This is a genomic window from Rhizobium sp. C1 (genome assembly GCF_021026335.1).
Taxonomy (GTDB): domain Bacteria; phylum Pseudomonadota; class Alphaproteobacteria; order Rhizobiales; family Rhizobiaceae; genus Ensifer_A.
Genome location: NZ_JAJNCY010000005.1, coordinates 227,061 through 328,638, shown reverse-complemented (window position 1 = coordinate 328,638; position 101,578 = coordinate 227,061). Strand labels below are relative to the sequence as shown.

The 101,578-nt window shown below is 62.8% G+C and carries 92 protein-coding genes and 3 pseudogenes (1 of these 95 running past the window's edge); 61 read left to right on the top strand and 34 right to left on the bottom strand.

Going from position 1 to position 101,578, the window contains the following annotated elements:
* The first annotated feature begins 421 nt into the window (after positions 1–421).
* From LQK83_RS13530 to LQK83_RS13440, 19 genes are all read left to right on the top strand, one after another.
* Positions 422–2,737 carry a bifunctional salicylyl-CoA 5-hydroxylase/oxidoreductase gene (locus LQK83_RS13530; protein ID WP_230837922.1) on the top strand — a complete coding sequence of 772 codons (2,316 nt, stop codon included), beginning with the start codon at positions 422–424 and terminating at the stop codon, positions 2,735–2,737.
* Positions 2,738–2,744: 7 nt separating this feature from the next.
* A complete protein-coding gene (locus LQK83_RS13525) occupies positions 2,745–3,530 on the top strand; it encodes an SDR family NAD(P)-dependent oxidoreductase (RefSeq protein ID WP_230837921.1) in 786 nt (261 codons plus the stop codon).
* An 81-nt stretch (positions 3,531–3,611) separates the two neighbouring features.
* Positions 3,612–4,031 (top strand): acyl-CoA thioesterase, encoded by a 420-nt coding sequence (locus LQK83_RS13520; RefSeq protein WP_109855025.1) that lies wholly within the window; start codon positions 3,612–3,614, stop codon positions 4,029–4,031.
* A complete protein-coding gene (locus tag LQK83_RS13515; protein WP_230837920.1) occupies positions 4,021–4,419 on the top strand; it encodes a RidA family protein in 399 nt (132 codons plus the stop codon). The genes LQK83_RS13520 and LQK83_RS13515 overlap by 11 nt, the downstream gene beginning before the upstream one ends.
* A gap of 191 nt (positions 4,420–4,610) precedes the next feature.
* Positions 4,611–5,036, top strand: coding sequence for a cupin domain-containing protein (locus tag LQK83_RS13510; RefSeq protein ID WP_230837919.1), 426 nt, complete (start codon positions 4,611–4,613; stop codon positions 5,034–5,036).
* On the top strand, positions 5,036–5,884 hold the full coding sequence (locus tag LQK83_RS13505) for a fumarylacetoacetate hydrolase family protein (protein ID WP_230837918.1): 849 nt from the start codon (positions 5,036–5,038) through the stop codon (positions 5,882–5,884). The genes LQK83_RS13510 and LQK83_RS13505 overlap by 1 nt, the downstream gene beginning before the upstream one ends.
* 4 nt (positions 5,885–5,888) lie before the next feature.
* Complete coding sequence (locus LQK83_RS13500; protein WP_230837917.1) at positions 5,889–6,671, top strand: SDR family NAD(P)-dependent oxidoreductase; 783 nt, start codon at positions 5,889–5,891, stop codon at positions 6,669–6,671.
* Between the two features lie 182 nt (positions 6,672–6,853).
* Entirely contained in the window at positions 6,854–7,891 is a 1,038-nt protein-coding gene (locus tag LQK83_RS13495; RefSeq protein WP_230837916.1) for a phosphatase PAP2 family protein, read from the top strand.
* Positions 7,892–8,005: 114 nt separating this feature from the next.
* The gene (locus LQK83_RS13490) at positions 8,006–8,353 is read left to right on the top strand and encodes a DUF3088 domain-containing protein (RefSeq protein ID WP_230837915.1); all 348 of its coding nucleotides are present in this window, start codon (positions 8,006–8,008) and stop codon (positions 8,351–8,353) included.
* A gap of 153 nt (positions 8,354–8,506) precedes the next feature.
* Complete coding sequence (locus LQK83_RS13485) at positions 8,507–8,809, top strand: hypothetical protein (RefSeq protein WP_230837914.1); 303 nt, start codon at positions 8,507–8,509, stop codon at positions 8,807–8,809.
* Positions 8,806–9,405 carry an ANTAR domain-containing response regulator gene (locus tag LQK83_RS13480; protein ID WP_230837913.1) on the top strand — a complete coding sequence of 200 codons (600 nt, stop codon included), beginning with the start codon at positions 8,806–8,808 and terminating at the stop codon, positions 9,403–9,405. Before LQK83_RS13485 ends, LQK83_RS13480 begins: the two co-directional genes overlap by 4 nt.
* 27 nt (positions 9,406–9,432) lie before the next feature.
* Positions 9,433–10,698: a CmpA/NrtA family ABC transporter substrate-binding protein gene (locus LQK83_RS13475; protein ID WP_442966753.1), complete on the top strand. Its 1,266-nt coding sequence runs from the start codon at positions 9,433–9,435 to the stop codon at positions 10,696–10,698.
* A gap of 340 nt (positions 10,699–11,038) precedes the next feature.
* Positions 11,039–12,337, top strand: coding sequence for a CmpA/NrtA family ABC transporter substrate-binding protein (locus LQK83_RS13470; RefSeq protein WP_230837912.1), 1,299 nt, complete (start codon positions 11,039–11,041; stop codon positions 12,335–12,337).
* A 96-nt stretch (positions 12,338–12,433) separates the two neighbouring features.
* Positions 12,434–13,333, top strand: a complete 900-nt coding sequence (gene ntrB / locus LQK83_RS13465) for a nitrate ABC transporter permease (RefSeq protein ID WP_230837911.1) — start codon at positions 12,434–12,436, stop codon at positions 13,331–13,333.
* An 11-nt stretch (positions 13,334–13,344) separates the two neighbouring features.
* The gene (locus LQK83_RS13460; RefSeq protein ID WP_230837910.1) at positions 13,345–14,142 is read left to right on the top strand and encodes an ABC transporter ATP-binding protein; all 798 of its coding nucleotides are present in this window, start codon (positions 13,345–13,347) and stop codon (positions 14,140–14,142) included.
* Between the two features lie 5 nt (positions 14,143–14,147).
* Positions 14,148–16,610, top strand: a complete 2,463-nt coding sequence (nirB, locus tag LQK83_RS13455; protein ID WP_230837909.1) for a nitrite reductase large subunit NirB — start codon at positions 14,148–14,150, stop codon at positions 16,608–16,610.
* 4 nt (positions 16,611–16,614) lie between these two features.
* On the top strand, positions 16,615–16,953 hold the full coding sequence (nirD, locus tag LQK83_RS13450; RefSeq protein ID WP_230837908.1) for a nitrite reductase small subunit NirD: 339 nt from the start codon (positions 16,615–16,617) through the stop codon (positions 16,951–16,953).
* Positions 16,954–17,253: 300 nt separating this feature from the next.
* Complete coding sequence (locus LQK83_RS13445; RefSeq protein ID WP_230837907.1) at positions 17,254–19,911, top strand: nitrate reductase; 2,658 nt, start codon at positions 17,254–17,256, stop codon at positions 19,909–19,911.
* Positions 19,883–21,022 carry a siroheme synthase family protein gene (locus LQK83_RS13440; RefSeq protein WP_269065552.1) on the top strand — a complete coding sequence of 380 codons (1,140 nt, stop codon included), beginning with the start codon at positions 19,883–19,885 and terminating at the stop codon, positions 21,020–21,022. Before LQK83_RS13445 ends, LQK83_RS13440 begins: the two co-directional genes overlap by 29 nt.
* A 51-nt stretch (positions 21,023–21,073) precedes the next feature.
* Here the strand turns inward: LQK83_RS13440 and LQK83_RS13435 are convergent.
* Positions 21,074–23,348 (bottom strand): annotated as a pseudogene (locus tag LQK83_RS13435) (FdhF/YdeP family oxidoreductase).
* 243 nt (positions 23,349–23,591) lie between these two features.
* Between LQK83_RS13435 and LQK83_RS13430 the strand changes: the two are divergent.
* On the top strand, positions 23,592–24,977 hold the full coding sequence (locus LQK83_RS13430) for a glycoside hydrolase family 28 protein (RefSeq protein ID WP_230837906.1): 1,386 nt from the start codon (positions 23,592–23,594) through the stop codon (positions 24,975–24,977).
* A 24-nt stretch (positions 24,978–25,001) separates the two neighbouring features.
* Here the strand turns inward: LQK83_RS13430 and LQK83_RS13425 are convergent, their stop codons facing one another.
* The gene (locus LQK83_RS13425) at positions 25,002–25,496 is read right to left on the bottom strand and encodes an RES family NAD+ phosphorylase (protein ID WP_230837905.1); all 495 of its coding nucleotides are present in this window, start codon (positions 25,494–25,496) and stop codon (positions 25,002–25,004) included.
* Between the two features lie 8 nt (positions 25,497–25,504).
* Positions 25,505–25,855: an antitoxin Xre/MbcA/ParS toxin-binding domain-containing protein gene (locus tag LQK83_RS13420; RefSeq protein WP_230837904.1), complete on the bottom strand. Its 351-nt coding sequence runs from the start codon at positions 25,853–25,855 to the stop codon at positions 25,505–25,507.
* Between the two features lie 326 nt (positions 25,856–26,181).
* Here LQK83_RS13420 and LQK83_RS13415 point away from each other — a divergent pair, with 326 nt between their 5' ends.
* Positions 26,182–27,633: an FAD/NAD(P)-binding protein gene (locus LQK83_RS13415; RefSeq protein WP_230837940.1), complete on the top strand. Its 1,452-nt coding sequence runs from the start codon at positions 26,182–26,184 to the stop codon at positions 27,631–27,633.
* 123 nt (positions 27,634–27,756) lie between these two features.
* Complete coding sequence (gene ssuD, locus LQK83_RS13410) at positions 27,757–28,932, top strand: FMNH2-dependent alkanesulfonate monooxygenase (RefSeq protein ID WP_230837903.1); 1,176 nt, start codon at positions 27,757–27,759, stop codon at positions 28,930–28,932.
* A 103-nt stretch (positions 28,933–29,035) separates the two neighbouring features.
* Here ssuD and LQK83_RS13405 read toward each other — a convergent pair whose 3' ends face one another.
* From LQK83_RS13405 to LQK83_RS13385, 5 genes are all read right to left on the bottom strand, one after another.
* On the bottom strand, positions 29,036–29,860 hold the full coding sequence (locus tag LQK83_RS13405) for an ATP-binding cassette domain-containing protein (RefSeq protein ID WP_230837902.1): 825 nt from the start codon (positions 29,858–29,860) through the stop codon (positions 29,036–29,038).
* A 25-nt stretch (positions 29,861–29,885) separates the two neighbouring features.
* A complete protein-coding gene (locus tag LQK83_RS13400) occupies positions 29,886–30,665 on the bottom strand; it encodes an ABC transporter permease subunit (protein WP_230837901.1) in 780 nt (259 codons plus the stop codon).
* Between the two features lie 75 nt (positions 30,666–30,740).
* A complete protein-coding gene (locus LQK83_RS13395; RefSeq protein WP_230837900.1) occupies positions 30,741–31,691 on the bottom strand; it encodes an aliphatic sulfonate ABC transporter substrate-binding protein in 951 nt (316 codons plus the stop codon).
* 123 nt (positions 31,692–31,814) lie between these two features.
* Positions 31,815–32,471: a response regulator transcription factor gene (locus LQK83_RS13390; protein WP_230837899.1), complete on the bottom strand. Its 657-nt coding sequence runs from the start codon at positions 32,469–32,471 to the stop codon at positions 31,815–31,817.
* Positions 32,468–33,550: a sensor histidine kinase gene (locus LQK83_RS13385; RefSeq protein WP_230837898.1), complete on the bottom strand. Its 1,083-nt coding sequence runs from the start codon at positions 33,548–33,550 to the stop codon at positions 32,468–32,470. Before LQK83_RS13385 ends, LQK83_RS13390 begins: the two co-directional genes overlap by 4 nt.
* A 257-nt stretch (positions 33,551–33,807) precedes the next feature.
* Here LQK83_RS13385 and LQK83_RS13380 point away from each other — a divergent pair, with 257 nt between their 5' ends.
* The 6 genes from LQK83_RS13380 (at position 33,808) to LQK83_RS13355 (ending at position 40,800) form a co-directional block, all read left to right on the top strand.
* Positions 33,808–35,541: an ABC transporter permease gene (locus tag LQK83_RS13380; protein ID WP_230837897.1), complete on the top strand. Its 1,734-nt coding sequence runs from the start codon at positions 33,808–33,810 to the stop codon at positions 35,539–35,541.
* Positions 35,542–35,572: 31 nt separating this feature from the next.
* Positions 35,573–36,883: an ABC transporter ATP-binding protein gene (locus LQK83_RS13375; protein WP_230837896.1), complete on the top strand. Its 1,311-nt coding sequence runs from the start codon at positions 35,573–35,575 to the stop codon at positions 36,881–36,883.
* Positions 36,884–36,989: 106 nt separating this feature from the next.
* The gene (gene hflK / locus LQK83_RS13370) at positions 36,990–38,093 is read left to right on the top strand and encodes an FtsH protease activity modulator HflK (protein WP_230837895.1); all 1,104 of its coding nucleotides are present in this window, start codon (positions 36,990–36,992) and stop codon (positions 38,091–38,093) included.
* A complete protein-coding gene (hflC, locus tag LQK83_RS13365; RefSeq protein WP_230837894.1) occupies positions 38,090–39,022 on the top strand; it encodes a protease modulator HflC in 933 nt (310 codons plus the stop codon). Before hflK ends, hflC begins: the two co-directional genes overlap by 4 nt.
* A gap of 45 nt (positions 39,023–39,067) precedes the next feature.
* Positions 39,068–40,123 (top strand): YjbE family putative metal transport protein, encoded by a 1,056-nt coding sequence (locus LQK83_RS13360; RefSeq protein ID WP_230837893.1) that lies wholly within the window; start codon positions 39,068–39,070, stop codon positions 40,121–40,123.
* Between the two features lie 50 nt (positions 40,124–40,173).
* Complete coding sequence (locus LQK83_RS13355) at positions 40,174–40,800, top strand: hypothetical protein (protein ID WP_230837892.1); 627 nt, start codon at positions 40,174–40,176, stop codon at positions 40,798–40,800.
* 23 nt (positions 40,801–40,823) lie between these two features.
* Here LQK83_RS13355 and LQK83_RS13350 read toward each other — a convergent pair whose 3' ends face one another.
* Both LQK83_RS13350 and LQK83_RS13345 read right to left on the bottom strand, forming a co-directional pair.
* Positions 40,824–41,549, bottom strand: a complete 726-nt coding sequence (locus tag LQK83_RS13350) for a hypothetical protein (RefSeq protein WP_230837891.1) — start codon at positions 41,547–41,549, stop codon at positions 40,824–40,826.
* 374 nt (positions 41,550–41,923) lie between these two features.
* Positions 41,924–42,235, bottom strand: coding sequence for a transglutaminase-like cysteine peptidase (locus tag LQK83_RS13345; RefSeq protein WP_230837890.1), 312 nt, complete (start codon positions 42,233–42,235; stop codon positions 41,924–41,926).
* A 281-nt stretch (positions 42,236–42,516) separates the two neighbouring features.
* Here LQK83_RS13345 and LQK83_RS13340 point away from each other — a divergent pair, with 281 nt between their 5' ends.
* Genes LQK83_RS13340 through LQK83_RS13330 form a run of 3 tightly spaced genes read left to right on the top strand, consistent with a single transcriptional unit; the run spans position 42,517 to position 45,136 of the window.
* Entirely contained in the window at positions 42,517–43,182 is a 666-nt protein-coding gene (locus LQK83_RS13340; RefSeq protein WP_230837889.1) for a response regulator, read from the top strand.
* Between the two features lie 2 nt (positions 43,183–43,184).
* The gene (locus tag LQK83_RS13335; protein ID WP_230837888.1) at positions 43,185–44,582 is read left to right on the top strand and encodes a sensor histidine kinase; all 1,398 of its coding nucleotides are present in this window, start codon (positions 43,185–43,187) and stop codon (positions 44,580–44,582) included.
* 11 nt (positions 44,583–44,593) lie between these two features.
* On the top strand, positions 44,594–45,136 hold the full coding sequence (locus LQK83_RS13330) for an AAA family ATPase (RefSeq protein WP_230837887.1): 543 nt from the start codon (positions 44,594–44,596) through the stop codon (positions 45,134–45,136).
* A 48-nt stretch (positions 45,137–45,184) separates the two neighbouring features.
* Here LQK83_RS13330 and LQK83_RS13325 read toward each other — a convergent pair whose 3' ends face one another.
* The 4 genes from LQK83_RS13325 to LQK83_RS13310 form a co-directional block, all read right to left on the bottom strand.
* A complete protein-coding gene (locus LQK83_RS13325; protein WP_230837886.1) occupies positions 45,185–45,934 on the bottom strand; it encodes an SDR family oxidoreductase in 750 nt (249 codons plus the stop codon).
* Between the two features lie 171 nt (positions 45,935–46,105).
* The gene (locus LQK83_RS13320; RefSeq protein ID WP_230837885.1) at positions 46,106–46,984 is read right to left on the bottom strand and encodes an ABC transporter permease; all 879 of its coding nucleotides are present in this window, start codon (positions 46,982–46,984) and stop codon (positions 46,106–46,108) included.
* Positions 46,985–47,001: 17 nt separating this feature from the next.
* The gene (locus tag LQK83_RS13315; RefSeq protein WP_230837884.1) at positions 47,002–47,823 is read right to left on the bottom strand and encodes an ABC transporter ATP-binding protein; all 822 of its coding nucleotides are present in this window, start codon (positions 47,821–47,823) and stop codon (positions 47,002–47,004) included.
* Positions 47,824–47,912: 89 nt separating this feature from the next.
* Positions 47,913–48,926, bottom strand: a complete 1,014-nt coding sequence (locus LQK83_RS13310; protein ID WP_230837883.1) for an ABC transporter substrate-binding protein — start codon at positions 48,924–48,926, stop codon at positions 47,913–47,915.
* 272 nt (positions 48,927–49,198) lie between these two features.
* On the opposite strand from LQK83_RS13310, the gene LQK83_RS13305 reads away from it, so the two are divergent.
* A complete protein-coding gene (locus LQK83_RS13305; protein ID WP_230837882.1) occupies positions 49,199–49,438 on the top strand; it encodes a hypothetical protein in 240 nt (79 codons plus the stop codon).
* 79 nt (positions 49,439–49,517) lie between these two features.
* Here LQK83_RS13305 and LQK83_RS13300 read toward each other — a convergent pair whose 3' ends face one another.
* The 3 genes from LQK83_RS13300 to LQK83_RS13290 all read right to left on the bottom strand — a co-directional run bounded on the left by LQK83_RS13300 (position 49,518) and on the right by LQK83_RS13290 (position 53,280).
* A complete protein-coding gene (locus LQK83_RS13300) occupies positions 49,518–50,822 on the bottom strand; it encodes a pilus assembly protein TadG-related protein (protein WP_230837881.1) in 1,305 nt (434 codons plus the stop codon).
* A 515-nt stretch (positions 50,823–51,337) separates the two neighbouring features.
* The gene (gene mmsB / locus LQK83_RS13295; RefSeq protein ID WP_230837939.1) at positions 51,338–52,216 is read right to left on the bottom strand and encodes a 3-hydroxyisobutyrate dehydrogenase; all 879 of its coding nucleotides are present in this window, start codon (positions 52,214–52,216) and stop codon (positions 51,338–51,340) included.
* Positions 52,217–52,227: 11 nt separating this feature from the next.
* Positions 52,228–53,280: an enoyl-CoA hydratase/isomerase family protein gene (locus LQK83_RS13290; protein WP_230837880.1), complete on the bottom strand. Its 1,053-nt coding sequence runs from the start codon at positions 53,278–53,280 to the stop codon at positions 52,228–52,230.
* Positions 53,281–53,529: 249 nt separating this feature from the next.
* Between LQK83_RS13290 and LQK83_RS13285 the strand changes: the two genes are divergently transcribed.
* Both LQK83_RS13285 and aroQ read left to right on the top strand, forming a co-directional pair.
* Positions 53,530–54,615: an MBL fold metallo-hydrolase gene (locus tag LQK83_RS13285; protein WP_230837879.1), complete on the top strand. Its 1,086-nt coding sequence runs from the start codon at positions 53,530–53,532 to the stop codon at positions 54,613–54,615.
* 99 nt (positions 54,616–54,714) lie between these two features.
* On the top strand, positions 54,715–55,176 hold the full coding sequence (aroQ, locus tag LQK83_RS13280) for a type II 3-dehydroquinate dehydratase (RefSeq protein WP_230837878.1): 462 nt from the start codon (positions 54,715–54,717) through the stop codon (positions 55,174–55,176).
* Positions 55,177–55,231: 55 nt separating this feature from the next.
* On the opposite strand, the gene LQK83_RS13275 is transcribed toward aroQ, so the two are convergent.
* Positions 55,232–56,656, bottom strand: coding sequence for a phosphomannomutase (locus tag LQK83_RS13275; protein ID WP_230837877.1), 1,425 nt, complete (start codon positions 56,654–56,656; stop codon positions 55,232–55,234).
* A gap of 171 nt (positions 56,657–56,827) precedes the next feature.
* Here LQK83_RS13275 and LQK83_RS13270 point away from each other — a divergent pair, with 171 nt between their 5' ends.
* The 6 genes from LQK83_RS13270 (at position 56,828) to LQK83_RS13245 (ending at position 63,200) form a co-directional block, all read left to right on the top strand.
* Positions 56,828–57,241: an MbcA/ParS/Xre antitoxin family protein gene (locus tag LQK83_RS13270; RefSeq protein WP_230837876.1), complete on the top strand. Its 414-nt coding sequence runs from the start codon at positions 56,828–56,830 to the stop codon at positions 57,239–57,241.
* The gene (locus LQK83_RS13265; RefSeq protein ID WP_230837875.1) at positions 57,238–57,939 is read left to right on the top strand and encodes an RES family NAD+ phosphorylase; all 702 of its coding nucleotides are present in this window, start codon (positions 57,238–57,240) and stop codon (positions 57,937–57,939) included. Before LQK83_RS13270 ends, LQK83_RS13265 begins: the two co-directional genes overlap by 4 nt.
* 267 nt (positions 57,940–58,206) lie before the next feature.
* Positions 58,207–59,451, top strand: coding sequence for a plasmid partitioning protein RepA (gene repA / locus LQK83_RS13260; RefSeq protein WP_230837874.1), 1,245 nt, complete (start codon positions 58,207–58,209; stop codon positions 59,449–59,451).
* Between the two features lie 26 nt (positions 59,452–59,477).
* Entirely contained in the window at positions 59,478–60,548 is a 1,071-nt protein-coding gene (gene repB, locus LQK83_RS13255; RefSeq protein WP_230837873.1) for a plasmid partitioning protein RepB, read from the top strand.
* A gap of 324 nt (positions 60,549–60,872) precedes the next feature.
* Entirely contained in the window at positions 60,873–62,159 is a 1,287-nt protein-coding gene (repC, locus tag LQK83_RS13250; RefSeq protein WP_230837872.1) for a plasmid replication protein RepC, read from the top strand.
* 87 nt (positions 62,160–62,246) lie between these two features.
* A complete protein-coding gene (locus LQK83_RS13245; protein WP_230837938.1) occupies positions 62,247–63,200 on the top strand; it encodes a sugar-binding transcriptional regulator in 954 nt (317 codons plus the stop codon).
* Positions 63,201–63,335: 135 nt separating this feature from the next.
* Here LQK83_RS13245 and LQK83_RS13240 read toward each other — a convergent pair.
* The 3 genes and pseudogenes from LQK83_RS13240 to LQK83_RS13230 all read right to left on the bottom strand — a co-directional run bounded on the left by LQK83_RS13240 (position 63,336) and on the right by LQK83_RS13230 (position 64,264).
* Positions 63,336–63,537 (bottom strand): annotated as a pseudogene (locus tag LQK83_RS13240) (type II toxin-antitoxin system VapB family antitoxin).
* 41 nt (positions 63,538–63,578) lie between these two features.
* On the bottom strand, positions 63,579–64,001 hold the full coding sequence (locus tag LQK83_RS13235) for a type II toxin-antitoxin system VapC family toxin (protein ID WP_230837871.1): 423 nt from the start codon (positions 63,999–64,001) through the stop codon (positions 63,579–63,581).
* The gene (locus tag LQK83_RS13230) at positions 63,998–64,264 is read right to left on the bottom strand and encodes a type II toxin-antitoxin system Phd/YefM family antitoxin (RefSeq protein ID WP_230837870.1); all 267 of its coding nucleotides are present in this window, start codon (positions 64,262–64,264) and stop codon (positions 63,998–64,000) included. Before LQK83_RS13230 ends, LQK83_RS13235 begins: the two co-directional genes overlap by 4 nt.
* Before the next feature lie 254 nt (positions 64,265–64,518).
* Here LQK83_RS13230 and LQK83_RS13225 point away from each other — a divergent pair, with 254 nt between their 5' ends.
* From LQK83_RS13225 to LQK83_RS13175, 11 genes are all read left to right on the top strand, one after another.
* Positions 64,519–65,832, top strand: coding sequence for an ABC transporter substrate-binding protein (locus LQK83_RS13225; protein ID WP_230837869.1), 1,314 nt, complete (start codon positions 64,519–64,521; stop codon positions 65,830–65,832).
* 308 nt (positions 65,833–66,140) lie between these two features.
* The gene (locus LQK83_RS13220) at positions 66,141–67,010 is read left to right on the top strand and encodes a carbohydrate ABC transporter permease (protein WP_230837868.1); all 870 of its coding nucleotides are present in this window, start codon (positions 66,141–66,143) and stop codon (positions 67,008–67,010) included.
* Positions 67,011–67,013: 3 nt separating this feature from the next.
* A complete protein-coding gene (locus tag LQK83_RS13215; RefSeq protein WP_230837867.1) occupies positions 67,014–67,844 on the top strand; it encodes a carbohydrate ABC transporter permease in 831 nt (276 codons plus the stop codon).
* 10 nt (positions 67,845–67,854) lie between these two features.
* Positions 67,855–68,853, top strand: a complete 999-nt coding sequence (locus tag LQK83_RS13210) for an ABC transporter ATP-binding protein (RefSeq protein WP_230837866.1) — start codon at positions 67,855–67,857, stop codon at positions 68,851–68,853.
* A complete protein-coding gene (locus tag LQK83_RS13205) occupies positions 68,850–69,626 on the top strand; it encodes an L-iditol 2-dehydrogenase (RefSeq protein WP_230837865.1) in 777 nt (258 codons plus the stop codon). The genes LQK83_RS13210 and LQK83_RS13205 overlap by 4 nt, the downstream gene beginning before the upstream one ends.
* Positions 69,627–69,663: 37 nt before the next feature.
* Entirely contained in the window at positions 69,664–71,139 is a 1,476-nt protein-coding gene (locus LQK83_RS13200; RefSeq protein WP_230837864.1) for a mannitol dehydrogenase family protein, read from the top strand.
* Between the two features lie 12 nt (positions 71,140–71,151).
* Positions 71,152–71,859, top strand: a complete 708-nt coding sequence (locus LQK83_RS13195; RefSeq protein ID WP_230837863.1) for an HAD family hydrolase — start codon at positions 71,152–71,154, stop codon at positions 71,857–71,859.
* The gene (locus tag LQK83_RS13190; protein WP_230837862.1) at positions 71,852–73,438 is read left to right on the top strand and encodes an FGGY family pentulose kinase; all 1,587 of its coding nucleotides are present in this window, start codon (positions 71,852–71,854) and stop codon (positions 73,436–73,438) included. Before LQK83_RS13195 ends, LQK83_RS13190 begins: the two co-directional genes overlap by 8 nt.
* Positions 73,439–73,525: 87 nt before the next feature.
* Positions 73,526–75,130 carry a tetratricopeptide repeat protein gene (locus LQK83_RS13185; RefSeq protein WP_230837861.1) on the top strand — a complete coding sequence of 535 codons (1,605 nt, stop codon included), beginning with the start codon at positions 73,526–73,528 and terminating at the stop codon, positions 75,128–75,130.
* Positions 75,130–75,507 (top strand): DUF6165 family protein, encoded by a 378-nt coding sequence (locus LQK83_RS13180; RefSeq protein ID WP_230837860.1) that lies wholly within the window; start codon positions 75,130–75,132, stop codon positions 75,505–75,507. The genes LQK83_RS13185 and LQK83_RS13180 overlap by 1 nt, the downstream gene beginning before the upstream one ends.
* Positions 75,508–75,724: 217 nt before the next feature.
* Positions 75,725–77,080, top strand: coding sequence for an alpha-glucosidase/alpha-galactosidase (locus LQK83_RS13175; RefSeq protein ID WP_230837859.1), 1,356 nt, complete (start codon positions 75,725–75,727; stop codon positions 77,078–77,080).
* A 13-nt stretch (positions 77,081–77,093) separates the two neighbouring features.
* Here the strand turns inward: LQK83_RS13175 and LQK83_RS13170 are convergent, their stop codons facing one another.
* From LQK83_RS13170 to LQK83_RS13155, 4 genes are read right to left on the bottom strand one after another with little or no spacing between them, the layout of a single operon-like run.
* Positions 77,094–78,545 (bottom strand): mannitol dehydrogenase family protein, encoded by a 1,452-nt coding sequence (locus LQK83_RS13170; RefSeq protein ID WP_230837858.1) that lies wholly within the window; start codon positions 78,543–78,545, stop codon positions 77,094–77,096.
* A complete protein-coding gene (gene uxaC, locus LQK83_RS13165) occupies positions 78,542–79,957 on the bottom strand; it encodes a glucuronate isomerase (RefSeq protein ID WP_230837857.1) in 1,416 nt (471 codons plus the stop codon). Before uxaC ends, LQK83_RS13170 begins: the two co-directional genes overlap by 4 nt.
* A gap of 9 nt (positions 79,958–79,966) precedes the next feature.
* Complete coding sequence (gene uxuA / locus LQK83_RS13160; RefSeq protein WP_230837856.1) at positions 79,967–81,154, bottom strand: mannonate dehydratase; 1,188 nt, start codon at positions 81,152–81,154, stop codon at positions 79,967–79,969.
* Between the two features lie 51 nt (positions 81,155–81,205).
* Positions 81,206–81,928, bottom strand: a complete 723-nt coding sequence (locus LQK83_RS13155) for a GntR family transcriptional regulator (RefSeq protein WP_230837855.1) — start codon at positions 81,926–81,928, stop codon at positions 81,206–81,208.
* Positions 81,929–82,097: 169 nt separating this feature from the next.
* On the opposite strand from LQK83_RS13155, the gene LQK83_RS13150 reads away from it, so the two are divergent.
* From LQK83_RS13150 to LQK83_RS13135, 4 genes are all read left to right on the top strand, one after another.
* Positions 82,098–83,273: an extracellular solute-binding protein gene (locus LQK83_RS13150; protein ID WP_230837854.1), complete on the top strand. Its 1,176-nt coding sequence runs from the start codon at positions 82,098–82,100 to the stop codon at positions 83,271–83,273.
* Positions 83,274–83,401: 128 nt separating this feature from the next.
* Entirely contained in the window at positions 83,402–84,511 is a 1,110-nt protein-coding gene (locus tag LQK83_RS13145) for an ABC transporter ATP-binding protein (protein WP_442966759.1), read from the top strand.
* Positions 84,508–85,386, top strand: coding sequence for an ABC transporter permease (locus tag LQK83_RS13140; protein WP_230837853.1), 879 nt, complete (start codon positions 84,508–84,510; stop codon positions 85,384–85,386). The genes LQK83_RS13145 and LQK83_RS13140 overlap by 4 nt, the downstream gene beginning before the upstream one ends.
* A 5-nt stretch (positions 85,387–85,391) precedes the next feature.
* Positions 85,392–86,234 (top strand): ABC transporter permease, encoded by an 843-nt coding sequence (locus LQK83_RS13135; RefSeq protein ID WP_230837852.1) that lies wholly within the window; start codon positions 85,392–85,394, stop codon positions 86,232–86,234.
* A 90-nt stretch (positions 86,235–86,324) separates the two neighbouring features.
* On the opposite strand, the gene LQK83_RS13130 is transcribed toward LQK83_RS13135, so the two are convergent.
* Complete coding sequence (locus tag LQK83_RS13130) at positions 86,325–87,272, bottom strand: LysR substrate-binding domain-containing protein (protein ID WP_230837851.1); 948 nt, start codon at positions 87,270–87,272, stop codon at positions 86,325–86,327.
* A gap of 22 nt (positions 87,273–87,294) precedes the next feature.
* On the opposite strand from LQK83_RS13130, the pseudogene LQK83_RS13125 reads away from it, so the two are divergent.
* A pseudogene (locus LQK83_RS13125) lies at positions 87,295–87,578 on the top strand (AMP-binding protein); the annotation flags it as partial.
* A complete protein-coding gene (locus LQK83_RS21865; RefSeq protein WP_442966758.1) occupies positions 87,573–87,923 on the top strand; it encodes an AMP-binding enzyme in 351 nt (116 codons plus the stop codon). The pseudogene LQK83_RS13125 and the gene LQK83_RS21865, both read left to right, overlap by 6 nt.
* Here the strand turns inward: LQK83_RS21865 and LQK83_RS13120 are convergent.
* Complete coding sequence (locus LQK83_RS13120; protein WP_230837850.1) at positions 87,850–88,641, bottom strand: SDR family NAD(P)-dependent oxidoreductase; 792 nt, start codon at positions 88,639–88,641, stop codon at positions 87,850–87,852. The two genes, LQK83_RS21865 and LQK83_RS13120, sit on opposite strands and share 74 nt — an antisense overlap.
* 62 nt (positions 88,642–88,703) lie before the next feature.
* Positions 88,704–90,125: a coniferyl aldehyde dehydrogenase gene (locus LQK83_RS13115; RefSeq protein ID WP_269065561.1), complete on the bottom strand. Its 1,422-nt coding sequence runs from the start codon at positions 90,123–90,125 to the stop codon at positions 88,704–88,706.
* A gap of 87 nt (positions 90,126–90,212) precedes the next feature.
* On the opposite strand from LQK83_RS13115, the gene LQK83_RS13110 reads away from it, so the two are divergent.
* The gene (locus LQK83_RS13110; protein WP_230837848.1) at positions 90,213–91,298 is read left to right on the top strand and encodes an AraC family transcriptional regulator; all 1,086 of its coding nucleotides are present in this window, start codon (positions 90,213–90,215) and stop codon (positions 91,296–91,298) included.
* On the opposite strand, the gene LQK83_RS13105 is transcribed toward LQK83_RS13110, so the two are convergent.
* Together LQK83_RS13105 and LQK83_RS13100 are read right to left on the bottom strand one after the other, a co-directional pair.
* Positions 91,287–91,394, bottom strand: coding sequence for a hypothetical protein (locus tag LQK83_RS13105; RefSeq protein WP_442966752.1), 108 nt, complete (start codon positions 91,392–91,394; stop codon positions 91,287–91,289). The two genes, LQK83_RS13110 and LQK83_RS13105, sit on opposite strands and share 12 nt — an antisense overlap.
* 29 nt (positions 91,395–91,423) lie before the next feature.
* Complete coding sequence (locus LQK83_RS13100; RefSeq protein WP_230837847.1) at positions 91,424–91,789, bottom strand: LysR family transcriptional regulator; 366 nt, start codon at positions 91,787–91,789, stop codon at positions 91,424–91,426.
* A gap of 120 nt (positions 91,790–91,909) precedes the next feature.
* Between LQK83_RS13100 and LQK83_RS13095 the strand changes: the two genes are divergently transcribed.
* From LQK83_RS13095 to LQK83_RS13085, 3 genes are all read left to right on the top strand, one after another.
* Positions 91,910–93,391 carry a carboxylesterase/lipase family protein gene (locus LQK83_RS13095; RefSeq protein WP_230837846.1) on the top strand — a complete coding sequence of 494 codons (1,482 nt, stop codon included), beginning with the start codon at positions 91,910–91,912 and terminating at the stop codon, positions 93,389–93,391.
* Positions 93,392–93,423: 32 nt separating this feature from the next.
* Positions 93,424–94,638, top strand: a complete 1,215-nt coding sequence (locus tag LQK83_RS13090) for an MFS transporter (protein WP_230837845.1) — start codon at positions 93,424–93,426, stop codon at positions 94,636–94,638.
* A 226-nt stretch (positions 94,639–94,864) separates the two neighbouring features.
* Positions 94,865–96,493: an AMP-binding protein gene (locus tag LQK83_RS13085; protein WP_230837844.1), complete on the top strand. Its 1,629-nt coding sequence runs from the start codon at positions 94,865–94,867 to the stop codon at positions 96,491–96,493.
* A gap of 2 nt (positions 96,494–96,495) precedes the next feature.
* On the opposite strand, the gene kduD is transcribed toward LQK83_RS13085, so the two are convergent.
* From kduD to LQK83_RS13065, 4 genes are all read right to left on the bottom strand, one after another.
* Positions 96,496–97,278 (bottom strand): 2-dehydro-3-deoxy-D-gluconate 5-dehydrogenase KduD, encoded by a 783-nt coding sequence (gene kduD / locus LQK83_RS13080; RefSeq protein ID WP_230837843.1) that lies wholly within the window; start codon positions 97,276–97,278, stop codon positions 96,496–96,498.
* Between the two features lie 296 nt (positions 97,279–97,574).
* A complete protein-coding gene (locus LQK83_RS13075; RefSeq protein WP_230837842.1) occupies positions 97,575–98,654 on the bottom strand; it encodes an ABC transporter ATP-binding protein in 1,080 nt (359 codons plus the stop codon).
* 10 nt (positions 98,655–98,664) lie between these two features.
* On the bottom strand, positions 98,665–100,911 hold the full coding sequence (locus LQK83_RS13070) for a glycoside hydrolase family 2 protein (RefSeq protein WP_230837841.1): 2,247 nt from the start codon (positions 100,909–100,911) through the stop codon (positions 98,665–98,667).
* 8 nt (positions 100,912–100,919) lie between these two features.
* Positions 100,920–101,578 carry the 3' portion of a carbohydrate ABC transporter permease gene (locus tag LQK83_RS13065; protein ID WP_230837840.1) on the bottom strand. The gene runs 160 nt beyond the window's last position, so 659 of the gene's 819 nt are visible here — the last part of the coding sequence; its start codon lies beyond the right edge, outside the window; it ends in the stop codon at positions 100,920–100,922.

Genomic DNA, 101,578 nt, shown 5'->3' with positions numbered 1-101,578 from the left:
CACTTCACCAGACCCGAAAGCCGCTCCAGACGACCTCCACCGCCCTGCGGCATCAGCGCATCCACAAAACTGAACTGCCCAGACCCTCGAACCGACATCGCATCCTCTCCAAACCGCTGCAAAACAAGTGAATCACATCACCCGAATTTTGCAACGGTCCCCTTGTGGGGGAGATGGCCGGCAGGCCAGAGGGGGCCTTTCCGCAGACTTGCATGAGAAAAAACCCTCATCAGTCCTTCGGACATCTTCTCCCCAGGGGGAGATGAAGGAGCCCCGCCCTGTGGACGCGAAAACAGCTGTTTTTCAACGGCTTGAAGAAATCGTTGCGACACGCTGTCAGTGGCCCATTTTTTCCTTGACGCTTAAAGCATCTCTCGATATTTTAAACTTAAAATAATTTCTGGAATGAAGGGAACGACACATGCGCATCGTTTGCATCGGCGGAGGCCCGGCCGGCCTCTATTTCGGACTTCTGATGAAGAAGCTTCATCCCGCCCACGACATCACCGTGGTCGAGCGCAACCGGCCCTATGACACGTTCGGCTGGGGCGTCGTCTTCTCCGACCAGACCATGCAGTCCATGCGCATCTGGGACCCGGAGAGTGCTGCCGAGATCGAGGACTCGTTCAACCATTGGGACGATATCGAACTCCTCTTCAAGGGCACGCGCCAGCGCACCTCGGGCCACGGCTTCGTCGGCATCGGCCGCAAGAAGCTCTTGAACATCCTGCAGGCCCGCTGCGAGGCGCTGGGCGTCGAGCTGAAGTTCGAGACGGATGTCGACAGCGACCTCGATTTCCCGGACGCGGACCTCGTCATCGCCTCCGATGGTCTCAATTCCAAGATCCGCAACAAATATGCGGAGATCTTCCAGCCCGACATGGTGGTGCGCCCGAACCGCTATATCTGGCTCGGCACCAACAAGCTCTATGATGCCTTCACCTTCGATTTCCGCAAGACGGATCACGGCTGGTTCCAGGCGCATATCTACAAGTTCGACGACAAGACCTCGACCTTCATCGTCGAGACGACCGAAGAGGCCTATCAGGCCCACAAGCTCGGCGAGATGTCGCAGGACGAGTCGATCAAGTTCTGCGAAAACCTCTTTGCCGAAACGCTGGAAGGTTCGCCGCTGATGACGAATGCCCGCCACATGCGCGGCTCGGCCTGGCTGAATTTCAGCCGCCTGATCTGCGGCAAGTGGAGCCATTTCAACGGCAATTCGCATGTCGTGCTGATGGGCGACGCCGCCCATACCGCGCATTTCGCCATCGGCTCGGGCACCAAGCTCGCCATCGACGACGCGATCGAACTCGCCAACCAGTTCAACATCGCCGGCCACGGCAAGGATGCAATCCCCGGCGTTCTTGAGACCTACGAGGAAATCCGCCGCGTCGACGTTGCCCGCATCCAGAATGCGGCACGCAACGCCATGGAATGGTTCGAGGTCGTCGGCCATCGCTATGCCGACACGCTGGAGCCGGAACAGTTCATGTATTCCATGCTGACCCGCTCGCAGCGCATCAGCCACGAGAACCTGCGCCTGCGCGACAAGACGTGGCTGGAAGGTTACGAGCGCTGGTTTGCGGCCAAGCAGGGCCTCAATGTCAAGGAAGGCGAACGCTGCCTGCCGCCGATGTTCACGCCCTACAAGGTGCGCGGCCTGACGCTGCCGAACCGCATCGTCGTCTCGCCCATGGCCATGTATTCGGCCAAGGACGGTCTGATCGATGACTTCCACATGGTGCATCTGGGCAGCCGTGCGCTCGGCGGCGCGGGTCTCGTCTTCGCCGAAATGACCTGCGTGTCGCCCGATGCCCGCATCACCCCCGGCTGCCTTGGCATCTGGAACGATGAGCAGATGGAAGGCTGGAAGCGGCTTGTCGCCTTCGTCCATGGCAATTCGAATGCCAAGGTCGCCATGCAGCTCGGCCATGCCGGCCGCAAGGGCGCGACCAAGGTGGCCTGGGAAGGTATCGACCAGCCGCTGGAGAGCGGCGACTGGCCGCTCATCTCGGCCTCGGCCCTGCCTTACCTCAAGCACAGCAAGGTGCCGAAGGCGATGGACCGGGCCGACATGGACCGCGTCAAGGCCGATTTCGTCGCCGCCACGAAGCGTGCGGCGGAAGCCGGCGTCGACTGGCTCGAATTCCACGCCGCCCACGGCTATCTCTTCTCCAGCTTCCTCTCGCCGCTGACCAACCAGCGCGAGGATGAATATGGCGGCAGCCACGAGAACCGGGCGCGCTACCCGCTGGAAGTGTTCCGCGCCGTGCGCGAAGTCTGGCCTGCCGACAAGCCGATCTCGGTGCGCCTCTCCTGCCACGACTGGTTCGAAGGCGGCAATACGCCGGAGGATGCGGCGATCTTCGCGCAGATGTTCAAGGATGCGGGTGCTGACCTCATCGACTGCTCGTCGGGCCAGGTGTGGAAGGAAGAACAGCCGGTCTATGGCCGACTCTTCCAGACGCCGTTCTCCGACAAGATTCGCAACGAGATCCATGTTCCGACCATTGCGGTGGGCGCGATCTCCGAGGCCGACCATGCCAACTCCGTCATCGCCGCCGGCCGCGCCGACCTTTGCGCTGTGGCCCGTCCGCATCTCGCAGACCCCGCCTGGGCGCTGCACGAGGCGGCCAAGATCGGCCTGAAGAACGTCGCGTGGCCGAAGCAGTACATGTCGGGCAAGTATCAGTACGAGGCGAACCTCGCCCGTGCGGCAACACCGGCAAAGTGAGGCTGACGTGGCCGGATCGCTTGAAAACAGGCACGTTCTCGTCACCGGTGCCGGCAGCGGCATCGGGGCGGCCATTGCCCGCAGGCTTTCGGGCGAAGGCGCGCTGCTGACGCTGGCCGGACGGCGGGCCGAGCCGCTGGAGGCGCTGGCGCAGGAACTGGGTGCTGATAACGCGTTCGCCCTTTCCGGTTTCGATGTGACGAATATCGGGGCGATTGCGGTCGGTCTCGAAAAAGCCCGCGCGAAATTCGGCCCGGTCTCGATCCTCGTCAACAATGCCGGGGAGGCCCCGAGCGCGCCGTTCGAAAAGACCGAACTCGATCTCTGGGAAAAGGTGATCGGCGTCGATCTGACGGGCGTGTTCCATGTGACGAAAGCGGCGCTGGCGGACCTGAAAGCCTTTGGCAAGGGCGCGCGCATCGTCAACATTGCCTCGACTGCCGGACTGACGGGCTACGCTTATGTCTCGGCCTATTGCGCCGCCAAGCATGGCGTTGTCGGACTGACCCGCGCGCTGGCGCTGGAACTGGCGAAGAGCGGCGTGACGGTGAATGCCGTCTGCCCCGGCTTTACCGACACGCCGATCATCGCCCGTTCGGTCGAGGCCATTGTCGCCAAGACCGGCCGCACGGCGGAGGCCGCTTTGGGCGAATTCACGAAACATAATCCGCAGGGACGGCTGGTTCAGCCGGACGAGGTGGCCGACACGGTCGCCTGGCTTTGCGGGCCGGCAGCGCAATCAATCAACGGCCAGGCCATCGCGGTCGCCGGTGGCGAAGTGCTGGCGGGCTGACGAGAAGATGAAAGCAATTCCAGAAAAAGTGTCGAGCGGTTTTTCGTCCGGAATTGCGAAGGAATAAGAAGAGGGAATGAGATGCCATTCAAGATATCCAAGCCGATGCGCTTCGGCGATTGCGATCTGACCGGGATCGCCTATCACCCGGCCTATCTGTCCTATCTGGTGGACGTCAACGAGGCGATGTTTGCCTCCTTCGGCATCACCTGGAAGGAGATCATGTTCGAGCGGCGTCTCGGCCTGCCGACCGTGACCATGAACCTGCAATTCATCAAGCCGGCCGTCTACGGCGACGTCCTGGACTTCTCGGTCCATGTCCGCGCCATCGGCCGTTCGTCGCTCGACCTCGAGACCGATGTCCGCGTCGGCGAGGACATGATCTGGACAGTGCGCCAGCGCATCGTTCTGACCTCCACCGAAGATCACAAATCCCGCGCCTGGCCGGACGATATCCGCGCTGGCCTCACTCGCTATCTGGAGCAAAAAGATGCGGCATGAAATCATTCAACCCGATGGCTGGGCAAAGCCGGTCGGCTATTCCAACGGCATTTCCGCGCGCGGCCGCATCGTGCAGGTCGGCGGCCAGGTCGGCTGGGACGAGAATTGCCTGTTCCATTCCGACGATTTCGTCGATCAGGTCCGCCAGACGCTAATCAATATCGTCAGCGTTCTGGAAAAGGCTGACGCCAAGCCGGAACATCTGATCCAGATGACCTGGTATTTCACGGATCGTCACGCCTACAAGTCGCGCATGAAGGAGCTCGGCGCGGTCTATCGCGAGATCATCGGTCGCCACTTCCCGCCGATGGCCGCAGTGCAGGTCGTCGCGCTGATGGAAGACCGAGCCAAGATCGAAATCCAGGCGCTCGCTGTCGTTCCGGATTGAGGAATGGAGGGAGAGGTTCCCCCTCCGGCTGCCGCCACCTCCCCCACAAGGGGGGAGGCGGAAAAAGGCACCGCGGTCACTCTCCCTCCCCCTTGTGGGGAGGGTTGGGGAGGGGCCTTTCTTGAATGCCAGAAACAAACAATTCCATCCCCGTGGAAGTGCCTGAACCACTCAAATCCCAGGAGGAAACCATGTCCAATAAAGTCATGCCCGTCATCACCCGCAAGGGTCAGGAAGACCAGAATACCGGCCAGTCCGGCGGTTGCGTTCGCATTTCGGGCGTCGGCCCGCAGCACACGCCCGCCACCAAGATCTGGTTCGGCAAGGTGTCCAACGATCCGGGCTATCGCTCCTATCCGCATCACCATGGCGAAGCCGAGACCGGCGGCTATGTGCTGAAGGGCAAGGCGCGCATCTATTTCGGCGAGAACTGGCAGGAATATCTCGACATGGAAGAGGGCGACTTCATCTTCGTGCCGCCCTACTGGCCGCATATCGAAGTCAACATGTCGACGACGGAAGAGCTGGTCTGGATGACCACGCGCACGCCGGACAATATCGTCATCAACCTGCCGGACGTGGACGATTCCATTCTCGTCGGCTTCCGGCGCGCCTGATGAAACTCCTGCGCCATGGCCCGGCGGGTGCCGAGAAGCCCGCCCTTCTGGATAGCGACGGCAAGATCCGCGACTTGTCTAGCCTTGTCGCCGATATCGGCGGCGACGTGCTTTCAGATAGCGGCCTCGCCCGCATCGCAGCCGCCGACCTGAAAAGCCTGCCGGAGGTTTCCCCCGGCAGAATCGGTCCCTGCGTTGCCGGCACGCGCAAGTTCATCTGCGTGGGCCTCAACTACAGCGACCATGCGAAGGAAACCGGCAAGGCCCCGCCGGAAGAGCCGATCCTCTTCATGAAGGCAACCAGCGCCATCATCGGCCCGAATGACGACGTGGAAATTCCGCGCAACTCCGTCAAGGCCGACTGGGAAGTCGAACTCGGCATCGTCATCGGGACCCGGGCGAAATATGTCAGCGAGGACAAGGCGCTCGACCATGTCGCCGGCTATTGCGTCGTCAACGATGTGTCCGAGCGCGCCTTCCAGTCGGAGCGCGGCGGCCAGTGGACGAAGGGTAAGAGCCACGACACATTCGGCCCGATCGGACCTTATCTGGTGACGCGCGACGAGGTGCCGGACCCGCAGAACCTTTCGCTCTGGCTCGATGTCGACGGCGTCCGCCGCCAGACCGGGACCACCGCCAACATGATCTTCGGCGTGCGCCATCTGGTGAGCTATATCAGCCAGTTCATGACGCTGGAGCCGGGCGACATCATCGCCACCGGCACGCCGCCCGGCGTCGGTCTCGGCATCAAGCCGGAGCCGGTCTTCCTGAAGGTGGGCCAGGTCATGACGCTCGGCATCCAGGGTCTGGGCGACCAGACGCAACGCACGATCGCAGCGAGGGACTAAAGCCATGAGCGATTTTCAAGGAAAGCTGGCCATCGTCACCGGCGGAGCGCGGGGCCAAGGCGAGGCGGAAGTCCGCCTTTTCGCCTCGAAGGGTGCGGCCGTCATTATCGCCGACGTGCTCGTGGACGAGGGCGAGGCGCTGGCGGCGGAGCTGACGAAGGCGGGCCGTGACGCCCGCTTCATTCGTCTCGACGTGACGGATCCGGCCAGCTGGGCCGCCGTCATCGATCTGGCGAAATCGTGGAAGGGCCGTCTCGACGTGCTCGTCAACAATGCCGGCATCATCAACCGGACGCTGGTCGAGACCACATCGCTGGAAGCCTGGGAACGCGTGCTGCGCGTCAACCTCACCGGCTCATTCCTCGGCATCCAGGCGGCAAACCCGCTGATGGCGGAAACCGGTGGCGGCGCGATCGTCAACATCTCGTCCAACAGCGGCTATTCCGGCCACTATGACCCGGCCTATACGGCCAGCAAGTGGGGGCTTCGCGGCCTGACCAAGAGTGCTGCCATGGAGCTGGCGCCGAAGAATATCCGCGTCAACGCCGTCTGCCCAGGCCTCGTCGTCACGGGCTTGAATGCATCGAGCCCGCACCTCAAGCCGATGATCGGTATCACGCCGCTGAAGCGCCCCGGCAAGCCGGAAGAGATCGCCGATCTCGTCTTCTTCCTCTCCTCCGATGCGTCGAGCTTCATCACGGGTGAAGACTTCGTCATCGACGGCGGCTTTACGGCCGGCGCGGCTTACAGGCGCGTTGCGACAGAGACGGGGATATTCTCCGAATAAGCCGACGCATACGCGCTTCCATCATCGCTCAGGCCGGCGTGAAGAAACATGCCGGCCTTTTTTCGTAACGCCGCCGCAGCGCGGAAAAATTGCCGAATTTTAGTGGGTTGCCTTCAGCAAATCGTAACCGTCATTCGGCAAAAGATAGCCTGCGCTATTTCATGGCTTTACGCGAGGCGGGCATGCTCTCGACAGGATTTTTCAGGGCGGATATTGCGAGCGCCGCGAAGCAGGGGCGCAGCGAGGCCGTTTCGGAACCCTCGTGGGCAGCCTTTTTCTCCATCGCCAGCATCTACACGCTCATGGCGGGAATGATCTGGCCGGCATTGTTCTGGCGCATGGTGCTGCTGACAAGCCAGGAAATGCTCGTCTTTTCGCTGGCCTGCCTCCTGCTCGCGCTCTGCGTGGAAGCGGTGGTGAAATCCCCACGCCGGCCGCTCGATTTCATCCTGGAAAAGCTGCGGCGGAAAGGAAGTCTGATCATCTGCGGATTGACGCTGCTCGTTCTCGGTATCAGCGCCTACTCGACCTATAAGGTCAATATTCCGAATATCGTCCCCTATTACGCGGATCCCTATTTCGCCGCCATCGACAAGGCGGTCTACGGCCGCAACGCTTGGCGCGCCTTTCATGAACTACCGCCACAGGCAGGTCTGCTGATCGACTTCTTCTACACCCGCGTGTGGCCGGGCCTGCTTCTTTTCGGCGTGCTCGGCGGGCTTCTGTTTGTTGAGGGGCGGACGCTGCATCGCTATGCGTGGGGCCTGTTTTTCGTCTATGCGGTGATGGGAACCCTCGTTGCGACGCTCTTTGCCTCGGTCGGTCCGATCTTCTACATGGACTTCTATCCCCATGCGCCGGAATTCACGCGTCTGAAACCCGCCCTTCTCGAAAATCCCTATATCAGCGATATTCTCACCTATTCGAACTATCTTCTCGATTCCTACCAGAGCAAGCAGCTTGGCTTTGCGACGGGAATTTCGGCGTTTCCGAGTGTCCATGTCGCCGTCGCCACACTCTCGGCCTGGTACATGACCGGCTTCGGTCGCCGCTGGGCCGTCCTTGGCTGGACCAACGCGGTCATCATTCAATATGGCTCGGTTTACAGCGGCTGGCATTACGCCATCGATGGCGATGTCTCGCTTGTCGCCGTGAGCATTTTCTGGATCGTGACCAGCCGCATCCTCGGCCTGCCGCTGCTGCCGCCAGCCCGCACCTGACCGTGCCCGGAGCCGAGGCGGCCTGCAGGCCCACGCACCCCTTGCATTTATCCGGCAGCACTTCATAAGACGCCCAGCTTTGGCGCTCGCTTCACATCTGGAAAGGCATGACTGATGGCCCGCGATCTTCTCATTCTCATTACGCCCGGTTTTCCGGATACCAAGCTCTCGCCGGACAGGCTCTATTACTGCCCGCAATGCAACATCGTGGAAGGTCTGCTGGCCACCTTTCCCGAACTGACTGAAAAGGTCGATGTGATGCGCGTCCCCTTCGCCCGGCCGCGCCCGGCGGTGATCGAGCGGATCGGCGAGGAAAATCAGGGGCTTCCGGTTCTGATTTTCGCTGATCCGGCCACCGCGCCCGCCGATGCGCTGGCCCATGGCGAAACATGCTTTGTCAGCAATATCGACCGGCTTTGCGAATTGCTGGCCGAGCGCTACGGCATTCCCTATTCGCATTGAATGCCCGGCAAGCAGGCGGATATGCATATTGCCTAAATATTAGGCAATATGCATGCTTTGTTTAGCCTGACCACTGCGTCAGCCCTTGCGGCAAGGGCACTTCTGCTGGCACGGTGTTTGCTTGCCTCTTTCCAGATGACTGGAGAGACCACAGTGCCCATCTATCTGCCGTTTTTATGCGTCGCGGTTGCGCTGAGCTGGTCGAGCTTCGCCTCCGCCTATCAGGCGCAATGCGCCCTCTCGCGAGCGGAAATGGCCAGGATCGCCATGGGATCGACCATCTTTCTCGGCGCCATCGCCCTGCTGTTCACCGATGGAACGCCGCTGACCGGCGCGGCGCTTTTCATCTGCGGCCTGGCGGTCGCACTGCTTGCGGATCGCTGGATCGCCTCGCGCTGGTCGCTGCTGGCGGCGGCAACCAGTTTCGGTTCCTATGTCGTCGGGACGATGCATTGAGCGGCTCGCGAATATCCGCCGATCTGACGATCCTGGTGATCGACGAGAACGCGATCCGCGCCTCGATCATTGAGGAAGGACTGGCCGAGGCCGGCCATCGCAAGGTCACGGTGATCCATGAGGTGCAGGGCGTCGCCCGCCTGATCGAGACGCTACAACCCGATGTCATCATCATCGATATCGAAAGCCCGAACCGCGACATGATGGAGCATATGTTCCAGCTGACCCGAAGCGTTTCGCGGCCGATCGCCATGTTCGTTGACAGTTCCGACACGGCTTCCATCGAAGCGGCCGTCGATGCGGGCGTCTCGGCCTATATTGTCGACGGGCTGAAGAAGGAGCGGGTGAAGCCGATCCTCGACATGGCGGTCAGCCGCTTCAACGCCTTCAGCCGCCTGCAGCGCGAACTCGCGGAAGCCCGCAACGCGCTGGAAGAGCGCAAGGTCATTGAGCGGGCCAAGGGCATTCTGATGAAAATGCGGGGCCTGAGCGAAGAGGAAGCCTTCGCGCTCCTGCGCCAGAGCGCCATGAATGAGAAGAAGAAGATCGCCGATATCGCCCAGAGCGTGGTCACCGCAGCGGGGCTGCTGTTGTGATGGGCGACGCGATCCGGAGAAACCGCGATGAGTGAGATGTTTTCCATGAGCGCGCTCGGTTCCGCCGCCCCGCCACGCGTGACGCGTGAGCAGAAAACGCTCCGCGCCGGCTTCATCCCGCTAATGGATGCCTCGATCCTCATCGTGGCCGCCGAACTCGGCTTTGCGGAGAAGGAAGGCCTGAAGCTCGATCTCGTGCGCGATGTGTCCTGGGCGAATGTACGCGACCGCCTCGCCTTCCGCCAGTTCGATATCGCCCATATGTTGTCGCCCATGCCGGTCGCCTCCATGCTGGGGCTGGGTTCCAATCCGTCGCCCACCATCACGCCGTTCTCGCTCGGGCGCGGCGGCAATGCGATCACGCTGTCGGCCCGCATCTTCGAGCGGATGCAGATCCTCACCGGCCTGCCCGACGACGCGAGCGCGCTTGCCAATGCGCAGGCGCTGGCCGCAGTTCTTCTCGATATGCGCGCCCGCGGCGAAGCCGCGCCGACGCTCGGCATGACCTATCCCTTCTCCTCGCATAATTACGAATTCCGCTACTGGCTTGCCGCCGGCGGCATCGATCCGGACCGGGATGTGAAGCTTGTCGTCGTGCCGCCGCCGCTGACCTCGGATGCACTGGCCGCTGGCGCCATCGACGGCTTCTGTGTCGGCGCGCCCTGGAACATGGTCGCGTCCGAGCGCGGAACCGGCCGGATCGTGGCGGCGAAACAGGATATCTGGCCGCTGGCGCCGGAAAAGGTGCTCGGCTTGCGCCCCGAATGGGCCGAGGCGAATGCCGATACGGTCTCGCGCCTCATCGTCGCGCTCGACCGCGCCGCGCGCTGGTGCGACGAGCCCGGCAATCACGACCATCTGGCGGAAATCCTCAGTTCCGCGCCCTACATCCAGGCACCGCGTGACATCATCCGCCGCGTGCTCAACGGCGAATTCCACCTCGACGCCCGTGGCAATAAACGGATCATTCCGGATTACTTCCTCTTCCATCGCGGCGCGGCAAACTACCCGCGCCCGCACCAGGCACTCTGGATCTACAGCCAGATGATGCGCTGGGGGCAGGCAGAATTTTCGGGAGACAATCGGGCCAAGGCAGAGAGCGCCTATCGGCCGGACCTTTATCGCAATGCGCTGGGAGCGGAAGCCTCGACTCCGGATGCCACGGAGGAGGCCGAAATGCTCTCCGCCTTCATGGACGGCAAGCCCTTCGACACGGCAGACATGGCGGCATATGTGGCTCGCTTTCCGGTGCGAACGGACGCCGCTCCGCCGCTTGCCGCGCACGATGCCTGATTGCGCTGCGCTGCACAAAAAATACGCAAACAGACAAGACTGCCGAAATATTGGTCGCTATCCGGCGTGTGTCGCCGGGAGGCAAGGCAGCGGGCCGGACTGAAAATCGGCCGCGATTCCAGCGTGATAAGGCCATCACTGCGAAACTGGCACGCGGTTTGCTTTTCTATTCACATCCGGTCAACGGCGACCGGAGACAAGAGCGCCTGAAGCGCGCTCACCAGAGACATAGACGTCGCTTGGTTCTGCACACCGGATCCTCCCATCCGGCCGTTGCACCAACCAGCGGCGTTTTTTGTTTTTCCGCATCTCCGTCACATCACCAGAGGGACCGAAAACAATGACGAAGACGACAGGAACAGGTATCGGCCGCCGCGATCTCTTGAAGGTCACATCCGCCGCAGCGCTGATCAGCGCAGTCAAAATGGCATTCCCCTCCGGCGCCTTCGCGCAATCGGCAGGCCCCGAAGTCAAAGGCGTGAAGCTCGGCTATATCGCGCTGACTGACGCAGCGCCGCTGCTGATCGCCAAGGAAAAGGGCATTTTCGACAAATACGGTCTCACGGAAGTCGAGGTCATCAAGCAGGCCTCCTGGGGCGCGACGCGCGACAATCTCGTACTTGGCGGTGCGGCCAACGGCATCGACGGCGCGCATATCCTGACCCCGATGCCCTATCTCATTTCCACCGGCAAGGTGACGCAGAACAACGTGCCGGTGCCGATGTCGATCCTCGCCCGCCTCAATCTCGACAGCCAGGGCATTTCGGTCGCGCAGGAATATGCGCAGACCGGCGTGCAGCTCGACGCCTCCAAGTTGAAAGAGGCCTTCGCGGCCAAGAAGGCGAAGGGCGGCGAGGTCAAGGTCGCCATGACCTTCCCCGGCGGCACGCATGATCTCTGGCTTCGCTACTGGCTCGCCGCAGGCGGCATCGACCCGGACAAGGACGTCTCCACCATCGTCGTGCCGCCGCCGCAGATGGTCGCCAACATGAAGGTCGGCAACATGGACGCCTTCTGTGTGGGCGAGCCGTGGAACGAGCAGCTTGTCAACCAGGGCATCGGCTTCACCGCCTGCACCACCGGCGAAATCTGGAAGAAGCATCCGGAAAAGGCGCTGGGCCTGCGCACCGACTGGGTCGAGAAGAACCCGAACGCGGCCAAGGCTCTGCTGATGGCCGTGATGGAGGCCCAGATCTGGGCCGACGGCATGGACCACAAGGACGAAATGTCGACGATCCTCGGCAAACGGCAATGGTTCAACGTGCCGCCGAAGGACGTCGCAGGCCGCCTCAAGGGGAATATCAATTACGGCAACGGCCGCGTTGTCGAGAATACCGGGCTCGAAATGAAGTTCTGGAAGGACCAAGCCTCCTATCCGTTCAAGAGCCACGACGCCTGGTTCATCACCGAGAATATCCGCTGGGGCAAGTTCGCACCCGACACGGACATCAAGTCGCTGGTCGACAAGGTGAACCGCGAAGATCTGTGGCGCGCCGCCGCCAAGGATCTGGGCGTGGCCGCCGCCGACATTCCGACCTCCACGTCGCGAGGGAAAGAGACCTTCTTCGACGGCAAGGTCTTCGATCCGGAAAACCCCAAGGCCTATCTCGACAGCCTGAAGATCAAAGCCGTGGCCTGACGGCCATGCGGCCCCCGCCCGCTGCTTTCCCCTCGCAGCGGGCGGGTCCTTCATCCGAACGAACCACGCGACTGACACCGAAACAGGAAGAAACCCATGACCGCCACTGCCCGCAAGGCCCAACCCGCGTCTGAGGCCAAGCCCCTGACAGAGCCTGTGATGACGACGGCGACGGTTGTCGCGCTGCCGAAACCCATGCGCAGCACGTTCCGTCCGCAAGCCATCCTGGCCGCAGCCGCGCGTAACATCGTGCCGCCGCTTGTCGTGGTTCTGATCATCCTCGGCGTCTGGCAGATTGCCTGTTCGCATCCGGGCGCCAGCCTGCCGGCGCCCTCGCAGATCTGGACCGACAGCGCCGATCTGATCACCTCGCCCTTCTTCAACAACGGGCCGCAGGATATCGGTCTTGCCTGGCGCGTGCTGATCTCGCTGGAGCGCGTCGCCATCGGCTTCGGGCTTGCCGCCTTTGTCGGCGTCATTCTTGGTGCCGTCGTCGGCCAGTCCGTCTGGGCGATGCGCGGGCTCGATCCGATCTTCCAGGTGTTGCGCACCGTACCGCCGCTTGCCTGGCTGCCGCTGTCGCTCGCCGCGTTCCGCGACAGCAACCCCTCGGCCATTTTCGTGATCTTCATCACCTCGATCTGGCCGGTCATCATCAACACCGCCGTCGGCGTGCGCAACATTCCGGACGATTACCGCAACATCGCCCGCGTACTGCGCCTCAACCAGCTCGAATTCTTCTTCCGCATCATGGTTCCGGCCGCAGCGCCCTACATCTTCACCGGCCTGCGCATCGGCGTCGGCCTCTCGTGGCTGGCGATCGTGGCGGCCGAAATGCTGACCGGCGGCGTCGGCATCGGCTTCTTCATCTGGGATGCGTGGAACTCCTCGCGCCTCTCCGACATCATCGTGGCGCTCGTCTATATCGGCGTCACCGGCTTCATCCTCGACAAGCTCGTTGCCTTTGTCGGGACCATCGTCACGCGCAGCAATTGAGGGAGGCCATCATGACGAGCTATCTGAAGATCGACCATATCGACAAGAGCTTCGAGCGTGGCGGTGTCCGCACCGACGTCCTGAAGGACGTGTCGCTCACCATCGAGAAGGGCGAATTCGTTTCCATCATCGGCCATTCCGGCTGCGGAAAATCGACGTTGCTGAACCTGATCGCCGGTCTCACCCGCGTCACCTCCGGCGCAATCCTGCTGGGCAACACCGAAGTCAATGCGCCAGGTCCGGAACGCGCCGTCGTGTTCCAGAACCATTCGCTCCTGCCCTGGCTCACCGTCTACGAAAACGTCAATCTCGCCGTCTCCAAGGTCTTTGCCGGCAAGAAGAGCAAGACCGAGAAGCATGACTGGGTGATGAACAATCTCGATCTCGTGCAGATGGCCCATGCCAAGGACAAGCGCCCCGCCGAAATCTCCGGCGGCATGAAGCAGCGTGTCGGCATTGCCCGGGCGCTCGCCATGGAGCCGAAGATCCTTCTGCTGGATGAGCCCTTCGGCGCACTCGATGCGCTCACCCGCGCCCATCTGCAAGACGCGGTGATGGAAATCCATGCGCGTCTGGGCAACACGATGATCATGATCACCCATGACGTGGACGAGGCAGTTCTCCTCTCCGACCGCATCGTCATGATGACCAACGGACCGGCCGCACGCATCGGCGAGGTTCTGGACGTCCCGATCCCGCGACCGCGCGACCGCATCGCGCTCTCCGCCGACCGCACCTATCTCAAATCCCGCGAAGCCGTGCTGAAGTTCCTCTACGAACGCCACCGCTTCGTCGAAGCCGCGGAGTAAGCTTCATGACCAATCTTGGGGCCCAAAAACTCGTCATCATCGGCAACGGCATGGCCCCCGGCCGCATGCTGGAGCATCTCTTCGAACAGGCCCCCGGCCTCTACGACGTCACGATCTTCAACGCCGAGCCGCGCGTCAACTATGACCGCATCATGCTCTCGCCGGTTCTCTCAGGCGAGAAGACCTTCGAGGATATCATCATCCATGGCGACGGCTGGTATATCGAAAACAACGTGACCCTCTACAAGGGCCATCGCATCGTCGAAATCAACCGGCAGGCCCGTACCGTCACCTCCGACCATGGCGTGACGGAAAGCTATGACAAGCTGGTGATCGCCACCGGCTCGGTTCCCTTCATCATCCCGGTTCCCGGCAAGGACCTGCCGGGTGTCATCACCTATCGCGATCTCGACGATGTGGACGCCATGCTGCTCGCCGCGCAATCGCGCGAAAAGGCGATCGTCATCGGTGGCGGCCTGCTGGGTCTGGAAGCCGCCGCCGGCCTTGCGCTTCGCGGCATGGACGTGACCGTGCTGCATGTCATGCCCACGCTGATGGAGCGCCAGCTCGATCCAGCCGCCGGTTATCTCCTGCAAAAGGCGGTCGAGGAACGCGGCATCAAGGTCATCACCAAGGCCAATACCAAGCGCATCATCGGCACGGATCGCGTCGAGGGCATCGAGCTCGATAACGGCACGATCATCCCGGCGACACTGGTCGTCATGGCCGTCGGCATCCGGCCGAATGCCGGTCTCGCCAAGGACGCCGGCCTTGCGGTCAATCGCGGCATCGTGGTCGATGCCGGCATGCAGAGCTCGGATGGTGACATCCTCGCGGTCGGCGAATGCGCCGAAGTCGACGGCATGGTCTATGGCCTCGTCGCGCCGCTCTACGAAATGGCCCGCGTGGCCGCCGCGCATCTCGCCGGCGATACAAAGCCCGCCTTCGTCCATTCCGACACGCCGACCAAATTGAAGGTGACCGGCATCAACCTCTTCTCGCTGGGGGATTTCGCCGATGGCGACGATCGCGAAGAGATCGTGCTGCGCGATGCCACTGCCGGCATCTACAAGCGCGTCGTCATCAAGGACAACCGCATCATCGGCACGGTTCTCTATGGCGAAACCTCGGATGGCGCATGGTTCAACGACCTGAAGAAGAAGGGCACCGACATTTCCGCCATGCGCGACACGCTGATCTTCGGCCAGTCGTTCCAGGGGGGTGCTCCGCTGGACCCTATGGCGGCCGTTGCAGCCTTGCCGGATGATGCGGAAATCTGCGGCTGCAACGGCATTTGCAAGGGCAAGATCACCTCAACGATCACGGCCAAGGGCCTGACGACGCTGGACGGCGTGCGGGCCCATACCAAGGCGTCCGCCTCCTGCGGCAGCTGCACCGGCTTGGTCGAGCAGCTGATGTCACTGACGCTCGGCGATGCCTATAATCCGGCAGCCGTCACGCCCATGTGCACCTGCACCGAACTTGGTCATGACGATGTGCGCCGGCTGATCAAGGCCAAGGGCCTGAAGTCCATCCCCGCCGTCATGCAGGAGCTGGAATGGAAGACCTCCTGCGGCTGCGCCAAGTGCCGCCCGGCACTGAACTATTACCTCGTCTGCGACTGGCCGGACGAATATGCCGACGACTACCAGTCGCGTTTCATCAACGAGCGCGTCCACGCCAATATCCAGAAGGACGGCACCTATTCGGTCGTGCCGCGCATGTGGGGCGGCGTGACGAGCGCGGCTGAGCTGCGCGCCATTGCCGATGTGGTCGACAAGTTTGAAATCCCGATGGTGAAGGTCACCGGCGGCCAGCGCATCGACCTGCTCGGCGTCGAAAAGGAAGACCTGCCCGCCGTCTGGGCCGATCTGGGCAAGGCCGGTTTCGTGTCGGGTCAGGCCTATGCCAAGGGGCTGCGGACCGTGAAGACCTGCGTCGGCTCCGACTGGTGCCGCTTCGGCACACAGGATTCGACCGGGCTCGGCATCCGCATCGAGAAATTCATGTGGGGTTCGTGGACGCCGGCGAAGCTCAAGCTTGCCGTCTCCGGGTGTCCGCGCAACTGCGCGGAGGCGACCTGCAAGGACATCGGCGTCATCTGCGTGGATTCCGGCTTCGAGATCCACTTCGCGGGCGCTGCCGGTCTCGACATCAAGGGGACCGATGTTCTGGGGCTCGTCAAGACCGAGGACGAGGCGCTGGAGCATATCGTGGCGCTCACCCAGATGTATCGCGAGCAGGCCCGCTATCTGGAGCGCATCTACAAATGGGCGAAGCGCATCGGCCATGACGAGATCCGCCGTCAGATCATGGAGGATCACGACAAACGCCGCGCCTATTACGAGCGCTTCGTCTTCAGCCAGAAATTCGCGCAGGTCGACCCCTGGTCGGAGCGCGTCTCCGGCAAGGACAAGCACGAGTTCAAGCCGATGGCCGCCGTCGGCTTCCATCAGGCAGCGGAGTGAGATCATGACGACAAACTGGATCGCCATCGGCCATATCGACGACATTCCGCTGCGCGGGGCGCGTTGCGTGAAGACGCCGGACGGCAAGATCGCCGTCTTCCGCACCGCCGAAAACGAGGTCTTCGCCATCGAGGACCAATGCCCGCACAAGGGCGGGCCGCTCAGCCAGGGCATTGTCCACGGCAGGGCCGTGACCTGCCCGCTGCACAACTTCGTCATCTCGCTGGAAAGCGGCAGGGCGCTGGGCGCGGATGAGGGCGAGGTGCGGACGATCCCGGTGAGGAATATCGATGGGCAGCTTTCGATTGCGTTCGAGGCTGCGGCGCTCGTGGCGGCGGAGTGATGAGGATGCAGATGGCGGCTAGCCTACCCCTCTCTGTTCTGCCGGAAATCTCTCCCTCAAGGGGGGAGATTGCATGGTGCGCGCGCCGCATGCCGTCTCCCCCCTTGTGGGGGAGATGGCGGCAGCCAGAGGGGGTCTTTATCACAAGCGCTGAGCCGGCGGAAAGAAAGGCCCCTCCCCAACCCTCCCCACAAGGGGGAGGGAGAGCGACCGTCGTGCCCTCCCCCATCTCCCCCCTTGAGGGGGAGATGTCAGCGAAGCTGACAGAGGGGGGTGCCTCACCCCGGATTGGAAGAGACAATGCCCACTGAAACCCGCACCACCTGCCCCTATTGCGGCGTCGGCTGCGGGGTGATTGCCCGCATCGAGGATGACGGCAAGGTCAGCGTGAAGGGCGACCCGGAGCATCCGGCGAATTTCGGCCGCCTCTGTTCCAAGGGCTCGGCGCTGGCCGAAACGCTCGATCTGGAGGGGAGGGTGCTTGCGCCGCAGGTTCACGGCGAAACAACAAGCTGGGAAGACGCCCTTGATCTCGTCGCGCGGCGTTTCAAGGATACGATCGCCGAGCACGGCCCGGACTCAGTCGCTTTCTATGTCTCGGGTCAATTGCTGACGGAAGACTACTACGTCGCCAACAAGCTGATGAAGGGCTTCATCGGCTCGGCCAATATCGACACGAATTCAAGGCTGTGCATGGCCTCCTCCGTGGCCGGTCACAGGCGCGCCTTCGGCTCCGACACCGTGCCGGGCTGCTATGAAGATCTGGAGCTTGCCGATCTCGTGGTTCTCACGGGCTCCAACACCGCCTGGTGCCATCCCGTCCTCTATCAGCGTCTCGTCGCAGCCAAGGTGGCCCGCCCGGCGATGAAGATCGTTGTGATCGATCCGCGCCGAACCGCGACCTGCGACATCGCCGATCTGCATCTTTCGGTCCGCGCCGATGGCGACGTGGCGTTGTTCAACGGGCTATTCCATCATCTCGTTGATAACGGCCACGTGGATGAGGCTTTCATCGGCGAGCACACCAGCGGTTTCAGCGAAGCGCTGATGGCGGCCACCCGGCTGAGCATGGCGCAGTTGTCCGAAGCAACCGGCGTTTCGGGCATGCTCCTGCGGCAATTCTTCAAGCTCTTCGCCGAGACCGAAAAGACGGTCACCTGCTACAGCCAGGGCGTCAACCAGTCGGCCCTGGGCACGGACAAGGTCAATGCCATCATCAATTGCCACCTTGCGACCGGCCGCATCGGCCGGCCCGACATGGGGCCGTTTTCGCTGACCGGCCAGCCCAATGCCATGGGCGGCCGCGAGGTCGGCGGCCTTGCCAACATGCTGGCCGCCCACATGGAGATCGGCAATGCCGCGCATCGCGACATCGTGCAGCGCTTCTGGAACGCGCCCGTGATCGCCGACAAGCCGGGCCTCAAGGCCGTCGACATGTTCGAGGCGGTCGCGGATGGGCGGATCAAGGCGATCTGGATCATGTCGACCAACCCGGTCGTCTCGATGCCGGATGCCGATGCCGTGCGCGCGGCGCTGAAGGCCTGCCCCTTCGTCGTCGTTTCCGACATTCTGGCCAACACGGACACCGCCCGCCTTGCCCATGTTCTCCTGCCCGCCACCGGCTGGGGCGAGAAGTCGGGCACGGTCACCAATTCCGAACGCCGCATCTCCCGCCAGCGGCCGTTCCTGCCCGCACCCGGCGAAGCGCGGCCCGACTGGTGGCAAATGGCCGAAGTCGGCAAGCGCATGGGCTTTGTGCAGGGTTTCGACTTCGCTTCGCCGGCGGAGATCTTCGCCGAGCACGCAGCCCTCTCCGCCTATGAGAACGACGGCATCCGGGATTTCGATATCGGCGCCTACGCGGAGATCGACACGGCGGGATATGACGCCTTGATTCCGTTCCAATGGCCGCAGCCGGCGGGCGCGCCGTCCCGCAAGCGCTTCTTCGCGGATGGACGGTTCTATCACGCGGACCGCAAGGCGCGTTTCGTGCCTGTCACCCCGCCGGCTCCCGTGGCACGAAACGAAGCCTTCCCCTTCACGCTCAACACCGGCCGCGTCCGCGATCATTGGCACACGATGACCCGAACCGCGAAGAGCGCGCGGCTCTCCGCCCACATCGCCGAACCGTTCTGCGAAATCCATCCACTCGACGCACAGGCACTCGGGATTGCCGATGCAGATCTCGTCACGGTCACGTCGCCCGCCGGCCACACGGTCATCGTCCGCGCGCTGCTGACCGAGCGGCAGGCGCAAGGCGCGGTCTTCGTGCCGATGCACTGGACCGGCGAGACCGCCGCCGCCGCGCGGGTCGATACGCTGGTGCCCGGCCGCGTCGATCCCGTTTCCGGCCAGCCGGCTCTGAAACAGGCCGCTGTTTCAGTCGCCCGTTATGCTCCCGCGGCGCATGGCTTTCTCGTTTCGTCGGTCAGGCCGGCCGACCTATCCTTCGATTACTGGGCCATCGCAAAAACCGAGGGTGGCTATCGGCTGGAGCTTGCAGGCGGCGCGCCGGAAGCGGGCTGGGAGGCATGGCTGCGGGAAAGTCTGGCGCTTCCTGCTTCGGTTGAGGTCTCGGGCTATGCCGATGCAGCAAGCGGCGACCATCGCCTGCTCGTCTTTGAAGGCGACCGGCTTCTGGCGGCACTTTTCGTCTCGCGCGGCCCGGTCGCAGTCTCGCGGCAATGGGCGGTGGAACAACTGAACGTTAGCCACGCCGACATGTCCGCCCGTTTCCTGCTCACCGCCGGGCGACCGGCTCCGGGGCGACCGGACAAGGGCGCCATCGTCTGTTCGTGCTTCTCGGTCGGGATCAACGAGATTGCCTGCGCTGTGCGCGAGGGCTGCTGGTCGGTCGAGAAGGTCGGCGAAAGCCTCAATGCAGGCACCAATTGCGGCTCCTGCCGCCCGGAAATCAGGAGGATCATCGATGCGACGCAAGTCCTTGCCGCCGAGTGACAGTGCCGAGCGCATCGCGCCGCTCGCCAAGCTGCCGGTCTTCTGGTCGCTGACCGACAGGCGCGTCGTGGTGGCCGGCGGATCGGATGCCGCCGCCTGGAAGGCCGAGCTGCTCGCCGCCTGCGGTGCGAGGGTCGAGGTCTTTTGCGAGCCACACGATGTGAGCGAAACCATGCAGGCGTTGATTGCCGAAGGGAAGGTTTCGCTGAAACCGCAGCCCTGGTCGATCAGCGTCTTTGAAGGCGCGAGCCTTGCCCTCGGCGATTGCGAGGGGGAGGACGAGGCTCGCGCCTTCTTCTGCGCGGCACGCGCGGCGGGCGTTCCGGTCAATGTCATCGACAAGCCGGGCTTCTGCCAGTTCCAGTTCGGCTCCATCGTCAACCGCTCGCCGGTCATCGTCTCGATCTCCACCGATGGCGCGGCACCGATCCTGGCGCAGGCGATCCGCCAGCGCATCGAAACGCTGCTGCCGCCGGCTTTGAAGGACTGGGCCGCACTTGCCCGCCAGCTCCGCGAGGCGGTCAATCTGCGCCTTGCGCCCGGCCAGCCACGCCGCAAATTCTGGGAGAGCTTCGTCGATCGCTGCATGGGCGCAAACCGGCTTCCGGCGGATAACGAGGCGGAAGACCTGCTTGCCGTGGCAGAGCGGATCGCCGCTTCGCCGCCCGCCGGTCGCGTCACGCTGGTCGGTGCCGGCCCGGGCGATGCCGAACTTCTGACGCTGAAGGCGATGCGTGCGCTTCAGGCTGCCGATGTCATCCTTTTCGATGAGGGCGTTTCCCGCGATGTGCTGGAACTGGCGCGACGGGAAGCCAAGCGCTTCCTCGTGGGAGACACGGGCGGCCGACAGAATGGCCGGGATGAGGCGATCGAGACCGTTGCGCGCTTTGCGCGCGAAGGAAAGCGGGTCGTGCGGCTGATGCCGGGCGATCCGCTGCAGGCGCGCGGCACGGGCACAGACATCGCGCGTCTGGAGCGCCAGGGCCTCAGCGTGGTTGTCATTGCAGGGATCAGCGCCCACGGCCCCGCCACCGCGTCGCTCGGTCAGCCGGATGCAGCAGTTTTCGCCTCTGCGGCCGCCTTGCCGGCTGTCAGGCCGGCCGGCCGCTAGGGTTTGTCAGGGAAACGCGACCCCCGCTGTACCGAAAAGAAACGCCGCCGCTTAGTCCACCACGATCCGCACCGGAACGGCCTTGCTGGCCGGCGTTTTCGACTGCTTGTCGTGATGGGAAAGCGGCACTAGCGGGTTGAGCTCGGGATAATAGCCGGCTACGCAGTCGCGCGGGAGTGAGAAGGGAAGCACCTTCAGCCCCGTGACCTTCCGCGCGACACCATCCTCGGCATCGCTGACCAGGGATACGATCTGGTCCGCCTCGAGGCCTCGGTGCCGCATCTCCTCCGGGCTGATCAGCAACACGTCACGCGAGCCGTTGACCCCGCGAAGCCGGTCCTCGAAACCGTAAATCGTGGTGTTGAACTGGTCGTTGCTGCGCAGGGTGATCAGCCTATAGCGGCCGGGACGATCCTCGAAACCGGTCGCGGAGAGCATGGCGGGGGTGGTGAACTCAGCCTTGCCGCTTTTCGTTTTCCAGATCCGTTCGCGCGCGCTGTTGCCGCGATAGAAGCCGCCGGGCGTGAAAAGGCGCTTGTTGAAATCGTGGAACTGCTCGGGGTAGGTCTCTTCGATGAGGTCCCGCACACGCGCGTAGTCGCCTGTCCATCCGTCCCAATCCACCCTGGGATTGGGCGACAGCGTGGCCTTCGCCATGCCGGCAACGATGGCCATCTCCGAGAGCAGGTGTTCGCTCGCCGGGGTCCGGTGCCCAACCGAGCCATGAATGCAGCTAAGGCTGTCCTCCATCGTCACCGTCTGCGGCCCGCCTGCCTGTTCGTCGCGCTCGGAGCGGCCAAGGCAGGGCAGCAGATAGGCCGCCTCGCCATTGATCAGGTGGCTGCGGTTGAGCTTCGTGGCGATCTGGACGGTGAGACGAAGGCCGCGCCAGGTGGTTTCCATCGCTTCACGTTCCGGAATGGCGCGGACGAAATTGCCGCCGAGGCCGATAAAGGCCCGGACCTTGCCCTGCAGGATACCCTCGCAGGCCTCCACGGTGTTCATGCCCTTCTTGCGCGGCGGTTCGAAACCATACATCGCGGAGAGCTTGTCCAGCGGTACAAGTTCCGGCTTCTCCGAGATGCCGACGGTGCGCTGGCCCTGCACGTTGGAATGGCCGCGCACGGGCGAAATGCCGGCACCTTCGCGGCCGATATTGCCCTTCAGCAGCAGGAGATTGACGAACATCGCGACATTCTCGAAGCCGTTGACCTGCTGGGTGAGGCCCATGCCGTAGATGCCGATGGTGCGTTCGGCCTCGACATAGATCCGGGCTGCCGCTTCGATATCGGCGCGGGCGAGACCGGATTCGGCCTCGATCTCGCCCCACGATGTGGCGCGAACCTTCGCCTCCAGGGTCTCGAAGCCGGCGGTGTGCTGCTTGATGAAATCGCGGTCGAGGACGGAGCGGCCCGCCGCCTTCGCATCGTCATCGCAGGCGAGAACATGCTTGATCAGGCCCATGAGCGCGGCAATATCGCCACCGGCGCGGACCTGCAGATAGAGTGAGGAGATGCGCAGCTCGTGGCCGGTCAACATATCGACCGGGTTCTGCGGGTTGATGAAGGCTTCCAGACCCTTCTCGCGCACCGGATTGAAGGTGACGATGCGGCAGCCGCGTTTCACCGCGTCTTCCAGGTCATGCAGGAAGCGCGGGCTGTTGGTGCCCGTGTTCTGGCCGAAGAAGAAGATCGCATCGCATTTGGAGAAATCCTCGTGGATGCAGGTGCCGACCGGCGCGCCGATCACCGATTTCAGCGCAACGGAGGTCGTTTCGTGGCACATGTTGGAACTGTCGGGGAGATTGTTCGAGCCATAGAGCCGGGCGAAGAGAGCGTAGCAATAGGCGGTTTCCAGGCTGGCGCGACCGGAGGCATAGAAGATCACGCTTTCCGGATCGAGCGCCCGCAATTCCAGCCCGATCCCTTCAAAAGCCTCCTGCCAGGAGCAGGGGAGATAGCGGTCGCTGACCGGATCGTAGCGCAGCGGATGGGTGAGGCGCCCCTGTTGCTCCAGATCGTAATCGCTCCAGCCCTGCAGTTCGGTCACGGTATGCTCGGCAAAGAAGTCGGGCGTGCAACGGCGCGTCGTCAGTTCCCAGAGCGTGGCCTTGGCGCCGTTTTCACAGAACTCGAAGGCGTGATGGTTGGCGGGTTTCGTCCACGCACAGGAAACGCACATGAACCCGCCCGGCTTGTTCTGCCGGGCCAGCGTTTCCATGACCGCAGGTGTATTCCATTCCTTGCCGAAAATCCGTGCGATGCCCCTCAGCGAGCCCCCAGCCCCCGGCGGGGCCGTCATAGCGAACCGTCCTGTCGTCAGGCATCTGTCTCTCCCTGTTCGGTTTCCGGCTGATCTGCCCCGCAGGGGCACGAAATCTCGAACACGTACCCGAAGGGAAAGTTCCCTTCGGAAGTTCCCGCCGACTCACGGCGCTTGAGAATTCCGCAGCGGCTGTCACGGCGCCCCGACGGGGCGGCGGCCCGAAAATTGCCTTGATCCTGCGTGTGAGACTGAAGGCGAAACCGTCCTTCATTCCCGTCTATCCAGCTTCTGGGGAACATCCCGTATGCATCTTGTCCTTCGCTCCGCTCTCTTCTCCGCGGCCCTTGGCCGCCCGACCTCATCTCTGCTGGTTGCGGGCCTGCTGCTGGCCGGCGCATTTCCGGTCGCGCCGCTTCATGCCGAGGATCGCCGCCCTGTCGCCGAACCCGCCATGCCCGCCCGCGTCTGCGCCAGCCTGTCGCCATCTCAAGCCTCGGCAGACGGCCGCTGGAGCGAGGAGACGCGGCGCTTGCAGGCGGCGATCGATCAATGCGGCGCGGGCGGCGCGGTGCGGTTGGTGTCTGACAGTGGAAAGGGCGGGCGGTTTCTCAGCGGGCCGCTCGACATGAAATCCGGCGTGACCCTGTGGATCGATCGCGGGCTGACACTGACAGCCGTGGCCGATCCACGCGCCTATGACAAGGGATCGAACACCTGCGGTACGATCGGCCGAAAGGGCAATGGCTGCGCGGCCTTCATCACCTTCGACGGCACGCGGGGCGGCGGCATCGTCGGCGAGGGCGCGATCGACGGGCAGGGCGGCGCGGCAATGGCCGGGACGCACGAAACCTGGTGGCAGCTTGCCCGCCGGGCCCAGCAGGAGGACGGCAAGCAGAACAATCCCCGGCTGATCGAGGCCGATCATGCCCGCGACCTCACCTTCTACCGGATCACCCTGCGCAACGCGGCCAATTTTCATGTTGCGCTCAACGATGTCAAAGGCGCAACCTTCTGGGGCATCAGGATCGACACGCCGGCCGATGCGCGCAACACCGACGGCATCGATCCCGGCGCGTCTGAGGACATCACCATCGCGCACAGCTTTATCCGCACCGGCGACGACAATATCGCCATCAAGGCCGGCAAGGGCCCGACGCGGCATGTTTCGATCCTCAACGATCACTTCTATTGGGGCCACGGCCTGTCGATCGGCAGCGAGACCAATGCAGGCGTCAGTGACATTCTGGTCCGCAACGTCACGTTGGACGGCACCACCTCGGGCCTGCGCATCAAGAGCGACGCCAGCCGCGGCGGGCTGGTGAGCGACGTGCGCTACGAAGACGTCTGCCTGCGCGGCAACAGGAAGCCGGTGGATTTCGACACGCGCTATGACGACAAGGCGAGCGGCGGCGACATCCCGGTGTTCGAGAATATCAGCCTGCGCAATGTCACCGGCGCGGGGGGCACGCTCGTGCTGCGCGGCCTGGATGCGGCGCATCCGCTGAAGGTCGCCTTCGACGGGGTCCGCTTCGGGCCGGACGCGAAATGGCAGATCGAGAACGCCCAGCTTTCCGCCGGCGCCGGCGGCGTGTCGCCGACCCCGCCCGGATTTGTTCTGAAGCAGGCCGGGGGCGCACCGATGGATTGCGCCGCACACTGGGCAGCCTTTCCGAAAACCGGCGGCGAATGACCTGTGTGAATGCGGGCGACGCCGTCAACCCAGACGGTTTTCGTCGTCGATGAGGATCAGGCGGGCGGGCAGATCCGGCCCCCAGCGCCAGAGCACGAGGTTAAGATCGCCGAGACCTGCGCCCGCTGCGAAACTGCGCACCAGAAGGCCATGATAGCCGGCCTCCAACAGCCTGCGGGCGAAGCATTGCGTGTCGGCCTCGCCGCGCTTGTTCATCTGGTCGCGCCAGGTTGGATCGGTCAGGCCCGCGGCATCCATACCCTGGGCGCGGAGCGCAGCATCATCGCGGCTGTCGAAGACGGGCTCGATGTCCGCATCATAGGACACGAGTGTTGTCGGTTGCAGGCTGCCGACCTGATTGGCCTCCCTCAGTGCCGTCATGATGGACAGCGACGTATAGAGCGCCGGCGTTCCTTTCCTATTGAAACGCCCGCCATAGAGTGCGGCGCCGCGGCCGGACAGGGGCTCGCGGGCATAGACCGGGTTCAGCGCCCGATAGATGGTGCCCTGAAATCGCATCGCGCGGATCAGGCGTAAACGCCGGCATCGACGGCGTCGATGTAATCCAGCACCTCGCCGGCACGGCCATCCCGCACCAGCTGCATCGCCGTCAGGCCGGAAAAGCCGGGCAGGGGCTCGGAGCGATACCAGGCATAGGCCATCAGCGCCGAGCCGAAGCGCGGCTCCAGCTTGTTGATGATTTCGGCGACCTCGCGCAGGCGGCGCTGTGTGCGGTCGGAGCGAATGCGCTCCTTGCGTTGCACGGCGTCCTTGCCGAGCCCGGCACTGCGCGCGATTTCCTCGCTCGTCGTGCGCAGCGTCTCGGCGAACTTGCGCGGCGAGAACAAGCCGTCATCGGCATATTGAGCCAGTCCCATTCCCTCACCTCGCTCCTTCACAATCACATTGACGCAATATAGCGTCAGAAATGATGTGCTTCAACCTGCTGGCGGCATGGGAGAGAGCAGATGCGGGCAGGGCTGATTTCAACGGGTGGCGCAGAGATAAGCCTTTACCGCCCCCTGCTGCTGCAGACGATTTCGCGGAAAAGCCCGCGCAAGGGAAAAATTGCTCCGGGTCGCCGAGGGCTTCGAAACAATGATCTACTATTTGAGTAGATTTTATGTATCATGTGGCCATCATGGCCCATGAACGCGCCCGGCGGGCGAGTGTTCTGGCCGGGAGTGAGGAGAAGGGGCAAGTGATGCATCCCAGCAAGCCTGCGCGACTGACGGTCGCCATCGTTGGCGGCGGCTTTACCGGCGGCGCCATTGCCCTGCACCTCGCCACAAGCCGCAGGCAGGGCCTCGCTATCGATATCGTCGTGTTCGAGCCGCGCGAAAGGCTGGGCGCGGGGCTCGCCTATGACACGGAGGAAAGCGTTCATCGGATCAATGTGCCGGCAGGCCGCATGAGCCTTTATCCGGATGCTCCGGGCCATTTCCAGGACTGGATCGAGCGCACCGATGCACTGAAGGACGATGGCGAGGCCCTTGCGGAGGATGGATTGCACTATCCGCGCCGGGGGCTTTTCGGGCGCTATGTCGCCGACCATCTGGCGCCGTGGCTGGCGAGTGGCGCCGTATGGCATCACCGCGCGAGGGTCGAAAATATTCAAAGACAGGGCCCGCGCTGGATGGTTTCGGCGGCGGATGGCCTGTCCATCGAGGCCGATATCGTCATTCTGGCGGCGACCCATCCCGCCCCCGGGCTGCCGGGTGTGCTCGCCGGATTGCGCAACGATCCGAACCTCATTGCCGACGCCACACGTCCCGACGCGCTCGCCTCGGTCGGCGATACGGATCGTATCCTGATTGTCGGCAACGGTCTTACCGCGGCCGACGTGATCGCCGCACTCGAGGCGCGTGGACATACCGGTGACATCCTCTCGATCTCACGGCGCGGCCTGCGCTCGCGCGGGCATGCGCCGCAAGTGCAGGAACCCTTTGGCGATTTCCTCAGCCAACCCGCTGCGACGGCATCCGACCTGTTGCGCCGTGTGCGCGTGACGCTGCGCGCAGCGGAGGCGGAAGGGCGGACATGGCATAGTGTGCTCGATGCCGTCCGTGCCCAGGGACAGGAGATCTGGCAGCGCTTGCCTGTGGCGGAGCGGCGGCGGATCGCGCGCCATGTGCGCCCCTTCTGGGACGTGCATCGCTTTCGCATCGCGCCGCAGGTCGAGGCGGCCGTCGAGCGGGCGATTTCGGCCGGCCGGCTGACGGTTCTCGCCGCCTCGGTCGCCGCCGCCGGCGCCGATGCGCAAGGGATATGGGTGACGCTGAAGCCGCGGCGGTCGCGGCAGACGGTCCGCCGGCATGTCGACAAGGTGATCGTCACCACCGGGCCCGATCATGGCGGTGTGCTGGCCTCGCAGCCGTTTCTGGCAAGCCTCGCCCGGCAGGGCAAAGTGACCGCCTGCCCCACGGGGCTTGGCATTCTCTGCGCCCGCGATGGCCGCGCGATCGATGCCGGGGGACGCGTCGTTGACGGACTTTACGTGGCGGGACCACTGGCGCGCGGCACGTTCGGCGAGCTGATGGGCCTGCCGCAGGTCAGCGACTATGCCGTTTTCATTGCCGCGCGCGTCGGTGAGGATCTCGCCGCCTGGGCCGCGCCGGACGAGACAGCTGCCGCGCCATCGCGCGCGTCCGCATGATGAGAAAATTATTCCGCATTATTGTCTATAATTATTATAGATAAACTGTACAGGTTTTACCCGTATGCGACATTGCTCCTGACGCCTGACAACGGTAGCGGCCTGCAAGGGAGACTCTAAATCATGACAGCCACCGACAAACCTCTCGATTTCCTCTGGTTCATTCCGAGTTCCGGCGATGGGTCCTATCTCGGCTCAGACGATCTCGTGCGCCCGGCCGATCCGGCTTATCTCCGCGAGATCGCCATTGCCTCGGACCGCCTCGGCTATTCCGGCGTGCTGATCCCGGTGGGTGCGGCCTGCGAAGAATCCTTCGTTCTGGCTGCGAACCTCGCCGCTGTGACGGAGAAGCTGAAATTCCTCGTCGCCATCCGCCCCGGCACGGCAACGCCGGCCTATTATGCCCGTCTCGCCTCGACGCTCGATCGCGTGTCGAACGGCCGCCTGCTGCTCAATATCGTTGTCGGCGGCAGCGCGCAGGAACTCGCCGGCGACGGCATCTTCCTGCCGCATGACGAGCGTTACGATCACGCGGCCGAATTCTTCAAGGTCTTCAACGATCTGATCGAAACCGGCCATGCCCATCTCGACGGCAGGTATATCCAGGCGCACAACGCCAAGCTCGTCCTGCCGCCGGTGCAGGCTCCCAAGCCGCCGGTCTATTTCGGCGGGTCATCGGATGCCGCCATCGACTTCTCCGTCGGTCTCGTCGACAAGTATCTGACCTGGGGCGAGCCGCCGGCACAGGTTGCCGAAAAGATCGCCGCCGTGCGCAAGGCCGCCGCAAAGGCCGGCCGCGAGGTGACCTTCGGCATTCGTCTGCATTTCATCGTTCGCGAGACGGACGAAGAGGCCTGGGAAGCAGCAGACCGCCTGATCTCCAAGCTCTCCGACGAGACGATTGCCGCAGCACAGGAAGTGCTGACCAAGAATTCCGACTCCGTCGGTCAGGCCCGCATGGTGGCGCTGCATGGCGGTCGCCGCGACAAGCTGGAAGTCTCCCCCAATCTCTGGGCAGGCATTGGCCTCGTCCGTTCCGGTGCAGGCACTGCGCTCGTCGGTTCGCCGAAGACGATTGCCGAACGGCTGCGCGAATATCAGGCGCTCGGCATCGATACGGTGATTGCCTCGGGCTATCCGCATCTCGAAGAGGCCTACCGCGTGTCGGAACTTCTCTTCCCGGAAATCGGTCTCGGCAAGCCCCACAAGCGCCTGCGCTCCTCCTTCGGCGACGAACAGATCTTCGGCGGCGGCGGCCATGGCGGTAATGTCAAGGCGAAGATCGCGGCGGCCTCCTGAGGCAGCCCGGCGATCATGACCGTGCAAATGAGAAGGGCGGGGAATTCAATTCCCCGCCCTTCTCATTTCTGCGTGCTTGGCGAATGACGGGAGCGGCGCCCGTTCAGCCGCCCTTGCCGAGCAGCCGCTCCAGAATAAGGCCTTCCAGCCTCGCCAGTTCCGCCGAGCCGTGGCGGCGTGGGCGGGGCAGGGGGATGTCGAGATCGAGCGCGATACGGCCTTCCTCGATGACGATCACCCGGTCTGCCAGCGTCACGGCTTCGGACACGTCGTGGGTGACCAGAACGGCGGTGAAGCGCTGTTGCTGCCAGATGCGCTCCAGAAGGGCCTGCATCTCCAGGCGGGTCAGCGCGTCGAGCGCGCCGAGCGGTTCGTCGAGCGCCAGAATGAAGGGATGCGCCACAAGCGCGCGGGCCAGCGCCACGCGCTGGCGCTGGCCGCCGGAGAGAACGGACGGCCATTCGTTGGCCCGGTCGGCAAGGCCGACCTCCTCCAGCATGCCGAGCGACTTGGCGCGCGCCTCTTCGCCCTTTGCGATCCCGGTGAGGCCGACTTCGACATTGCGACCGACCCTGTTCCATGGCAACAGCCGCGGCTCCTGGAACATGATGCGGGTTCGGTTGCCATGCTCCCCGTCGCTGTTGACGATGAGGTCGCCGGAACTCGGCTGGTCAAGACCGGTCAACAGGCGAAGCAGCGTGCTCTTGCCGCAGCCGCTCTTGCCGATGACGGCGAGGAACTGCCCCGCTGGCACATCAAGATCGATGCCCTTCAGCACGGTCTTGTCGCCGAAACTGCGCGTCACGCCGCGAAACGAAAAGGCGATGGGGGCTGCCGGCACCTGCGAGGTCCGGGCCTGCGGGGCTTGGGTCTGCGCCCCATCAGAACTCTGGATTTTGATAGTCTTGTCGAAAGCAAGGACGGTCATGTCTTCTGTTCCTTCATCTTTCCGGTCAGGCGGTGCGGAAGGCCGGGTGCCATTGCAGGCACTGGCGTTCGAGGAAGCGGGCAAGGCTGTCGGCGAGCTTGCCCAGCAGTGCGTAGATCAGAATGGACAGCACTACCACGTCGAGCAGCATGAACTCGCGCGCCTGCATGGCCATGTAGCCAAGGCCGGAGGAGGCTGCGATGGTTTCGGCGACGATCAGCGTCAGCCACATGATGCCGAGCGCATAGCGCAACCCGGTGAACATCGAGGGCAGGGCGCCGGGCAGGATGACGCGCAGGAAAAGCGCCGTGCGCGACATGCCGTAGACGCGGCCCATTTCGATGAGCTGCGGATCGCAATTCTGGATGCCGAGCAGCGTGTTGACATAGATCGGGAAGAAGACGCCGAGCGCGACGAGGAAAAGCTTCGCCTCCTCGTCAATGCCGAACCACAGGATGACCAGCGGGATGAGCGCCAGATGCGGGATGTTGCGCACCATCTGCAGCGTCGTGTCGGTGACGTTGCGGGCCATGCCCGAAAGCCCGTTCAGGAGGCCGAAGAAGAGGCCGATCGCGCCGCCGATGGCGAAGCCGGCCAGCGCGCGGACCGTGCTGATGGCGATGTTGTGCGGGAGTTCGCCGGAGAGCAGCAGTCGCCAGAAGGCCGAAAGCACGGCAGAGGGTGCCGGCAGGACATCGGCCGAGATGAGGCCCGTCCGCGCCGCCAGCTCCCAGAGCAGCAGAATGGCGGCCGGCAGAAGCCAGCCGATGACGTCGTGTCCGACGGATTGCAGAGACTTGCGCATCGCAGCTCCTTTCGGGGGATGGCCTTTGCAGGCGGGCCGGTTCGGGCCTGCCTGCAACCGTTCACAGATGGATGATCAGAGCCCGGCTTGCGACCAGACGGCGTCCTTGACGACGATCTGCCTGGGCAGGAGACCGAGCTTGAAGAAGCGGTCGGCCGTCTGCTGCTGGGTGGCAATGATCTGGGGCGTAATCGGCTCGATGCCGAATTGCGAGCGGTTGGCGGCGAGCGTCTGCGCCTCCAGCGGCACGCCCGTGACGTCGTGCAGCGCCTGGGCAACCTGATCGCGATGCGTGTCCGCCCATTTGGCCGCTTCGCCCAGAGCGGCGATGGTCAGCTTGACCGTATCGGGATGAGCGGCGACGAAGTCGCGATTGCCGAGGAAGTAGGTCTTCACGTCGAGCGTCTTGTCGGTCGTGGCGAGAACACGCGGCTTGTAACGCGTTTCCGCGACAGCAAAGAAAGGATCCCAGACCGCCCAGGCGTCGATCTTGTCGCTGGCAAAGGCCGCTGCCGCATCCGGCGGCGCAAGATAGACGGGCGTGATGTCGGAGAGCGTCAGGCCCGCCTTTTCGAGCGCGGCGACAAGCAGGTTATGCGCGCTTGTGCCCTTGCCGACGCCGACCTTCTTGCCCTTCAGCTCGGCCACCGATTTGACGCTCGATTCCGGTTTGACGAAGATGGCCTCGCCCGCGCCATTGGAGGGAAGCGCCGCGACATAGACGATGGCCGCACCCGCAGCCTGCCCGAAGATCGGCGGCGCATCGCCCGTCCAGCCGAGATCGACAGAGCCGGCATTCAGCGCCTCAACGAGCGGCGGACCGGCGCTGAATTCGACCCACTTGACCGTCACGCCCTTCGGCAGAGCCTTTTCGATCACCTGCTGCTGGCGCGCGATGACCGGAAGATTGGTCTTCTGATAGCCGATCTTGAGTTCGGTAAGTTCGGCCGCCGACAAGCCGGTGGCGGCCAGAAGGCCTGCGCCGGCAATCAAGCCTGCCAGAGTGCGTCGCGTCAGTTTCAACATGGGATCCTCTCGTTGAGCATGGGATATGCCGATGAGAAGAGCCTATATATGTCTACTAGGTTTATAGAGATAAAGTATTCTAATTTGCGAGCGGAGGCGAGCCGAACTTTTCGTTTTGTGCGCTCAACCCGACAAAGGCGGCTTTGTATCCCCCTCCAGCCGATCGGCGATGCGGATCAGGTCGGCGAGCGTTTTCGCCTGCATCTTTCGCATGACCTGGCCGCGCCGGACCTTGACCGTGATCTCGCTGACGCCAAGTTCTGCAGCGATCTGCTTGTTGAGCAGGCCCTGCACGACAAGCCGCATGACATCCTGCTCGCCGGGCGACAGATCGGACCAGAGCCTGCGAAGCTGGGCGGCGGCACCTGTCTCGGCGCGACGCTGCATGTCGATCCGGATACCGCGATGGATGGCATCGAGCAGGTCCTGATCACGGAACGGCTTGGTCAGGAACTCGATTGCGCCTTCCTTCATGGCACGCACCGACATCTCGATATCGCCATGGCCGGTGATGAAGATGACCGGCACCTCAATCCCCAGCCTCGCCATCTCGCGCTGGAAATCGAGCCCGCTCTGGCCGGGCATGCGGATGTCGAGGACCAGACAGGCCGGGGCCTCAACGAGCCCGTGCTCGAGAAAGGCCTGGGTCGAGCCGAAGGCCTTCACGTTCAGATCCACCGAGGCGAGGAGGTCTTCCAGCGCGTCGCGCACAGACTGGTCGTCGTCGATGATATAGACGATGGCCTTCTTGTTGTCGCAGGCGGGGTTGGCGGCCGTCATGCACCAGCTCCCGTCCTGATGGGCAGGCTGATGCGGAAGGTCGCGCCCATGCGCGGGGCCGAACTTACCGCGATCTGGCCGCCATGGGCCTCGACGATGGAGCGGCTGATCGAAAGGCCAATGCCCATTCCGTCTTCCTTGGTTGTCCAGAAGGCCTCGAAGAGATGGTCGAGTGCGGCCGGCTTCATGCCGATGCCCGCATCCGTCACCGTGATGGCGATCCGGTCTTGATCGTCGCGCATGGTTGCAATCTCCAGTTCCCTCTTGAAGCTCGGCTGATCGCGCATCGCATCAATGGCGTTGCCGATCAGGTTTCCGAGCACCTGCAGGATCTGCACCTTATCGCCGGAGATGGCGGGCAGATCTTCCGTCAGGCGCAGATGCAGGCTGACGCTGTTCTTGTCCAGCTCGTCCTGTGCGATCATCACGGCTTCGCCGATCGTCGCGTTGATATCCAGCACCTGCATACGCGGCGGCCCACTTCGGGCAAGGCTTCTCACGCGCTTGATCACGTCGCTGGCGCGGTTGGCGTCGTAGACGATCCGTTCGACCGCCTGTCGCGCCTTGTCGATATTGGGCGGATCGCGGTCGAGCCAGCGCCGGCAGGCATCGCCGCTTGTCGCGATGGCGGCGAGCGGCTGGTTGACCTCATGGGCGATGGAGGCCGTCAGTGCGCCCAGGCTGGTGAGGCGCGCCATCCGCACCATCTGCGCCTGCGCCTCGAAGGCTGCCGCTTGCGCCGCCACCGTCTTCAGAACGAGGAAGGTCGTGGTGGCGATGGCAGCGATGCTGATGGTGCAATTCATCAAGCCTGTCTGGAAGGAGCCGTGCTGCGACATCAGCAGACTGAGCACGGTCAGGAAGACGCACACGCCCGCCAGCGCGATGACCACGCGGGTGGACACGTAGCCGACCGCCAGAACGATGACGACGATATAGAAGACCGCCATGGCGATTTCGAAACTGGTGATCGTGTCGGCAACGAACACGCTCACCAGCAGGAACAGAATGGCGGCGGCCCTCAGTCTTGGCCGGTTGCGTTGGCGGAGGGGCGGTCTGCCTGCGTCGCTGCGGCTCATCGAAACGTCTTTTCACCTTTTGCGGATGCCGATTGGCGGATCGTAAAGCTATTTTCCTTTCGGGGCCAACCGGCAACCGGTTTCTCCCCATCTATACCAACGTATATTCCAGATAGCCGAAAAGCCTGCGTCCCTGACCTCTTGCATCATGGCCCGGCTGAAACTGCCGAACTATAGGTGTGGCATGCGCGAAGGACTGGAAACAGGTCTTTCGCTCCATCCTTCCATTCATGACTCACGCGAACAGGGTTTTCACCATGACGCATCAGAGATCCGCACCCCTCGCCGTCCGGCGCACCCTGCTGCCAAGTCTGTGGGACCTGCTTGCCCTTCTGCTCGTTGTCGGGCTGATCGTGCTCGTCATCTATGGCGGCGAGGCGGCGACCGCGCCGCTGTCGACGCTTGACACGACGCCGCTGTCGCTCGATCCGTCGCATCTGCCGATCTATGCCCTGCGCACCATGCTGCGCATGCTGACGGCCATCGTCTTTTCGCTGATCTTCACGCTGATCTACGCGTCGCTTGCCGCCAAAAGCCGGCGCGCGGAAATGGTTCTGATCCCGATCCTCGACATTCTGCAGTCGGTGCCGATCCTGGGCTTCCTGACCTTCACCGTCACCTTCTTCCTCAATCTCTTCCCCGGCAGCGTCATGGGGGCGGAGTTGGCCTCGGTCTTCGCCATCTTCACCAGCCAGGCCTGGAACATGACCTTCAGCATGTATCAGTCGATGCGCAACCAGCCGAAGGATCTGGAGGAAGTGGCGAAAAGCTTTCAGCTTTCCGGCTGGCAGCGTTTCTGGCGCCTCGATGTGCCCTTCGCCATGCCGGGCCTCGTCTGGAACACGATGATGTCCATGTCAGGCGGCTGGTTCTTCGTGGTGGCGTCCGAAGCGATCACTGTGGGCGACACGACCATCACCCTGCCGGGCGTCGGCTCCTATGTGGCGCTCGCCATCAAGGAGCAGAACCTCTTGGCGATCGCCTATGCCGTCGTAACCATGCTGGTCGTCATCATCATCTACGACCAGTTCCTGTTCCGTCCGCTGGTTGCCTGGGCCGACAAGTTCCGCTTCGAAACCACATCCTCGGGCGTCGAGCCGACATCCTGGGTGCTCGATCTTTTCCGCCGCGCCCGCATGACCCGCCTTATCGTCGCGCCGTTCCAGTGGCTGTTCCGGCTCGTCTGGACCTTCCGTCTGCCGACCCTGCCGAAACTCGGCTCGCGCCGGACGACGCAGGCGGCCTCGCGCGCCATCGACTGGATCTGGTTGACGCTGGTCATCGCCCTGGCCGCCTGGGCAAGCTATCTGAGCTTCAACTATCTCAAGGTGAGCATCGGCTGGAGCGATGTGGGTACGGCTGTCGTTGACGGCTTCATCACGCTGCTGCGCGTCGTCGTGCTGATGGCCATCGCCACGCTGATCTGGGTGCCGGTCGGCGTATGGATCGGCCTGCGGCCGTCGCTGTCGGAAAAGGTGCAGCCGCTCGCCCAGTTCCTGGCGGCCTTCCCGGCCAATATCGCCTTTCCGGCCTTTGTCGTGCTGATCGTGCATTTCGGGCTGAACGCCGATATCTGGCTGAGCCCGCTGATGATCCTCGGCACACAGTGGTATATCCTGTTCAACGTGATTGCCGGCACCGCAGCCTTCCCGAGCGACCTCAAGGAAGCGGCCCGCAGCTTCCACATCCAGGGCTGGCGCTGGTGGGTCAAGGTGATCCTGCCCGGCATCTTCCCCTATTACGTCACCGGCGCCATCACGGCTTCGGGCGGCTCGTGGAATGCCAGCATCGTGGCCGAAGTCGCCAGCTGGGGGAACACGCAGCTCGTCACGCCCGGCCTCGGCTCCTACATCGCACAGGCGACCACGGCGGGCGATTACCCCCGCGTCGTCCTCGGCATCGTCGTCATGTGCGTCTTCGTCACCCTGTTCAACCGCCTGCTCTGGCGGCCGCTCTACGCCTTTGGCGAACGGCGGCTGCGCCTGGGCTGACCACCAAGCGAATTCCTGAGGAGTAGTTTCCATGCTCGATCAAATGTCCAAGGCCCCGCTTATCGATATCCAGGAGGTCTGCCGGTCCTTTCCCAAGCCGAGCGGCAAGGATGTCGTCGTGCTTGAAAATGTCGATCTGACCATCAAAGAAGGCGAGATCGTCGGTCTGCTCGGCCGCTCCGGCTCCGGCAAGTCGACGCTGCTGCGCATCATCGCCGGGCTGATTTCGCCCTCGTCCGGCATTGCGCTGTGCCGGGGCGATGCCATCGACGGTCCGCCGAGCGGCATTTCCATGGTGTTCCAGTCCTTCGCCCTGTTCCCCTGGCTGACGGTGCTGCAGAATGTGGAACTGGGCCTTGAGGCCAAGGGCGTCGATCGCGCCGAACGTCGCAAGCTGGCGCTCGACGCCATCGACCTCATCGGTCTCGACGGTTTCGAAAACGCCTTCCCCAAGGAACTGTCCGGCGGCATGCGCCAGCGCGTCGGCTTCGCCCGCGCCCTCGTCGTCCATCCCGATCTTCTCCTGATGGACGAGCCCTTCTCGGCGCTCGACGTACTGACGGCCGAAACGCTGCGCACCGACATGATCGATCTCTGGATCGAAGGGCGCATGCCCATCAAGTCCGTGCTGATCGTGACGCATAACATCGAGGAGGCGGTGCTGATGTGCGACCGGATCCTGGTGTTTTCATCCAATCCCGGCCGCGTGGCGCGCGAGATCAAGGTCGATCTGCCGCATCCGCGCAACCGCCTCGATCCGGCCTTCCGCCAGCTGGTCGACAATATCTATGCGCTGATGACGCAGCGCGCCGAGCCGAAGACGGTGGCCATGGAAGGGATTCCCGGCACCGGCATGGGCATGGTTCTGGAGCCGGTCTCGACCAACATCCTCTCCGGTCTCATCGAGGCGCTGGCCGGCGAGCCCTATCACGGCAAGGCCGACCTGCCGGTGATTGCCGGCCTGCTGCACATGGAGGCCGATGAGCTCTTCCATATCGGCGAGGCCTTGCAGCTGTTGCGTTTCGCCCATCTCAGCGAAGGCGACATCGTGCTGACGGAGGCCGGCAAGACCTTCGCGCATATGGCGACGGACGCCCGCAAGAAGCTGTTTGCCGAGCATCTCCTGACCTATGTCCCGGCCGTCGGCCTCATTCGTCGCGTGCTCGACGAACGCCCGAGCCATACGGCGCCGGCCGAACGCTTCCGCAGCGAGCTGGAAGACTACATGACGGAATCCTATGCCGACGACACGCTGAAGGCGATCGTCTCCTGGTCACGCTATGCCGAGCTTTTTGCCTATGACGAAAACTCGGAACTGTTCAGCCTGGAAAACCCACAATAACCGGCTGCGGTGATGTGTCCAATTGCCTGCGATACGGCGCCCGCTATGTCTTGTGACAGGCGGGCGTCGGCATAAGAAAAACAAGACGCTGCATTCATGGGGAACGATGGTGGAAGACAGCATCGCGACGTCCGGCGAGAGCCGGCAGGCTCAGCCAAACGAAGCGGAAGCGGGCAGTCTCACGCCCCTTGCGCGGGGGCAGTTTCTGGAAATGATGCGGCTGCCACATCTCGGCTGGCGCAGCGCCCTTCTGTCGCTCGGAGTGCTTGCGCTCGTCTGGGCGGGAAGCGGCTTCTACCGGGTCCAGCCGGATCAGCAGGGCGTCGTCCTGCAATTCGGCAAATGGGTGCGCACGGACAATCCCGGCATTCACTATCATTGGCCCTATCCGATCGAAGCGGTGGCGCTGCCGAAGACGACGCAGATCAACGAACTGGTTCTGTCCGGCCGCTCGCGGGAATCGCGCGAACTGGCGCAGATGCTGACCGGTGACGAAAACATCGTCGAAGCGGACTGCGTCGTCTTCTGGAGAATCCGGGACGCTGGCGACTATCTGTTCAATGTCGTCGATCCCGAAGGCACGTTGAAGGTGGCAGCCGAAAGCGCATTGCGCGAAGTGATCGGCGAAAATCCCATTCAGTCGGCCTTGTCCGACAAGCGCCAGCAGATCGCCGACGACACGACCCTCGTTCTGCAACGTCTTCTCGATCGCTATCGGGTCGGCATCGAGGTGACGCAGGTGCAGCTGCTTCGTATCGATCCGCCCTCTGCCGTGATCGACGCGTTCAACGATGTCCAGCGGGCCCGCGCCGACCAGGAGCGCGCCCGCAACGAAGCCGACGCCTATGCCAATGACGTGATCCCGCGGGCGCGGGGCGAAGCCTCCCACATCATCCAGCAGGCCGAGGCCTATCGCGACCAGACCATCGATCTGGCCAAGGGCGAGGCCGAGAGTTTCAAGGCGATTGCCGCCGCCTACGAGCAGCACAAGGATGTGACCGCCCGCCGGCTTTACATGGAAAGCGTCGATCAGATGCTCCGGCGCTCCAGCCGCGTGATCGTCGATCTGTCGGAAAAGGGCGGCGGCATCGTCCCCTATCTGCCGGTGCTCGATGCGGCAAACACCAAGACGCCGCCGGGTACGCCATCGGCATTCGTGAACGGACAGACCGTTCCCGCCAACGACGCGGCTGCGGGAGCACGCAAATGAGATACGCGAAAATCCTTCCCGTCGTCGTCGCGGGGATCGGCCTCTGGGGGCTTGCCGCATCCGCCTATACGGTTCAGCAAAGCGAGACCGCGCTGGTCGTGCGGCTCGGCAAGCCGCTGGTGCGGCGCGACGATCCGGGGCTCTATTTCAAGATCCCGCTGGTCGACACGCTGATATTTTTCGACAAGCGTCTGATTTCGCTCGAGCCACCCTCCGAAGAGGTCATTCTGGGCGATCAGAAGCGCATCGAGGCCGGCACCTATACACGCTTCAGGATCAGCGACCCGCTGGCCTTCTATCAGGCGGTCGGCACGGTCGATCAGGGCCGGATGCGCCTGGGCGAAATCGTGAGCTCGGCCGTGCGCCGCGAGCTGGGCCGCGTCAAGCTGATCGACCTGCTGACGCAGAAGCGCGACGCGGTGATCGACGCCGTGCGCAACGAAGTGATCGACCAGAGCAAGTCGCTCGGCATCGAAGTCGCCGACGTGCGCATTCTGCGCGCCGATCTGCCCAAGGAAACCAGCGCCGCCATCTATGACCGCATGAAATCCGAGCGCCAGCGCGAGGCGATGGAACTGCGCGCGCAAGGCTTCGAATGGGCGCAGGAAATCCAGGCGAAGGCGGACAGGCAAAGCACCGTCATCATGGCCGAGGCGCAGGAGCGGGCCAAGGTCATTCGCGGCGATGCCGATGCGACCGCATCGACGCTGATGGGCGACGCACATGACAGCGACAGCGCCTTCTACGCCTATTACCGCGCGCTGCAGACCTATGGGCAGACGCTCTCGGAAGCCTCGCCGATCCTGCTTCTGTCGGCTACACCGGACTTTCTGAAAACGCTGAAAAACGGTCCGCCGGCGGTGGCAACGCAGAGCCCGCCCGCGACCGTACCCGGCGCCGGCCCGCTGAACCAGACACCCAAAGGATAACGTCCGCCGGCGGTGGCGAACGCTATTTCGAGAAGGACAATCGACGTGGAATTCAGCAGTGACCTGTCCTGGCTCGGCATCAGCCTGCAGATTTTCTTCACCGATATCCTGCTGGCGGGCGACAATGCGGTCATCATCGCCGCGGCCTGCTGCCTGTTGCCGCGCCGGCTGGTGCCCCGCGCCATCGCGGTCGGGGCCATCGGCGCCGTCATCCTGCGCGTGCTGCTCGCCGTGGTCGCCAATGTGCTGATGGCCGTGCCGCTGCTGAAGGCGCTGGGGGGCATCATGCTGGCGCTGTTTGCGATCAACCTGAAGGCGAATGCCCAGGCGCTCGGCGCGGCCGGCGCATCGGAAAATCTCGAGGGCGAGCCGGATCTCGAAAGCGACGTGGATTTCATGGGCGCCGCCCTGTTCATCCTGCTGGCCGACACGATCATGAGCCTCGACAATGTCGTCGCCATCTCGGCGATCTCGGACGGCAATTTCGTCTATCTCGTTCTCGGTCTCGTGCTTTCCGTGCCCTTCGTCTTCTTCGGCAGTTTTCTGCTCACGGAGGCTATCGCGCAATATCCGGAAGTCGTCACTATCGGTTCGGCCCTTCTCGGATGGGTTTCGGGAAGCCTGATTGTCAACGATGCGCTCTGGTCGGACTGGGTTCATGCCCATGTCGAGGCGCTGGGCCTCTTCGCGCCGCTGGGCATGGCGATCTTTGTCGTCGCAGAAGGCGCGATCACCGGGCGATACCGCGCGCCGCCATTCCCACAGCTGAACCTCAGCATGCCGAGGTTGATGCGCGAGGCACACCCCATTCCCGCCATTCCCGCCGCGCCTGTCGCTGTGCCGATATCGGTCCCGGCCCCGATCGCGCCGCAGGCCGCCGTTCCGGAGCCGGCTGTTGTCGGACATGTCCGGCCAGAGACGCCGCCGGTTGACGCCATCGCAGCCGAACCTCAGGAACCCGTCGTCATTTTCGAGCCGCCAGCCAGCTCGTCGGCGGGACCGTCGGACAAGGTCGTGCTGATCGGTCTTCTGGCTCTTTTCGCGATGGTCGGCGCAGTTCTGGTGATCGCGATTGCCATGGCCCCGGCCAATCAGGGTTAGGGCATGATCCGGCCGGGCGTAGCAATCCGCGAAGATTTGAAACAAGAACAATGACGATATTTACCGCCATCAACCTGAAAATGCTGTCCATGGCCTCGGCTGTCTCGCTGTCGAGCAATCTGGACAATATCGCCATCGGAACCTCGATGGGGTTTCGCCGGATCGGCTTGCGACCGCGCGACAATCTTGTGGTGGCGACAGTGACGACCGCCGGCACGATCGCCTCGGCCGCCGCCGGCAAGGCGCTCACCCAGATTATCCCCGACAATATAGAAAGCATGATCGGCGGGGCGATCATGCTTCTCGTCGGCCTGTGGATCATCTACCAGGAAAAGACGAAGCCAGAGCCGGTCTATGAAGACGCGGATGCCGGTTCGACATCCGCCGCAGCCATGCCGGCAGACACGGCAGTATCCTCGGGCAGCCGCATGACGCTCTCGGAACTGCTCACGCTGTCGCTGGGGCTTACCTTGAACAACATTCCCAATGGTGTCGGCGCCGGCATGCTCCACATCGATATCGTTCTGCTCGGCCTGCTGAACTTCATTGCCAGCCTCGCGACGCTGAGCCTCGGCGTGCATGTGGGCCGGCGGGGCGTCCGTTGGCTGGGCACCTATTCCGGCTATGTCGCCGGTGTACTTCTGGCGGCGCTCGGCGCCACCGAAATGGTGTTCTGACGCCGCGGTTCAGGCGCAGCGCGTCACGCCAGAATATTCACCGCCCGCGCCGCCACCAGCGCCAGCGTCAGCAGCGAGACGGCAGCTTCGGCCATGGTCAGGAGCTTGGCCCGCGGCGACAGCGGCATCGTGTCGGTCGGGGAAAAGGCCGTCGCATTGGTGAAGGCGACGAAGAGATAATCCACGAAACCCGGCGACCAGCTCCGATAAAGCGGATCCGTCATCGACATTTGCGGAAACAGGAAGTCGGGATGCTGCTTCGTCGTCACGCCGCGGCTGGCTGGGCCGCCACGATCGATGCTCCAGAACCAGAGCGCAAACGCGATGATATTCGTGCACCAGATGTTCACCGCGTCAACCAGCAGGGTCTGCGCCGAGCCGGCATGGCCGGTCATGAGCGCCTTGATCAGGAAATAGAGCGCGACGAAATTCATGAGGGTGACCAGAATGGTCAAACCGAGCGCCGCGCGCCGGATGAGCCGCCGTCCATGCGCAATCAGATGAAAATGCGCCTCGGTGGAGGCATGTTTGGCCTTGTTCTGGGCCCATGCCGTGGCAACCGAGAGCGGAACCAGCAGGAGAAGTTCCACCGCAGGAGCCAGCCATCGCGACCACAGGGCGAAATCGTTGACCAGCAGTAATTGCAGCATGGCGATGACGAAGATGGCGCAACGCGCCAGCCAGAAGTCGAGGGCCTGTGTATGGGGAAGTCGGTGATGGTCCTGGTTTGTCGTATCTGTCGCGGGCATGAAGGAGCCTGTCGTGGCGATGCTGGGATAATTCAGCCAAAGCGGGAACCGGTTGCGGTTCAGGATTGCGCTGACACAAGGAGACATCGCGCCGAACGCGATCTCGCACCTGCGTTCGAATGCATAGCCCTTCGAAGGCCCCGGGGAAAGCCGTAAGCGGATCAGGATACAGGCAAAAAGCAGGCGCCCGCCAGTCACAAAGCCAGCGCAAGAGCCAGCAAGGGGAAAACCACTTTCAACTGCAGATCACTAAAAAACAGCAGCCAGCCTTTAAAGAAGGTCGGGAGAAAGCGTCGGCACCGGCGGACCTTGGGGTGAGGGGACCGGGCGCAGACCCTTACACCCCTCATATTGCAGGTTTTCGCGTGGGAGGATCAAATGCCGGAGATTGTCCACACGTCCGGCCCCTTGTCTTCGCGCGGCTTGATCTGGCGGTTGACCTGATCGTTCACCTTGGCGAGGAGATGCCGGATATGGGCGTGATAGGCGACGGAGGAGAGGCGGCTGCGGCGGCAGTCGCCGGGATTGTGCAGGCAGAAAATCTGGAAATGCAGCGTCCGCGCGTCGCTGTGCCTGGGCGCCATGTCGCGCGCGGCAGAGGCAAGCCCGAAGGCGTTCGCTTCGCTGGAGGCCGAAAACATGACGACCGCGATTGTCGAAAATGCAATCAGAAAAGACTTCAGCATGGTGGCCCCGTCCTGGATGCTTCGGTTCACATCTCTTTTGCGATGAAGGTTTCGCTGTTGAGTGCGAGACTACCCGCAAGAGCTTGAGGACCGTTCAAGCAACATGATAAAATTTGAACGATCTGGAGGTTTTGTTTCAAAACGGGGCGGATGCGGACGCCCGCGGCCAAGTCGCTCGCCTCACGCTGCCGGACATGCTAGCCTCGCCTTCAGAAAAAACGGAGGGGGCGGCGCCTCAGGCAGTGTGCGGGAGGCGCCGTGCGAGAACCAAGAAATGCATCATGCGACTGTTGATCGTTGAAGATAATCATGAGCTTGCCGATTGGCTTGCCCGCGCGCTGGTGCAGGCGCGCTACACCGTCGAGGTCGCCCATGATGGCGAAGAGGCCGAGCATCTGATCGCACTCGGCGAATATGCCGCCATCGTGCTCGATCTGTCGCTGCCGCATGTGGACGGCATGACGGTTCTGAAACGCATCCGCCGCAAGGGCAATCGCACACCGGTCATCATCCTGACCGCCAATGCCTCGCTCGACGGGCGCGTGGCCGGGCTCGATTCCGGCGCGGATGACTATCTCGCCAAGCCCTTCGAGCTTGCAGAACTGGAAGCGCGCCTGCGCGCCGTCATCCGCCGCGGCCACGATCTGGCAAGCCCGGAAATCGTCATTGCCGATCTAGCGCTCGACAGCGCGAGCAAGCAATTCACGCTCAGGGGCGAGCCGCTTCAGCTGACGCCGCGCGAACATTCGGTGCTGGAATATCTCGTCATGAAATCCGGCACGACCGTCACGAAGGCGTCGCTGCATGAAAGCGTTTTCGGCTTCGACGCCGAGCCGGATCCGAGCGCCATCGAGATCTATGTCCACCGTGTGCGCAAGAAGATCGAGGGCAGCGGCGTGCAGATCGCAACGCTGCGCGGGCTCGGCTACATGCTGCGGGCGCTTTAGAGATGGAAGGCCTGACGCACCCCGCGGGCTTGCTTCGTTATATCCGCGAAAGCCTCTATGCGCAGCTCCTTGTCTGGGTTCTCCTGACCCTGCTCGGTGTGCTCGCGCTCAACATCTTTTTCAGCATGCGGCAGGCGGCACAGATTGCCAGCATCGTTACCGACAACACGCTCATGGGCTCGGCCCGCATGATCGCCGAGGCCGTGCGCACGGACGAGCGCGGCAATGTCACCGTCGACATCCCACCCGCAGCGCTGGAAAACTTCGCCAACGGCTATGGCGATCGCGCCTATTACAGCGTGCGGACCGCCTGGGGCACGGTGATTGCCGGCTATGGTGAACTCGAGGCGCCGCCCGCTCTGGGAGAGGGCAGCACGATGCGTTTCCGCAACGAGACCGTCCGGGCGCTTGCCATCGATCATCCCGTCATCGGTCTTGAAAAGGACGGCATGATCAGTGTCACTGTCGCCGTCACGCTGAATGGGGAAACCGATCTCACGCGCCGCCTCTGGATGTCGGATTTCCTCAACCAGTTCGTGCTCGTTATCGTCGCCGGCGTCGTCACGTTGCTCGGCCTGCGCCGCGGTCTCGCGCCCCTCATGCGGTTGCGCGAGGCAGTCATCGCCAGCCGGCGCGAGCGGCTGGAGCCCTTCGATCCAGCCAGCGTGCAGACGGAATTGCGCCCGCTGGTCCACGCCCTCAACGATTACATGGCCCGCGTCCAGCGTCAGATGGCGGCGCAGCGCCGCTTCGTCGCCAATGCCGCGCATCAGCTGCGCACGCCGCTGACGCTGCTGACCACGCAGGCGAGCGTCGCCGCCCGCGAGACCGATGGAGAGCGTCGCAGCGATGCGCTGAATGCACTCACCCGCTCCACCCGGCAGGCTTCGCGCCTGGCCGAACAGCTACTGACCTTGACCCGCGCCGAACCCGGCAGCCGCGCGCCCCGTGCCGACCGCATAAACATGGCGCAAGTCGCCCGCCTCGTTCTGGAGGCCCAGGCCGAAACCGCGCTGAAGCGCGGCATCGATCTCGGGCTCGAAGCCGAGGGGGAGGCACCGGTCACCGGCGACGGCACCATGCTGCGCGAAATGGTCGTCAACCTCGTTGACAATGCGCTCCGCTACACGCCGGCAGGCGGCGAGGTGACCGTGCGGGTGGGACGCGAGGAGGGCGCGGTGGTGCTGAGCGCCGACGACAGCGGTCCGGGCATTGCTGAGGCGGAGCGTGAACACGTCTTCGAACGGTTCTACCGCATCATGGGCACGCAGGCCGAGGGCAGCGGGCTGGGACTGGCGATCGTGCGCGAGGTTGTCGAAGGGGCAGGGGGGACAGTGACCTTAGGGACATCGGAGATGGGCGGGCTGTCGGTGGCGGTGCGATTGCCGGTCGCGGAGTGAGGGAAATGAGAATGAATCGGCGTATCTTGATAACGGGTTGCTCCGGTGGCGGGAAGTCGACGCTTCTGGCGGAGCTGGCCGCGCGCGGGTTTTCGGTCGTCGAGGAACCAGGGCGGCGGATCGTAAGGGAGGAGCTGGAGAGCAGGGGCGACGCCTTGCCCTGGGTCAACCTGGCGGCCTTTGCGCAGCGTGCAATTGCGCTGTCCATCGAGGACCATGCGGCCGCCTCGCAAGGGGGCGGCTGGACGTTTTTCGACCGGGGCCTTGTGGACGCCGTTGCCGCCCTTCGGCATGCAACCGGCGAGCCGCTCCGGGAAGACCTGCTGGCCACCCATCGCTATCACAGCCAGGTCTTTCTGACGCCGCCATGGCCGGAGATCTATGAAAACGATGCCGAGCGAAAGCATGACCTTGCGGATGCCATTGCCGAATACGAGCGAATTTCAGCGCTCCTGCCGAAGCTGGGTTATGAGGCGGTCATCCTGCCCAAGGTTTCCGTTTCGGAGCGAGCGGATTTTCTCCTTCAGCAACTGCCCGGGGCGGTGGATTCCTGAACGTCAAGAAACAGGGGCCGCGGACCGGCCCCTGCTTTGGTCAAGCCGTCATTTCACGGCCGCGTTCCCCCCATCGGCAAAGAGCGCGGAGCCGGTGACGAAGCTTGACGCGGGACCTGCGAGAAACAGCGCGGCCTGCGCGATTTCCTCCGGCTGTGCGATGCGTTTCATGGCGTGCAGCCCAGCGGCCCAATCCTTCTGCGCCTGATCGCCCGCCATGCCGGTATCGGTGCCGCCGGGGAGAAGCGCATTCGCGCGGATGTTGCGAGCGCCGTAGTCCGCCGCGATGCCTTTCACGAGACCCATCAGACCCGCTTTTGCAGCGGCATAGGCGGCCATTCCCGGCAGACCGACGCTGGTTCCGACAAAGCTGGAAGTGAAGACGATTGCGCCGCCGCCGCGTTCCAGCATGGCGGGGATCTGGTGTCGGCTGGCGAGAAAGGCGGAGGTGAGGTTGGCCCTGATGGTCCGGTCCCAGTCGCCGGGATCGAGTTCGCCAACCGGCTTCGCCGCGCCGACAGTGCCCGCATTGTTGAACGCGATATCGAGACCGCCGAACCGCTTCTGCGCCTCGCCGACCAGCACCCGGTGGGTCTCGGCGGTGCCAACATCGCCGGCGACGGCAAAGGCCTTGCCGCCCTGTGCCGCGATCAAGTCCGCCACCTCGGCGAGTGCCGCCGCGCCGCGCGCGTTCAGGATCACGCACGCGCCTTCAGCGGCAAAGAGCAGGGCGGCAGCTCTGCCAATGCCCGACGACGCGCCGGTTATGATGGCGACCTTGTTCTGCAAAATTCCCATGACCATTCTCCTTCTGTCTGGAGACGGTGGCGTAGGAATTCCTGCGCGCGCGGGCCACCCGATTCCTGCAGCGCGCCGATACGAGCTGCATGCCGCTCGCCTCGGTCAGGAACAGAAACGGGAGGCGCTGGCCGCGCCTCCCGCAAGATTGTCCTCATTGTTTCCGAAGGCTCAATGCGTATCAAGGCTCTGTTGCGGCCGCCATTTGGCCAGCCGGTTCTCGACTAGCGTCATCAGGTATTCGGCAACCAGCGTCACGATCATCACCAGCACGATGGCGGCGAACATGCCGGCGGCGTCGAACGTACCCTTGGCGATCGAGATCAGCTGGCCGATGCCGTAGCGGGCGCCGACAAATTCGCCGACAATCGCGCCGATAATGGCGAAGCTGAAGGACACGTGCAGGCTCGCGAAGATCCAGCTCATCGCGGAGGGGATGATCACCTCGCGCGTGACCTTCCAGTCGGATGCGCCGAGAATGCGGGCGTTCGCAATCATGTCGCGGTCAGCCTCGCGGACACCCTGGAAGGCATTGGCGAAGACGACGAAGAAGACCATGATGAAGGCGAGCGCCACCTTGGATGCGAGGCCGAGACCCATGATCATGATGAAGATCGGCGCAAGAACCACGCGCGGGATCGAGTTGATCGCCTTGATATAGACGGAGAGGATGTCGGAGAGCAGCTTGTTCTGGCCGAGGCCTACACCCACCACGATGCCGGCGATGGAGCCGGCAAAGAAGCCGATCAGCGCCTCTTCCATGGTGACGCCGAGGTTGAACCAGAGCGAACCTTCCGTCGTGCCTTCGGTCGCCCACTCATAGAGGCGCTGGCCGATGGCGGAGGGGCTGGCATAGAAGAAGGGATCGATGAAGCCCGTGCGGGCTCCGATTTCCCAAATCCCCAGGATCGCCACCAGAATGGCGACCTGCCAGAAGAGAACGGTGCGCTTGCGCGCGGCAATCGCCTTCAGGGCCGCCGCTTCGATTTCCTTGTCGGACGTGCCGGGGCGAAAGAGCGTGTTGACGCTGTCCATGGTTGTGTCGGTCATGGGGAGATTCCTTCTTCTTACGCGGCTTCGCCGGCGCGGCGGTAGCTGGTTTCGACTTCCTGGCGTAGATCTTCCCAGATCGTCTTGCAGTAATCGATGAAGCCCTGTTCGTAGCGGATTTCGGAAACGACGCGCGGGCGCGGCAGGTCGATCGTGTAGACGGATTTGACGGTCGCAGGGCCGGCGGTGAGCACATAGACCTTGTCGGCCAGCGCAACGGCCTCTTCCAGATCATGCGTCACGAAGACGACGGAGGCCTGCCGCTCGGCCCAGAGCTTCAGAAGCTCTTCGTGCATCACCGTTCGTGTCTGCACGTCGAGCGCCGAAAAGGGCTCGTCCATCAAGAGGATTTCCGGCTCATTGATGAAGGTCTGCGCCAGCGACACGCGCTTGCGCATGCCGCCCGAGAGCTGGTGCGGATAGTGATGCAGGAACTTGGAGAGGCCAACGCGGGCGAGCCAGTCCTTGGCCATCTTCTCGGCTTCCGCCTTGGAGCGGCCGCGGAAGAGGGGCCCGGCCATGACGTTTTCGATGACATTCTTCCAGGGGAAGAGCGCATCCTTCTGGAACGCGAAGCCCACGCGGGGGTCGATGCCGTTGACCGGGCCGCCCATCAGCCGGACTTCGCCGGCAGACGGCTTGGCGAGCCCCGTCACGAGGTTCAGTGTCGTCGATTTGCCGCAGCCGGTCGGCCCGACGACGGCGACGAATTCGCCGCGTTCCACCGTCATGTTGAAATCGCGGATCGCGGTGAGCGACTTGCCGGTCGGCGAAACGAAGCGGCGGGTGATGTTGATCAGCTCGATGGCGGGCGGGGGGCCGGACTGTCTGTCGGACATGGGTCATCCTTTCCGCGCCGGTCCGGCGCAGGCGAAATGCGTTGGGACAACCCCTGCCTTTTCAGGCAGGGGTATGGATGGGAGAACTCTTACTTCGCGGCCTTCACGAATTCGGTCGTGTAGGTCTTGGCAAGATCGATCTGCTTGCCCTGCACGTTCTTGGAGAAGGCGGAGAGCACGGCGAGAACCGTCTTCGGACCGTCTTCCGGCATCACGCCGTCCGGCGTGAACATGCCCTTGCCGGCCTCAAGCGCTGCGATATAGCCGTCCTTGTCGCCGACATAGAAATCCTTCGGCATCTTGTCGGCGATTTCGGCAGCAGAATGCGTGTTGATGAACTTCATGGTCTTGACGAAGGCATTGGCGAGCTTCTGCACATCGTCCTTGTGCTTGTTGACCCAGTTGGTCTCCATATAGAGCGAAGCTGCCGGATAGGTGCCGCCGAGCGCTGCACGCGCACCTTCCACCGTGCGCATGTCGACGAGAACGCGCGCCTCTTTGGTCTTCAGGAGACGCGAGATCGTCGGCTCGGTGGTCATCCCGGCCTGGATCTTGTCCTGCTGCATGGCGGCGATGAAGGTGCCGCCCGCACCGACCGGCACGGAGACCGTGTCTCCCGGCTTCAGGCCCGCCTTGGCAGCCATGAAGAGCGTCAGGAAATTGGTGGAGGAGCCAAGCCCGGTCACGCCGAGATTCTTGCCCTTCAGATCGGCAAAGCCCTTGATGTCGGGATACTTGTTCGAAACGAGCTCGACTTCGCCCGGTGCCTGGCTGAACTGCACGACGGACTCAACGAACTTGCCCTTGGCCTGCAGGTCGACGCAATGGTCATAGAACCCGACCACGCCCTGAACCGCGCCGGCCAGAAGCTGGTTTTCGGCATCGACGCCGGCCGCTTCGTTCAGCAGCTCGACATCCAGACCTTCGTCCTTGAAGTAGCCGAGAGATTCGGCAAGCTTGGCGGGCAGATAGATCTGCTTTTCATAGCCGCCCACCATGATGGTGATCTTGTCGGCAGCGCTCGCCAGCGACGTGGCGGCAAGCAGCGAAAGAACGGTGAGCGTGGAACCCGCAATCGCGCGCACGGCCTTGACGTGAAACATCCTGAAATCCTCCCTTTTGAAGTGATGCCAGACGATCCTCGCGACCGCCTTCTCCTCGGCATGAAAGATCTCTTAACAGGCGAAGCTTTCAGTCAGCTTTCAAAACCACCGAAAGAGCAATCCCTGCCACCCGCCGGCAACGAAGACAGATTAACAGATAGGCAAGTCGCGCTTCAGCATGAACTCACACCCGAATTTTACTGTCTTTCGGACCACGAGATCGAAGTCGGACCTGAATTTCCTGCCGCTACTGCCCCGCGGGTATCAGGCTCATGTTGCTCAACGATGCCGTGTTCGATGACCTGTTCGACCGCCCGCAAATCGCAATACACGCCGAGGTTGGGCTGTGGGGCTCGATCCGTCACCATGACCTCTTGAGCGGGACCGTCATCGTGTCCGACGATGACGGCCGGCTCCGCGTCGGCAATCACGCGCTGTGCCGGGTTCACCACGAATGCCTCTTACAAAAGCTGCTGCCGAGAACCGGCCGCTCCTCAACCCGCTCAAGTTAAAAGCGTTGCCGCACCAAAGACAAGTGTTCTACCAATTTACTTTCATTGCTGCTGAACAGAGTGTCCAAACGCTGCCATCTCAGTGCGTGAGAATGGTCGATTCGGCCAGGGCCTCCGGCGGCGGCGCCACAGCGGTCTTGTCGTAATTGGCGTTGAGAACCAGGTTTACGCCCGCGTTGATGGCGACCTGATGGGCGATGATCAGCGTCCATGCCGATTGTAGGCCGATGGGGATCTGCGGCAAAGGGCAGGGAACGAGGGGCAGGAGCTGAGGCAGGTAAACCTGTATCAGCGGGTGGTGGTGGGTCGCCGCCTGCGCCCTGCAATCAAAATGAATGATATCATCCGTCGGCAACTGGCCGACGATAAGCTTGCCGCGCGGAAGATAGATGGTGCCCAGCAATCTCGGCGCGAGACGGCTGCCGATCTGGTGAACACGGCCCGGAGGGGCATTACGATCTTCAAAGAAAAGAATACCGGCCAACGGCCCGGAGACCGGCGCGCTCAGGTCGAGCGAGGTCGTAAAGTCCGTGTACAGGACCGCATCCTTACCCGTCAGATAGACCGCCGCGTCGACCATGGTAAGAGAGGCCATGTTCACGAGAACAAGCGGACCGTCCTTGATGATATAGGTTCCGTGCATCATGCGGACACGGGTCGGCTTGTCGATGATCAGCCCCCCACAATAGACGCCGGGACGCAGCGTGATAAGGCCGATCGGAACCTTGTAGTTCGTGAAGTCACATTTGGTTTCGCTCGGCGCGGCACGCGAAGCGAGCGGATCGGCCGCAACCGGGCAATCTGTTGTAGGCATCGGACTGAAGGCCGATGGCGAGCCGACAAAACCGCCGCTGGTGCAGATGACCTTTGCAGACATTGTACCAAAACCGGCAGTCTCGAGGCCATCGCTCGCCTTGGAATTGGAATGCGTGTTGCAATTCGGCGCCGTGACGCGGCCGTCATCCACACCGAGATTGGCCGATCCGTTGCCGAGCGCCAGCAAGCAGATGACACTGGAACTACCTGCACGTGCCACAGCGCGCGAGTTGACCCCGACACCCGAATCTCCACCCAGCCGCATGAAACGCAGATGCACCCGCGCGGCGATTGTGACCGTCACGGAGCGCTCCTGTTCATTCACGGTGACCTGCGGCTCACCGTTCACCTTGGCCGTCGAAAGAGCCGAATCGGCAAAGGCAAGAGCGACCTGCTTCACGACATTCGTATCACTATTGCCGAGCCGGTATTGCGAGGCACCGGCCAAAGCGGCGCTGTCAGCCATGTTCTGGATGTTGGAGCGCACCCGCATGATGTTGGCGATGTCGAGCGCGCCACCGGTTGCCAGCATCAAACAGCCAAACAACAGGACGAATATCAGCGGCATGCTGGCGCGCCTGTCCAGGCAGAAATCTCTCAAGACTTTTGTTAGGCTCATGCGTTTCAAAGATGGATAGCCTCTGGCTCTGGAACCTTGATTGTAGCCATTTGACAGAGGGCGCATCATGAGTGTTTCCCCCTTAATTCTTAAGGGGACAATCGCATGAAGACGTTAGTTAAATCTGAAAATAAACGGATAATTGCAAAGAAACGGCGATTTTTTGCAGCACTCATTAATGCATAAGGCCTAAATAAATTATAAGGTGCACAACCGCTTTATTAGTGATGGCCCAGCGATCTGGATACCGCTCGTTTTGTACTCCAGTCTGAAGAAAGACACCGTCCAGAGCACGTCCGGCAAAGCGCGTGAGCGGTTTGGGTCCGGACTGCAAAAAACAAAGATATAGGGTATTTCCGATGATCCGGTTTTCCCCGGATCTACTCCGGCAGCCAGGGCTCGAAAGAACGAGCGGCAGGCCAGCGGACTTGCAAGGCCTCGGCAAACCCGGGGAGCGGCGGCCTTCAGCGCCCCCTGCTCCGCTTCTCGAAACGCGGCAGCATCGCGGAAAAGTCCCGGCCGCGCCCGTCTTCCTCTTCAACGAAGCTGGCATAGAGTTCGGTCGCGCGCGCGCCCATCGGCGTATCGGCATCGACAGCGGCCGCGGCTTCCTGGGAAAGCCTGAGATCCTTCAACATGAGTTCGGCGGCAAAGCCCGGCCTGTAGCCGTTGTCGGCGGGAGATTTCGGCCCGACGCCGGGGGCGGGGCAATAGGCATTCATCGACCAGGAATAGCCCGAGGAGGTTGAAACAACGTCGAACATCTTGGTCCGGTCCAGCCCAAGCTTGTCGGCAAGCGCAAAGGCCTCGCAGGTGGCTACCATGGTGGCGCCGAGGATCATGTTGTTGCAGATCTTCGCCGCCTGGCCCGCGCCCGCCGCGCCGCAATGCACTGACTTTTGACCCATGACATCAAGCAGCGGCCTGACGATTTCGAAGGCCGTATCCGGTCCGCCCGCCATGAAGGTCAGCGTTCCGGCTGCGGCACCGGTGATACCGCCGGAAACCGGGGCGTCGACCGCCATCAGACCCGCCGCTTCCGCTTGCGAAGCCACCGCACGGGCGCTTTCGACATCGACGGTCGAGCAATCCAGAAAGACCGCGCCTTTCTTCATGACCGGCACGATTTCGGCGGCTACGGCGCGCAGGATCGCGCCGTTCGGCAGCATGGTGATGACGACATCCGCCCCCGTTGCCGCCGCCTCGGCGCTCGCCGCCTTCGTCACCCCTTCGGGCGTTGGCGCTGCGAGGTCGAAGCCCGCGACCTCATGGCCGGCCTTCGCCAGATTGTGCGCCATCGGCGCGCCCATATTGCCGAGACCGATAAAGCCGATCTTCATGATGTTTCCTCCCGTTATGCGATCTCGTTTTCGCCGAGGCTCGATAGCATCATGGCGACGTAATCCGGCGGGGCGGCGTCGGCCGCCCGATGCTTCCAGTGCGGTGTTCGATCCTTGTCGATCAATTGGGCGCGGATGCCCTCGACAAAATCGCCAAACTCATGCGAACGCCAGGTGAAGCGATATTCAAGCGCCACCGCCTCGCGCAGCGAAGAAAATCCGCGCGCACGCCGCACGATTTCAAGCGTCGCGGCCAGCGAAATCGGCGAACCGCGGCGGATCGCTGCAGCCGCCTTCTGAGCCACCTCGCGATTGTCTTCCCCGGCGTCCCTGCCGGCTTCCTCGTCGAGCCGCTCCAGAATGCCACCGATAGTGCCGGCAGACAAGGTCCGTTCCAGCATGGGCAGGAGCGCGGGAAGCGTCGCGCCCGCACCTGCCCGCCCGGCGGCCTCAGCCAGTGTCGCATCCCCTGTTTCGATCAGCGCAGCCTTCAGCGCCGGCCATTCCGTCTCGGGGATATAGAGATTGGCAAACCCCGCGAAAATCGCATCGGCAGCGTTCAGGCGCTCGCCGGTGAGCCCCAAATATTCCCCGACCCGTCCCGGTGCGCGCGCCAGGATCAGCGAGCCGCCGACATCCGGAATGAGGCCGATCCCGCATTCCGGCATCGCAACCTTCGACGTGTCGCCGACAATGCGGTGACTGCCATGGCAGCCGAGCCCGACGCCGCCACCCATGATGAAGCCTTGCAGGAAGGAGACGACGGGCTTTTGATACTCGGCGATCTTGACGTTCAGCCGGTATTCGTCGCGCCAGAAGTCGCGCGCCGGCTGCAGGTCGCCGGCCTTGGCCTGATGGTAGATACTGGCAATGTCGCCTCCGGCGCAAAACGCCTTCTCGCCCTCGGCTTCCATGATGACAAGCGCCACGTTCGGATCGTCACGCCAGGCATCCAACGCGGCTTCTATGGCAATCGACATCGGATGGGACAGGGCGTTGAGTGCCTTGGGCCGTGTCAGTGTGACAATACCTGCCCGTCCCTCTATCCTGGTCGTCACATCTTGCATCTGTGCGTCATCCTCATCACGCCGGTTCCGCAAACGCTCGCGCAAGCATTTGATCCTTAAATCAAAAGCGCGCGCGGCCAGCCGACCACGCAACCTCGAACCACCGGCTCTCCTCCCCGGCACAGCCAACTATAGAAACAGGAAAGCGACGACCGCAAGTCATCTTTAGGATAATAAGTGGGGCTTAGGGCTTGCCACGACCGATCCCGTCGCGGCACAGTTGTCGAAAACCGCATCAAGGAAGTTTCTGTGTCCAAGTCTTTCCCCGCGGCAGACAGCATGGCCGCGACCGGCCGCGCCTCCCGCCCGATCAGCTTTCCTCTCGACACCCCACCCGAGACAGGTCAATGCGTGGAAATCGCCCCCGGCATTCTCTGGGCGCGCCTTGCGCTGCCGTTCCGGCTCAACCACGTCAATATCTTCCTCATCGAGGATGGAGACGGCTATGCGGCGGTCGATACGGGTATCGCCGACGAACAGACGAAGGCGGCCTGGCAGACGCTTCTCTCCGGCCCGCTGAAGGGTAAGCGCCTGACGCGCCTGATCGTCACGCATCACCATCCCGATCACATCGGGCTTGCCGGCTGGCTCTGTTCCGAGTTCGGCATTCCTCTGCTGACCAGCCAGACCGGATTTCTCGCCTGCAACAATATCTCGTTGAGCCCCAACGCGCTCGGATCGGACGCCTATCGCGCCTTCTACCGGGCCCATGGCATGAGCGAGGCCACCGCCGAGACCGTTTCCACGCAGGGCAATTTCTATCTGCGCATGGTCACGCCCCTGCCGTTGACCTTCTTCCGTCTCGTGGCCGGCGAGAAGCTGAAGATCGGGTCGCGGGTCTTCGACATTCTTTCGGGCGACGGCCACGCGCCGGAACAGATCATGCTCTACGACGCCTCGGCACGGCTGCTGCTTGCCGCCGACCAGGTGTTGGCGCGCATCACACCCAATGTCAGCGTCTGGGCGGTCGAGCCGGACGGCGACCCTCTGGGGCTCTATACCCGCAGCCTGGCGAGCATCGCCGCCTCCCTGCCGGAGGACACCTTCGTCCTTCCCGGCCATGAACTGCCCTTCTACGGCCTGCATACCCGGATCGGCGAGATTCTCGCCCATCACGAGGAGCGCTGCGGCCTGATCCTGAAAGCCACGGCTGAAAAGCCGATGACCGTCGCCGATCTCGTTCCGGTGCTTTTCCCGCGCCCGCTCGATCCACACCAGATGAGCTTCGCCTTTTCCGAAACGCACGCCCATGTGAACCTTTTGATTCACCGGGAAAATCTTGTTTGGGAAAGGGATGCGGCCGGCATTCTCCGGGTCGTTCCGGCAGGGCGTTGACAGCTGTCAACTCGAAGCCGCGCCAGCATGGATTTGAAAATGCGCGCGCGAGCGGCTAAGCAGTCTCAAAACCAATTCCAGCGCCCAGGAGCACTGACCATGCCGGATACGATCTTTGTCCTCAACGGCCCGAACCTCAACCTGCTTGGGAAGCGCCAGCCGCACATCTACGGACATGAGACGCTTGCCGACGTCGAAGCCGATTGCCGTCGTCTTGGCGGGGACCTCGGCTATGATATCCGCTTCCACCAGTCCAATGCCGAACATGAGATCATCAACTGGATTCATGAGGCGCGCGAAAAGGCGGTTGGCATCGTCATCAACCCCGCCGCTTTCACCCACACCTCGGTCGCAATTCTCGACGCACTGAATACTTTCGAAGGCATCGTCGTGGAGGTTCATATTTCCAACGTCCACAAGCGCGAGAGCTTCCGCCATCATTCCTATGTGTCGTTGCGCGCCGATGGCGTGATCGCCGGCTGCGGCACGTTTGGCTATCAGCTGGGCCTGCGCAGCGTGGTGGAGAAAGTCACGGCGTCAAAGGAAAAGGCGGGCCGCTAAGCCCGCCTTCAAACCTCTCAAAACACTGCAACGGCCGCCCAAGACGGCCGATCGCTCAGGCCTTGAAATTCCGGATCTCGTTCAGGCCGGCTTCCAGCAACTCGGCCGCCGCCTCTTCCGTTTTAGCCTCGACATAACAGCGCATTTCGGGGGCATTGCCGGAGGGGCGGAAATGGATGATCCGGCCGTCCTTCAGCGTCACGCGCAAGCCATCGATATCGCTCGTCTCGGCCGCCTCGCCGATCGGCGTCAGGAAACGGTCGAGATTTTGCGCCGAGCCGCGCAGATAGGCCATCAGGGCCGCGCTGCGCTCGGTGGCGAAATTCTCCAGCCGGTCGGCCGCTGCCACCGGAAGCGCAAAATCCTTCGCAAGCTTCGACAGCGCAACCTTCTGGTCAGCCGCGCGGGAAAGGACCGCCAGGACCGGTAGGAAACAATCGCGCGTCGGCAAAGCGGTAAATGTTGTGCCGTTCACCACAAAATCGCTGCCCGTCAGGGTGCCGCCATTGGCCTCGAAGCCGACAACGGCCGCCGCGCCGCCGGCCCGCGCCTCGTCCATGCCGGCAATGACGAAAGGCGAACCGACGCGTGTCCGCTCCACGCGATAATCACCCGCCGTCTCGATGCCAGAATTGGATGTAACCGGCGTGACAACCGTATCCGCGCCGAGAAAGAGCGCGGCGATCAGGCCCAGCAGGTCGCCGCGCAGCGGTGTCCCGGTTTCATCCGTCACCAGGGGCCGGTCGCCGTCGCCATCAGCCGAAACGATGGCATCCAGGCCGTGCTCGCGCGCCCAGTTCTGCATGAGCCTGATGCTTTCCGGCGAAACGGCTTCCGTATCCACGGGAATGAAAGTTTCGGAGCGGCCAAGCGGCGTGACCTCCGCGCCGTAATGGGTGATCACGTCCACGAACATGTCGCGGGCGACTGTAGAATGCTGGTAGACGCCGATCTTCAAGCCCTTGAGCGCGCCTGCTTTCAAAAGCGCCTTGTTGCGGGCGAGAAACAGATCGGCGGCTTCCGCGCCGCGATCCTCACCGTCGCCGGGCAGGAATTTCAACGTCCCGCGGTCGGCGCGCACGAGCTCCGCCGCGGCGCCAATCGCCGCCTCATCCGTCTTTCCGATCTCGCCGTCCGGACGATAGAATTTGATACCGTTGCGGTCGGCCGGAATATGCGAACCGGTGATCATGAGCGAGGCTGCGTTGAGCTTCAGACCGAAATGGGCCAGCGCCGGGGTCGGGATGGTTCCGCAATCGACGGGCTCGAGACCGGCCTGCTTCAGCGCCCCCATGCAATTGGCGGCAACTTCCGGGCTTGAGTCGCGAAAATCGCGCGCCACCAGCACCTTGTCGCCCTGCTTTGCGAGGCCTGAGTTGAACAGATAAAGCGCAAAGGCCCTGGCGTAGACGAAGGACGGCTCGCCCTTCAGGTCCACCGAGAGGCCCCGGAGGCCACTTGTTCCGAATTTCAAGCTCATGTCCGAAGTCTCCTTCAAAAGTCTGCGCCGCTTTTTAACACGTGTTCACCAACGGTCAACGAAACCGCACGGTTCCGCGACAGGTTTTCGGATCGCGACTGTTCACACTTGCCACATGGCATCCAACCTCCTATTTTCCGGCAAAAAGGACGCTTCCTCAAAGGATGATGCATGGTCTCTTTGCAGCCGCTCGAAACGCTTGCGCGTGAATATGTCGCCTCGCCGGTCACCGACGAGGAAGGCGAAGCCATGTTCCGTGCCGCCGTCGCGCTCTTCAAGAGCTGGTCGCTGACTGACGAGCAGTCCTCGATCCTTGTCGACATGCCGGTGAGGACCTATCGCCGCTGGAAGGCGGGCGAAATGGGGCGCCTGTCGCGCGACGGCAAGGCGCGGCTCTCAAACCTCATGGGCATTCACAAGGCTCTGCGCATGATCTTCCGCGATCCAGAACGGACCTATGAGTGGATCTCGAAGAGCAATTCCGTCTTCGGCGGCAAATCCGCGCTCGACATCATGCTGAACGGCGAACTGACAGACATCATGCGCATTCGCCGCTTTCTCGATTCCGGGCGGGGCGGCTGGTGAAGCTTCCGTCCGTCACCCGCGTCGAATGGCCGGAAGCGCGCCGCTTCATTCGCGTGGCCACGTCCAGCGTCAACATTTTCGACGACATTGCGCGTCCGGACGACTGGGCGCTTTTGGCCTCCGCCGAGAGAAAGACAGACGCCCGGCTTTCGGAATCGGTCGGCAATATCGAACTGGTGGCGGAAGCGCATCGCGTCGAAGATGAGACCGGTGTGCTCATGGGTCCGTTTACCCATGTCAGCTACGACCTGCCGAGCCGGTTTTCGACCGGCCGCTATGGCGTGCTCTATGCCGCCAATTCGCTGGAAGCTGCTCTCATGCAGACCATTCATCACCATGAGCGCTTTCTCAGGGCAACGGGCGAGGGGGCCGGCTGGGTCTCGTCCTGCCAGGAAATCATCCTTTCCGTCAGCGCCGACCTGCATGATATCCGTGACCCCGAGTTTTCGGCCTGGCTGCACAGCGAGAACTATGCAAGCGCGCAAGGGGTCGCCGAACCCCTGCATGCGTCGGGCGCGCACGGGATCGTCTATCCCAGCACGCGCTGGCCGGGCGGCGAATGCGTGGCGCTCTTCTATCCCGATCTCGCCGCCAATCCCGTTCACGGCCGAATCTATGATCTGCACTGGAACGGGCAGGCGATCGACTATGTATGCGAGCAGGATCGCGACGTGGTTTTCAGGATCGAGCGCGGCTGAATCCGCGGCGGCTGTTGACAGCTGTCAACGCATCGCGCGCCGGAGCTTTCGACGGCGGCCGATCCGGGCCAAATCATGAGTCACAACAAAGGGAAAGCGCGCGCAATTAAAGCTTGACGCGACTCGCCTTTCATCTCACTTTTACGCCAAGTTGAATATAATCCGCGTTGAAGCGTAACTGACGACTGGCGATGTAAAAGGTAAGGCACCTTCGTATCGCTTTTATGAAGCGTCAGTGAGCCTCGCGCGCAACAAGGCAGATGACGCGTGACGAACCCCGCGACCGCAAGAACACGATCGCTTCCCCCCGCCGATGAGACCATCGCCGCGGACGCCGCTGCGCTTTCCGATCAGCTGAAGGCGATGCGCGAACGGCTGTTCCCGCCGGCAGCCCAGAAGGTGCTGCGCGGCTTCACCTCCGGCGAAGCCGCCAGGATAATCGGCGTTTCGGACGGCTATCTGAGACAATTGTCGCTGGCGGGCGAGGGACCTCAGCCCTCGACCGGCGTAGCGGGCCGGCGCCTCTATTCCCTTGCCGACATCCATGCGCTGCGCCAGCATCTGGCCGAACAGGCCCTGGCAAAGGGCAATGCGCAGAAGGCGCGCAGCTATCTGAAATGGCGCGACCCCGAACGGGGCGAGCATCTGCAGGTCATTTCGGTCACCAACTTCAAGGGCGGCTCGGGCAAGACGACGTCGGCTGTGCATCTGGCGCAATATCTCGCGATGACCGGTCACCGGGTGCTGGCGATCGACCTCGACCCACAGGCCTCGCTTTCGGCCCTTTTCGGATATCAGCCGGAGCTGGATCTGAACGGCAATGACACGCTTTTCGGCGCGATCCGCTATGACGCCGAGCGACGCCCCCTGAGAGAGGTTATCCGCAAGACCTATTTTGCCGGGCTGGATCTTGTGCCGGGTAATCTGGAGCTTCAGGAATTCGAGCATGTCACGCCGCAGGTCCTGGCCAATCGCAAAGCCGGCGAACATTCGCAGGCCTTGTTCTTTGCCCGTGTGCAGGAAGCGCTGCAGACGGTCGCGGACGAGTATGACGTGGTGGTCCTCGATTGCCCGCCGCAGCTCGGCTACCTGACGCTTTCCGCCCTTTGCGCCTCGACCTCGGTGATCGTGACCGTACATCCACAGATGCTCGATGTCGCCTCGATGAGCCAGTTCCTGTTTATGACATCTGACCTGCTTTCCGTCGTGCGCGAGGCGGGCGGTACGCTGAATTTCGACTTTCTGCGCTATCTCGTCACCCGATACGAGCCGAATGACGGGCCGCAGACGCAGATCGCCGGCTTCATGCGTTCGCTCTTCGGCGACCGCGTCCTGACCGCGCCGATGGTGAAGTCGACAGCCATTTCGGATGCCGGTCTTACCAAGCAGACGCTTTATGAGGTCGGACGCGAGAATTTCACCCGCTCGACCTATGACCGGGCGCTGGAAAGCCTGAATGCGGTGAATGCCGAAATCGAACAATTGATCCATGCGGCCTGGGGCCGTGCCTGACGAGTTGAGATGAAGTGAAGACACCGATGTCCAGCGGCAAGCGACGCGACGAATTGAAGGCCTTGTTCACCGGGAGACCGGGCGGGCCTGTTGCGCCTGAAGTCAAATCCGCCGAACCGACGCCACCGGAAGCAGGCCCTGCCGTCGCCTCGCCCCGTCCCGGCGAGCCGCAGCGCGCCGCTTCGGGTGCCGTGCGCGCCATGGGGCTTTCACTCGGCTCGCTCGCCCGCGAGGCGGAGGAAGCCCGCAATCTCCGTCAGGCCTTCGAAGAGGGCGAACGTATCGTCGAACTCGATTGTGCGCTCGTGTCTTCCTCCTTCGTCGAGGACCGCTTCGCCCGCGGCGAGACGGATGGCGAGTTCATGGGCCTGGTCGACAGCATTCGCGAGAGCGGGCAGCAGGTGCCGATCCTGGTGCGCCCGCACCCCGACAAGCTCGGCCATTTCCAGACGGCTTACGGCCATCGGCGACTGGCCGCCGTGCGCAGTCTCAACCGCAAGGTCAAGGCGATCGTTCGCCCGCTAACGGATGACGAACTGGTGCTGGCGCAGGGCAAGGAAAATGCCGAACGGCGCGACCTCACCTTTATCGAGCGCGCCTTCTTCGCTCAGGCGCTCGTCCAGCGTGGTTTCGTCCGCAAGGTTGTGGAAGATGCGCTCGGTGTGCAGAAGAGCGAGGTGTCGCGGCTGCTTCAGGTCGCCGACAGTATTCCGCTCCACATCGCCCGCGATATCGGACCGGCTCCCAAGGTGGGCCGCGAGCGCTGGATGGCGCTCGGCGCGATTTTCACCGCCCGCCCGGCGGCCGAGGAGATCGCCAGCGACGAAGCCGGCTCACAGCGTTTCCGTGCGGCCGAAACGAATCGGCGCTTTCAGATGCTGTTCGACCGTCTGTCCCGCAAGCAGAAGCCCAAGCCGGACCGTGGCGAGCCGCTGTCGGGCCGCGACGGCAAGGCTTTCGGCAAGGTCTATGCAGGCGGCGGGAAGCCGCGAATCGAATTTACCGCGCCGGTCCCCGACGCATTTCTCGCCACTGTCACGTCGCTGATCGAGGAGGCGTGGAACGTCCATCAGCAAGAGGCGAAGGCGGAAAAATAGGAATCACGGCTGGGGGAAGCGGCTTGATAAGCCCGCTCCCGGCCTTCTGAAACGAGCAACAGGAGCAAAGCGAGCAAGAAAAAAGGCCCCCGAAACGTCACCATCCCGGAAGCCCTCTTCTATCTAGCAGTTCAAGAGAATCACTTCCAACGGGCAAAGTCAAGAGTCTGCGCAAAGCTTTTTGCGCAGAGATGATGAAATATGCCTATTTTCAATAGGTTAGAAATAGACCTCACGTGCACTGAAAATGCGCGGCGGTGGAGTATGCCCGAAAGAAAGTGCCGTTAAGGGCGCCATCTTGCCTCTTGAAGGAAGAGGGCGACCATGAATGAGGGAATTGCAACGACGCCATTTGGCGGCGGCAGTATTGATGCGCGCCAAATTCTGCGGCGTAATCAGGTATTTAAGGAACAGACACGGCGCCGGGTAGAGGCCTCATCGACCACTGCCGCCAGCGCTGACAAGTGGCGGATCCTGCGCGATCTGACGGAAGCAAAAGCTGCATACGACCTGTCCGACCGGTCGATTGCCGTTCTCGAAGCTTTGCTGAGCTTTCATCCCGAACGTCAGCTCGACGGCTCGAAGCCGCTGATTGTCTTCCCGTCCAATCAGCAATTGTCGCTACGCACGCGCGGCATGTCACCAGCAACGATCCGCCGACATCTCGCAGCCCTTGTCGCCGCCGGCCTTATTTTCCGTCGCGACAGTCCAAACGGCAAACGTTACTGCCGACGCGATGCCAATGGCGCACCTCAGGACATGTTCGGCTTCGATCTCGCCCCACTGGCGCTAACGGCCGAAACCATCGCAGCAGAGGCCGAGACGGTCCGCGCCGAAGAACGGGGGCGGCAGGCGCTGCGCAGCGAGGTGACGCTGCATCTGCGCGACATCGCCAAGCTCCTGCAGGCAGCACTCAACGAGAAGCGGGCGGGTGATTGGGAAGGATTTGAAGCGCGACTTCAGGCGCTTTCGGGCCGTGTTGCCCGCCATGCCTGCCTGGCTGACCTGACGGAACGCAGAAACAGGCTTCTCCGGCTGCGCGCGGATGTCGAAAAGACCTATCTCGAGGCGCTTTCATCATGTGTTTCAAGCAACGAAATGAGCGCCTGTGTGCATCAATTTGAGCACCACATACAGAATCCTGAATCAGATCAGACTCATGAATCTGCTTTGGAGAGGAAGGAAGATGTTTATGCGGCTAAAGATACTGAAGACACAGGGCAGGCAAGAGCTGAGCACAGGACACAAACGGAGACGTCAGGCCAGGAGACCGTGTCTCTTCCCCGGATTCTGAACGCTTGCCCGCAGATTGCCGATTACAGCCGCAACGGCATCCGCAACTGGAGCGATTTCCTCGGTGCGGTCGCACTGGTACGGACTATGCTGAAGATCTCGCCAACAGCCTGGAATGCGGCTTCTGCGGTCATGGGAGAAGCCCAGGCGGCGATTGCGATTGCGGCCATGCTGGAACGGGCGGAGCATATCCGTTCGCCGGGAAGCTATCTCCGGGCGCTGGCGCGGAAAACCGGAACCGGCAGATTTGCGGGTCTGGCCATGATGCGGGCCCTGGAACGCCAGCGGGAGGGCCGAGATCACCCAGGCTCCGTCTGACGAGGCTTTCCATGGACCTCGTATCACCGGTCGTTTGACAGCACTTACGAAACTTGGCAGCTTGCAGCGCAGAACGGGCGGAGAATGATGGCAAGACGAAGCGAGAGCAATTCGCGGCTGGATGATGCGGCGCGGGCGGGCTGGCTCTATTACGTGGCGGGCCGCACGCAGGACGAAATCGCCGCCATCATGAGCATTTCGCGCCAGAGCGCACAGCGTCTCATTTCGCTGTCAGTCGCCGAAAAGCTGATCAAGGTTCGCCTCGACCATCCGATTGCCGCCTGCATGGAGCTTGCAGAGGCGCTGAAAGATCGCTTTGGTCTGAAACGCGTCGAGATCGTGCCCACAGACCCGGGTGCGGATGGCCTGCCGGTTGGCGTGGCGGAGGCTGGCGCGGCCGAACTGGAACGCTGGTTGAAGCAGGCTGACCCTCTGGTGATCGCCATGGGAACCGGGCGAACGCTGCGCGCCGTCATCGATCAGCTGCCGCCGATGGAATGCCCGCAGCACAAGATCGTGTCGCTCACCGGCAATATCAGCCCGGACGGGTCGGCGGCCTATTTCAACGTCATCTTCTCCATGGCGGACGCGGTGAAGGCGCCGCATTTTCCGATGCCGCTGCCGGTCATTGTCTCCTCACGGGAGGAGCGCGACCTCATGCATCGCCAGCCGCTGATGGAAACGGCCATCGGCCTCGCCGAGCGCTCTAACGTCACCTTCATCGGGATCGGCGAAATGGCGCTGAAGGCACCCCTGGTGCTGGATGGTTTTCTGACGCCCGACGAGATGGAGGGTATCCTGAAGGCGGGGGCTGCGGGCGAGATCTGTGGCTGGATCTTCGGGGCGGACGGCAAGCTGCTCGACCATCCCGTCAACCAGCGGGTTGCGAGCCTGCCGATTCCGAGCCGCGAGAATTCCACGGTGATCGGTCTGGCGCGCGGCGTCCGCAAGCATGCGGCGATCAAGGCGGCTGTGAAGGGCGGGCATATCAACGGGCTGATTACGGATGAAGAGGCGGCGCGGATGCTGCTGGCGGGGTGAGGGCTGCGACGACCTAGATCGTTTCAGCCTTTCATGGAAACGTTGAAACGATCTATCACTTTGTTTTCACGCAATTCCAAACGCGAAGCCGGTTTCCACTTTCGCTGGAATTGCTCTAGTTGTTCGCAGCTTTTTCTATTGCGCTTTTGAGCGCCTTCGGCGCGGTGAATTCCCGGCATCTGGCATCGTTCCGCCGAGCGCGATCAGCCGCTTTCCGGATTCGAGGCGAACGAGCGTTTCCAGTGCCAGCTGTACGAGAGCTGGTCGAGTCTGACACACCTGTCAGCGAACGCGCCATATCCAAAATATCGTCGTCGAGATCGATCGTCGTCCGCATCTTAACGTTCCTGTTTTTTCAGATGGCAGTGAATGACGGACTTACCCTAACCATGGGTCAATAAGCCTGACCTCCAAACCAGCAAAATCTTTTGTGTTGCGCGTGGCGAGTGTGAGATCGTGCGCAACAGCTGTTGCTGCCAACAAACCATCCATGACTGACAGCCCGCGTCCCGCGCGCTTGGCATTCGCCATCAGGTCGCCCCAGGCAAGCGCGACCCTCTGATCGATGTGAAGAAGTCTCCCGGTGAAGCGCTGAGGCAGGTCATGCGTCAGCCAATCGGACAATGCTTCTTGACGCCTGCCGGCACCCAAAAGCGCCACGCCCCGCCGGATTTCTGCAATTGAAACGACGCTTATGAAGGCTCGATCCTCATCGAGTTCATAAAGCCATTGCAAGACCCGCGCCTCCGGTTGCGCGCGGGTCGGCTCGGAAAGCAAATTCGTGTCGAGCAGAACCCTCATAGATCAAGATCGCGTGCTTCGTCCGAACCACGTTCCAGATCAAGATCAGCCCCTCGCAACGGCGAGGCCATCAGGAACTCTGCAAGCGTTCCCTTGCGGGCCGTCTTGCGTTGCCATTCCTCCGCCGAAACTACGACGACGCTGGGTTTTCCATTGCGCGTAATCGTCTGGGGCTCGGTTTGGGCACGCTCGATTACTTCCGAAAGCTTCGCCTTCGCGCTTGCGACGGTCCAGTTTTCTTGGCTCTTGGCATAGAAGTTCATTTTGTTATCCATGACCATAATGACTATTGTGACTATCTACGTCTTTCACGTTTGATTTTCAAGTCGGGTCGCTCGTATGGCTTTTTGCGAGACTGCTTGAACACGTCGAGAGAACCCAAAATTTCCCCGCCTTCACAATCCCTTAAGCCCCTCTTGTGCAGCGCAGCGACGATTTGCCGTTGACAAAATTCCCTTTAAATCGATTATTTGCCCATGAGCATAGCATTTGCTCATTTTGCTTCTGGGAGGAAACAATGAGATTTCAAGCATGGCTGCTGGGCGCTGTTTCTGCGCTCGCAATGGCCGGCATCGCCAATGCCGAAACGACGCTGACGATCGCCACCGTGAACAATGGCGACATGGTCCGCATGCAGAAGCTGACCGACGACTTCACCAAGGCCAATCCGGACATCAAGCTGAACTGGGTGACGCTGGAGGAAAACGTGCTGCGCCAGAAGGTGACGACGGACATCGCCACCAAGGGCGGCCAGTACGACATCCTGACCATCGGCACCTATGAAGTTCCGATCTGGGCCAAGAACGGCTGGCTCGTCGCGCTCGACAAGCTCGGCGCCGACTATGATGTCGACGACCTGCTGCCGGCGATCCGCAACGGCATCAGCGCCGATGGCAAGCTCTATGCCGCGCCGTTCTACGGCGAAAGCTCGATGGTCATGTACCGCAAGGACCTGATGGAAAAGGCCGGGCTGAAAATGCCTGATGCGCCGACTTGGGACTTCATTGCGGATGCTGCCCGCAAGATGACCGACCGCAAGGAAGGCATCAACGGTGTGTGCCTGCGCGGCAAGGCCGGCTGGGGCGAGAACATGGCCTTCCTGACCGCCATGTCCAACTCCTTCGGCGCCCGCTGGTTCGACGAAAAGTGGACCCCGCAATTTGATCAGCCGGAATGGAAGAAGACGCTCGATTTCTACGTCAAGCTCATGAAGGACGCAGGCCCGGATGGCGCTTCGTCCAACGGCTTCAACGAAAACCTCGCGCTCTTCCAGCAGGGCAAGTGCGGCATGTGGATCGACGCAACGGTTGCTGCCTCCTTCGTCTCCGATCCGAAGGCTTCGAAGGTTGCCGACAAAGTCGGCTATGCGCTCGCTCCTGACAACGGTCTCGGCAAGCGCGCCAACTGGCTCTGGGCCTGGAACCTGGCGATCCCCGCTGGCTCCAAGAAGATCGATGCGGCTGAGAAGTTCGTCTCCTGGGCAACCGGCAAGCATTACACCGAGCTGGTTGCTTCCAAGGAAGGCTGGGCCAACGTGCCTCCGGGCACCCGCAAGTCTCTCTATGCCAATGCCGACTATCAGAAGGCAGCGCCCTTCGCCAAGATGACGCTGGACTCGATCAACGCCGCCGATCCGACAAAGCCGACTGTGAAGCCGGTGCCTTATGTCGGCGTGCAGTTCGTCGCAATCCCTGAATTCCAGGGCATCGGCACGGCGGTCGGCCAGCAGTTCTCGGCAGCCCTTGCCGGCAAGGAAACGGTCGATGCAGCACTCAAGGCTGCCCAGACCGCGACCGAGCGCGAAATGAAAAAGGGCGGCTACATCAAGTAAGGCTTCCTCCTGACGCAACGGGGCCGCCGCCTTGCGGGGCGGCGGTCCGGGCAGACTTGATGTTGGCGAGGGAGAACCCCTCACCCCGCCTCCGCTTCGCTCGGCGGACCTCTCCCCACAAGGGGGAGAGGGGCCAGTGCCGCTGCGGCTCGTCCTCTTCTCCCCTTGGGGAGAAGATGCCGTCAGGCAGATGAGGGGGAGGCGACACCCGCGGCTCCCGAACTGCGAAGATAACTTTCAAAAATCTGGACGCCCGGACCGCCGCACAGGCGGAACCGGATGCCATAACCCTGGAGAGGAACTGAGCCATGGCAACGATACAGATGCGCACGACCGCGCGGGCAATGATGGCGCCGGCCGTCATCCTGCTTCTGGTCTGGATGGCCGTGCCGCTGGCCGCGACGCTCTATTATTCCTTCCAGAACTACACGCTTCTGAACCCTGTCATCTCCTTTGCCGGGCTCGACAACTATTATTACTTCATCACCGACCCGGCCTTCGCATCCGCCGTGCTGAACACGATCTATCTCGTCGGCGGCGTGCTGTTGATCACCGTGATCGGCGGGTTGTTCCTGGCGCTTCTGATCGACCAGCCGATCTTCGGGCAGGGGATCGTGCGCATTCTGGTGATCTCGCCCTTCTTCGTCATGCCGACCGTGGCGGCACTCGTGTGGAAGAACATGCTGATGAACCCGATCTACGGGATCTTCGCCTGGCTCTTCTCGCTGGTCGGCCTGCCGCCGGTCGACTTTCTCGCGCAGATCCCGCTGCTCTCGATCATCCTGATCGTCGCCTGGCAATGGCTGCCCTTCGCGACGCTGATCCTGCTGACCGCCCTGCAGTCTCTCGACGGCGAGCAGATGGAAGCGGCGGAAATGGATGGCGCCGGCGTCGTCAGCCGCTTCATCTATCTGGTCCTGCCGCATCTGTCGCGGGCGATCACGGTCGTGATCCTGATAGAAACAATCTTCCTACTGGGCGTCTTTGCCGAAATCCTCGTCACCACCAATGGCGGACCGGGCACGGCGAGCACGAACCTGCCCTTCCTCGTCTACACACAGGCGCTTCTGAACTTCGATGTCGGCAGCGCATCCGCCGGCGGGATCATCGCTGTGGTCGTCGCCAATATCGTCGCCTTCTTCCTGATGCGCATCATCGGCAAGAACCTGGAGGCTTGAACCATGGCACGATCGGTTTCCACTTCGCGGCGCATCACCTTCACCGTCGTTGCCTGGGTGATCGCGCTCATCCTCTTCTTCCCGATCCTCTGGACGATCATCACCAGCTTCAAGTCGGAAGGCGACGCGATTGCCTTTCCGCCGGTCTTCCTCAACTTCCACTGGACGCTCGACAGCTATCGCGAAGTGCAGGAGCGCTCGGATTATCTTCTCCATGTCTGGAACTCGGCCGCCGTCTCCTTCGGCTCGACGCTGATTGCGCTGCTGATTTCCATTCCTGCCGCCTGGGCCATGGCCTTCAATCCCGGCAAGCGGACGAAGGACATCCTGATGTGGATGCTCTCGACCAAGATGATGCCGGCGGTGGCCGTGCTTGTGCCCTTCTATCTCGCCTTCAAGAATCTCGGGCTGCTCGACACCAAGCTCGGCCTCATCATCATCCTGACCATGATGAACCTGCCGATCATCGTCTGGATGCTCTACAGCTACTTCAAGGAAATTCCCGGCGAAATTCTCGAAGCCGCCCGCATGGACGGGGCAACGCTCGGCAAGGAAATCGTCTATGTGCTGGCGCCCATGGCCGTTCCCGGCATCGCCTCGACCGTGCTTCTCAACATAATCCTCTCGTGGAACGAGGCCTTTTGGACGCTGAACCTCTCGGCCTCGCAGGCAGCCCCGCTTTCCACCTTCATCGCATCCTATTCCAGTCCCGAAGGGCTTTTCTGGGCAAAGCTTTCCGCGGCCTCCACGCTCGCCATCGCACCGATCCTGGTGATGGGCTGGTTCTCGCAGAAGCAGCTCGTGCGCGGCCTCACCTTCGGCGCAGTCAAATAAGGAGACCGTCATGGGCAGCATAAGATTGAACAAGGTTTCCAAGATTTTCGGCGAGCTGAAGGTCATCCCCTCCATCGATCTCGAAATCGAGAACGGCGAATTCGTGGTCTTTGTCGGACCCTCCGGCTGCGGCAAGTCCACGCTGCTCAGGCTGATCGCCGGGCTCGAAGACACGTCCGGCGGCACGATCGAGATCGACGGCCGGAACGTGACCTCCGAGGCTCCGGCAAAGCGCGGGCTTGCCATGGTGTTCCAGTCCTATGCGCTTTATCCGCATATGACGGTGCGCAAGAACATCGCCTTCCCGCTGAAGATGGCGGGCGAGGAACAGGCGGTGATCGACCGCAAGGTGGCGGAAGCGGCGAAGGTCCTGAACCTCACCGATTACCTGGAGCGCAAGCCGGGGCAACTGTCCGGCGGCCAGCGCCAGCGCGTCGCCATCGGCCGTGCGATCGTTCGCCAGCCCACGGCCTTTCTCTTTGACGAGCCGCTGTCGAACCTCGACGCTGCGCTACGCGTGACGATGCGGCTCGAGATCTCCGAACTGCACCAGCAGCTCGGCACGACGATGATCTATGTGACGCATGACCAGGTGGAAGCCATGACCATGGCGGACAAGATCGTCGTGCTCAATCGCGGCAATATCGAGCAGGTCGGTTCGCCGCTGGAGCTTTACAGCCGCCCGCGCAATCTCTTCGTCGCCGGCTTCATCGGCTCGCCGCGCATGAACCTGATCGAGGGCGCGGAAGCGGCTAAGCACGGCGCCAGGACCATCGGCATTCGTCCGGAACACATGACCGTCTCGACGACGGACGGTGCGTGGAAGGGGACGGTCGGCGTTGCCGAACATCTCGGCTCCGACACATTCTGCCATGTCCACACCGAGAGCGCCGGCACGCTGACGCTGCGCACCGCCGGCGACGCGATGCTGAAGCATGGCGATACGATCTATCTGACGCCGGACGAGCGGCGCATCCACAAATTCAACAATGAGGGGCTGGCCGTATGAGCGGACGTCTGCAGGGAAAATCGGCGCTGATCACGGGATCGGCGCGCGGCATCGGCCGGGCTTTCGCCGAAGCCTATATCCGCGAGGGCGCGACGGTGGCGATTGCCGATATCAATATCGAACGCGCCGAAGCGACCGCCCGCGAACTGGGGCCGCAGGCCTATGCGGTGAAAATGGACGTGACGGATCAGGCCTCTATCGATGCGGCGATTGCTGCCGTCGATGCGCGGACCGGGGGCATCGATATCCTGATCAATAATGCAGCGCTGTTCGACCTCGCTCCCATCGTCGAGATCACCCGCAAGAGCTTCGACACGCTTTACGCAATCAACGTCGCCGGCACGCTGTTCACGCTGCAGGCGGCGGCGAAGTCGATGATCGCGCGCGGCGCGGGCGGCAAGATCATTAATATGGCGAGCCAGGCCGGCCGGCGTGGCGAAGCACTGGTGGCAGTCTATTGCTCGACCAAGGCCGCCGTCATTTCGCTGACGCAGTCAGCCGGGCTCGACCTGATCAAGCACGGCATCAATGTGAATGCGATCGCGCCGGGCGTGGTCGATGGCGAGCACTGGGATGGCGTGGATGCGCTTTTCGCAAAGTATGAGAACCGTCCGCTCGGTGAAAAGAAGAAACTGGTCGGAAAAGAAGTGCCATTTGGCCGCATGGGTACTGCAAATGACCTTGTTGGCATGGCAATCTTCCTTGCGAGCCCCGAAGCCGATTACATTGTTGCCCAGACATATAATGTCGACGGCGGCAACTGGATGAGCTGAACAGACCCTTGATACCCGCCAAGCCGGGGAGATGACGATGACCAAACTATCCTTAGCCAACCAGCCGAAACTAGCCGACAAGGCCTCCGTGCCGACTTACCGCCGGGAAGATCTCTCCGCCGGTATCCTGCATTTCGGCGTCGGCAATTTCCATCGCGCCCATCTGGCAGTCTATCTGCACGACCTGTTCAATCAGGGCAAGAATCTCGACTTCGCCATCATCGGCGCGGGCGTCATGGCGTCTGATGCGAAGATGCGGGACGTGCTCAAGGCGCAGGATTATCTGACGACGGTGGTGGAGCAGGATATTTCCAAGTCTGCCGCAACGATTACCGGCCCGATGATCGATTTCATCGCCGCCCCCGATTTCGACGCGATCATCGACAGGCTCGCCGATCCGGCCATCCGAATCGTCTCGATGACCATCACGGAAGGCGGCTATTTCATCGATCCGGCAACCGGCAAGTTCGATCCGAAACATCCGGCAATTGCCGTCGATGGCGCCAACCCCGATCAACCGAAGACGGTCTTCGGCCTGATCATCGCGGGCCTCAAGAAGCGCCGCGCCGCCGGCCATCCGCCTTTTACCGTCATGTCCTGCGACAACATTCCAGGCAATGGCGAAGTGACGGAGGCGGCCGTGGCTGGCCTTGCCGCACTCTCCGATCCCGATTTCGCCCACTGGATCGAAAAGAACGTCGTCTTCCCGAATTCCATGGTCGATCGCATCACCCCGGCTACCGGCAAGCGCGAGATCGACATTGCCCGTGAGACCTATGGCATCGAGGATGGCTGGCCGGTCTTCTGCGAGGAGTTCAAGCAATGGGTTTTGGAAGACAAGTTCCCGCTCGGCCGCCCGGCCTTCGAGGATGCCGGTGCGGAATTCGTCCCCGATGTCGCGCCCTATGAGTTGATGAAACTGCGCATCCTCAATGGCGGCCATGCGGCCATTGCTTACCCGGCGTCGCTCATGGACATCCACTTCGTCCACGAGGCGATGGAAAATCCGCTGATCAAGGCGTTTCTGGCAAAGCTCGAGCATAACGAGATCATCCCCGTCGTGCCGCCCGTACCGAACACGAGCCTTGCCGACTATTTCGACCTCATAGACCGCCGCTTCTCCAATCCGAAGATCGGCGACACGATCCCGCGTCTGGCGCAGGACGGTTCGAACCGCCAGCCGAAATTCATCCTGCCGGCGACCGCAGCTCGGCTCGCCAAGGGGCAGGATGTGACCGGCCTGTCGCTGGTTTCCGCCCTCTGGTGCAAATATTTCGAAGGCGTGTCGGATAGCGGCAAACCGATCGTCTTCAATGACGAGAGCGCCGAGCGGCTGCAGAAGGCAGCGCTGGCGTCGCGCGCCGATCCGAAGGCATTTCTGGCGCTGGGCGACATCTTCGGCGATGTCGGGACGAACCCGCGCTTTGTCGAAAGCTTTTCCAAGGCGCTGGCGCGTCTCAGGGCGAAGGGTACGGCCGCGACGCTTGCCGATTATATCGACGGCAAGCTCTGAAGGCCTTATGCAATGCGCGGCAAGGGCAGCCTTCTGGTAATTTTTGATTGTGACGGAGTTCTCGTCGACAGCGAGCCGATTGCACTCTCGGTGCTCGGCGAAATGTTGAAGGGCCAGCGGGTGTCACTCTGTGACGATGAGATCGCCGACCGTTTCCTCGGTCGCAGTCTCGGGGCCGTGGCCGAGACCGTCGAGCAGGAATTCGGTGTGCGCCTGCCGGAGGATTTCCCGGCGATGATCCGCCGGCGTCTTTTCGCGCGCTATGAGCAGGAGTTGCAGCCGGTGCAGGGCATCGGTGCGGTGCTCGACGGGCTGGCCCGCCGCGGCATTTCCACCTGCGTCGCCTCGTCCAGCCAGCCGGAACGGATCGCCAAGAGCCTTGCCGTCACCGGCCTTGCGCAAGCATTCGGATCGCATCTTTACAGCGCCACCATGGTCAAGGCCGGGAAACCCGCCCCAGATCTCTTCCTCCATGCCGCTCGTCAGTGCGGTTTTTCGCCGGCAAACTGTGTGGTGGTGGAGGACAGTCCAGCGGGCATCGTGGCCGCGCAGGCGGCGCGCATGCGCGTCGTGGCCTTTGGGGGCGGCGGTCATGCGCAGTCGCCCGCCTTCCGGCAGAAGATTGCGGCGCTGAAGCCCGATGCATGGTTTGACGCCATGCCGGATTTGCTGCAATTTGTCGACGGGTTGAGGAGTTCGGAAGACAGCCTTCATGGGTGAGTATATCGTTGCGGTGGACGTGGGGACCGCCAGTGCGCGGGCAGGGGTCTTCACGGCAGACGGCCGCCAGCTGGCGCGCGCCGTTTCTCCAATCACGGTCCTGCAACCGGAACCCGGTCATTACGAACAGGTCAGCGATGACATCTGGCAGGCCGTCATGACTTGCGTGCGCGCGGCACTCAGCGAGGCGGATATCGACGCGGCCGATGTCGCAGCCATCGGCTTCGACGCGACCTGTTCGCTGGTCGTGCGTGATCGGCAGGGTCTGCCGCTCAGCATCTCCGCCGGTGGACCCGGTGTGGCCGATACCATGCTCTGGATGGACCATCGCGCCAATGCTGAAGCGCTGGAGACTTCGATTGATGATGCGGTCGTTACCCGTTTCGGCGGCAGGCTTTCGCCCGAAATGCAGCTGCCCAAGCTCCTCTGGCTGAAGAGGCGCCTGCCCGAAACCTGGACCCGGATGGGCCTGGCCTTCGATCTCTGCGACTATCTGACCTGGTGTGCAACGGGGCGGGAGACGGGAAACGACAGTCGCTCGCATTCGTCGCTGTCGTCGAAATGGGCTTACGAGCCGGCGGCACCGGGCGCACGGCCGGATGACTTCTACCGACGCATCGGGCTTGCCGATCTTGCGGAAAGGGCCGGTCTGCCCGCACAGTCGCGCGCGCCGTCGCAGCCCGCAGGCAGGCTGGGCGAAGCCGCGCAGCGTGACCTCGGAATTTCTGCAAACTGCGTCGTCGCCTCCGGCCTGATCGACGGCTATGCCGGCGCGATCGGCGTCTTTTGCGGCACGGATCTTGCCGCGCTGTCTGGCAAGGCGGCCCTTGTTGCCGGCACATCGAGCTGCCTCGTCACCTTTTCCGAGATGGCGGATACGCATCCCGGTTGCTGGGGTGGCTTCCGCGATGCCGGTCTTCCCGGTCTGTGGCTGACGGAAGCCGGCCAGTCCGCCTCCGGCGCGCTGCTCGACCATGTCATCCGCATGCACCCGCAAGGTGGCGCGCCGAGCCGGGAAAAACACCTCCAGCTTCTCGATCATATCGCCGGGCGTCTCGGCGAGGAGGGGCCGGACTACGGCCTGCCGCTCGCGCTCCTGCCGGATTTTCACGGCGCCCGCTCGCCCGTGCCGGACCCGGCGCTGACGGGCGTGATCGTCGGTATGACGCTCGATACCAGCTTCGACGGGCTGGCGAAGCTTTACTGGCGGGCCTGCGTGGCGCTGGCCTGCAGCATTCGCCAGATCCTGCAGCATCTGCCGCAGGGCGGGCGGATCGAAAGCCTGCTGATGACCGGCGGCTTTGCCGGACACCCGCTCATCCCGCAACTCTATGCCGACGTGACCGGCCGCGCCATCCGCTTGCACGAGGGCCGCGATGCCGTGCTTTTGGGCACGGCGGTCAATGCCGCTCTGGCGGCCGGACTCTATCGCGATATTGCGGATGCATCGGCGCGGATGACGCCGGCCACAAAGACTGTGGCGCCGCGCGCGGAGACGGCGCGGGCGCATGCGCGCGACTACGCGGTGTTTCTCGCCCTGCAGCAGCAGCGCGAGGCGCTTTCCGCTCTCATGCGGTAGGGCTGAAAGCCTCGCGCAAGTCCTTGAAGGCATTGTGAGTCCCGAGCCTGGATGCATGTGCGCCAGGTGCGCCCAGGATCCATAGCCATGACCAGCCCCAAAACCCGGATCGTGAAGGACGACGCCCGTGCGCTCTATGTCCTTGGCCTGAAGGAAAAGGCCGAAGGTCGGCTGGAACGCGCCATCGAGTGCCTGGATGCGGCGCTGGCGGTGCAACCGGATTTTCCCGAAGCGCTCTGCTCGGGCGGCTACATTCTTCAGACCGCAGGTCATTATGACGGAGCGCTCGCCTTTTACGGCCGAGCCATTGAGCTTGAGCCGGATTATTTCGACGCGCTGTTCAATCGCGGCTGCCTTCATTTTGCGCTGAAGAGGCTGGAGCCGGCCGTCGCCGATTTTCTGCGCGCTGCGGCGCTGCAGCCGGCAGACGCCGGCGCGCAGTCCAATCTGGGCGCGGCACTTTACGAGAGCGGACGTCTGGAAGAGGCGATCGTCGCGCTGCAAACGGCTCTGAGGCTGGAGCCGGGCCTCATCGAGGCGGAGCTGAATCTGGGCAGCGCGCTGCGCCGGCTTGGCCGCGAAGACGAGGCGGGTGAGGCCTTCATGCGCGCGGCACTGCTGAAGCCGGATTGCGCGGAAGCCTATTGCGGGCTCGGCATCGTCGCCCGCAGCAAGGGCGATTTCAAGCAGGCGATGGATTACTACGATTGCGCCCTCGTGTTTGATCCGGCGCTGGAAGAAGCGTTGAGCAGCAGGGGCGCGCTGCAACTGCTGCTCGGCGAATTCGAAGCGGGCTGGGAAGGCTATGAGCATCGCTGGATCGACGGTCACCGCCCGATCCCGGTCTGCGAGGCGCATTTTGACCTCGCGCGGCCGGAAACGATCACCGGCAAGAAGGTGCTTGTCGTCAACGATCACGGGCTTGGCGATACGATCCAGTTCTTCCGTTATGTCATGCTTCTGGCCGATCATGGTGCGGATGTGACCTTCGCCGGTCCCGCCAGGATGCGGCGCCTGCTGGCTTCGTCCGGCGCAAACGTGGCATGGCGCGAGACGAACGATTTCTCCGGTGCATTTGATGCGACGATTGCCATCAGCTCGTTGCCGCGCGCCTTCTCGACGGTGGAGACCACCATTCCCGCTACGGTGCCTTATCTCTTCGCCGAGCCGGACAAGGTCAATTTCTGGCGCGCGCGCATGGCGGGGTCGGGGCTGAAGGTCGGGCTCTGCTGGCGCGGCAGTCAGGATTTTCGTGTCGATCCGCGCCGCTCCATCCCCCCCGCAGCGCTCGGCGCTCTGGCCGTCCTTCCCGGCGTCGCGCTCTATGCACTTCACATGGATGTCGGGCCGGGTGAGCTTCCGGCGGAATTGGCCGGGTGCGTCCACGTCTTCGGCGACGATTTCGACCGCGGCCCGGATGCCTTTGTCGATACCGCCGCCGTGATGCAAAACCTCGACCTCATCATCACGTGCGACACCTCGATTGCGCATCTGGCCGGCGCGCTCGGCCGGCCGGTGGTCGTGGCGCTGCGCCATGTCGCGGAATGGCGCTGGATGCTCGAGCGTGACGATTCGCCCTGGTATCCGACGATGCAGCTCAGGCGGGCCGGGGCGGGCGACGACTGGTTTGAACTTTTTAATCGTATTGCAGCCGATATTGCTGAACAGACACAAGAAAAGGAAAAAGACTGATGATCGAAGTGCCGGTGTCCTGGGGCGAACTGGTCGACAAGATCACGATCCTCGAAATCAAGTCCGAGCGGATCAAGGACGTCAAGCAGCTTGCCAATGTCACGCGCGAGCTCTGGCTCCTGAACCGCAAGCTCTCGCCGGTCGCGACGCAGGTGTTGAGGCTGAAACTGAAGCTGAAAGAGGTCAATACCGCGCTCTGGGAGATCGAGGATGAGATCCGCGATTGCGAGCGCGAAAAGGATTTCGGCCCCCGCTTCATCGAACTTGCCCGCTCCGTCTATGTGACCAACGACCAGCGCGCCGATGTGAAACGCGAAATCAACTTCGCGCTGTCGTCGGAGCTTGTCGAGGAAAAGTCCTACCGGCCTTATGCGTAAGATGCGTCTCCTCCCCCGCAAGGGGAGAGGAGAGTCGCCGGTTGTTCATGAGCACAAAATTACCCATAAAAGCACAAGCCTTCTCTTTTCATTCCCGCCTGCCCAAGGATATTCAAGCATTCAAAGGCGGTTGTGTATGACATCTTCCTGCGCCGCCAAGTCAGCATAATATGGCCTCCGCCGGGAGCGGGGCGCGAAGCGAGGAGCGCGAGACACGATGAACCGGAACCCGAGAATTGCCTTTATCGGCGCAGGCTCCACCGTTTTCATGAAGAACATCATCGGCGACGTTCTGCAGCGCCCGGCGCTTGCGGGCAGCACAATCGCGCTGATGGACATCAACCCGCAGCGGCTGGCGGAAAGCGAGATCGTCGCCTCCAAGCTCATCGCGACGCTCGGCGTGTCCGCGAAGATCGAGACGCATTCGGACCAGCGCCGCGCGCTCGACAAGGCCGACTTCGTCGTCGTTGCCTTCCAGATCGGCGGCTATGAGCCCTGCACGGTCACCGACTTCGAAGTGCCGAAGAAATATGGCCTTCGCCAGACGATTGCCGACACGCTCGGCATTGGCGGCATCATGCGCGGGCTTCGCACCGTGCCGCATCTTTGGTCGATCTGCGAAGACATGCTCGCCGTGTGCCCCAATGCGGTCATGCTGCAATATGTGAACCCGATGGCCATCAATACCTGGGCGATTGCGGAGAAATACCCGACGATCAAGCAGGTCGGTCTCTGCCATTCTGTGCAAGGCACGGCTTACGAACTGGCGCGCGATCTCGACATCCCGGTCGAGGAAATCCGCTACCGTGCCGCCGGTATCAACCACATGGCCTTCTATCTGAATTTCGAACATCGTCAGGCGGATGGTTCCTACAAGAACCTCTATCCGGAGCTTCTGAAGGGCTATCGCGAAGGCCGCTTCCCCAAGCCCAGCCACTGGAACCCGCGCTGCCCCAACAAGGTGCGCTACGAGATGCTGACGCGGCTCGGCTATTTCGTCACCGAAAGCTCGGAGCATTTCGCCGAGTATACGCCCTATTTCATCAAGGAAGGCCGCGAGGACCTGATCGAGAAGTATGGCATTCCGCTGGATGAATATCCCAAGCGCTGCATCGAGCAGATCGAGCGCTGGAAGTCGCAGGCCGATGCCTACAAGGCGGCGGAGAAGATCGAGGTCAAGGCGAGCCACGAATATGCCTCGTCCATCGTCAACTCCGTCTGGACCGGCGAACCGTCGGTGATCTACGGCAACGTCCGCAATAATGGCTGCATCACCTCGCTGCCGGAAAACTGTGCGGCCGAAGTGCCCTGCCTCGTCGACAATAACGGCATCCAGCCGACCTTCATCGGCGCGCTGCCGCCGCAGCTGACGGCGCTGATCCGCACGAATATCAACGTGCAGGAACTGACCGTGCAGGCGCTCATGACGGAAAATCGCGAGCACATCTATCACGCCGCGATGATGGACCCGCACACCGCCGCCGAACTCGATCTCGACCAGATCTGGTCGATGACGAACGACCTGATTGCCGCCCACGGCGAGTGGCTGCCGGAATGGGCGCGCACAAAGTAAGGCTCAAAGCGGGTCAGCCGGAGCCAGTGCGCCCTTCGGACATGAGATCGAAGAGGGCGCGCTCCACCCGGGCACACCATGGCGCATTGTCCGTCAGGGCGACGGGAAACAGGCCGGGGAGGGAGAAGAGCGCGCTTGCGATGCCGCGTGCACTCCGGTCCGTCGCCTCCAGCAGCCCGGCGATTTCGCCGGCGCGCGGATCGCGCAGGTCGTAGGGCTTGCCGTTGCGGTCGATGCCGAGCGCGTAGCGCATCCAGCCTGCAATCGCGAGGGCAAAGGTTTCGGCGTCCTCGCCACGCGCCAGCGCTTCCGCCGCTGGCTGGAGCAGGCGCTGCGGCAGTTTCTGCGTTCCGTCCATCGCGATCTGGTAGGTGCGGTGGGCAATCGCCCGGTTTTCGAAGCGGGCGATCAGCGCACTCGCATAGGCGTCGAGATCGATGCCGGCGAGCGGATCGAGCGTGCGGGCCGCTGCCTGCATGTGGCGTTCGGCTAATGATTTCAGCGCCGCATCCTGCATTGTATCGCGGATGAATTCGTGGCCCGCGATGAAGCCGAGATAGGCCAGCAGCGAATGCGCGCCGTTGAGCATGCGCAGTTTCATCTTCTCGTAAGCGGACACATCGGAGACCATCAGCGCGCCGGCCTCTTCCCAGGCGGGACGGCCGTCAACGAAGTGATCCTCGATCACCCATTGCGAGAAGGGTTCGGTCTCGATGGCGGCGCGGTCGGCGTGGCCTGTGAGACGCTCGGCATCCGCATAGGTCTCGTCGGTGCTCGCCGGCGTGATGCGGTCGACCATGGTGGAGGGGAAAGGGACGCTCTCCTCGATCCAGCGCCGCAGCGCCGGATCAATGCGGTCGGCAAATTCCAGAACCAGTCGCTTCAGCACCGCGCCATTGCCCGGAAGGTTGTCGCAGCTGAGCGGCGTGAACGGGTTCAGGCCCTGCGCTTGGCGCGCGGCGAGACCGGCCACGATATATCCAATGACGCCGCGCGGATGGGTGGGATTGGCAAGGTCTGCGGCGATGTCGGGATGCGCAAGATCGAGCCCGCCGGTGCGCGGATCGAGCCCATAGGCCTTCTCGGTGACGGTCAGGCTGACGATGCGGATCGCGGGATCGGCGAGACGCTTCAGCAGAGAGCCCGGATCGCGGGATGCCGCATGGGCTTTCGCGATGGAGCCGATGACACGCGCGGACGTACCCGCCGTGTCGCGCGTCAGAAGCGTGTAGAGCCCGTTCTGCTCGTTCAGATGATCGACCACATCGGTGCTGCGCAGGCTGACGGCTTCGATGCCCCAGCGATTGTCCTTCACTAGTACGTCGTCCGTATAGACGGCGAGATGGGCGCGGAAGAAGGCGCCCGGCCCAAGATGCAGGATGCCGGTGGTGACCCGATCGCGATCATAGACCGGGCGGAGAACTGAGGCGGGGAGGCTATCCAGAGTTTGCAGGCGTGTCGTCACAGCTTGTAGGCCTTCTTCGCGTTCGCATAGCAGAGATCGTGCGCGACGATTTCGGCTTCTTGGCTCGTGATCCGGTGTTCGGTAACCAGACCGGCCAGATAGCGGCAGACCTCGCGCCGCCAGACATCGTGCCGGGCGGGGATCGAAAGCAGCGCCCGCGTGTCGTCGTTGAACCCGGCGAGATTGGCGAAGCCCGCCGTTTCCGAGACCTGATCAAGGTAACGCCGGATGCCGGCCGGGCTGTCATGGAACCACCAGGGCGGGCCGATCATCAGGCATGGCCAATAGCCCGCCATGGGGGCGAGTTCGCGGGCATAGGTGGTCTCGTCCAGCGTGAAAAGCAGGATCTTTAAGCCCGGCGCGTGACCGTACTTTGCAAGCAGGGCGTTCAGCCCGCCCACCCAGTCGGTGCGGCCCGGGATATCGGCGCCCATATTGGGCCCACGCGAGGCAAAAAGCGCGGCGTCCGTGTTGCGGCGCGAGCCCGCATGGATCTGCATGACCATGCCGTCTTGCGCCGACAGGCCCGCCATTTCGGTCAGCATCTGGCCACGAAAGAGCTCGGCGTCCGAAGCCGAAAGCGGCCCTTTCAGCGCCTTGTCAAGCAGTGTCTGCTTCTCGGTCGCCGCAAGATCGGCGGTGAAGGCAGAAGGCACGCCGTGGTCGGTCGCGGTCGCACCAAACTGGCGGAAATAGGCGCGGCGGTTGCGATGCGCGGCGATCATGCCGTCCCAGCGGGTCACGTCCTCGCCGGTTATTTCGCCGAGCTTGATGAGGTTGTCGCGAAAGCCCGGCGCATCCGGATCGGTCACGCTGTCGGGCCGATAGGTCGTGCGCACCTTGCCGATCCAGCCGTCGGCGGCGAGCTTCTGGTGATGCGGGAGCGGGTCCAGCGCGCCCTCGGTCGTCGCAATCGTCTCGATGCCGAAGCGGGTCAGCAACGCGCGAGGGCGGAATTCCGGTTTGGCGAGCTCAGCATTGATATGGTCGTAGAGCCGGTCGGCATTCTGAGTAGTCAGCGCCTCGTCGCAGCCGAGTACGGCGGACATTGCATGATCGACCCAGAGGCTTGAGGGCGTGCCGCGAAACAGCGAATAGTGCGCGGCAAAGGCGCGCCAGATGTCGCGCCCCTTCGCCACCGGCTTGCCGTCGAGGCGGGGAACGCCGAGGCTGTCGAGATTGACGCCGACGCTGTTGAGCATGCGGAAGAGATAGTGGTCGGGGATCACCAGCAGCGCCGATGCATCCTCAAACGCGGTGTCATTGGCAAACCACGACGGTTCCGTATGTCCATGCGGGCTGACGATGGGCAGGCCGCTCACGGTTTCATAAAGGTCGCGCGCGACCGTGCGGGTGGCCGGATCAGCGGGAAAGAGCCGATCTGGATGGAGGATGCCATTCTTGCTGTCCATGTCGTTTCCTCAGTTCGGAACCGCGCCGAGCGCGTAGAGAATGCCGCGCAGTTCCGCGAGGCCGCGCATGCGGCCGATCGCCGGATAGCCGGGGGTAACGGTCTTGTTCAGATCGTCGAGCATCCGGTGGCCGTGGTCTGAGCGGAAGACCATCTGCGAGGCGGCGTCCCGCTTGCGATCCTCGGCGACGAGTTCCTTCAGAACCGCCACCATGTCGACATCGCCTTCCAGATGCGCGCTCTCGTGGAAGGAGCGGCCATCACCCTCGCGCTTGGTGGCGCGCAGGTGGACGAAATGGATGCGCTCCGCGAAACGGCGGGCAATCGCCGGCAGGTCGTTGTCGGCGCGCACGCCAAGGCTGCCTGTGCAGTAGCACATGCCATTGGCCGGGGAGGGCACGGCGTCGAAGAGTGCTGCATAATCGTCAGCGGTGGAGGCAATGCGCGGCAGGCCGAAGAGCGGGCGCGGCGGATCGTCGGGATGCAGCGTCAGCTTGACGCCACGCGCTTCCGCGGCGGGTGTCACGGCCTCCAGGAATTCGATGAGATGCTGACGCAGCTTGCCGGCATCGATGCCGGTATATTGCGCGAGCTTGTCGCGGAAACCCGGTACGGTCATCGGCTCGGTGGTGGATCCGGGCAGGGCCGAGGTGATGATGCGGGTGATCTCCGCAATCTCCGCCTCGGTCATCGCCTCGAAGACGGCGCGGGCGCGGACGCGATCCTCTGCCGAGTATTCGGCTTCGGCACCGGCACGTTGCAGGACATGAAGGTCAAAAGCGGCGAAGCGCTCGTGGTCGAAACGCATGGCTGTGGCGCCGGTCTCGATCTCGTAATCGAGTTCGGTGCGCGTCCAGTCGACCACGGGCATGAAATTGTAGCAGACGATCGGGATATCGCAGGCGGCAACCGCCTCAAGGCTCGCAATCCACGCCTCGATCTCGGCCTTCGCCTTGCCGCCCATGCGCTTGACCGCATCGGGGATCGGAATGCTTTCCACCACCGACCAGATGAGCGGCGAGCGACCCGCCGGCGTCGTCTCGATCAGCGACTTGCGCTCGGCGACCTCGGCCTCCGTCCAGACCCTGCCGATGGGAACCTGATGCAGTGAGGATACGATATTCGTCGCGCCCGTCTGGCGCACCTCGTCCAGCGTGACCGGTGCTTCCGGCCCGAACCATCTCCAACCCTGCCGCAACTTTGTCTCCTCCGCCTTTCGGCCTGCCTGTAATATTGAGTTAGTATTGACTTACCGGAAGTAATCCGGATGTTTCAGCCGCAATTCCGCGACATCCGGAATGACTGCGTTAAGATGATGCAGGATTGCAGCCCGGGCTGCGTCGGCGTCGTGGGCTGCTATGGCATCTCGGATCTCGACATGCTCCTGGATCACCTTGTCCATGCGCCCGAGGATCGGCAGCGTGATCCGCCGCGCGCGGTCGATCTGCACCTTCACCGATTTGAGGATTGTCCAGATGCCGGGATAGCCGGCAATCTGGGTGATTGCCTCGTGAAAGGCCTCGTCTTCCTCGTGAAAGCCGGATGTGTCGCCGAGCGCAGAGCAGGTGCGCTGGCGTGCGATGATGGCATCCAGCCGGGCAATGGCAGCAGCATCCGCAACTTGCGTCGCCTTCTCTACGGTCGTCGATTCCAACGCCTTGCGCACCACCACGGCTTCCGGGATCGCGGAGACGGGAATGCGCGACACGACCGTGCCCGACTGCGGATAGATGTCGACCAGCCCGCCTTCCGAAAGCCGCAGCAGGGCCTCTCGCACGGGCGTGCGGCTGACGCCGAATTCCTCGGCGATCTTCTTTTCCTGCAGGGCGATGCCGGGCGGCATCTTCAGCGACAGGATATCAGCATGCAGCCGTTCATAGATGGCGCGCGCCGTGGTCACGCGGACAAGGCTCGGGGGCCTTCTGCCAGCGGAAGCATCGTCAAGGCTGCGGGTAGGCTCGTTCTGCGTCATCAAGGGGCTCTGTTGACAGGATCAAGTGTACTAGTATATCAGTTATGCAGACTTGCCAAGGGCCACGACGGAGGAGGTCGGCCCGCACTGAGAATTTCCCGGTGTTTTGAAATCGATCTAAGTGTCGCGGCACCCCGGGTGCCCGCCTGAAGCAAACGGAGGAGCCAGCATGAAAATTTCGCGTAGGACATTTGTCGGAGGCGCGGCCGGCGCGGTTGTCCTGGGGTCGTTCCCCAGCCGCCTGCTTGCGGAGATCAAGAAGCCCGCAAGCCCTGTCACGATCACGGTCGCCGATGTGGCCGGCAATCTGGCGCTGACGCAAGGCATGTTCGAAGCCTATGCCAAGCAGAAGCCGGACTGGGTTTCGCGCTTCGCCTTCACCAAGGCGCCGGCGCCGGAACTGCCGGGCAAGATCAAGGCGCAGCAGACGGCCGGCAAGGTCGATATCGATCTGGTGCTGACCGGTACGGATGCACTCTCCGCTGGTCTCGACCAGGGTCTCTGGCTCGACCTAGCCGCGCACAAGGCAGACCTGCCGGATCTGGAAAAGATCTATATTCCGCAAGCCTGGAAGATGCAGGCGCTGGCCAAGGATCAGGGTGTCGTTGTCACCTATTATCCGTCCGGTCCGCTTCTCGAATACATGCCGGATAAGGTGAAGACCCCGCCGAAGAACACGCAGGAGCTTCTCGACTGGGCCAAGCAGAACAAGAACCGCTTCATCTATGCCCGTCCCGCCAATTCCGGCCCCGGCCGTACCTTCCTGATGGGCCTGCCCTATCTGCTGGGCGACAAGGACCCGCTCGACCCGACGAACGGCTGGGCGAAGACCTGGGAATACCTGGCGGCGCTCGGCGAGAATATCGAATATTATCCGAGCGGCACCACGCAGGTCTGCAAGGAACTCGGGGAAGGCACCCGCGATATGATGGTTTCGACCACCGGCTGGGACATCAACCCGCGCGCGCTCGGTATCGTGCCGGCCGAGGCCAAGGTCGCCAAGCTGGACGGTTTCCACTGGGTCACGGACGCACACTATGCCGTCGTCCCGAAGGGTGTGCCGGACGAGAAGGTCGCGGTGCTGATGGATGTGCTGAACTTCATCCTGCAGCCGAAGCAGCAGGCGATCGCCTATGACGCCGGCTATTTCTATCCCGGCCCGGCGGTCAAGGATGTCACGCTCGACATGGCCCCGCAGGCCAGCCAGGACACGATCAAGCAGTTCGGGCGTCCCGAATATGCCGACTGGATCGCCAACAACCCGCTGGAAGTGCCGCTGAAGCCCAAGCAGATGGTGGAAGCCTTCCGCATCTGGGATGAGAAGATCGGTTCGAAGAAGGGCTGATTGGAAGTCGAAGCAATTCCGGGAAAAGTGGGAACCGGTTCTCCGTCCGGAATTGCGTCCAAACAAAGCGATGCGGGCTTGGCGTCCGCACCGCCTGTCTTTCCGGAATGGAGCATAGAGTGAACGCAGTGGCAGAACATGCGAACCCGGCATCAGTTGCATCGGGCGTGGGCGCATCACGAATTGGTGGGCGTCTTGAGCTTGACGGTCTTCGCCGGTCTTTCGGCGCTTATAACGCGCTGGCAGGGATCGACCTTGCCATCGAGCCCGGCGAGTTCATCGCGCTGCTTGGCCCTTCGGGCTGCGGCAAGTCGACGGCACTCAACTGCATTGCCGGACTGCTGGAACTCACCGGCGGCGAAATCCGTCTCGGCGGCCGCCGCATTGACCAGCTCGAGCCGGAAAAGCGTGGCTTCGGCATGGTCTTCCAGAGCTATGCGCTGTTTCCGCATATGAGCGTGCGCAAGAATGTTGGCTTCGGGCTTGCCATGCAGGGCATCAAGGGGCCGGAGGCCGAGAAGCGCATCCGCGACGCGCTCGCCATGGTGCGGCTGGAAAGCCAGGCGGACAAGCTGCCCGGACAGCTCTCCGGCGGACAGCAGCAGCGCGTGGCCATTGCCCGCGCCATCGTGATCCGTCCGCCCGTCGTCCTGATGGACGAACCGCTCTCCAATCTCGATGCCAAGCTGCGCCTGGAAATGCGCGCCGAAATCCGCGCCATTCACGACCAGATCGGCTCGACCACCATCTATGTCACGCATGACCAGGACGAGGCGCTGTCGCTTGCCGACCGCATCGTCGTCATGAGCCAGGGGAATATCCAGCAGATCGGCACACCGGAAGAGCTTTATCAGCGGCCGGTCAATCTCACCGTTGCCGACTTCATGGGCTTCCGCACCCGCATGCCGGGCCGGATCGTCTCGGTCGCCGGCGACGAGGCCGAAATCGAGGTCGATGGCAGCCGCTTCACCGGTCTGGCACGCGAAACGTTCAGGGCGGGCGAAAACGCGGCTCTCGCCATTCGCCCTGAAGACCTGGTCGCGAGCGCCACGGCACCCGGCATTGCGGCAACCGTCGTCAGCATCGAATATCGCGGCCGCGCCTTTTTCGGGCTGGCGCGCACGGCTGCCGGGGCGGAACTTTACTTCCGCGCCGATGAGCCCCTGTCGCGCGGTGCGTCTGCCTATCTGTCGCCGGCTCCGCAGCGCGCCCTGATCTTCCGGGAAGACGCGGCATGAGCGCGCCTTCGCTTCGCAGCCGGCTTGCCGCACGCGGCCTTGACGGCACGACACTGCTCATCCTGCCGGGGTTGATCTTCATCCTGGCACTCTTCGTCTATCCCTTCGCCTTTGGCGTGATCGACTCCCTGCGCCCCAAGGAGGGCGCCTGGTATGCCAACTACGCCAAATTCTTCCATGATCCCTATCAATACGGCACGATCGCCGCGACGCTGTGGCTGGCGCTTCCGGTGACCATCGTCAATCTCGCGCTCGCCGTGCCGATCGCCTTTCGCGTGCGGCTCATGCGCCGGCAGCGGCTGCTGACGACGATCCTCGTTCTGCCGATCACGCTGGGCACGGTTTTCGTCGCCGATGGCCTTTTGACCTTTTTGGGGCCGCGCGGCTGGTTCAACCACGCGCTGATGCTGCTCGGCATCCTGCATGAACCGCTCAAGCTCACCAACAATTACTGGGGCGTCTTTGCCTCGTTGCTGATCACGGGCTTTCCCTTCGCCTTCCTGCTGACGCTCTCCTATGTGTCCGGCATTGATCCGGCCATCGAGCAGGCGGCGGCGACGCTCGGGGCGGGGCCGCGCCAGCGTTTCGCGCGCATCTTCCTGCCGCTGCTGGTGCCCGGTCTTGCGGTGACCTTCTGCCTGTCCTTCGTGCAGGCCTATGCGGTCTTCCCCTCCGCCGTGCTTCTCGGCGCGCCTGCCGGTCCGACGCGCGTCATTTCGATTGCGGCCTATCAGGCGGCCTTCGAGCAATATGATCACTCCATGGGCTCGGCGATCGCGCTCATCATGGGCGGCGTTGAGCTTGTCGTGGTCGTGCTGGTTCTGGCCGGCCGGTCCCTCTTCTATCGCGGCCCCGCCGGCGGCACGAAAGGTTGATCCCGATGATCCGTGACAAGGGCCTCACTTCGAAAATCTGGCGCTTCGCCATCTGGGCGGTGGCCGGCCTGTTCGTGCTCAATCTCGCGGCGGTGATTGCGGTCGTGATTATCAATTCCTTCGCCACGCGCTGGCTTGGCACATGGCTGCCGGCCGGCTGGACGACGCGCTGGTATTTCGATGCCTGGAACGAGTTCCAGCTGTCCGATGTCGTTCTCGTGACTTTCGAGATCGTCTTCACCGTCACGATCCTGTCGGGCCTGCTCGGCATCATCACGGCCTATGCGCTGGCGCGGCGCGATTTTCCGGGCAAGAAGATCGTCGTTCTGCTCTTCCTGCTGCCGCTCCTCATTCCGACGCTGACCTATGGCATTCCGCTCGCAACCGTGCTTTATCAGTTCGGGCTCGGCGGCACGTTCTGGGGCGTTGTGCTGATCAACCTCGTGCCGTCCTTCCCCTTCGTCGTGCTGGTCATGATCCCCTTCATCGAGCAGATCGATCCGCGCATCGAGGCCGCCGCTCGCGTCTTCGGGGCAGGGACGACCAGCCTCTTCCTGCGCATCCTGTTCCCGCTGCTCCTGCCCGGGATGCTGGCCGCGCTGCTGCTTGTTCTCGTTCGAGCGCTCGCCATGTTCGAGCTGACCTTCCTCGTCGCGGGCCCGACGACACAGACGCTCGTCGTCTCGCTCTACTATGCGGTGTTCGCCTCGGGCGTACGGGCCTCGCAATCCATCGACGCCATGGCGGTCGTCTACATGGTCACGACGCTGTTCTGGCTGGTGATCGCGCTGCAATTCGTCAACCCGACGCAGATCGTCACCCGCGCCAAGCAGCAATCGGCGCATTGAAACCGGCGGCCCGCGCAACTCGGGCCGACCGTCAGACGGGTGGTTCGGCTGAGCGCGTGGAGCAGATATCTGTGGCGTTTCCAGGCGGATTTAAGCCAGCAGGCGCGGCAGACGCTCCAGCAGCAAGTTCAGGAACTGACGGGCGGCGTTGGAAAGCGTTCGTGAACTGGGATAGACCGCATAAAGCGTCACCGGATCGGGTGACCAGTCTTCAAGCAGTGGAATGAGCCGGCCGTCCTCGAACGGGCGACGGCAGAACATAGCCGGAAGCGACGCGGCCCCCAGACCTTGCAGGGCGGCGTTGAGAAGGGCGCTCGGAAGTGTCGTGGTAAACACCGGCGCGAAGCGATGCGTCTGCACTTGACGACCCTTTTGAAGTCGCCATTTCCAGTCGGTTCCGCGGCTGCCCAGCCCGATGCAGCGAAGATCCTGAAGCTCGTCCGGGCTCCTGGGAAACGGCCGTCCTTCGAGCAGATCCGGCCGTGCGGCCAGAGCATAGGGTGCCGACATGATCTTGCGGGCAACGAGGGTCGAGTCAGGCAGTGGTGTGAAACTGGGATAGATGGCGAAATCGGCAAGCGTTTCGCGCGGGTCGAAAACGCCCATCGTCTCTTCCAGATGCAGGCGCACATCCGGCACCGAGGCGGCAAATTCCACCGCCAGTGCGTCGACGATGGCGGCCCCGATCACAGGCGGGCACACGACGTGCAGCACGCCTGTCGGATAGGCGCGGGTGCGTTCGGCCAGAGCCAGAACCTTGTCGGCCTCATTCGCCAGCCGAACGCAGTGCTGGTAGCATTCCGATCCGAAATTGGTGAGCCCGAAGCGCCGGCTGTCACGGTGATAGAGCGGCAGGCCAAGCCGCGTTTCCAGATCACCCACGCGCCGGGCCAGTGTCGACTTGGCGATCCCCAAGCGTCTCGCGGCAGCCGATATTCCTCCCGATTCCACAACCTTTCGAAATAGATACATGTCGTCGAGGCCATTCATCAGCGTCTCCCTATTCAGGACGATAACGTCCTGAATATAGAACGTCATCCGCCAAATTCGCAGCTATTATTTGGCCTTCACCTTCGGGCTTGGCGGACTTGCCGTCTTCCCGCTGCGCTTCGGGGCCTGTGCGGCCCTGATTGAAAACGCCACACCGCCGAACCTCATCGAGATCATCCGCAAGTACAGGGCGACGATCTGCTTTACCGCACCCACCGCCTATCGGGCCATGCTCATGGCGATGACAAGGGGGTCGATCTTTCCTCGCAGCGTATTGCCGTTTCGGTTGGCGAAACGCTGCCCGCGCCGGTTTTCGACGAATGGGTCAAGCGGACCGGCAAGCCGATCGTGGACGCCCCCTATGTCCGGGAATGCGCGGTCATTGGCGCGGCCGATAAGGCGCGGGGGCGGATCGTGAAAGCCTATGTCGTTCTGGCCGAACAGGCGATCCCTGCCGAGCCCACAGTCAGGGATTGCCCAAGACGGAATCCGGCAAGATCCAGCGCGTCCGGCTCAAGCAGCCGGTTGCCTGAGGGATTTGCAAGACATTCGGCACCGGGCGCCGAAGAGCCCGGTGCCGACATGGCCGATCAAAGCGTCGATTTGCCAGGAGACCTGATCGCCCTCAATACCCGCCTATGGCCGAGAGGGCGCGGCGTGTCCATGAGCCCGGCAAGAGGGCGATCAGCAGGCGGGTGAATTGCAGCTGCAGGGTCATGTAGCGATGAAGCGGCCCGCCTTGAATTGACGAGACGATCGACCGCGCCACATCGTCGGCGCTGAGGTTGGCACCGAGGCGCACATGGAACGGATTGGCTGCGGCATTGCCCGCCATCATCGGCGTGTGCACGAAGGGCGGCATGACGTCGCGCACGGCAATGCCCTGACCGCGCCATTCAACGGCAAGCGCCTCGGTGAAGCCGCGAACCCAGAACTTGGAGGCCGAGTAGATCGCAAGGCTGGGAATCCCCGCCGCCGCGGAGGCGGAGGAAAGATTGATCACGACCGGCTTGCCCCCGGCATCGGCGCTCGCCTTGAGAAGCGGAAAGGCCAGCCTCGTGCAGATCGCTAGCGCCATCGTGTTGACGGTGGTGATCCGCGCAATGCTTTGCGGCGTCTGATCCTTGAAATGACCCGACCACAAGAGCCCGGCATTGTTGACCAGCAGGTCGAGTTTGCCGCCGGATGCAGCGCCAATTGCCTGCATCAGCGCCTCGACCGCGGCCGCGTCGGACAGATCGCAGGTGAAGGGCAGACTTGCCGGGCCGAGGTCTGCGGCGGCGCGGGCTAGCGCCTCGCCGTTGACGTCGACCAGTGCGACACGCCAGCCGGCCTTGACCAGACGCCCGGCCGTGGCCAGGCCTATGCCGGATCCCGCACCCGTGACCAGCGCGAAACGGGGTTTGTTCATCATCATCTATTTCTCCTGTGAAACTTTGAAATTTTCGGTCAGATGTGTCGGAAAGGCAGGGCGGTCTCTCAGGTGATCCGACGCAGTGTGGCCAGCAGCAGCTCGAACACCTTGCCATAGGGCGGCTGGAAGAGTGCCGTACCGGCCAATCCGGTCTGGCTGAACACCGGCTTGTAATGGCTGAAGGTGCGGAAGCCCCATTCGCCGTGATAGGCCCCGGTTCCGCTGGCGCCAACGCCGCCAAATGGCTGGTCCTCCTGAGCCAGATGCCAGAGGCAATCATTGACAGTTACGCCTCCGGCATGGGTTTCGCGCAGGATGCGCTCTCGATTGTCGCTGTTGCTGCCAAACAAGTAGAGCGCCAGCGGGCGCTCGCCCGCCTTGATGCGGGCAATCGCCGCATCCACGCCGTCATATTCGACGATCGGAAGAAGTGGCCCGAAGATTTCTTCCTGCATGATGCGCATCGAGGGCTTTACGTCGAGAAGCAGCGTCGGCGACAATTTCCGCGAGCCCGCGCGGTTCGCAGCCACGGGCGCGATTTCGATGACGCGGGCGCCTTGCGTCCGCGCATCCTCGACCAGGGCGGCAAGACGGTCGCGGTGACGCTCCGAGATGATCGACGTGTAATCGGGATTGCTCTCGATGGTCGGATAAAGTGCCTTGACGGCGCGCGACAACTGCTCGGCCACGGCTGTGCTCTGTCCCTGCGGCACCATCAGGTAATCCGGTGCGATGCAGGTCTGGCCGGCATTCAGCAACTTTCCGAAGGCGAGGCGGCGGGCGATCCGGGCAATATCCGCAGACGGATCGATGATGGCTGGCGACTTGCCGCCGAGTTCCAGCGTGACCGGTGTCAGATTGGCCGCTGCCGCCATTGCCACCTGCCGGCCGACCGCAGTAGAGCCGGTGAAGAAGAGATGGTCGAAGGGCGTGGCAGAAAAGGCTTTGCCGACATCGGCATCGCCGGTCACGACGCAAAGCTCCGCCGGATCGAAGAGCTTGGCAACCAGCCGGGCCAGCAGATCCGAGAAGTTCGGTGTCAGTTCCGACGGCTTGATCATCGCCCGGTTACCGGCAGCAAGGGCTGCGACGGCGGGGCCGATGGCGAGCTGATACGGATAGTTCCAGGGCGAGAGGATCCCGACGACGCCAAGTGGCTGCGGCATCAGCCGGTTGTGGGCGGGCAGGAAATGAAGCGCAGTCGGCACGCGTTGGGTGCGCATCCAGCGCTTCAGATGCGACTTGGCATGGGCGATGCCGCCGGCGATGACGAAGAGTTCGGCGAGCCGCGTTTCATGCGAAGAGCGGCCGGCAAAATCGGCATTGATGGCTGCGACAATCTCCGGCTCATGATCTCGCGTCAGCGCCATAAGCCTGTCGAGACGGGATTGGCGGCGTTCGAGGCTCGGCCAGGGCTCAGCCTCGAACGCCGCCTTCTGGGCGTCGAAACGGGTCTTCAGATCGGTCATGTCTTTCCTCCTGAGCATTACGGTCGTGGTGTTTCGTGACCCATAGTCCTCCGTCGGCGCATCATGCGTCGGGCGTGGCTTACGCCCCATGACAGGCAGGGCCACATGCTTTATCATTCGGGCCAAGTAATTTACCGAGTTCATGCCGATATGGAATTCTGGAACTATCCCCGCAGCCCTGCAGGCGTTCTCGTGCTGGTCGAATTCGGCAACCGGCGCGGCCTGTCGACGGCCGACCTTCTGACCGGTAGCCGGATCACGCAAGCTGCGCTGCGCTCGCCCGACATCGAGATTGCCGCTGCGCAGGAATTGCGCGTTCTGACGAATCTCGTGAAGGCGCTGGGCGATCCGGTCCGACTGGGCATTGATGCGGGCCTTGAATTCCATTTCGCCACCTATGGAATATGGGGGCTGGCGCTTCTGAGCCGGGCGACCGGGCGCGACGCGCTCGAATTTGCCATGCGTTTCCTGCCGCTGACCCATGCTTTCACCGCGATTTCGTTCCAGGAATATGCCGATCATGGCGTCCTTTCCTTCGATGAACCCGACTTGCCCGTCGATGTGCGGGATTTTGTCGTGGCCCGCGACATGGTGGCCGCCACACTTCTGATGCGCGAGAACCTGGGTGATGAACCTGAGCTGCTCGGCTTCGACATGAGAGCTGCGCCTCGCGATCTGAACGGTTTTGCGGCCTTGCCTCCCGTTTTCGGTACTCCGATCAATACGGGTGCCGCGCGCAATTGCATTGTCATCGGCAAAACCTATCTCGATCGCCCTCTGCCTCAGGCTAACCCCGTGACTGCGGCACTGACGGAATCCATGTGCCGCCAGCGCCTGGAACAGCAGAAACGCGGCCTGAAGACGGGTGCCGTGTCCTTTCGCTATCGCAGCGCCTATGCCGAAAGGCCGCCCGGCAGCCTGACCGACTTCGCCCGGCTCGCCAATCTGAGCGAGCGTACGCTGAAACGCCGGCTTCAGGCCGAGGGCACGACCTTTCGAGCGCTCTCAGCCGAGGGCCGGCGCCTCCGGGCGGAGACGCTGCTTGCCGACGAAACGCTCACCGTTGGCGAGATCGCCGAACAACTCGGCTTCAGCGATCTCTCCAGCTTCTCGCAGGCCTTCAAGCGGTGGACCGGCCTTGCGCCGAGCACCTATCGAAGGCGCGCGCGTGAAACGGCATCAGGCCATTAGCAGCCGCTCGCGCATTGACGCCCAGGACAGGCCTGGCGCTTTTTCGCCAATCACGGCGGTCGCAGCCTGCGTATTGCCGCTGACGAGGCTTGGCATGCTCGAGGCATCGGCGACGCGAAGCCCCGTTACGCCGCGTACGCACCATCACGCACTTTCACATCGACAGGAAAATCGAAGGCGATCTCGCCCAACTCGCCCCGATACTCGAGGGCAAGGCGAGTGCGTTCGCCGGCGATGACGTAGAAGCCTCCGCGCATGTCGGCCTTACGCACCACCTTGTCGGCCTCATTCGCCAGCCGCACGCAGCGCTGGTCGTATTCCGATCCGAAATTAGTGATCCCGAAGTTCCGGCTGTCACGGTGATAGGGCGGCAGTCCAAGCCGTGTTGCCAGCTCGGCGACCCGGCGGGCGAGATTCGACTTGGTGCCCCCCAAAAGTCTCGCGGCGGCCGCAAGTCCGCCGGATTCCAAAACCTTTCGAAACAGATACATGTCGTCAAGGCCGTTCGTATTCGTCTCTAAATATGGACGATAGCGTCCCGAATATAGAACGCCATTGCGGGAAAATGCAGCTATTATTTTCCTCAACGCTGAAACGGATGGATCACGCTCATGCTGATGACAAACGAAATCATTCTCGAAACCCCCTTTGGTGCTCTCAAGGGCGTCAAGCGCGATGGTGTTGCCGCATTCCACCGGGTTCCCTATGCCCGGCCCATCTCAGGCGAACGCCGGTATCAGCTTCCGGGCGAGCCGCTTCATTGGAGCGGCCCGCTGGAAGCCTCCCAAACCGGGTTCGTTGCTCCGCAACTGCCCTCGCGTCTCGATGCGGTGATGGGCGTCTATCCCATGACGCTCGATGAGGATTGTCTGCATCTCGAGATCTGGTCGCCGGTGGCACCGGACGCCTCGGTGCCGGTTCTCGTCTTCGTCCATGGCGGTGCCTTCATGACGGGCGGCGGCTCGTTGCCCTGCTACGACGGCGCGCTCCTGGCGAAGAATAGCGGCTGTGTGGTCGTCAATATCAACTATCGCCTCGGACCGCTCGGCTTTCTGTCACAACCTGGCTTTGCGCCAACCAATCTCGGGATTCACGACCAGATCGCCGCGCTCAAATGGATCGGTCAGGCGATCGGTGCTTTCGGGGGCAATCCGGACGAGATCACCATTTCGGGTCAGTCCGCCGGCGGTTTCAGCATCGCCGTCATGCTGGCGAATCCGGCCTGCAAGGGGCTATTCAAGCGCGCGATCCTCATGAGTGCGCCGCTGGGTCTGCGGCTTCGCAAGGCCGAGGATGCTCCGCCGGTCGCGCGCGGCATGCTCGAAGTTCTGGGCTATGACCCCGCCAATCTGGAGCCTATGCGGACAATCGCAGCGGACCGTTTCATGGAGGCGTTGCGTCTCCTGCAGCAGAAGCCGCAAGCTTCGCCTGTTCCGGGCGATGTCGCTCCGCCATTCATGCCGGTGATCGACGGCGATCTCATCAAGCGCGACCCGATCGACGCGATCATCGACGGTGAAGGTTCCTGGTGCGATACCATCATCGGGATCACCCGCGAGGAATACGGTTCCTTCGCGCTGGGCAATCCGTTGTTCGCCAACTTCACGGACGAGCAGCTGAAGGCCGAATTCGTGCGGGTGTTCGGCGACGGTGCCGAACATGCGCTGGCCGTGGCGAAGAGCCGCCGCGCGCCGGCCCATCCCGGCGCAATTCTCGCCGACCTTCGCGGTGACGAAGCTTTCAATCACCTGAGCGCCGAGTTCGCCGCTGCGCAAGGCCGTCATGGTGCGAAATCCTACATGTACCAGTTCGACTGGCAGTCCTTGCGTCCGGGTCTGGGAGCTTGCCACTGCCTCGATCTGCCTTTCCTGTTCGGCAATGTCGAAACCTGGATCGGTGCCGGCGCGGCCTCGATTGCAGGTGCCGATCTCGCTGAATTGCAGGATCTCTCGCGCACTTTCCAGACAGCATTGATGACATTCGTTCACGCGGGTTCGCCCGAGGGCGAGGGACTGCCGGCCTGGCCGCAATATGGCGAAAACGGCACGAGACTTCATTTCGACCGGAGGGTGCAAGCCTACGCAAGCATCTGACGTCATTCAAAAAAAACAGAGAGGGGAATGACATGCAGACGAATGACAATCCAACAACCAGCGGGGGCAGCGTGTTCACCACGATGCTCCTGTGCTTCCTGATCGTGACGCTCGACGGTTTCGACACGATCGCGATCACCTTCGTTGCGCCGATCCTTGCCAAGGATTGGGGTATTGCGCCCGCCGCCATGGTGCCGACATTCCTGGCAACCAGCGTCGGTGCGGTCGTCGGCTATATGGCCTGCGGGCCGCTGGCCTTGCGCTTCGGCGCGCGCGCCATGGCGCTGGCCAGCGTCGTGGTCTTCGGGCTCGGTTCGCTGGCCACCGTCCTGGCAGGTGACGTGACGAGCCTGACCGTCCTTCGCTTCGTCACGGCACTGGGTCTTGGCGGCGCATTGCCGATCGCCATCGCGAGAGCCGCCGATCTGATGCCCGGTCCGAAAAGCGCCATGGCCGCCATGATCATCGCCACCGGCATCTCCGCCGGCGGCGTCCTGGCCGGCATTGCCGGCGGGCCTCTGATGGCGCATTTCGGCTGGAAGGGCGTCTTCATTGCGGGCGGCATCCTGCCGCTTCTTCTCCTGCCGTGGATTGCGAGCGCCATCCGTGACGGTGCGGCAAAGGCACGTCCGGTCCAGGACGGCAATGCGGTGTCCGCTCTCTTCGGCAACGGCATGGCGAGCGCCACGGTCACCCTCTGGCTCTTTGCCTTCCTCGTCTTCGTCATTGCCTATGCGCTGATCTCGTGGATGCCGACGCTGGCGCTGCAGATGGGCCTTCCGCCCGAGAAGGCGCCGGCCATCGCTGCCGCCTTCTCGATGGGCGGGCTGGTCGGCGACCTGTTGCTGATCTTCCTGTCGGCGCGGGTGCAGACGGCGATAACACTGCTGGTCGCGGCCGTCATCGGTCTTGCCGGGATTGCCGTCTTCGGACTTGCAGGGATTTCGGTCGGGGCGATCATGCCGCTCGTCATTCTTATGGGCGTCGGGTTCATCCCCTGCTGCGTTGCCCAGAGCGCCCTTGCCGTCACCATCTATCCAGGGGCGCTGAGGACCACCGGCATCGGTTGGGCCGCCGCCATGGGCCGCATTGGCTCCATTGTCGGACCCGGCATCGGCGGTGCGGTGCTCGCCTTCGGCTGGCCGCCGCAACAGATCGTGCTCGCGGCCGCCGTTCCGGCAGCTGCTGCCATCCTGCTCCTGCTGCTTTTCGTGAAGAACGCACGGCAGGCAGCCGTCGCGGTGTGATCCTGAGATCGGCAGGAGCGACGGTCCTTGCGGTCGCTGCTCCTGCCCAAGAGCATCCCATTCCGGTACCGATCCAGGGTAATATTTCAAGCTTGAAATAATATCCAAATGGGCGCAGTTTTATGAAAGGACAGGTCGTCCGAAGAGACGACGATGCTCGCGGCCTGCGGACCGGAGCCAAGAAATCAATACCAATAAATCCAGAAACAAATTGGAGAGTGGAACAATGACAGCACTGGGACCCACCGGCCTTGCCGACACATTTGCGCGTGACAACCTGCCGCCGGCCGAGCTTTGGCCAGCCATCGACCTGACCGGTTTCGACTATCCGGAATGGCTCAACGCGGCCGAAGAACTGACCGACCGCATGGTAGAGCGCGGCTTCGGCGACCGCATGGCGCTGATCGGCAACGGCCGTCGCCGCACCTACAAGGAACTCACCGACTGGACCAACCGGCTTGCCAATGCACTGGTTGAGGATTTCGGCCTGAAGCCGGGCATGCGGGTGCTGATCCGCTCCGCCAACAATCCGGCCATGGTTGCCTGCTGGCTCGCCGTGACCAAGGCGGGTGGCATTGTCGTCAACACCATGCCCATGCTGCGCGCTGCGGAACTCGCCAAGATCGTCGACAAGGCGGAAATCGAGATGGCGCTATGCGACACGCGGCTCATGGAAGACATGATCGCCTGCGCCAAGGAAAACGCGTTTCTCACCAAGGTCATCGGCTTTGACGGCACCGCCAATCACGATGCCGAGTTGGACCGTGCGGCGCTCGAGAAGCCGGTGCAATTCAAGGCCGTGAAGACCGGCCGCGACGATGTCGCGCTGCTCGGCTTCACCTCCGGTTCGACGGGCATCCCCAAGGCAACGATGCATTTCCATCGCGATCTGCTCATCATTGCCGATGCCTATGCGCGCGAAGTGCTCGATGTTCAGCCCGACGATATCTTCGTCGGCTCGCCACCGCTCGCCTTCACCTTCGGGCTGGGCGGCCTCGCCATCTTCCCGCTGCGCTTCGGGGCCTGCGCGGCCCTGATTGAAAACGCCACGCCGCCGAACCTCATCGAGATCATCCGCAAGTACAAGGCGACGATCTGCTTCACCGCACCGACCGCCTATCGGGCCATGCTCTCGGCGATGAACGAGGGCGTCGATCTCTCCTCGCTACGCATTGCGGTTTCGGCTGGCGAAACGCTACCCGCGCCGGTTTTCGACGAATGGGTCAAGCGGACCGGCAAGCCGATCCTGGACGGCATCGGCGCAACCGAGATGCTGCATATCTTCATCTCGAACCGGCTCACCGACTACAAGCCCGGCTGCACCGGCAAGCCGCTGACGGGCTATGAGGCGAAGGTGGTGGACGAGGCCATGAACGAGGTTCCACGCGGGACTGTCGGGCGGCTTGCCGTGCGTGGCCCTGTCGGCTGCCGCTATCTCGCGGATTATCGCCAGACGGACTATGTCAGCGACGGCTGGAACGTCACCGGCGATGCCTTCATTCAGGATGAGGACGGCTATTTCCACTTCGCAGCCCGCAACGACGACATGATCGTTTCGGCCGGCTACAACATAGCCGGGCCGGAAGTCGAGGCGGCGCTGCTGGCTCATCCCTATGTGAAGGAATGCGCGGTGATCGGCGTGGCCGACGAAGCCCGCGGGCAGATCGTCAAGGCCTATGTCGTTCTGGCCGAACAGGCGATCCCGGCTGAGCCGACCGTGGAGCTCCTGCAGCTGCATGTCAAGGCGACGATCGCGCCCTATAAATATCCGCGCGCCATCGAGTTCGTGAAGGAATTGCCGAAAACGGAATCCGGCAAGATCCAGCGCTTCCGGCTCAAGCAGCCCGCGGGCTGAAATCAGCGTGCCAGCCAGCCGCCATCGACATTGAGGATCGCGCCGGTCACGTAATTGGCGGCCGGCGACGCCAGGAAAACGGCGGTGCCGGCGATGTCGGAGGCCTCGCCCCAGCGACCGGCGGGGATGCGCTCGAGGATCTGGCGCGAGCGGTCCGGATCGGCGCGCAGCGCGGTCGTGTTGTCGGTGGCGATATATCCGGGCGCGATGGAATTGACCGTCACGCCATGCGGGGCCAGCTCGTTGGCGAGTGCCTTCGTCAGCCCGGCGACGGCATGCTTCGAGGCCGTGTAGCCCGGAACGCGGATGCCGCCCTGGAAGGAGAGCAGCGAGGCGATGTTGATGATGCGCCCGTGTTTGCGGTCCTGCATGCGGCGGGAGGCGGCCTGCGACAGGAACCAGACGGAATCGAGATTGGTGGAAAGCACCGCGCGCCAGTCTTCCTCGCTATGCACGGGCAGATCGGCGCGGCGGATGATGCCGGCATTGTTGACAAGAATGTCGATGCCGCCGAAGTCGGCCTCAAGCTTCTCGATCAGCGCTTCAGCACCGGCGGCGTCGAGCGCGCCGAGATCGGCATGGACGTCCTTCGCCTTGCGGCCGTGGGCAGCGATGGCTGCGGCGGTTTCATCGCCGGGGCGCGAATGGGTGGTGAAGGCGACGTCTGCGCCGGAGGCAGCGAGCGCCACAGCAATCGCCTGGCCGATGCCGGCCGCTCCACCCGTGACCAGCGCCCGCTTGCCCTCGAGCGAGAATGCCTTTGCCCAATCGAATGTCGCCGTCATCGTATCCTCCCGCTTGTGGCTATCGTTGGAGCGAAGTCATGAAGGCTTGGGGTTGGGTGCGCAAGTCTGAAAATAATTTGCGTCCGGCTGGGGTTATGGGACGCTTGAACAGTCGTTTGCATTTGCGGCGAGCCCCCTCATCTGCCTGCCGGCATCTTCTCCCCGGCGGGGAGAAGCGGGCAAGCCGCAGCCTCTCGGGACCTCCTCGCCCCACCGGGGAGAGGTCCGCCGAGCGGAAGCGGAGGCGGGGTGAGGGGGCCACACGGCAGAACGGAAATTATCCCCGCTGAGGCCGCTTACCGGATCCTCTGATCATCCGCCCCAAAGCACAGCACACTCGCCGCATCAAACTCCGCGCGCACCGTCTCGCCATCCTTCATCGGGCGGATACCGCCGTATTTGACGGTGACGAGGGTTTCGCCGCTGCGGGCATGGACCAGTGTTTCCGAGCCCAGATGCTCGACCATTTCAATGTCGAGCAGCAGACTTGAATCGCCGCCGTCCTTGAAGATTTCCGGGCGGAGACCCGCGACGAGGCGGGTGCCATCGGCAAGCTTCGTCGCCAGATGACCGGCGGGGAGGACAATGCCGGAGGCGTCGAGGCGGATCGCGGGCTGGCCGTTGTTCGTGACCGCCGTGGCGGGAAGGAAGTTCATCTTCGGCGACCCGATGAACCCGGCGACGAAGCGGTTATCTGGGTCGGAATAGAGCTTGAGCGGCGAGCCGACCTGTTCGATGCGGCCATCGCGCAGCACGACGATCTTGTCGGCGAGCGTCATCGCCTCGACCTGATCGTGCGTCACATAGACGACGGTTGCGCCGAGCTTCTTGTGCAGCTTGGCAATCTCGACGCGCATGTGCACACGCAGCTCCGCGTCGAGGTTCGACAGCGGTTCGTCGAAGAGGAAGACTTTCGGGTGGCGCACGATGGCGCGGCCGATGGCCACGCGCTGGCGCTGGCCGCCGGACAGCGCCTTCGGCTTGCGGTCGAGCAGCTTTTCGAGTTCCAGAATGCGCGCGGCATCCATGACCTGCTTCTCGATTTCCGCCTTGGGCACCCCGGCGAAACGCAGGGCAAAGCCCATGTTCTGCCGCACGGTGAGATGTGGATAGAGCGCGTAGGACTGGAAGACCATGGCGATGCCGCGCTTCGACGGGTCCGTCTCGTTCATCCGCTCGCCGCTGATCATGAGATCGCCGGAGGAGATGTCCTCCAGACCGGCGATCATGCGCAGCAGCGTGGACTTGCCGCAGCCGGACGGGCCGACGAAGACGGTGAACTCGCCCTTTTCGATCTCCAGATCGACGCCCTTGATGACCTCCAGCGCGCCGAAGGTCTTGCGGACGGATTTCAGTGACAGTTCGCTCGTCGCCATGGTGCCCCCCTTAGACGGCCGTCAGTGACAGGGTCTGCGTCGCAAAGCGCGGCGAAGAAACCTTCACGCTCACGGCACCCGTTGTCCCGGTCGATTCGATCCAAAAGCCGGTCGTTCCGCCCGTGAGAATGATGGTCTCCGGGCCGAGCAGCTTGGCGCTGCCCGTGACTTCGACATGCACCGGCTCATCCAGGAAGGGCAGGATATTGCCGGCCTGGTCGAGCGCGCGGACGATGAAGCGGACCTGATCCTTGGTGGCAGCCGGCAGCGTCTGGTCGTCGGCGACGACTTCGAGCTTGGCCGGGACCGGGTCCGCCACCATGTTCATGCGGGCGACTTCCTTGCCGCCGATGAAGCCGATCAGTTCGCCCGGCTGCCATTCCATGCCCCAGAGGCCGAGTTCGTCCTTGGAGAAATGGCGGTGGTCGATGACGACCGGCGGATGCGGCAGATGCGGGAAGCGTTCGCGATCCGGACCGACGCGCTTGCGGATGCCCGAGCCATAGGCGATTTCGATCTCGTCGCAGTTGGTCAGCACGATCAGCGGCAGGATGCCGCCGATATTGCGCTCGCCGCGCGCCCAGAAGGAGGCCGGCTGCATGACGACTTCGTCGGACGGTTCGCACTGGCTCTTGTAGGCGTAAGCGGCGAATTTCGGTTCGCGGAAGATGTCCATCACGCCGTGATGGCAGATGCGGTCGCCGGAGCCGAAGTCCTTGTGCGTGTTGTAGTCGAACATGCACCAGCCGATGGCGCCCGAAATCGACGGATCGCCATACATGGCGTTCAGCACCTGCAGGTGGCGGGTGACGTGTTCGGCCTGGCGCTGTTCCTGGTCATGCCGCTTCGTCGGATACATGTGGCCGCCGAATTCGGTGATGATATAGGGTACCTTCTGCTTCAGGCCCGTGCATTCCTGCTGGTCGCGCAGCGGAATGCGGCCGCGGTTGGCGCCCGGCATTTCTTCCGAACCCAGCACGAAGTCGTTCATGGTGAAGACGTCTTCGAGGAATTCGCTGTCGGTGATGTAGCGCACGCCGCCGGTCTGGCGGGTCGGATCGAGCGCGCGCGCGGTCTTGTTGGTCTCGACATAGAAGTCGTGATTGTCCTGCGACTCGTTGATGCGCACGCCCCACATGATGATCGAGGGGTGGTTCCAGTCGCGGCGGATCATCCGCTCGACATTCTTCACGCTCTCGGCCTGCCAGTCCTTGCCGCCGATATGCTGCCAGCCGGGGATTTCCTCGAACACGAGAAGGCCGATGCGATCGCAATGGTCGAGGAACCAGGGCGACTGCGGATAATGCGAGGTGCGCACGAGATTGCACTTGAGATCGTATTTCAGGATCTCGGCGTCGCGCTCCTGCGCGCGTTTGCCCATCGCATAGCCGGTATAGGGCCAGGATTGGTGACGGTTGAGGCCGCGGATCTTCAGCGGCTTGCCGTTGAGGAAGAAGCCTTCCGGCGTGAACTGCGCGGTGCGGAAGCCGAAGTTCGAGGAGAGGTTGTCGGTGCCGCTGGCGGTGACGAGAACGGCCTCGATCGTGTAGAGAACCGGGTTTTCCGGCTCCCAGATCGAGAGGCCGGCCATGTCGGTGAAGGAGACGATTTCGGAAGCGCCGGAGACCGTCTTTTCCGTCGAGGCGATGACCTTGCCGTCGGAGGACTTGAGCGACAACGTGAGCGTGCCTTCGAGCGCCAGGCTAGAAGCGGCGCGCAGGTCGACGCGGGCGGTGACCGACTTGTTCTCAGCGAGCGCCACCGGCGTTTCGATCTTGATGTTCTCGATCGAGACGGGGCTTGCAATCTTCAGCCAGGCATCGCGATAGATGCCGGCATAGGTAAGATAGTCGATCCGGCCGCCGAAAGGCGGGATTTCCGGGTTTTCGGACCCGTCGATCTTCACGGTGATCAGGTTATCGCCCGGCTTGAGATGACCCGTCAGGCGCGCCTCGAAGGGCGTGTAGCCGTCCTTGTGGGCAACGACTTCCGTGCCATTCACATAGACGACGGCATCGGCCATGGCGCCGTCGAAGACGACCGAAACGTCCTTGCCTTCGAACTCCGGCGACCAGGCGATGACCTTCTGGTAGGTGAAGGGCTTTTGATAGCCCTTTTCGTCGAAGTAGTTCAGCGGCAGATCCAGCGCATTATGCGGCAGGCGCACGGTTTCACCCTTGAGCGGGGAACCGGCGGCTGCCTTGTCGAAGCCGGCAGCAAAGATCCAGTTGTCGTTGAAAAGCGAGGTATTGCGCATGGGAAGTCCTATTTGATCGAGCCTGTCATGCCCTGCACGAACTGCCGCTGCATGACGAAGAAGACGAGAAGGGTGGGAAGCGTGGCGAGAATGGCGCTGACCATGACGGCGCCAAAATCCGGGTAATAGGCCGAGGCGAGCGACGAGACGACGAGCGTGATCGTCTTCATCTCGTTGCTTTGCAGCACGATGAGCGGCCAGAGATAGTTGTTCCAGGACGCCATGAAGACAATGATGAAGGCCGCCGCATAGGTCGAGCGCATCACCGGCACATAGATCAGCAGGAAGATCTGCCATTCCTTCAGGCCATCGACGCGGGCGGCATCGCGCAGTTCGGACGGGAAGGCCTTTGTGGACTGGCGGAAATAGAAGATGACGAAGGCGGAGCCAATCGTCGGCAGGATAACCGCCCAATGCGTGTCGATGAGACCGAGCTTGCCCATCATGATGAAGAGCGGGATCATCAGGGCCGCAAAGGGCACCATGAGGGTGAGCAGGATCCCGTTATAGACCCTCTCGCGATACTTGGAGCGGAAAACTTCGAAGCCGTAGCCGGCGAGCGAGGCGACGATGAGCGTCAGCGCCGTCGAGATCAGCGCGATCTTGATCGAGTTCCAGAAGACCAGCGGCACATCGACGGCGGCGGCAAAGGCGCGGATATTGTCGA

Coding starts and splice junctions, on each gene's coding strand:
- LQK83_RS13530 (WP_230837922.1), top strand. CDS start 422: ATGCGCATCGTTTGCATCGGCGGAGGCCCGGCCGGCCTCTATTTCGGA.
- LQK83_RS13520 (WP_109855025.1), top strand. CDS start 3,612: ATGCCATTCAAGATATCCAAGCCGATGCGCTTCGGCGATTGCGATCTG.
- LQK83_RS13515 (WP_230837920.1), top strand. CDS start 4,021: ATGCGGCATGAAATCATTCAACCCGATGGCTGGGCAAAGCCGGTCGGC.
- LQK83_RS13510 (WP_230837919.1), top strand. CDS start 4,611: ATGTCCAATAAAGTCATGCCCGTCATCACCCGCAAGGGTCAGGAAGAC.
- LQK83_RS13505 (WP_230837918.1), top strand. CDS start 5,036: ATGAAACTCCTGCGCCATGGCCCGGCGGGTGCCGAGAAGCCCGCCCTT.
- LQK83_RS13500 (WP_230837917.1), top strand. CDS start 5,889: ATGAGCGATTTTCAAGGAAAGCTGGCCATCGTCACCGGCGGAGCGCGG.
- LQK83_RS13495 (WP_230837916.1), top strand. CDS start 6,854: ATGCTCTCGACAGGATTTTTCAGGGCGGATATTGCGAGCGCCGCGAAG.
- LQK83_RS13490 (WP_230837915.1), top strand. CDS start 8,006: ATGGCCCGCGATCTTCTCATTCTCATTACGCCCGGTTTTCCGGATACC.
- LQK83_RS13475 (WP_442966753.1), top strand. CDS start 9,433: ATGAGTGAGATGTTTTCCATGAGCGCGCTCGGTTCCGCCGCCCCGCCA.
- LQK83_RS13470 (WP_230837912.1), top strand. CDS start 11,039: ATGACGAAGACGACAGGAACAGGTATCGGCCGCCGCGATCTCTTGAAG.
- ntrB (WP_230837911.1), top strand. CDS start 12,434: ATGACCGCCACTGCCCGCAAGGCCCAACCCGCGTCTGAGGCCAAGCCC.
- LQK83_RS13460 (WP_230837910.1), top strand. CDS start 13,345: ATGACGAGCTATCTGAAGATCGACCATATCGACAAGAGCTTCGAGCGT.
- nirB (WP_230837909.1), top strand. CDS start 14,148: ATGACCAATCTTGGGGCCCAAAAACTCGTCATCATCGGCAACGGCATG.
- nirD (WP_230837908.1), top strand. CDS start 16,615: ATGACGACAAACTGGATCGCCATCGGCCATATCGACGACATTCCGCTG.
- LQK83_RS13445 (WP_230837907.1), top strand. CDS start 17,254: ATGCCCACTGAAACCCGCACCACCTGCCCCTATTGCGGCGTCGGCTGC.
- LQK83_RS13440 (WP_269065552.1), top strand. CDS start 19,883: ATGCGACGCAAGTCCTTGCCGCCGAGTGACAGTGCCGAGCGCATCGCG.
- LQK83_RS13430 (WP_230837906.1), top strand. CDS start 23,592: ATGCATCTTGTCCTTCGCTCCGCTCTCTTCTCCGCGGCCCTTGGCCGC.
- LQK83_RS13425 (WP_230837905.1), bottom strand. CDS start 25,496: ATGCGATTTCAGGGCACCATCTATCGGGCGCTGAACCCGGTCTATGCC.
- LQK83_RS13420 (WP_230837904.1), bottom strand. CDS start 25,855: ATGGGACTGGCTCAATATGCCGATGACGGCTTGTTCTCGCCGCGCAAG.
- LQK83_RS13415 (WP_230837940.1), top strand. CDS start 26,182: ATGCATCCCAGCAAGCCTGCGCGACTGACGGTCGCCATCGTTGGCGGC.
- ssuD (WP_230837903.1), top strand. CDS start 27,757: ATGACAGCCACCGACAAACCTCTCGATTTCCTCTGGTTCATTCCGAGT.
- LQK83_RS13405 (WP_230837902.1), bottom strand. CDS start 29,860: ATGACCGTCCTTGCTTTCGACAAGACTATCAAAATCCAGAGTTCTGAT.
- LQK83_RS13400 (WP_230837901.1), bottom strand. CDS start 30,665: ATGCGCAAGTCTCTGCAATCCGTCGGACACGACGTCATCGGCTGGCTT.
- LQK83_RS13395 (WP_230837900.1), bottom strand. CDS start 31,691: ATGTTGAAACTGACGCGACGCACTCTGGCAGGCTTGATTGCCGGCGCA.
- LQK83_RS13390 (WP_230837899.1), bottom strand. CDS start 32,471: ATGACGGCCGCCAACCCCGCCTGCGACAACAAGAAGGCCATCGTCTAT.
- LQK83_RS13385 (WP_230837898.1), bottom strand. CDS start 33,550: ATGAGCCGCAGCGACGCAGGCAGACCGCCCCTCCGCCAACGCAACCGG.
- LQK83_RS13380 (WP_230837897.1), top strand. CDS start 33,808: ATGACGCATCAGAGATCCGCACCCCTCGCCGTCCGGCGCACCCTGCTG.
- LQK83_RS13375 (WP_230837896.1), top strand. CDS start 35,573: ATGCTCGATCAAATGTCCAAGGCCCCGCTTATCGATATCCAGGAGGTC.
- hflK (WP_230837895.1), top strand. CDS start 36,990: ATGGTGGAAGACAGCATCGCGACGTCCGGCGAGAGCCGGCAGGCTCAG.
- hflC (WP_230837894.1), top strand. CDS start 38,090: ATGAGATACGCGAAAATCCTTCCCGTCGTCGTCGCGGGGATCGGCCTC.
- LQK83_RS13355 (WP_230837892.1), top strand. CDS start 40,174: ATGACGATATTTACCGCCATCAACCTGAAAATGCTGTCCATGGCCTCG.
- LQK83_RS13350 (WP_230837891.1), bottom strand. CDS start 41,549: ATGCCCGCGACAGATACGACAAACCAGGACCATCACCGACTTCCCCAT.
- LQK83_RS13345 (WP_230837890.1), bottom strand. CDS start 42,235: ATGCTGAAGTCTTTTCTGATTGCATTTTCGACAATCGCGGTCGTCATG.
- LQK83_RS13340 (WP_230837889.1), top strand. CDS start 42,517: ATGCGACTGTTGATCGTTGAAGATAATCATGAGCTTGCCGATTGGCTT.
- LQK83_RS13335 (WP_230837888.1), top strand. CDS start 43,185: ATGGAAGGCCTGACGCACCCCGCGGGCTTGCTTCGTTATATCCGCGAA.
- LQK83_RS13330 (WP_230837887.1), top strand. CDS start 44,594: ATGAATCGGCGTATCTTGATAACGGGTTGCTCCGGTGGCGGGAAGTCG.
- LQK83_RS13325 (WP_230837886.1), bottom strand. CDS start 45,934: ATGGGAATTTTGCAGAACAAGGTCGCCATCATAACCGGCGCGTCGTCG.
- LQK83_RS13320 (WP_230837885.1), bottom strand. CDS start 46,984: ATGACCGACACAACCATGGACAGCGTCAACACGCTCTTTCGCCCCGGC.
- LQK83_RS13315 (WP_230837884.1), bottom strand. CDS start 47,823: ATGTCCGACAGACAGTCCGGCCCCCCGCCCGCCATCGAGCTGATCAAC.
- LQK83_RS13310 (WP_230837883.1), bottom strand. CDS start 48,926: ATGTTTCACGTCAAGGCCGTGCGCGCGATTGCGGGTTCCACGCTCACC.
- LQK83_RS13305 (WP_230837882.1), top strand. CDS start 49,199: ATGTTGCTCAACGATGCCGTGTTCGATGACCTGTTCGACCGCCCGCAA.
- LQK83_RS13300 (WP_230837881.1), bottom strand. CDS start 50,822: ATGCCGCTGATATTCGTCCTGTTGTTTGGCTGTTTGATGCTGGCAACC.
- LQK83_RS13290 (WP_230837880.1), bottom strand. CDS start 53,280: ATGCAAGATGTGACGACCAGGATAGAGGGACGGGCAGGTATTGTCACA.
- aroQ (WP_230837878.1), top strand. CDS start 54,715: ATGCCGGATACGATCTTTGTCCTCAACGGCCCGAACCTCAACCTGCTT.
- LQK83_RS13275 (WP_230837877.1), bottom strand. CDS start 56,656: ATGAGCTTGAAATTCGGAACAAGTGGCCTCCGGGGCCTCTCGGTGGAC.
- LQK83_RS13270 (WP_230837876.1), top strand. CDS start 56,828: ATGGTCTCTTTGCAGCCGCTCGAAACGCTTGCGCGTGAATATGTCGCC.
- repB (WP_230837873.1), top strand. CDS start 59,478: ATGTCCAGCGGCAAGCGACGCGACGAATTGAAGGCCTTGTTCACCGGG.
- repC (WP_230837872.1), top strand. CDS start 60,873: ATGAATGAGGGAATTGCAACGACGCCATTTGGCGGCGGCAGTATTGAT.
- LQK83_RS13245 (WP_230837938.1), top strand. CDS start 62,247: ATGGCAAGACGAAGCGAGAGCAATTCGCGGCTGGATGATGCGGCGCGG.
- LQK83_RS13235 (WP_230837871.1), bottom strand. CDS start 64,001: ATGAGGGTTCTGCTCGACACGAATTTGCTTTCCGAGCCGACCCGCGCG.
- LQK83_RS13230 (WP_230837870.1), bottom strand. CDS start 64,264: ATGAACTTCTATGCCAAGAGCCAAGAAAACTGGACCGTCGCAAGCGCG.
- LQK83_RS13225 (WP_230837869.1), top strand. CDS start 64,519: ATGAGATTTCAAGCATGGCTGCTGGGCGCTGTTTCTGCGCTCGCAATG.
- LQK83_RS13220 (WP_230837868.1), top strand. CDS start 66,141: ATGGCAACGATACAGATGCGCACGACCGCGCGGGCAATGATGGCGCCG.
- LQK83_RS13215 (WP_230837867.1), top strand. CDS start 67,014: ATGGCACGATCGGTTTCCACTTCGCGGCGCATCACCTTCACCGTCGTT.
- LQK83_RS13210 (WP_230837866.1), top strand. CDS start 67,855: ATGGGCAGCATAAGATTGAACAAGGTTTCCAAGATTTTCGGCGAGCTG.
- LQK83_RS13205 (WP_230837865.1), top strand. CDS start 68,850: ATGAGCGGACGTCTGCAGGGAAAATCGGCGCTGATCACGGGATCGGCG.
- LQK83_RS13200 (WP_230837864.1), top strand. CDS start 69,664: ATGACCAAACTATCCTTAGCCAACCAGCCGAAACTAGCCGACAAGGCC.
- LQK83_RS13195 (WP_230837863.1), top strand. CDS start 71,152: ATGCGCGGCAAGGGCAGCCTTCTGGTAATTTTTGATTGTGACGGAGTT.
- LQK83_RS13190 (WP_230837862.1), top strand. CDS start 71,852: ATGGGTGAGTATATCGTTGCGGTGGACGTGGGGACCGCCAGTGCGCGG.
- LQK83_RS13185 (WP_230837861.1), top strand. CDS start 73,526: ATGACCAGCCCCAAAACCCGGATCGTGAAGGACGACGCCCGTGCGCTC.
- LQK83_RS13180 (WP_230837860.1), top strand. CDS start 75,130: ATGATCGAAGTGCCGGTGTCCTGGGGCGAACTGGTCGACAAGATCACG.
- LQK83_RS13175 (WP_230837859.1), top strand. CDS start 75,725: ATGAACCGGAACCCGAGAATTGCCTTTATCGGCGCAGGCTCCACCGTT.
- uxaC (WP_230837857.1), bottom strand. CDS start 79,957: ATGGACAGCAAGAATGGCATCCTCCATCCAGATCGGCTCTTTCCCGCT.
- LQK83_RS13155 (WP_230837855.1), bottom strand. CDS start 81,928: ATGACGCAGAACGAGCCTACCCGCAGCCTTGACGATGCTTCCGCTGGC.
- LQK83_RS13150 (WP_230837854.1), top strand. CDS start 82,098: ATGAAAATTTCGCGTAGGACATTTGTCGGAGGCGCGGCCGGCGCGGTT.
- LQK83_RS13140 (WP_230837853.1), top strand. CDS start 84,508: ATGAGCGCGCCTTCGCTTCGCAGCCGGCTTGCCGCACGCGGCCTTGAC.
- LQK83_RS13135 (WP_230837852.1), top strand. CDS start 85,392: ATGATCCGTGACAAGGGCCTCACTTCGAAAATCTGGCGCTTCGCCATC.
- LQK83_RS13130 (WP_230837851.1), bottom strand. CDS start 87,272: ATGACGTTCTATATTCAGGACGTTATCGTCCTGAATAGGGAGACGCTG.
- LQK83_RS13120 (WP_230837850.1), bottom strand. CDS start 88,641: ATGATGATGAACAAACCCCGTTTCGCGCTGGTCACGGGTGCGGGATCC.
- LQK83_RS13115 (WP_269065561.1), bottom strand. CDS start 90,125: ATGCTCAGGAGGAAAGACATGACCGATCTGAAGACCCGTTTCGACGCC.
- LQK83_RS13110 (WP_230837848.1), top strand. CDS start 90,213: ATGCTTTATCATTCGGGCCAAGTAATTTACCGAGTTCATGCCGATATG.
- LQK83_RS13105 (WP_442966752.1), bottom strand. CDS start 91,394: ATGCCAAGCCTCGTCAGCGGCAATACGCAGGCTGCGACCGCCGTGATT.
- LQK83_RS13100 (WP_230837847.1), bottom strand. CDS start 91,789: ATGTATCTGTTTCGAAAGGTTTTGGAATCCGGCGGACTTGCGGCCGCC.
- LQK83_RS13095 (WP_230837846.1), top strand. CDS start 91,910: ATGCTGATGACAAACGAAATCATTCTCGAAACCCCCTTTGGTGCTCTC.
- LQK83_RS13090 (WP_230837845.1), top strand. CDS start 93,424: ATGCAGACGAATGACAATCCAACAACCAGCGGGGGCAGCGTGTTCACC.
- LQK83_RS13085 (WP_230837844.1), top strand. CDS start 94,865: ATGACAGCACTGGGACCCACCGGCCTTGCCGACACATTTGCGCGTGAC.
- kduD (WP_230837843.1), bottom strand. CDS start 97,278: ATGACGGCGACATTCGATTGGGCAAAGGCATTCTCGCTCGAGGGCAAG.
- LQK83_RS13075 (WP_230837842.1), bottom strand. CDS start 98,654: ATGGCGACGAGCGAACTGTCACTGAAATCCGTCCGCAAGACCTTCGGC.
- LQK83_RS13070 (WP_230837841.1), bottom strand. CDS start 100,911: ATGCGCAATACCTCGCTTTTCAACGACAACTGGATCTTTGCTGCCGGC.